Origin of the sequence: Rhodoferax antarcticus ANT.BR, assembly GCF_001938565.1 — a bacterium.
In the GTDB taxonomy this organism is placed as follows: domain Bacteria; phylum Pseudomonadota; class Gammaproteobacteria; order Burkholderiales; family Burkholderiaceae_C; genus Rhodoferax; species Rhodoferax antarcticus.
The window spans coordinates 1-115,343 of the sequence record NZ_MSYM01000017.1 but is presented as its reverse complement, the minus strand read 5'-3'; the positions used below and the strand labels follow the sequence as shown (position 1 = coordinate 115,343).

Here is a 115,343-nt window from a genome sequence, read left to right as displayed (position 1 = left end):
CTGCTCGATGCGGTGGGGCTATCGGCTGCGCTGGACAAGCGGCCCTCGGAGCTCTCAGGCGGCATGCAGCAGCGGGTGGCGATTGCGCGCGCGCTGGTGATGAACCCACCGCTGGTGCTGGCTGATGAGCCCACCGGCAACCTCGACAGCGCTTCGTCCGACGAAGTGTTTGTGTTGCTGCGGCGCATGCACGCCGAGCGAGGCACCTCGTTTGTGGTGGTCACCCACGACCCGCGCCTGGGTGCGCGGTGTGACCGGTTGGTGGAACTGATCGATGGCCAGACTGCGCGCGACGAGGCGGTGGTCCGGGCCGATGGGGCGCTTGGCCCGAGTGAACCGCTACGCCGCTGATTACTTTGCCATCGAACAATGTCCGCCGCTCGTGGCTTTGCCCGAGCCGGCCGCAACCAGCGGCGGCTCGTTACGCAAATCCACCGGAGCGGATGCTAAAAAGTCCCAGGCCAGGAAGGCCAGCAGCACAAGCCAGAAGACGGCTTTGAGAGGTTGGGTAGTGGTCATAGCGGTCTGCTGTCAAAACCCATAGCAGCGGCGTAGGCGCACACCCACCATGGTGCCACCAAAGGCTAGCGGCACCCAGATCCAGCCGTGCAGGCTGCCGGTAGAAATACCGCTGAGCATGGCGCCCACGTTGCAGCCAAACGCCAGTCGCGAGCTGTAGCCCAAGACAAATCCGGCCACCAGCCCAATCGCCCACTGCTGCGAACTAAGTGGCTGGCTGACCGAGGGCGCCTTGGCCGACACCCACAGCGCCCCGGCCAAAATGCCAATGCTGGTAATGGTGGTGACATCCATCAACACGGTTTGCGTCAGGCGCAGCGCGTTGCCGCTTTGACTCCAAAAGGCGTTGACCGTCGGGTCAAACGCACCCAGCGCCACCGAAACCTTGGCAGCCCACAGGCCAAAGCCATACACCACGCCCCAAGGCTGGCCAGCCAGCAGCAGATTGAGCGTCGCCAGCACTGCCAGCGCCATCGCACCCCACAGCCAGCGCTTTTCAAGCCACTGCCGCCCCGCGCCTACCCATGCGCGCACGGCGATCAGTGCCAGCGCCAGCAAAGTCAACGTCAGCGCCAACGCGCCACCGGTACCCAACTGTTCAGACAGGCTGACGGGTTCGATCTGGCCCAGTGTGAGCCAGCTGTCTAAATGCGCCGAGCCCAAAAAACTACCTAGCGCAAACAGCGGCAAGATGCCCATGTTGAGCGGCACGCCCAAGCCTGCCTTGTACAGCGTGCCCGAGCCACAGCCGTCGGCAATTTGCATCGTCATGCCAAAGAGGAATGCGCCCACCAACAGGCTCACGCTTGGTGGCCCTAGCGCCGCCTGCAACTCAGAAAACTGCCCCAGCAGCGGCAACGCGGCCAGGCTGGCCAGCGCCAGCAGCATGATCTGCCCGGTCACGCCGCGCGGGTCGCGTTGCTCGATAAGCTCGCGCCAGCCGGTGGTAAAGCCAAAACGCGCGCCCGCCAGCGCCGCGCCCATGCCCACGCCCACCAGCAACAGCACCGCTTGGCGCACCGAAACCGACATTACAAGAAAGATGAAAAAGGCCGCCACCAGGGCCGCCAGAGGCAATCGCTTCATGGAGTTAGTTGAAGGTTTTGGCGATCCAGAGCTTCGCGTCCATCATCAACTGCGCGGTACGGCTGGGTTGATTTGCAATCGGCAGGCCGTTGGGGTCTTGCGACCACGCCGCCATTGAGCCAGGGTAGAGCTTGACCTTCGGCTGGCCCAGCACCTCAGACAGGGCAAACCAATTGGTCGCGGCCCAGTGGCCAGTGTTGCAGAAAGATACCGTCTCTTTGGCGCTATGGATCGGGCTGGATGCCGCGATCTGTTTGGCCTGATCGGTGCCCACAAAGATGGCGCTGCCGGGGACAAACCATTTGTCGTGCTGCAGGTTGACCGCAGCAGGCAGCGTGCCCGCCACCCGGGCGGCGGGAGCGCGGGTTTCGCCGTTAAAGAAGGCTGCAGGTCGGGCGTCAATCAGCAACGCGTCTTTGGCTTTCACATGCTGCGCCACTTCGTCGGTGCTGGCGATCAGCGACGCGTCCAGTTGCGGCTGATAGTTGCTTGCGGCAATTTTGACGGCTTGGTTGTTCTGTGGCAGTTGGGCGTTAGACCAGGCCTTGACGCCGCCGTTCAGCACCGACAGCTCTTTCAGGCCCAGTACCTTCAGCGTCCAGTAGACGCGGGCGCTGGCACCAAAATCAGTCGCATCAGCCCCACTGGAGACCACCACCGCATGCGTGGCGGGGCTGAGGCCCAGGCTTTGCACCAGCGTGGTCAGCTTGGGCAAGGTCGGCAGTTCGCCCGGGTTGCTGGCTGGCCCGCGCCACTGGCCGTAGGGTGCATTGATTGCGCCAGGGATGTGCCCAACGGCATACGCCTTTGCGTCGCGAATGTCGATTACCCGCACATTCGGGTCAATCAGGCGGATCTGCAGCTCTTTGGGTGTCAGCAACGGTTGGGCAGCAAATGCAATGGGGGTCGTGGCAACGATGATCAGGCCCAGGCTCAGGGCGGTCATCAGGGTTTTAAAGCGTTGCATCATGGCTCCAGATAAACAAAGGAGGCGATTTTGAACAGCCGCTTCAGATATGGGAACGATTTTCTTGTCAGATGCTTATATCGAAAATGATCAAAGGCGGGGCCAGCCGTGACGGATGCCAGGCGAACTGCGCCGCTTTGTCCCGAATCCAAAACCGCCAAATGCGCATTGACACCCGCTCAATGATCTGAAGCATTTAATCAAAAATAATAGCTGCTACCGCTTATTCTATAAGGGCTAGAGGCCAAAAAAGCTTGTAATTGTTGCATCTACACTCATCACACCTTCGACCTGCAGCACACCAACACCATGCAAGCTCTGCTTAACACCATCGCCCAGATGCCGCTACACACCGATGCCCAGCGTATTTTTCACGGGCGTGGGGGTCTGCACCCGGGCTGCGAGCAGTGGGCGCTGGACGCGTATCCGCCCGTTTTCTTACTCACCAGCTTTGCCCCCGCTACCGACGAGCAACTGGCCACTATCAGTGCCGCTTTGCAGGCCCGGTGGGCACAGATAGCGCCGGGCAGCGAGCCGCTGAACTGGGTGTTCCAGCATCGGGGCGGCACCTTGGGCACAGAGGGTCGCAGCGACACGCGACTGATGGCCGGCAGCGTGCCTGAGTCGCATGTGGTGGCAGAGCAGGGCGCCCGCTACCGTGTGCATGTGCTGCGCGGGCAAAACCACGGTCTGTTTCTTGACATGGCCGAGGGTCGGCGCTGGGTGCGCGACCACGTGGCGGCGCACCGTGATGATCGCTACAGCTTCAAAGTGCTCAACCTGTTTGCCTACACCTGTGCGTTTTCAGTGGTGGCGCTGCAGGCGGGTGCCAAGAGTGTGGTCAACATGGACATGAGCCATGGGGCAATCGCGATTGGGCAGCACAACCACCAACTCAACGGCATCACCACCGGCACCAGTTTTTTGGCGCACGACATCTTTAGCAGCTGGGGCAAACTCAACCGCAATGGCCCTTATAGCTTGGTGATTGTGGACCCACCCAGCTACCAAAAAGGAAGTTTTGTCGCCATCAAGGACTACGCCCGGCTGATGCGCCGCCTGCCCGATTTGCTGGCACCGGGCGGTCATGTGCTGCTGTGCCTGAACGCGCCCGAACTGGGAATGGCCTTTTTGCAAGACCAGATGCAGGCCAGTGCCCCTGAGCTGCGCTTTATAGAACGCGTGGCCAACCCGGGCGCATTTGCCGATGTGGATGACCAGCGCGCGCTCAAGGTACTTGTCTATCGCTTGCCCGAGTGACTTTCTTGGCTGGTAGCTGCGGTGGGGCTTTGCAATGTCCTGGGCCCAGCACCGGCTTCGCAAATGCGCGAACAATCACCGCTTGATATTTCAAGAGCATTCCAATACCCGACGACGACCGCTGCTGTGGCACGGACACCTGCTTCATCGATGCGCAGTGCCGCGGTTGTTTTGGCCAGGTGTGGGTTGGCCATCCAAGGTGTCGCATCACCGTCAACCCATATCAGGCTGCCACTTCATTACCCGCCACTTCGCCTGCTGCTAATGCACCCGACACGGACACCCCATGAACGCCATCAGCCAAACCCTGCTCAACGACGACATCACCCAGCGCTGCGTGGTGGACAGCCGCACGCTGCCATGGCAGCCCTCACCATCAGCCCCGGTGCACCAGCGCCTGCTGAAGCGCAACGGCGGCGAGGTTGCGCGCGCCACATCCATCGTGCGGTATGAGGCAGCCGCCAGCTTTGACCATCATCCCCACGAGCTGGGCGAGCAAATTTTGGTACTGGAAGGCACGCTAAGCGATGAGCACGGCGACTACCCGGCAGGCACTTACCTGCAAAATCCGCCCGGCTCGGGCCATGCGCCTTATTCCACCGACGGCTGTACGTTGTTTGTCAAACTGCGCTACCTCGACCCGGCAGACACCGAGCGCGTGGTGATCAACACCCGCACGGCGCACTGGCACCAGGGTTTGGTGCCAGGCCTGAAGGTGTTGCCGATCAGCGCGTTTGGTACCCGCAACACCGCCATGGTGCGCTGGGCGCCCGAGACCTATTTCAATCCTCACCGGCACTACGGCGGCGAAGAAATCCTAGTGGTGGAGGGCGTGTTCTCTGACGAGCACGGGCATTACCCGGCTGGCAGCTGGCTGCGCAGCCCGCACATGAGTCAGCATCAGCCTTTCAGCGTAGAGGGCTGTCTGATCATGGTCACCACCGGACATTTACTGCGCGCATGAGCGCCTCATTGGTTACCACTTCTGCACACCAATGCTACAACAATGGTCCCTGTCCCCAGAGCCTGACAGCCCAGAGCACCACAACCCAGAGCATCACAACCCACGCTACTTGACGTGACTGAATCCCAATGCGCGCTGGTTGGCTACCAGGAACGGCTGATGCCTGTCCTGCACGAAGGCTAGACCTCTTTAGCCGATGCTCTGCCCGTGGCAGATATCACCTGCACACTGGACGTGATTCTGTGGGGCACCGCGCAAAACCTCGCCCGCCGGGGCGGCAACGACCCAGCGCTGCGCACCCTGTTTTAGAAACCACTGGCCAAGATGCACTTCAACGCGACCAAAGAGCGTACCGAGCTACACCGGCCCTAAAGATCGGCAGATTTAAACCTTGGCGCCGCTAAAGACAGGCCGCAGCACGGGACCGACGATGGTCGGCATGAAGGCGACAAGGAAGACGATCCAGCCGGCACACCACAGTGTTGCCGAGAGTGCCACTGGGTTGTCCAGCCAGCCGTAGAGAAAGTGCGAGGTGACGCGCGTCCAGGCACCCAGCCAGACCAGCGCATAGGCCAGCGGTAAAAGCGGCCCCGCGCGCAATCTGCTGTCGTCGCGACGGGCTGCGGCGCGCGACGCCACCGCCAGCACCATGCCCGACATCGCGCCCATGGTCAGCGCGTGCGCCGCGTCGGCTTCAGGCCAGAAGCTCGGCGCTAGGCGCGAGACGCCGACAATCAACAAACCTGCCACCAGCGAGTAGAAGGTGGTGTGCATCATCACCAGCAGCCCATTGCCGCCGATTGCAGATGAGCGCCAGCCGGTCAGGCGCCAGCCCTGGACGACACCGGCAATGATCAGCGCCCAGCCGCTGGCGACCTCGGCGCCAGCCAGCGTCAGCACCAGCGCGATATACAGCGTCACCAGCCCCAGGCGATTGGCCAAGCGGTTTTCAAGCGGCGGCACCACCGTCGAGCCCGTCTGGCGCAGCCAGTTGGCGGTGAACGCCGGGATCATGCCGCCAGCGATGACGGCCACCTTCATGGCAAAAAACATCACCGCCGCGCGCTTGAGTGCCACGACGTCCAGCGCCCAGCCTTCGCGCGCGGCGATCACCAGCAGCGCGTCGAGGACGCCCAGCGCCAGGATCGCGCCCGGAAAACCCAGTTTGTTCCAGACCCGTTTGGCGACGATATCGCGAAGCAGTAGCGCCGTCACCATGCCGAAGTACAGCGCACCCGGGGCCAGCAGCAACAGCAGCGGTAACGTCTGTGCATCCAGCATCACCCCACGCGCGGCGACCCAGAAGGCTACCAGCAGCATCAGCGGCCGGCCAGCGAGTATGGGGCGCGCGGTCCAACTCGTTACCGCGGTCAGAAAATAGGCGGCGACTGACGCGCCGCCGAAGCCGAAGATCATCTCGTGCACGTGCCACAGCGTCGGCGTGCCCAATTGCGGCATGCCGATCTGCGGCCACCACCACCAGCCCCACTGCCACCAGAACAGCGCGCCCAGCGCCCACAGCCCGGCCATCAGAAAAAGCGGCCGATGCGGGGCTTGCCAAAGGTCGGCCAGACGCGGCGGTTGCAAACGGGAGACGGCGGAATCTGACATCGGCGGTTATTGCGGCCGCAAGGCGTGCGGGTTGGGGTAAAGGTCGGAACCGCGGAAAACAGCGGTTCTGTCGCGGCGGTGCCCGGCTCAGGAGCCAAAGGTGTGGGGCATCGGCAGGAGCCAGGATTTTACGAGGGGCGCAGTGCCCAGTGCCCGGTGCCCGCCCAGCGCCACCGGAGTCAGGTTCAGCGTTGTCAGCGGCAGGTAGAAAGGTGCGGCCAGGCGCAGCTAGACCTTGGCCGCCGTTGCTTAGGGGATTGGCGTGCGCCCCATCACTTTCAATCGTAAAAATTTTACGTCAGCGCTTCTTCTGGTTTGCGACCACTGCAAAAACACCTGCCATTCCAGATGGGCGATAAGTTTAAGATCGAGCTCGTCAGTCCACGCGGACAGAGGTCACCAGCACCACAGAAAATACTTCAATAGTGCGGATCCAGGGGCCTAAGGTAATCCCGTAGTCGGAGAAAAATTGGGTCAGTAAAGTTGTCGGCATTCGATCTGATGGTCTGTGCCAGCGCCGCAGTTTCACCGCTATCAGGGCTTTCTCGCATTTCGCCAAGCGTCTGAGCACCACACGCACCCACTGGGATGATGCGGCTTTCTATGCGGTGCAGAAACCAGCCAAGGTCTACATCTGCTGTTTGGCCTGAGCATGGCTGCCCTGACCGCCAATCAAATCGCAGCCTTTGATATTGCCGGTTCGGTCCAATCGGTGTGTGAGCTAGGCCTGATCGGGCTGCTGACGGGCAACACCTCGAATCTGGGGTTGCAAGCCCAAACCGGCAGAATGTATCCAATATTCCGCCAAGGGCTTAAAGCGTGCACTGGGAGCTGTCGCCAACATCTGTTTTTCGACGCTGACCGCAGTAGGCCGCGAAGGCCCCTTCTGATACACGCAAATCTTTGTGCGCAAAACCATGTCGGATAGCCTCACTGGTCGTAAACCTGGTTCTTAAGGTTTCTCGACTATGAATGTCGGCGGGTGATACAGCTGCGTGCCCTATTTCGCGCGTGGGGCAGTTCAAAGCCAGACTTTTGGTGAACTGGACAAATTCCGCCGGTTTGGGCTTGGAACCCCTTAACCATGTTTTCCGTTCCATAGCTCCCTAAACCCCAAACATGCGCTATCCAAAGTGTTGGGCGATGTCAAGGGAAAAAGCGCGATACAACTGACCCGCTAGTACAGCGTGCGCAACAAGGGAAAGAGTATTTGCTTTTTAGCCTAAGCGGGACAAAGGCCTTTAGCTATGCTGGGCATAGCACCACTGGGTCAGCGAATGGCAGGGTCGCTCACCCGCATGACTAGCGGTGTGGGCTCGTCGTCCAAAGCCAGCACGCGGCGCGCACCGTTGAAGCGCTTTTTCCAGTAGGCCCCGCTCAGGCTTTCAATGCGCACTCCAGCGCCCGACCGGGGGGCGTGGACAAACTTCCCGTCACCAATATAAATACCCACATGGCTAAAGGCGCGGCGCATGGTGTTGAAAAACACAAGATCGCCAGGTTGCAAGTCGTTGCGGGCAACTTTTTTAGTACTGGCAGCTTGTTGTGCGGCAACCCTCGGCAAAACCAAGCCAAGCGAGTCTTGGTAAACCGTTTTTACCAAGCCACTGCAATCAAATCCGGTTTCTGCGGAAGTGCCACCGCGCCGGTACGGTACGCCCAAAAAGCCCATTGCCGCGGAGACCAACTCGGTGGCTTGGGTCCCAACGGCCCGGCCGACATCTTGCACTTGCTGCAAACCGGGGATGTTGATCAGCGGCTGACTCGTCTCTTCAGGTGCTGCAACTGGCGCCGCATGCGCCACGCTGGCAAAGAGTACGCTGAGAACGAGTGGCAAAAAACGCATGAGAGAGAGCATAGCAGCAAAATTGCATTTGTGAGAATGTTTTTATGCTTAAAGTGACTTATTGAAATAACTTGTAACGCGTTGATTATAAACATTAATGTTAAACTTTTTTTGAAGTTTCTGTGTCAGATTGAAAAAATTGTCTGTTCATGCCGGCGCAGACATTCGCGTCGGGATGGCCTGGGGTTTAATACCTGGTCTGCAGTGTTTCTTGAAAGATGCCCATGTTGCTAGAAGCTGATACGTCCCAACTCGTACTGGTCGATTACCAAGCGCGGCTCATGCCCGCTATTTTCGAGGCGCCTCTGGTGCTGGCCAATGCCGTTAGGCTGGCGAAGATGGCGCGGCTGCTCAACGTGCCGGTGATCGGCACCGAGCAAAATCCCTCCAAGCTGGGTGAAAACGCACCCGAAGTCAGAGCCTTGTGCCAGCGCACCCTGGCCAAGATGCATTTCGGTGGGGTTGAAGAAGGTTTAGGCGAGTGGTTGCGCCCGCCAGTCAAGCCGCCTGCAGGCAATGCGCGAAGCCTGCCAAAACACCTACAAAAGCCGTCCAATACACCCTCAGAGCGCAACACCATTGTGATTGCCGGTTGCGAGGCGCATGTGTGCCTGCTGCAAACGGCATTGCAGTTGCTGGAAGACGAGTTTGACGTCTGGGTTGTCACCGATGCCTGCAGTTCACGCACGGAGCGCAACCGCGACGCCGCTTTTGACCGACTGGCCGGGGCGGGCGCCGAACTGGTGACCACGGAGATGGTGGCTTTTGAGTGGCTGCGCTCTGCCGAACATCCACAGTTCAAAGCGGTTCTACCATTGATCAAATAAGGCTCTAGCCCTTACTGGTAAAGCGCTGATAGCTATGAAATAATGACTTGATGAGAAGCACTTTTGTTCGATAGCAGAGTGCCGCCCGCCAGGGTCTTGAAAGATGTTCGTTCATAATTATGAATTCAGTTCAGCCACCCTTTAACGGAGAAAAAAATGACCAGTTACGCCGAATTCCACCAACGCTCCCTGACAGACCGCGATGCATTTTGGGGGGAGCAGGCGCAACTGGTGGACTGGAAGGTGCCCCCGCAACAGATTTGTGATTACAGCAATCCGCCCTTTGCCAAATGGTTTGTGGGTGGCACCACCAACCTGTGCCATAACGCGGTAGACAGGCATCTGGCATCCCGCTCGGATCAGGCTGCGCTGATTTTTGTCTCGACCGAAACCAATCAGGAAAAAGTATTTTCCTTCAAAGAGTTGCACGCAGAAGTTCAACGAATGGCTGCAGTGTTGAAAGACCTCGGCGTGCAAAAGGGAGACCGGGTACTGATCTACATGCCGATGATTCCCGAGGCCGCGTTTGCCATGCTGGCCTGCACCCGCATCGGTGCGATTCACTCGGTGGTCTTTGGCGGTTTTGCATCGGGTTCGCTGGCTTCGCGTATTGAAGATGCAGAACCCAAGGTGGTGGTGAGCGCGGATGCCGGTTCGCGCGGTAGCAAGCCGGTGCCCTACAAGCCCTTGCTGGATGAGGCGCTGCGCTTGTCCAAGTACAAGCCTGAAGCCGTTTTGCTGGTCGATCGTGGCTTGTCCCCGATGGATCTGGTGGCCGGACGTGACCACCTGTGGGCTGCGTTGCGTGACAAACACCTCGACACCGTGGTCGATTGCGAGTGGGTGGACGCCACCCACCCAAGCTACACGCTGTACACCAGCGGCACCACCGGCAAACCCAAAGGCGTGCAGCGCGATACCGGCGGTTACTGCGTGGCGCTGGCGGCCAGTATGAAATACATCTACGCCGGCAATCCTGGTGAAACCTACTTCTCCACCAGCGACATCGGCTGGGTGGTGGGCCACAGTTACATCATTTATGGCCCGCTGATCTCCGGCATGGCGACCATCATGTACGAAGGACTACCCACCCGCCCGGATGGTGGCATCTGGTGGAGCCTGGTCGAGAAATACAAGGTGACAGTGATGTTCAGCGCGCCTACAGCGGTGCGCGTGCTCAAGAAACAAGACCCAGCGCTGCTTACCAAATACGACTTGTCCAGCTTGCGAGCCCTATTTTTGGCTGGCGAGCCGCTGGACGAGCCCACCGCGCAGTGGATCAGCGCCGGTTTGGGCAAGCCCATCATCGACAACTATTGGCAGACCGAAACCGGCTGGCCGATTTTGTCGCTGTGCAACGGGGTTGAAGAGGCAGTGACCAAGTTTGGCTCACCTGGCAAAGCGGTGTATGGCTATGACGTCAAATTGCTTGACGACCAGACTGGCGAAGAACTCACCGCCCCAAATCAAAAGGGCGTGATTGCTGTCGAAGGCCCGTTGCCTCCGGGCTGCATGCAAACCGTTTGGCGCGATGACGAGCGTTTTGTCAACACCTACTGGAAGAGTGTGCCCGGCCGGCTGATTTACAGCACCTTTGACTGGGGTATTCGCGATCCCGATGGCTACTTCTTCATTTTGGGCCGCACCGACGACGTGATCAATGTGGCTGGCCACCGCCTGGGCACGCGTGAGATCGAAGAGAGCATTGCCGCCCACCCGAACATCGCCGAGGTGGCGGTGGTAGGCGTGGCTGACCAGCTCAAGGGCCAGGTGGCCATGGCTTTTGCGGTGCTGAAAAACCCGGACCTGGTGACCGATGATGCCAGTGCCAAGGCCCTGGAGGCCGAGGTCTTCAAAATGGTCGACCGTGACTTGGGCGCTGTCGCGCGCCCGGCACGCGTGCGTTTTGTCAGCGTGCTGCCGAAAACTCGCAGCGGCAAGTGCCTGCGTCGTGCGATCGTTGCCGTGTGTGAGGGTCGCGACCCAGGTGACCTGACCACCATGGACGACCCGGCAGCGCTGCAGCAAATCAAGGACCTGGTCACCGCCTGATTTGAGGAAAATCAAGATTTTGTAAGTTTGGTGCCACCCTCGCGGTGGCACAATCACTTTTCGCACAGGCCCTTCCAACGCCACAGTCGCATCCGCCAAACGGTCAAGCCGTGACGCGGGAGGTTAACTAATCCTAGCTTTAACCAGCTAAAGCTCCCTGAAGGGGAGTGAAAGTCAGCGAATATATGAGTGAGACAAACTCGGTTTACCAGGCCTATCAGGCCAACACCTATCTGTTTGGTGGCAATGCCCCGTACGTCGAGGAGATGTACGAAAACTACCTTGCCAACCCCAGCAGTGTTCCCGACACTTGGCGCGATTATTTTGACGCGCTGCAGCATGTACCTGCAGTGGATGGCAGCAATACTCGCGACGTACCGCATCAACCGGTCATCAACGCTTTTGCTGAACTTGCCAAACAGGGCAGCAACCAAACCGTGCTGCAAACCGGCGCCGACTCCGAACTGGGCCGCAAACGCGTTGCCGTTCAGCAACTGATTGCCGCTTACCGCAATGTGGGTGCTCGTTGGGCCGATCTGGACCCCTTGAAGCGCACCGAGCGTGAAGATATCCCCGAGTTGGACCCCTTGTTTTATGGTTTCGCAGATGCTGATTTTGAAATTGTTTTCAACACCAGCAATACCTTCTTTGGCAAAGAAGTCATGTCCTTACGTGATCTTCTTAATGCTTTGCGTGAGACATATTGCAGCAGCATCGGTGCCGAATACATGTACCTTACTGACCAGACGCAAAAGCGCTGGTGGCAGCAGCGGCTGGAAAGTGTGCGCAGCAAGCCGAGCTTTGATGTTGAGAAGAAAAAGCACATTCTTGACCGCTTGACCGCAGCAGAAGGCCTAGAGCGTTTTTTGCATACCAAGTATGTAGGCCAAAAGCGCTTCTCGCTGGAAGGTGGAGAGAGCTTCATTGCCGCGATGGACGAACTGATCCAGCAGGCCGGGAGCCGTGGTGTGCAGGAAATCGTTATTGGTATGGCCCACCGTGGTCGCTTGAATGTGTTGGTCAACACCTTGGGCAAAATGCCCGCCGATCTGTTTGCCGAGTTTGACCATACCGCCCCTGAGGCGCTTCCTTCGGGTGACGTGAAATACCACCAGGGCTTCAGCTCTGATGTCACCACACCCGGTGGCCCAGTGCACTTGAGCCTGGCGTTCAACCCGTCGCACCTGGAAATTGTCAATCCGGTGGTGGAGGGCTCAGTACGCGCCCGAATGGACCGCCGCGCCGACCCAACAGGGCGTCAGGTGCTGCCGATTCTGGTGCACGGTGATGCCGCTTTTGCCGGCCAGGGCGTCAACCAGGAAACCCTGGCGCTGGCGCAAACCCGTGGTTACACCACGGCGGGAACGGTGCACATCATCATCAACAACCAGATTGGTTTCACCACCTCTGACCCGCGTGACTACCGCTCCACCCTGTACTGCACTGACATCGTCAAAGGCGTGGAAGCGCCGGTGATGCACGTCAACGGTGATGACCCGGAAGCCGTGGTCATGGCTATGCAATGGGCGCTGGACTACCGCATGGAGTTCCGCAAAGACGTGGTGGTTGACATCATTTGTTTCCGCAAACTCGGCCACAACGAGCAGGACACCCCGGCGCTTACCCAGCCGCTGATGTACAAAAAGATCGCCCAGCACCCCGGAACCCGCAAGATATACGCTGACAAGCTATCAGCCCAAGGTCTGGGCGCTACCCTGGGGGACGATATGTTCAAGGCCTACCGTGCCGCCATGGACATTGGTCGCCACACGGTTGACCCGGTGCTGACCAACTTCAAGAGCAAATATGCCGTGGACTGGACACCGTTTTTGAATAGAAAATGGACCGATGCCTGCGACACAGCCATCCCGATGGCAGAGTGGAGGCGCTTGGCCGAGAAGATCACCACAATTCCCGCCAGTGTCAGCCCGCATTCCTTGGTGAAGAAAGTCTACGACGATCGCGCTGCCATGGGCCGTGGCGACATCCCGGTGGATTGGGGCATGGGTGAGCACATGGCGTTTGCCTCGTTGGTGGTCAGTGGCTACCCGGTGCGACTGTCTGGCGAAGACAGCGGTCGCGGCACCTTTTCCCACCGTCACGCGGTCATTCACGATCAAAGCCGTGAAAAGTGGGATACCGGTACTTACGTGCCTTTGTCCAATGTGGCAGAAGGCCAGGCACCGTTCAGCGTCATCGATTCCATCCTGTCCGAAGAAGCGGTGTTGGGGTTCGAGTATGGCTATGCCTCCAATGACCCGAACACGCTGGTGATCTGGGAAGCCCAGTTTGGCGACTTTGCCAACGGCGCGCAAGTGGTGATTGACCAGTTCATCGCGTCTGGCGAGGTGAAGTGGGGACGTGTCAACGGTATCACCTTGATGCTGCCGCACGGCTACGAGGGCCAAGGCCCAGAGCACTCATCGGCGCGTGTCGAGCGCTTCATGCAGTTGGCGGCAGATACCAACATGCAACTGGTGCAGCCCACCACAGCCAGCCAGATATTCCATGTGTTGCGTCGTCAGATGATTCGTAACCTGCGCAAGCCTTTGATCATCTTCACACCCAAGTCGCTGTTGCGTAACAAAGACGCGGCGTCACCGCTGGCTGAGTTCACCAAAGGAAGCTTCCAGACCATCATCCCCGACCACAAGACCCTTAAGGCTGATAAGGTCAAGCGGGTGGTGGTGTGCTCGGGCAAGGTGTACTTTGACTTGTCCAAAAAGCGCGAGGAAAAAGCCTTTGACGATGTGGCCATCATGCGGGTGGAGCAGCTTTACCCGTTCCCGCACAAGGCGTTTGCCACCGAGCTCAAAAAATACCCCCACGCCACCGAGGTGGTCTGGGTTCAAGACGAGCCACAAAACCAGGGTGCCTGGTTCTACGTGCAGCATTACATTCACGAAAACATGCTTGAGGGTCAGAAACTCGGCTATTGCGGGCGCACCGCCTCGGCGTCACCGGCTGTGGGTTACGCCCATCTGCACCAAGAGCAACAAAAAGCGCTGGTCGACGGCGCTTTCGGCAAGCTCAAGGGCTTTGTTCTGACCAAATAAGCACGCTTGGCTGTGATGGCACCAGCGCAAACCTCAAGTATTTTTTGAAAGAATTGTTATGGCAATCGTAGAAGTCAAAGTCCCGCAACTGTCCGAATCTGTGGCTGAAGCCACCTTGTTGCAGTGGAAGAAAAAAGTCGGCGACGCGGTCGCTGTGGACGAAATCCTGATCGACGTCGAAACCGACAAGGTGGTGATGGAAGTACCTGCGCCAGCGGCCGGGGTGATTGTTGAAATCATCGAACCCGACGGCAGTACGGTGGCAGCCGAGCAACTGCTGGCCCGCATCGACACCGAAGCGGTGGCCGGTGCCCCCGCCCCCGTGGCACCAATTACCCTGGCCATGGCAGCCGCCGCCGCGCCAGCAGCTTCTGCTGCAGTTGCACCGGCGGCTGTTGCCAGCACCACCATGGCAGGAGTGGCCATGCCAGCGGCTGCCAAGCTGATGGCTGACAACCAGCTCGCTGCAGGCTCGGTCGCCGGTACCGGCAAAGACGGCCGCGTCACCAAGGGTGATGTGCTGGTGGCAGTAGTCGGTGCTGCGGCTGCACCTAAAGTAGTAGCTGCTCCCGCAATGCCAGCAAGGGCTGCGGCCACTTTATTGCCTCAAGTATCGGCGCCGACTACGAGCCTGGCGGGTGAACTGGCAGGGCGCCCAGAACAGCGCGTGCCGATGAGCCGCCTGCGTGCCCGGGTGGCCGAGCGCCTGCTGCAGTCACAAAGCACCAACGCCATCCTGACCACCTTCAACGAGATCAACATGGCCCCGGTGATGGACATGCGCAAGCGCATGCAGGACCGGTTCGAGAAAGAGCACGGCGTGAAGCTGGGTTTCATGAGCTTCTTTGTCAAGGCGGCGGTACATGCCCTGAAAAAATTCCCGGTGCTCAATGCGTCTGTGGACGGCAACGACATTGTTTACCACGGCTATTTCGACGTGGGTGTGGCGGTGGGTTCGCCGCGTGGTTTGGTGGTGCCGATTCTGCGCAATGCGGATCAGATGAGTTTTGCCGCTATCGAAAAGAAGATTGCCGAGTTTGGCAACAAGGCGCGTGACGGCAAACTGGGCATGGATGAAATGACCGGCGGTACCTTTACCGTCAGCAATGGTGGTACCTTTGGCTCGATGATGTCCACGCCCATCATCAACCCACCACAAAGCGCTATCTTGGGCATTCACGCCACCAAAGACCGCGCCATGGTGGAAAACGGCCAAGTGGTGGTGCGCCCGATGAACTACTTTGCCATGTCATATGACCACCGCATCATCGACGGCCGTGAAGCCGTGCTGGGCCTGGTGGCCATGAAAGAGGCGCTGGAAGATCCGGCGCGCCTGCTTTTCGATATCTGAACTTCCTATTGATTCTGGACAGGCAGTTCGTTTAAACCCGCAGCGCGTATTGGGTATGCAACTCCGCGAATGTCCCCCAGCTTGGGGCGCACCCCAAGCCTCCTCCTTGATTTGGCAAAACCCCAAGTCTGCGCTGCGTTGCACACCCAACACACGCCGCTAGTTGCTGACGGAGCTATTTCAGCTGTTGGCTTTCCGGTTAGTTGTGGCATTTAGAAAGTAAAAGTTATGAGCAAGCAATTTGATGTGATCGTGATTGGTGGCGGGCCAGGTGGCTACATAGCCGCCATCCGAGCTGCCCAGTTGGGCAAAAACGTCGCCTGTGTCGATGAGTGGAAAAACATCACTGGCGGCCCGGCACCCGGTGGCACTTGCACCAATGTGGGCTGTATTCCGTCTAAGGCGTTGCTGCAGTCTTCAGAGCACTACGAGCAAGCCAGTCATCACTTTGCAGACCATGGCATCACTGTCAAGGGCTTGAGCATGGATGTCGCCAAGATGGTGGCGCGCAAGGACACGGTGGTCAAGCAGAACAACGACGGCATCTTGTACCTGTTTAAAAAGAACAAGATCAGCTTCTTTCATGGCCGCGCTTCGTTCGTCAAGGCCGTTGAAAACGGCTATGAGATCAAGGTGACCGGCGCGGCTGAAGAAGCCATCACCGGCCAGCAAATCATCATCGCCACGGGCTCCAACGCCCGTGCGTTACCTGGCACACCGTTTGACGAGGAAATGATCCTGTCCAACGACGGTGCTTTGCGCCTCGGCGCTGCACCGAAGAAGCTGGGCCTGATCGGCTCGGGCGTGATTGGTCTGGAAATGGGCTCAGTCTGGCGGCGCCTCGGGACGGATGTAACGATCCTGGAGGGTTTGCCGACCTTTTTGGGCGTGGTGGACGAGCAAATCGCCAAAGAAGCAAAAAAAGCTTTTGACAAACAGGGCCTGAAAATCGAGCTGGGTGTGACGGTGGGCGAGATCAAAACTGGCAAGAAGGGTGTGAACATTGCCTACACCAGCGCCAAGGGCGAGGCCAAGACACTCGATGTGGACAAACTCATCATCTCGATCGGCCGCGTCCCCAACACCATTGGCCTGAACGTGGAAGCGGTAGACCTGAAGCTGGATGAACGTGGCGCGATTGTGGTCGACGGCGATTGCAAGACGAACCTGCCGGGCGTCTGGGCGGTAGGTGACGTGGTGCGCGGGCCGATGCTTGCGCACAAGGCCGAAGAAGAGGGCGTGGCCGTGGCCGAGCGCATTGCTGGTCAGCACGGGCATGTCAACTTCAACACCATTCCCTGGGTGATCTACACCAGCCCCGAAATTGCCTGGGTCGGCCGCACCGAGCAGCAGCTCAAGGCCGACGGCGTGGCTTACAGGGCGGGCACCTTCCCGTTCCTGGCCAACGGTCGCGCGCGGGCCTTGGGTGACACCACCGGCATGGTCAAGATGCTGGCGGACGCAACCACGGACGAAATTCTGGGCGTGCACATCGTCGGCCCGATGGCCAGCGAGCTGATTGCCGAGTGCGTGGTGGCAATGGAGTTCCGTGCCAGCGCCGAGGACATCGCCCGCATCTGCCACGCGCATCCATCCTTGAGCGAGGCCACCAAAGAAGCTGCGCTGGCGGTAGACAAGCGTACCTTGAATTTTTAGTAATATATAAGAAATAGGCCTCTAGCCCTTATAGAATAAGCGCTAGTAGCTCTTTTATTTGTAGCATTTGGCTAGCCTGTGACCATCAGAAAAATCTATCTGCAAGAGCTTGAAACGCGTGGTTTCGCCACCGACCCAGCGCAGCTGCGTGCGGTGCAGGCGCTGGAGACCTGTTCCCGTGAATGGGGCAAATTCAAGGGAAAGCGTTCCAACGCGCTTAAAAAAATCATCAATCACCCGCCGATTCCGCGGGGGGTGTACATGTATGGCGGGGTAGGGCGGGGCAAGAGTTTTCTAATGGACTGCTTTTACAAGGCGGTGCCGCTCAAGCGCAAAACGCGGCTGCATTTTCATGAGTTCATGCGCGAGGTGCACCGCGAGCTGGCTGCCATGCAGGGCACGGTCAACCCGCTGGACCAACTGGCCAAACGCATGGCGAAAAAATACCGGCTGATCTGTTTTGACGAATTCCATGTGTCGGACATCACCGACGCGATGATCTTGCACCGTCTGCTCAAAGCGCTGTTTGATAATGGCGTAGGCATGGTGACCACCTCCAACTTCAAACCCGATGACCTGTACCCCAATGGTCTGAACCGCGACCGCCTGCTGCCCGCGATCGAGATGATCAAGCGCGAGCTGCAGGTGATCAATGTTGATAACGGCACCGACTACCGGGGCCTGACCATGGAGCAGTTGCAGCTGTATCACACGCCCCTGGGGCCAGACGCAGATGCCGCCATGACCATCGCCTTTGAGCGGTTGGCAGAGCAGCCGGATCAGGATCCGGTGCTGAAAATTGAGTCACGCTTGATTCAGGCCAAGCGGCGTGCCGGCGGCGTGGTCTGGTTTGACTTCAAAACCTTGTGTGGCGGCCCGCGCTCGCAAAATGATTACCTGGAGCTGGCCAGCCAGTTTCACACCGTGCTGCTCAGCAATGTTCCGCAGATGGCCCCCAGGATGGCTGCTGAGGCCAGGCGTTTTACCTGGCTGGTGGATGTGCTTTACGATCGGCGGGTGAATCTGATCCTGTCGGCTCAGGTGGCGGCAGAGCTGCTGTACACCGAAGGTCAGATGGTCAATGAGTTTGTGCGCACTGTGTCGCGCATCAAGGAAATGCAAACAAGTGAATTTTTGGCGCTGGAGCGTCGTAACGTGGACACGCGGTTGACATGAAATCAAGACTCTTGGTAGTAGGTTTGTTGTTGGGCTGGCAGGCGTTGGCTGGTGCCCAGACCCTGGCACCTGAGCCAGCGGCGCTGGACCCTACTGCCGAGCGGCAACGGATCTCTGCAGAGCGCGTGGGTCATGAAGCGGTGTACCAGCAGGCTGAGCGGCTGTGCTACAGCCGGTTTGCAGTGTCTGACTGTCTGCGCGATGCCCGCCAGGAGAGGCGTTTGGCGATGGACGAATTGCGTCGCCAGGAGCTGCTGCTCAACGATATGGAGCGTAAAACCAGAGCCATTGAAGCGCTCAAGCGCATTGAAACAAAATTGGCTAATCAGCAGGAAAAGACCTTGCAGGACGCCTCTCAGACTGCCAAGCCACCTGTTGTGCCTAGAAAACAGCTGCAATGACCGCAGCTGCAGGGTTCTAAGCAGCGGGTTCTTCGACCTTGACGATCGCGAGAGACAGGTTGTCGCCACTGCCTTTGGCGCGACGACGTGCCTTGTCGACCAGAAATTCACTGGCCTCACGAGCAGACAAAGCGCTCAACACCGAGCCCAACTCCGCTTCGGTGAAGTAGTGCCACAAGCCATCGCTGCAGATCAACAAGCTGTCGCCTGGCTGCAACTTGGCGATCGAGTGGCTGTCCATGGGTGGCTCTTTCTCGGTGCCCAGGCAACCCATCAAAATATTGGACTGAGGATGAAAGTTGGCTTGCTCGTCGGTCAATTCACCTTTGTTGACCAGTGTCTGAACATAGGAGTGGTCTTTGGTGCGCTTGACCAGCTGCTTGCCATGAAAGTGGTAAATGCGTGAATCGCCAGCATGGGACCAATGGCAGCTGCCGTCTGGATTAATTACAAAAACGGCAATCGTGCTGTGTGGCTCTTCCTCGGTGGAGATGGCCGTCAGTTTGATGACCATGTGTGCTTCCAGTACCAACTGGCTCAGCATGGCCACGGGGTCATCAATTCCGGGTGAATAGCGGTCAAAAAGCTGTTTCGCGGTCATCATGACCTGGTCTGAGGCCTTTCGCCCGCCGCTACGGCCTCCCATGCCATCTGCCAGAATTGCCATCACACACCCTTTGGTGCGCACGTGGCTTAGCAGTTTTACCTGATCCTGCTGGTAATCCCGGTCGCCTTTGTGGATGCCAGTTGACGCAGTAACCCGGTACCCGTTGGTACTCATGCACTCACCAAAACTTCCACCAAGGCTGCGTTTTGTCTTTGAAACCCTGCGTCAGGTAGGGCGTCTGGGGGTAGTTCTTTTCCAGCACGCGTTTGGCGTCATCGCGCAAGTCGGGCATGTTCAGCTTGTCATAAGACTTGACAATCAAAAACAGCGCTTCTTCCACGGCTGGCACACCTTGGTAGTCGGTAATGGCGGTTTGCGCCCGGTTGATGGCGGCCAGATAGGCGCCGCGCTCGTAGTAGTAGCGGGCCACGTGCACCTCAGACTCGGCCAGGGAATTTACGATGTAATTCATCCGCGCACCGGCGTCAGCGGCGTATTTGGATTCAGGAAAACGCGTGGTCAGTTCCTTGAAAGCTTCAAACGACTCCTTCGCGGCCTGCTGGTCACGCTCCGACAGGTCCTGGCGGGTCAGGAAGGCAAACAAACCCAAGTCGTCATTGAAATTGACAAGGCCCTTTAGATAAAGCGCGTAGTCCAGCGCCGGGCTGGCGGGATGCAGCTTCATGAAACGGTCCAGCGTGGCCACCGCCAGCACCGGCTCGCCGTTTTTGAACTGCGCATAGGCTTTGTCCAACTGCGCCTGCTGCGCCAGGGGGGTGCCAGCAGCGCGGCCTTCGAGCTTGTCAAACAGGGGCACCGCCTTGTCATACGCCCCGCTACTGAGCTCATCCTTGGCTTCGGCGTAAATTTTGTTGGGGCTCCAACCTGCGGTGGGGTCAACCGTCGTGGTGGAACACGCGCCTAACAGCAGGACGCCACACGCCAGTGAGCAGGCGCGGGCAGCAGATAATTTGGCATCAGGCATGTAGGACAGCTTTCTTGAAAAACACTCAGCAAATTATATCGACCCCCCCTCAAGGCCCTGACGGCGAGCTGGCCGAAGAAACGGGCGTGGAGGCAGAACTGCGGGCATTGTCTTTCAGTTTTGCGCACCATGGCATGCGTCTGGATCTGGCATTGACCGAATTGGTACCCGAGTTTTCCCGTACTTATTTGCAGCAACTCATCGCCTTGGGCAGTGTGCTGATCAACGGCACGGTGGTGACAAAAGCCTCCAGCAAGGTCAAGGCAGGCGCAGTGGGGCAGATTGAGCTGCGGCCAACACCGCAAAGCCAGGCCTTCAAGGCCGAGAACCTGCCGCTAGACATCGTGTTTGAGGACGAGCACCTGTTGGTGATCAACAAGCCCGCCGGGCTGGTGGTGCACCCGGCGCCTGGCAACTGGAGCGGCACCCTGATGAATCGTTTGTTGGGATACGACTTGCAGGCGTTCAACCTGCCGCGGGCTGGCATCGTGCATCGGCTTGACAAAGACACCAGTGGTTTGATGGTGGTGGCGCGCACCCGTCAGGTGATGGATGCGCTGGTGCAGGCTATTGCAGCACGCACAGTCAAGCGCCAGTACCTTGCACTCGCACACGGGGCCTGGCATGGCAGTCTGTTGCGGCATGTGGATGCGCCGGTGGGCCGTGACCCGGGCAATCGCCTGCGCATGGCGGTGGTTGACTTGGGCGTCCATGCGGGCAAGCTTGCGCAGACCGACTTTGAATGCCTGGCCAGCAGCACAACGGGGTGCTTACTCAAGTGCACCCTGCACACTGGCCGTACGCACCAAATCCGGGTTCACCTGGCCTCGATCGGCCACGCCCTGGTCGCAGACGCCGTTTATGGAGGCGCTCTGGGTGCAGGTATGCAGCGGCAGGCTTTGCACGCCACCCGGCTGGCGTTTGTGCATCCGATCACCGGGCAATCTCTGGTGTTTCATGCCCAGCTTCCAGATGATTTGGCCGGGGCTCTGAAGTCTTGGGGCCTCAATTACAATGTGGCTTCTCTTTAGCCTGCCTTGCAGTGCTTTTAACGTGCCACCGACGACTTGTCGGTCCTGATCACGTCTTCCACTTGTTTTGTACCGCACCCAAGCGTGTGTTTTGACCGGAAATAGCCAACCATGAACACGGTGGATGCCAAACGCGTCCTAGAAACTGCATTGATTTGTGCACAGCAACCTTTGCCCGTGCGGGACATGCGCGCCCTGTTCGAGGATGAAGTGACCGCCGCAGACATCAACGGCGTGCTGAGCGCGTTGCAAGCCGACTGGTTGGATCGTGGCGTGGAACTGGTTCAGGTGGCAAGCGGGTGGCGTTTTCAGAGTCGCCCCGAGATGCGGGTGTATCTTGACCGACTGCACCCTGAAAAACCACCGCGTTATACCCGGGCCACACTGGAAACACTGGCCATCATTGCTTACAAACAACCTGTGACCCGAGGTGATATTGAAACTATTCGCGGCGTGACGGTCAACGCGCTGACCCTCAAGCAGCTTGAAGACCGGGGCTGGATCGAAGCGATCGGCCATCGGGACACCATTGGTCGGCCAGCACTTTTTGCTACCACCCGTCATTTTTTGGACGATCTGGGGCTTGACTCTCTGGATCAACTGCCCTTGCTGGCGTCTCCCACGGCGGCAACGGGTGCGCTGGATGCACTTTTAAACCAAGACTCGGCTGCTCATGCCGCCGAGCCGCTGACTTCTTCCGTGCTGCACGGCCTTCCAGATTCGGCTACCGCCGAGTTGGATTGGTCTGGTGGTACACCTATCAGCGCGAACCCAACTGCAACTGCTTCTGCACAGGACACACCATGACCCAATTTGTCAACGAGCCACCACCACCTGCCCAAGCGCTGGCGGACGTGATCCGTTTTGAAGACGTTGTTTCCGGCGTCTTTGACGCATCTGAAAACACTACGGAGATGCCAGCGCTGAAGCGGGTGCTGCCACCCCAACCGGAATCACCCAAGCTGCATAAAGTGCTGGCCCAGGCAGGCATGGGCTCGCGGCTGGAGATGGAGCAATTGATTCTGGAGGGGCGGATCACTGTTAACAGCGAGCCTGCGCACATCGGCCAGCGGGTGCAGTTTGGTGATCATGTCAAGGTGAATGGCAAACCGATTCGTTTCAAGATCTCGCCCCCACCAGCGCGCGTCATCGCTTACCACAAGCCCGCAGGTGAGGTGGTCAGCCATGACGATCCCCAAAATCGGCCGACCGTGTTTCGCAAGTTGCCCAAGCTGTTTCAAGGCAAGTGGCAGTCTGTGGGTCGTCTCGACTTGAATACCGAGGGCTTGCTGCTATTTACCAGTTCGGGGGAGCTGGCCAACAATCTGATGCATCCTCGCTTCGGGCTGGAGCGTGAATACGCGGTGCGGGTGCTGGGGGCGTTGACGCAGGAAGAAAAGCACAAACTGTTGGATGGGGTTCGGCTGGATGACGGCATGGCGCAGTTTGGCTCTATCGAGGAGGGCGGTGGAGAAGGCTCCAATTGCTGGTACCGCGTGACGATTTCAGAAGGGCGTAACCGCGAGGTGCGCCGCATGTTGGAGTCGGTCGGCCATGCGGTCAGTCGACTCATTCGTATCCGTTATGGCTCCATGGTTTTGCCACGCGGTCTGAAGCGCGGTGCCTGGGTAGAGTTGGATGATGCAGATATTCGTCTGTTAACGCGCGCCTCGCAAGCCCATGAGCAAGGCCGCCGTGAGCCTGACGTGCAAGGTTACGCCGATAAGGCGCGTGCCGGCACTGGGCGAGTGCCAGGCGCTCCAGTGCGCGGTGCGGTTAAGCCGATGCGTGGCTCGCCCAGGGCTGCTGGACCCGGTCAAGGCGCACAACAGCCGGACCCGCTCAAAACATCGGTGGGTTACATCGGTGCGGACAGCTTTTCCAGACAGCGGCAGGAGGCTGGCAAGAAACGTGGCGGCACCAGCGCTGCACGCCGAACCGGTGGCGGCCGCAGCAGGTAAGCACAAGCTAGCCTGGCGTTTGACCGGCTGGGCTCAGGTTAAGATCAAGGGCTTTGGTCGACTGACTAAACTTTTTTTATTCAAGAGGAAATCACATGGCTATCGAACGCACTCTCTCCATCATCAAACCCGACGCTGTTGCCAAAAACGTGATCGGTCAAATCTACGCCCGTTTTGAAGCTGCCGGCCTGAAAGTTGTTGCCTCCAAGATGGCCCACCTGTCGCAGCGCGAAGCAGAAGCCTTTTATGCCGTGCATAAAGAGCGTCCTTTCTTCAAGGATCTGGTTGGCTTCATGATTTCTGGCCCGGTGATGATTCAGGCTCTGGAAGGTGAAAACGCGATTTTGAAAAACCGTGAGCTGATGGGTGCCACTGACCCGAAAAAGGCAGATCCTGGCACTATTCGCGCTGATTTTGCCGACAGCATTGATGCCAATGCCGTGCACGGGTCCGATGCCGCTGACACCGCTTGTGTTGAAGTGGGCTTCTTTTTCCCTGGCATGAACGTTTTCTCTCGCTGATCGCCTGCATGACCACTGACCAATCACACGACGAACTTCACGTCCAGGCCAAGCGGCGTGTCGTCAGTTTGATTCCTGGCTCGGTGGTCAACCTGCTCGAATACGACCTAGAGAGCCTCACTGCTTTTTGTGAGTTATTGGGCGAGAAGCGTTTTCGCGCTGTTCAGTTGTTTCGCTGGATTCATCAGCGAGGCTGTGCCAATTTTGAGGACATGAGCGATCTGGCGAAATCTTTACGCCAAAAACTCAAAGGTGTTGCAGAAATCAAGCCCATGGAGGTGGTTTCGCAGCACATATCGTACGACGGCACCATCAAATGGCTGTTTGATGTGGGTGGCGGCAATGTGATCGAGTCGGTGTTTATTCCGGAAGACGATCGGGGCACGCTGTGCCTCTCGACCCAGGCGGGTTGTGCCATGGGCTGCCGTTTTTGTTCTACGGGGCATCAGGGCTTTAGCCGCAACCTGACCACGGGAGAGATTATCGGGCAACTCTGGTTTGCAGAGCACTTTTTACGCAAGCATCTGCAACGCGACGAACGTGTGATCTCCAACGCAGTGATGATGGGCATGGGTGAACCCCTTCAAAATTACGCTGTCTTGGTTCCTGCGCTGAGGATGATGCTGGACGACCACGCCTATGGCCTGTCGCGCCGCCGTGTCACGGTATCGACATCCGGGTTGGTCAAAAAGATGGATTTGCTTGGGCTTGAGTGCCCGGTGGCGCTGGCGGTGTCTCTGCATGCCCCCAATAACGCCTTGCGTGACTACTTGGTGCCGCTCAATATCAAGCACCCGCTGGAGGAGTTAATGCCAGCTTGTGTCAGTTATCTGGCGCATGCACCTCGGGATTTCATCACTTTTGAATATTGCATGCTCGATGCTGTGAACGACACCGATGCCTTGGCACATGAGCTGGTGCAGCTAGTCAAGCATTACGGTCATTCGGTGTCGTGGTGTAAATTTAATTTGATACCGTTTAATCCTTTCCCGGCTTCTGGTCTGCATCGCTCCAAGCCTGAACGTATCTTGGCGTTTGCCCAGATACTGAGTGCATCCGGGATCACAACGACTATTCGCAAGACCCGTGGCGACGACATCGATGCTGCGTGTGGTCAACTGGCTGGCGATGTGGTGGACCGCACGCGGGTTGCTGTGCGCATTGCCCGCCAACGCAGCGCCGAGCCCGCTGCTACTGCGTTGGCCACTGCAACTGGTGCGAAAATCTGAACAATGAAAGCCACGATGAAAAATAGAGCCACGCGTCGTCTTGACTTGTTTTTTGCTTTTTTTATATTTTGTAGCTGGATAACGCTCAGTGGTTGCGCCGGGCATGCTGGCTCGCCAGGTGCTGTGGCCATGCAAGGAGACATCATTACCGAGTCGGACGAAACTGCTGAGCGCAAGCGCGCGCGTATTCGCGTAGAGCTGGCTTTGGGGTACTTGGAGCAAGGCAAGTCCACGATTGCTCTGGATGAAATCAAGCAAGCGATCCTGATTGATCCGACCTATTCGGACGCTTTTAGCCTGCGAGGATTGATCTATATGCGCTTGAGCGACTATGGCATTGCTGAAGAAAGTTTCAACAAAGCGCTCTCGCTCAAGCCGCGCGACAGCAATGTGCTTCACAACATGGCTTGGTTGAAGTGTCAGGATGGTCAATACGCACAATCCATGGTGTATTTCAATCAGGCGCTGGCTAACCCCTTGTACCGCGAGCGCGCGAAAACCCATATGGCCCAGGGCCTGTGCCAGATAAAGGCTGGGCAGTTGCCTGAAGCTGAGGCAAGTTTGCTCAAGTCCTACGAATACGACGCTGGCAATCCGGTCACTGGGTATAACTTGTCGAATGTGCTGTACCAAAGAAAAGACTTTGCGCGCGCCCAGTTTTACATTCGCCGCTTGAACAACACAGAGCTGGCGAATGCCGAGACCCTATGGCTTGGCGTCAAGATTGAGCGCCGCATGGCCAATCTTGAGGCGATGAACCAGCTGGCAGTGCAGTTGGTGAAGCGTTTTCCACAATCTGCCGAAGCAAGTCTGTATCAGCGTGGAGCATTTGATGAGTGACGAGGTCTTTGAGGGAGAGGTGCCAGCTGCCACATTGACGCAGTCTTCAGCTCGGGCTGGTGCGATGCTACGAGCGGCCCGTGAAGCCCAAGGGCTTCACATAGCAGCCTTGGCGGTTGCTCTGAAAGTGTCCGTCAAGAGGCTCGAAGCACTTGAAGCGGGTCGGTTTGAAGAACTGCCCGACATGGTGTTTGTGCGCTCTTTGGCGCTGAGCGTCTGCCGATCTCTGAAGATCGATCCGACTCCCATCATGGCGAGTTTGCCTGAACTCCAGGCGAGTCCTTTCAAGGCGAATGAAACCAGTTTAAATGCTACTTTTAAGGACTCTGGAGGTGGCTCGCGCCGCGGCGTTTTTGCACAAGTATCGACGCCGATCGGTCTTGCGGTTTTGGCTCTGTTTGTGGCCATCGTCGTGATCCTGACTTGGCCAGAGATGCAGTCGCCATTCGTCGAGGCGATTGCTCCCATAAACGCCCCGGAGCCTGCCTTAGCTACTGAGTTGGAAACTCTTGTACCTGTCGAAGCTGGCAGCGCGGTTGAATCGGCTGACGGCGTTCCGGTAACCCCCGCGCCGCTACCGTCGCCGGTACAAACGCCCGTCAATAGTCCGGGTGAAGTCGCCAGCAAGGCTGCGGTTGCGAGCGTTGGCTCGGCAGTTGTTTTAGAAGATTCTGTCTTGCCTGTTCAGCCTGCTGTGCTTGAATTGAGTGGGCGGGGTGAGTCCTGGGTGGAGGTGACAGATGCAGCAGGTCTTCCCAAGTTGCGAAAAATCCTCGCAAACGGTGAGGTGGTTAGCGTGGCCGGCCAACTGCCACTGTCCGTGGTTGTGGGCAGGGCCGATGTGGTGTCGGTTTCTGTTCGCGGCAAGCCTTTTGACCTGACCCCCCTGATTCGAGAAAATGTTGCCCGATTTGAGGTGAAGTGATGTTCAAAGCCACTCCTATTGCTGAAGCCAACGCGCAAGGCAAAATTACACGCCAGGCCCAGGTCGTCTGGGGCAGTCGAATCGTCACCGTGGGAGGCGACGCCCCAGTGAGGATCCAGTCCATGACCAATACCGATACGGTCGATGTGATTGGTACTGCCATTCAAGTTAAAGAACTGGCGCTGGCAGGCTCCGAGATGGTACGTTTGACGGTCAATACGCCTGAGGCGGCGCAGGCGGTGCCGCACATTCGCGAGCAGCTGGACCGCATGGGTATTGATGTCCCCCTGATCGGCGACTTTCACTATAACGGCCACCGGTTACTCACTGAGTATCCAGAGTGCGCCCAAACCTTGTCCAAATACCGTATCAATCCCGGCAATGTAGGCAAGGGTGACAAACGCGACAAACAGTTTGCCCAGATGATCGAGGCTGCTGTACGCTGGGACAAGGCGATCCGCATTGGCGTTAATTGGGGCAGTCTTGATCAAGCTTTGCTGGCAGATTTGATGGACCAGAACAGCCGCCGTGAGACCCCATGGGGCGCCAAGCCGGTGATGTACGAGGCTTTGATCACCTCTGCTCTTGATTCCGCCCAGCAAGCCGTTGAGCTGGGTTTGAACCCAAACCAGATCATCCTGTCCTGCAAGGTCAGCGGTGTGCAGGATCTGATTTCGGTCTACCGCGAGCTGTCCAAACGCTGTGACTATGCCCTGCACCTAGGCTTGACCGAGGCCGGAATGGGCACCAAAGGTGTTGTGGGATCTGCAGCAGCGCTTTCGGTCTTATTGCAAGAAGGCATTGGCAACACGATCCGGGTCTCGCTCACGCCGCAGCCAGGTGAGTCACGCACGCAAGAGGTTGTGATTGCTGCAGAGATTTTGCAGGCACTCGAACTGCGGTCATTTGTGCCTAGTGTGACCGCTTGTCCAGGTTGTGGCCGCACAACCAGCACGACCTTTCAGGAGTTGACACAGCGGATTGAAGAATTTTTGCGTGCGCAGATGCCGCATTGGCGCAGCAAGTATCCGGGTGTCGAAAAGATGAAGGTGGCGGTGATGGGCTGCATTGTGAATGGCCCGGGTGAAAGCAAGCACGCCGATATTGGTATCAGTCTGCCCGGCACCGGCGAAGCACCGGCAGCCCCGGTTTTCATTGATGGCGAAAAGCGAATGACACTTCGCGGCGAAGGCATTGCAGAAGAATTCCAAGTCATCGTTGAAGATTATGTTGAAAAACGCTTTGGTATGCAGGCTGCGGTCAAAGCTTGACGTTCCCCTTTCATGACTGAAAAAGTAGCAACTCCCCCTGCAGCCAAGCTCACTGCCGTCAAAGGCATGAATGATGTGTTGCCGCCCGAATCCGCCAGCGTTGAGTGGTTTGAGAGCAAGGTACGCCATTTGATGGCCCGCTTTGCTTACCGCAACATCCGCACACCCATCGTTGAGCGCACGCCACTTTTTGTGCGAGGCTTAGGCGCAGTGACTGATATTGTTGAGAAAGAGATGTATTGCTTCGAAGATCGCCTCAATGGTGATCCGCTGACGTTGCGCCCCGAGGCCACAGCGGGTGTGGTGCGGGCTGCGCTTGAACACAGTCTGCTGTATGACGGTGGCAAGCGTTTGTATTACATGGGGCCGATGTTCCGCCACGAGCGCCCACAAAAAGGCCGTTATCGGCAGTTTGACCAGATTGGTGCCGAAGCGTTGGGTTTTCCAGGCCCAGAAGTCGATGCTGAACTGATCTTGATGGCCATCGCACTTTGGGCTGAGATTGGCTTGACTGATGTGCGGCTGGAGCTCAACAGCCTAGGGCAGCCAGCCGAGCGTCAGGCCCATCGGCAAGCGCTGATTGCCTACTTTGAGCAAAGCATCGACACACTTGATGAAGAGGCCCGAAGGCGTCTTTACAGCAACCCCCTGCGTATTCTGGACACCAAAAATCCGCAGATGCAAAGCCTGGTGAATGCGGCGCCCCAACTGCTGGATTTTCTGGGTGAAGCCTCTCTATTGCATTTCGGCACGCTGAAATCCATTTTGGATGCCAATGGCGCGGCCTACACCGTCAATCCACGGCTTGTTCGCGGTCTGGACTATTACAACCTGACGGTTTTTGAATTCACCACCGACCGATTGGGTTCTCAGGGTACGGTTTGCGCGGGTGGCCGCTACGACTACCTCTTCGAGCAGTTGGGCGGCAAACCGACACCTGCTGTCGGCTGGGCGCTGGGCGTGGACCGGGTTTTGGCGTTGGTCAAAACTGCCGACGGTCTGGGAACCACTGCGCCGCTGGATGCCTACGCAATCGTGACCGATGCAGCCGCCATGCCCTTGGTTTTATCAACGTTGCAGCTATTGCGTGTGGCCGGGCTGAGTGTTCAGATGCACGCCAGCGGTGTAGAAGGCATGGGCAGCATGAAAAGCCAGTTCAAGCGAGCCGATGGCAGCGGTGCACGTTACGCCTTGATCTTCGGATCTGACGAAATAGCGACGGGGCAAGTCACGATCAAACCCTTGCGTGACCCCAGTGTGCTCCAGGTGACACAGCCGCTGGCTGATCTGGCCCTGTGGGCCCGAACCCTACAATCCAACGTTTAACGAATCACGACATGGCAAAACAACTGGATCTTGAAGAACAGGAACAGCTTGACCAGATCAAGCATTTCTGGAAGCAATATGGCAATGCCATCACTTGGGCCTTGATCGCCATATTGACGGCTTTTGCCAGCTGGAATTTTTATAATTACTGGCAACGCAGTCAGGCCAATCAGGCTGCAGCGCTGTTCGATGAAGTTGAGCGTTCCATTCAATCAGGCGACACAACCAAGATTGATCGCGTTTTTTCCGATATGAAAGAGCGGTTCGCTGTTACTTCTTACGCGCAGCAATCGGGGCTGCTGGCCGCTCAGCACTTCTTCAAGGCGGGCAAACCAGATGCGGCCAAAGCCGCATTGACCTGGGTTGCGGAGAAGTCTTCAGACACGGGTTACCAGGCCGTGGCAAAGCTCAGGTTGGCAGGCATATTGATGGACGCCAAAGATCTTGACGGCGCGCTGGGTCAGCTGGGTGGAAAATTTCCGACTGGCTTTGAGGCTTTGGTGGCAGACCGTACTGGCGACATCCTGGCGCTACAGGGCAACACGCCGAAAGCCATAGATCAGTACCTCATCGCCTATAAATCTTTCGAGCCCAGCTCCGAATACCGGCGTTTGGTTGAGGTCAAGCTCAACGCTTTGGGCGTTGATGTAGAAGGCATTGCGCCGGTTGACACCGCACAAGGGAAATAGCTCATGACGATACATTTTTCTGTCAGCCGATTTTTGCAGGTCGGGCTGAGCGCGTTTCTGGTGAGTGTGTTGGGCGCATGTGCCAGTGGTTCAAGCGGCCCCAAACCTGCAGACCTGGGCGCCAACCCGGCGTTGTTGGGTGTCAAAACAGTCTGGACCAGTCAGATTGGCAAGGTCGACTTTCCTTTGTCGGTTCACACCACGGCGGCAACCATTACTGTGGCAGGATCCGCAGGGGTAGTTACCTCTATGGATTCGCGCACTGGTGCCGTGTTGTGGCGTAATAACGTGGGTGCCCCGATCGCGGCCGGTGTAGGCAGTGACGGACGCTTCTCAGCGGTTGTGACCCGTGGCAATGAGTTGGTGACCATGGAAGGCGAGCGCGAGCTTTGGCGTTCGCGCCTGTCGAGCCAGGTCTTCACCGCGCCCCTGGTGGCTGGAGAGCGTGTTTTTGTGTTGGGCGCTGACCGGGAGGTGTCTGCTTTTGATGCCCGCACGGGTAAAAAACTCTGGGCCAATCAGCGGCCCGGCGAAGCTTTGGTATTGCGCCAAAGCGGCGTTTTGCTAGCGGTCAATAACGTCTTGGTGGTTGGTTTGTCCGGGCGTTTGGTGGGGCTTAACTCTCTGAGCGGCAATGTACTTTGGGACGCGCCCCTTGCAACGCCCCGTGGCACCAACGATATTGAACGCTTGGTGGACTTGGTGGCGGGTGTAGGACGTGAGTCCAGCGTGGTCTGCGCGCGCGCCTTCCAGGCGGCGGTCGGTTGTGTCAATGCCGAGCGTGGCAATATCCTCTGGAAACACCCCGCGTCCGGCTCGGTTGGCCTGCACGCGGACGACAAACAGGTTTACGGCGTGGAAGAGGACGGGAAACTGATGGCCTGGAGGCTGGTCGATGGTGTGGAAGCCTGGTCTTCCGACCGTCTGCGTTACCGGCAGTTGACCGGGCCGTTGGTGTTGGGCCGCTCCGTGGTGGTGGGCGACAGCAGTGGGATGCTGCATTTCATGTCGCGTACCGATGGAAGCCCGTTGACGCGTCTTAACACCGATACTTCTGGTGCTGCTTCAACGCCAGTTGTTGCGGGCACCACACTGGTGGCTGTCACGCGCGACGGCGGTGTGTTCGGCTTTCAACCCGACTAGCGTCTGATTCGGACCCAAACATCACTATGAAGCCCGTATTGGCCCTGGTGGGCCGCCCCAATGTGGGCAAGTCAACGCTTTTCAACAGGCTGACCAAATCCCGAGATGCCATTGTTGCAGACTACTCGGGGTTGACCCGCGACCGTCACTACGGTAACGGCAAGCACACCGGACACGAATTCATCGTTATCGACACCGGTGGTTTCGAGCCCGACGCCACCAGCGGCATCTACAAAGAGATGGCCAAGCAAACGCGTCAAGCTGTTGCTGAAGCAGACGTGGTGGTTTTTGTGGTTGATGCCCGTGGAGGCGTATCCGCGCAGGACCACGACATTGCCAATTACCTTAGGCGCCTGGGCAAGCCTTGCCTGCTGGTTGCCAACAAGGCAGAGGGCCTGCTCGAAGGTGCCCAACTGGTCGAGTTTTATGAACTGGGGTTGGGCGAGGTTCTGCCTGTGTCAGCAGCGCACGGGCAAGGCATTCGGTCCTTGCTGGATCAAGCCTTAAAGCCCTTGAATCTGCAAGGTGACGCCGACGAAGACGAGGCTGTGCCGGGCGTAATCAAGCTGGCTGTCGCGGGCCGTCCCAACGTTGGCAAATCGACCCTGATCAATGTCTGGCTGGGTGAGGAACGTCTGGTGGCCTTCGACCTGCCGGGTACCACTCGCGATGCTATATCTGTGCCGTTTGAACGCGAAGGCCAGAAGTTTGAGTTGATTGACACCGCTGGTCTGCGCCGTCGCGGCAAGGTTTTTGAAGCCATTGAGAAGTTTTCCGTGGTGAAAACCCTGCAAGCCATCGAATCAGCCAACGTGGTGTTGCTGCTGATTGATGCCACGCAGGGTGTAACCGATCAGGATGCGCACATTGCCGGCTACATCCTGGAAAACGGCAGGGCGGTCGTCTTGGCGGTAAATAAATGGGATGCCGTTGACGAATATCAACGGGAATTGGTCAAGCGTTCCATTGAAACACGCTTGGGTTTCCTGAAGTTTGCCAATATGCACCTGATCTCTGCTCAAAAGCGCCAAGGTTTAGGGCCTTTGTGGGCGTCCATCATTCAAGCGTACAAGGCTGCCAACTGCAAGATGTCCACGCCGATGCTGACGCGCTTGCTCCTCGAATCAGTGCAGTTTCAGAGCCCCAAGCGGGCTGGCATGTACCGGCCCAAGCTGCGCTACGCCCACCAAGGCGGCATGAACCCCCCGATCATCGTGATACACGGAAATTCACTGGAACATGTGACCGATGCTTACAAGCGTTTTCTGGAAGGCCGGTTCCGTCAGGCTTTCAATTTGGTGGGTACACCGCTGCGCATTGAAATGAAAACCGCAGCGAACCCTTTTGCGGACAAGGTCAACTAAGGGAAGTGTCACGCCAACGTGACATATTTATTAAGGCTATGCCGCCGCTGAGCCGAATGCGGCAAATGGCTGTGGTATCGTCCCCCCTTGTTTAATCATCCGAACACGGAGAATATCGTGAATAACAAAGGCCAACTGTTACAAGACCCATTTCTCAACACGCTACGTCGAGAACATGTTCCTGTATCTATTTATCTGGTGAATGGCATCAAGCTGCAGGGCCAAATCGAGTCCTTTGACCAATATGTTGTGTTACTACGCAATACGGTAACCCAAATGGTTTACAAACACGCCATCTCGACGATCGTTCCTGGGCGTGCGGTTAATTTTTCAGCCTCTGAGGGTGACCAACCTGCCGCCGCCTGATCGCCCCTTGGCGCCCACCATTCTGGTGGGTGTTGACTTCGGACTTCCCCACTTTGACGCCGAGCTTCAAGAGCTTGGATTGCTGGCCCAAACTGCCGGTCTCCAGCCCGTAGCGCGTGTCACCTGTAAGCGCCGTGCCCCTGATGCTGCGCTGTTTGTGGGTAGTGGTAAGGCGGATGAAGTCAAACTGCTGGCGATACAACTCGGCGCGCAGGAAATTTTGTTTGATCAGAGCCTCAGTCCCGCACAGCAGCGCAATCTGGAGCGGCATCTGGAGTTGCCGGTCAATGACCGGACTTTGCTGATTCTGGAAATATTCGGTCAGCGCGCCCGCAGTCATGAAGGCAAACTCCAGGTTGAGCTTGCGCGCCTGCAATACTTGAGCACTCGGTTGGTGCGTCGCTGGTCGCATCTGGAGCGGCAAAGTGGCGGCATCGGCATGCGTGGCGGCCCTGGTGAAGCTCAGATTGAGCTGGATCGCCGGATGATTGGCGACAACATCAAGCGTATCAAGGAACGTCTAGCGAAAGTCAAGCGACAAAGGCTGACCCAGCGCCGCCAGCGTGACCGGCGCGAGGCGTTCAACATCTCGCTTGTGGGTTATACCAATGCTGGCAAATCGACCCTTTTCAACGCGCTGGTCAAGGCGCGCGCTTACGTAGCAGACCAGTTGTTTGCCACGTTGGACACCACCACGCGCCAGCTCTATCTAGGTGATATGGGGCGTATGATTTCGTTGTCCGACACCGTCGGGTTTATCCGTGATTTGCCGCACGGGCTGGTGGACGCTTTTCAAGCCACGCTGCAGGAGGCTGTGGATGCTGACCTGTTGTTGCATGTGGTCGATTTTTCCAGTGACAACCATGTTGACCAGATTGCTGAAGTGCAGCGCGTTCTCAAGGAAATTGGTGCGCACGATGTTCCCCAAATTCTCGTTTTCAATAAATTGGATGCCGCTCAACCGGATCGCCGTCCGATCGTGTTGCAAGACAGCTATGAACTCGACGGAAAACAAATCCCCAGGATTTTTTTGAGTGCCCAGGACGGTGAGGGCATAGCTTGGCTGCGTCAACTACTTGCCCAGACCGTGGTTGCCCGGCGTCCAGCCGTAACCGCCCCGGATTTCCCTCCAGATCATGAGGCTGCCGAGTGATTCGGCACAATCCTCCCCTTATTCGATAAGAGCTGCTGCGATGAAACTTCAATTACCCACCTTAAGCTTGGCGCTTCGGCCGCGACGCCTTCAGGGAATGTTCAACCTCAATGATCCACGCTGGGGGCGTGGTGACGACAAGCCAGCGGACCATTCGGACGGTGACGATGACCGGCCCGCACCCAATCCTGAGCCACCGCGCAACGAGGACCGGCCTGCCAAAGGGGGTGCCAATCAGGGCCCTCCCGATCTGGATGAACTGTGGCGTGATTTCAGCCGCAAGCTCGGTGGCCTTTTTGGCAGCGCCAAACCAGGGCGCGGCATGGGTGGCGGCAATTCCGGTGGTGGCAAAGGCGGAAATGGCCCGAACAACTTTCAGCCCGACATGAAGACTGCCGGTATTGGCGCGGGTTTGATCGCGGGCGTGGCCGTCTTGATCTGGCTGGGTACCGGGTTCTTCATCGTTCAAGAAGGTCAGCAGGCTGTCATCACGCAGTTTGGCAAGTACAACACCACCGTGGGTGCCGGTTTCAACTGGCGACTGCCGTACCCCATTCAGCGTCATGAGCTGGTTTTTGTGACCCAGATCCGCTCAGTGGATGTGGGGCGTGACACCATCATCAAAGCCACAGGCCTGCGTGAATCGGCGATGCTGACTCAGGATGAGAACATTGTTGAGATCAAATTCGCTGTGCAATATCGCCTCAATGATGCACGTGCATTTTTGTTCGAAAGCCGTGCCCCGTCTGACGCCGTGGTACAGGCCGCTGAAACAGCGGTTCGGGAGGTGGTGGGCAAGATGCGCATGGACGCTGCCCTGTCGGATGAGCGCGACCAGATTGCGCCGCGGGTGCGTGATTTGATGCAGAAAATTCTCGATCGCTACAAAGTCGGCATTGAGGTGGTCGGTATCAACTTGCAGCAAGGCGGCGTTCGTCCACCCGAACAAGTGCAAGCGGCCTTTGACGATGTGCTGAAAGCTGGTCAGGAGCGCGAACGCGCCAAGAATGAAGCGCAAGCCTACGCCAACGACGTGATTCCGCGCGCCGTGGGTGCGGCCTCTCGTCTGAAGGAAGAGGCCGATGCCTACAAGGCCCGGATCGTGGCGCAGGCACAGGGTGATTCGCAACGTTTCAAATCGGTGCTGGCCGAATACCAGAAGGCACCGCAGGTCACGCGTGACCGAATGTACATCGACGCCATGCAACAGATCTACAGCAACGTCACCAAGGTCATGGTGGATACCAAGCAAGGCTCCAACCTGCTGTATCTGCCACTGGACAAGATCATGCAAATGACCGGCCAGGCGCCACAAGACCAAGCGGGTTCGTCTGCTGTTTCAGCACTTCCCGCCTCGAGTGTCCCGGCCGTTGATACCGCCGCCACTGCTGCCGATGCCCGCGCCCGCGATGCTGCCCGCGCCCGCACCCGCGAAACCCGCTAGGAGCTCCCAGATGAATCGCTTAGGTTTAATTTTCTCGTCCCTGCTGGTGCTGTTGGCACTGGCCAGCTCGACCTTGTTTGTGGTGGATCAGCGCCAATTTGGTGTGGTGTTTGCGCTGGGGCAGATCAAAGAAGTCATTCTGGAGCCCGGCTTGAACTTCAAACTGCCCCCGCCATTTCAGAACGTTTCTTACATCGATAAACGTTTGCTGACCCTTGATAGCACCGACAACGAGCCGTTGTTGACCCTGGAAAAGCAGCGTGTGGTGATTGACTGGTTTGTACGCTGGCGTATTTCGGAGCCCACCGAGTACATCCGTAATGTTGGCACCACGGAAGCTGCAGGCGCCAGCCAGCTCAATCGGGTGGTGCGTAACGCGTTTCAGGAAGAGATCAACAAGCGCACCGTGAAAGAGTTGTTGTCTGACAAGCGTGAGGCCTTGATGGCAGATGTCAAGCAAGAGGTGCTCGATCAGGTGCGTGGCGCCAAGCCCTGGGGTATTGACGTGGTGGATGTGCGCATCACTCGGGTGGACTACGTCGATGCGATCACGGAGTCGGTTTACCGGCGTATGGAGGCCGAACGCAAACGTGTCGCCAATGAACTGCGCTCCACCGGCTTTGCCGAAGGTGAAAAAATCCGTGCCGATGCCGACCGTCAGCGTGAAGTGGCCGTGGCCAACGCTTACCGTGACGCACAAAAGATCAAGGGCGAGGGCGATGCTGAGGCCGCCAGTACCTACACCGAGGCCTTTGGCCGCGACGCGCAGTTTGCGCAGTTTTACCGCAGCTTGGACGCCTACAAGGCCTCTTTCTCCAAAAAGAGCGACGTGATGGTGGTTGACCCCAGCAGCTCGGACTTCTTTAAAACACTGCGCGGCGGTGCCCCAACGGCGACAGCCAACAAAAAATAGGCATGGAGTCCGGCCTGAACAGCACCACGTTCTGGCTGGCCATGGCTCTGGTTTTGCTGGTGGAAGGCTTCATGCCATTTGTGTCGCCTTCCACCTGGCGCCAAACCTTCACCCAAATTCTGAAGTTCAGCGATGGGCAGCTGCGTTTTTTCGGTCTGGCCAGCTTGCTGCTTGGCCTGCTGCTGATTTGGTGGCTAGTCTGAGCTTGGCGCTGGCATTCGCCCGGTAGAATTCAGTTTTTAACAGCCTCCCACTTATCCATGTCTGCTTGGGTCCTACCGGATCACATTGCCGATGTCTTGCCGTCTGAAGCGCGGCACATCGAAGAATTACGTCGAGACCTACTGGATGCGGCGCGTTGTTATGGCTACGAGTTGGTCATGCCGCCGCTGCTGGAGCATCTTGAATCCCTGCTCACCGGTGCCGGCACGGCGCTGAACCTGCAAACCTTCAAACTGGTTGACCAGCTCTCTGGCCGCATGTTGGGCCTGCGGGCTGACAGCACGCCGCAGGTGGCCCGCATTGACGCCCACCTGCTCAACCGCAGCGGGGTGACGCGTCTGTGTTATTGCGGCCCGGTGCTGCACACACTTCCCAGTGCACCACACGCCACCCGTGAACCCTTGCAGTTTGGCGCTGAGATTTATGGTCACGCCGGTCTGGAGGCAGACATCGAGGTCCTGACGCTGGCGCTGGACTGCCTCAAAGCGGCCAAGGTCACTAGCCCCAGCATTGACCTAGCCGACGCGCGTCTGGTCAAGTCCCTGTTGTTAGGCCAGTCGCTAAGCGCGGCACAACTTGCCTTGTTGTATGCGGCCCTGGCGGCCAAAGACAGCTCTGAGCTGGCATCACTGTCCCGCAATTTGCCTCCCGACATTCGTCAGGGCCTGCTGACTCTGGTACAGCTTTACGGCGACGTCTCGGTATTGGATGAGGCCGAAAAAGCCCTTCCGCCATTACCTGGTGTGCCTGAAGCACTACAAAATCTGAAGCGCCTGGCGGCCCATTTGCCGGGTGTTCAAGTGACTTTCGACCTGGCTGACCTGCAAGGCTACGCTTACTACACCGGCGCCCGGTTTTCCATTTACGCGCCTGAGGCCAGTGGTGCCTTGGCGCGTGGCGGTCGTTATGACCAGGCCGGTGCCGTGTTTGGCCGCAACCGCCCAGCCGCCGGTTTCAGCCTGGATCTGAAAACCCTGGTGAATGCCGTGCCAGTGCGGCCGCTCCAAGCCGCCATTTGCGCGCCTTGGCGCAGCGAGCCGATGCTGGCCGCTGCCATTGCTTCGCTGCGTTCGCGCGGCGAAGTGGTGGTGTGTGTGTTGCCAGGTCACGAGAGTGAAGTTGACGAATTCCATTGCGACCGCGAACTCATTGAGGTCGCAGGTCTTTGGCTTGTGCAAGCAATTTGAGTGAGAAAAGCGAAACATATGACTGCAATCAAAGGACGTAACGTTGTCGTGGTGGGCACCCAGTGGGGCGACGAAGGCAAAGGCAAGTTGGTCGACTGGCTCACTGAGAGCGCCCAGGGCGTGGTGCGCTTTCAGGGCGGGCACAACGCTGGCCACACACTGGTGATCAATGGTGTCAAAACCGCCTTGCACCTGATTCCCAGCGGCATCATGCGCCCGGGCGTGAAGTGCTACATCGGCAACGGTGTGGTGTTGTCAGCCGCCAAACTCTTTGAAGAAATTGCCGGGCTGGAAAAAGTAGGGGTTGAACTGCGCTCGCGCCTGCGCGTCAGTGAGGCCTGCCCGCTGATCTTGCCGTTTCACGCTGCGCTGGATGTGGCCCGCGAAGCCGCGCGCGAAGAGGGCGGCGTTGAGAAGATTGGCACCACCGGTCGCGGCATTGGCCCGGCCTATGAAGACAAAATCGCTCGCCGTGCCCTGCGCGTGCAGGACATGAAATTCCCTGAGCGTTTCGCTAATAAGCTGCGCGAGCTGCTGAGCCTGCACAACCATGTGCTGACCACCTACCTGAATTCGCGCAGTTTTGACTTTGGCCCCACACTGGCCCCCTACATGAAAGACGGCGAGGTGCAGTTTCAGCCGGTCTATGACGAAGCCATGCGCCATGCAGATTTGCTCAAACCCATGATGGCCGATGTGTCGCGCGAGTTGAATGACGCCCACCTCAAGGGTGAAAACCTGTTGTTTGAAGGGGCCCAGGGCACGCTGCTGGATGTGGACCACGGCACTTACCCGTTTGTGACGTCCAGCAACTGCGTGGCGGGCAATGCTTCAGCGGGTGCAGGCGTCGGCCCGGGGCTGCTGCATTACGTGTTAGGCATCACCAAAGCCTATTGCACCCGTGTTGGCGGCGGCCCGTTCCCAACCGAGCTGGACTGGGAAGTGGAAGGCACACCCGGCTGGCACATGAGCACCGTGGGTGCCGAAAAAGGTGTCACCACCGGGCGCAGCCGCCGCTGCGGCTGGTTTGACGCGGCGCTTCTGAAGCGATCGGCCCAGGTCAATGGTCTGACCGGTCTGTGCATCACCAAACTTGACGTGCTGGATGGCTTGAAAGAACTCAAGCTTTGTACTGGCTACATGCTTGACGGTGAGTTAACTGACATTTTGCCCATGGGCGCGGACGACATTGCCCGCTGCACCCCGGTGTATGAAACCATGGACGGCTGGAGCGACACCACTGTGGGTGTCACGCAATACGACAAGCTGCCTACTGCCGCGCGCCTGTACCTGCAGCGCATTGAGCAAGTTACCGGCGTGCCAATTCATGTGGTGTCCACCAGCCCGGACCGTGACCACACCATCATGATGCGCCACCCGTTTCTGGCCGACTGAGCTGCCCAGCGGCCAACGCCTTTGCCTAGTTTATATATAAGAAATCAGCCTCTAGCCCTTATATCTATTGCGCAAGAAGCTATTTTTTCAGGAGCATTTTCATGTTGACAGAAGACGGCAAACACCTGTATGTGAGCTACGACGAGTACAACAACCTGATCGAAAAACTCGCCATCAAGGTGTTCCAGTCGGGCTGGCAGTTTGACACCATCCTGTGTCTGGCACGCGGTGGCATGCGCCCGGGGGACGTGCTCTCACGGATTTTTGACAAGCCGCTGGCCATCATGTCCACCAGTTCTTACCGCTCTGAAGTGGGCACGGTACAAGGGCAGTTGGACATTGCGCACTACATCACCACCCCCAAAGGCCAGATTGCTGGCAAGGTGCTGCTGGTGGATGACCTAGCTGACTCCGGCCATACGCTGAACAAAGTCATCGATTTGCTCAAAAACAACTACCAGCCGATCACCGAGATGCGCAGCGCGGTGATCTGGGCCAAGGCCTTCTCCACCTTTACGCCTGATTACTGTGTGGACTACCTGCCTACCAACCCGTGGATTCACCAGCCTTTTGAAGGTTACGACAACATGCGCCCTGAACAGCTCATCCAAAAGTGGAGCGTTTGATCGTAACACTTTGATTTGGTTTGTTTTTTTCAGCTTTTGAACGAGGGCGCCATGCCTGTTTCCAGTACCGATCTGATTCACCACGGCTATCTACCGCCTGCCGGTTTCGCAGGAACCCAGCCGGGTATTTTCAAGGCCTCAACGGTTTTTTTCCCCAACGTGGCGGCCATGCGGCAGTTCGAGTGGAAGGACAAATCAGCCTACACCTACGGCCTGCACGGCACCCCCACCAGCTACACGCTGGAAGAGCGCCTGTGCACTTTGGAGGGCGGCTTGCAATGCCTGCTGGTGCCCAGCGGTCTGGCAGCCATTGCCAACGTTTCGCTGGCCTTGCTCAACAGCGGCGATGAGGTGTTGATCCCCGACAACGTGTACGGCCCCAACAAAGCCCTGGCGCAAGGCGAGTTGATGCACTGGGGCATCAGCCACCAGTTTTATGACGCGCTCAACCCGCAAGACCTGGCCGCCAAGATCACGCCCAAAACCCGGCTGGTGTGGCTGGAGGCGGCGGGCTCGGTGACACTGGAGTTCCCCGACCTGATCGCACAAGTGCGCATCTGTAAGGCAGCGGGCGTGCTCTGCGCACTGGACAACACCTGGGGCGCGGGGTTGGCGTTTGCGCCGTTTGACCTGCAACCTGGCGCGAAGATGCCGCTGGCGGTCGATATTTCCATTCATGCGCTCACCAAATACCCCAATGGCGGGGGTGACGTGCTGATGGGCAGCGTCATCACCCGTTCTGAAGCGCTCCACATGCAGCTCAAGCTGTGTCATATGCGCCTGGGGCTGGGTGTGGCGGCCAACGATGTGGAGTCGGTGTTGCGCGGCTTGCCCAGTATCAAGCTGCGTTACACCGCCCATGATGAAGCCACCCGCGCGCTGGCGCATTGGTGCCAGACCCGGCCTGAATTTGCCCAGGTGCTGCACCCGGCGCTGGCCAATTCGCCGGGGCACCGCCATTGGCAGGTGTTGTGCGGGGGTGGCCCAGGCACAGCGGCCGGTCTGTTCAGCGTGATTTTCAAGCCTGACTACAGTCAGGCGCAAGTGGATGCGTTTTGCGACGGTCTGAAGCTCTTCGAGATCGGTTACAGCTGGGGTGGCCCGGTCAGCCTGGTGATGCCGTACAACCTGGCCAGCATGCGCGCTGGTTGGCCCGCGCATCTTGCACATGGCACGTTGGTGCGGTTTTCCATCGGCCTCGAAGCGGTAGACGACTTGCGCGCCGACTTGGCCGCAGCCTTGCATTTGCTGGCCTGAGGCCTGCAGGTAAAATCGCGCGATCAACATTGAAAGACTACATTGGCAACACCTAACTACGGCTACGAGAAACGTCAGAAAGAACTGGCCAAAAAGAAGAAAAAAGAAGAGAAATTGAAGGAAAAAGCCCAGCGCAAAGTGGGTGATCCGGTGCCAGGCGAAGACAACGCCGAGCCAACACAACCCACCGACGAGTCCGGTCAACCGGTCTGACCAAGTCCCGCCCCGGTTTTAACTTCGCACTCAGGTCTTCTGTAAGATCTGAGTGGCTAAATCATCCACAGCCCTGATGGAACGGTCTTCTGGTGCTATGGTTTTTGACTCTTTGAACTGAACAAAATTACGCTGCATCGACTGCAGGTAGGCCGGATCGTAGTGCTTGGTGAGCAACTCCTGTACCACTTGCGGCAAATGCCCTGAGCGCGCTAGCGCCATCCAGCCCTCCACCACAGCGCGACCCTGCAGTGGGATCAGCACCGCCAGGCGCTCACAGAAGTAGTCCACATCACGCACCAAGTGGCTGTAATCTTCCATCAGCAGCGCCACCCGCTCAGTGTCTGACAACTGCAAATTCAAGCAAGGGCTTTGACGCATGGCTTCGACCAGCGTGCCGGGCACCGACAAGTTGCCCACCTTTTTGCTCTCGCTCTCCACAAAGACGGGCCGCAGTGGGTCAAACTGGCGCAAGGCATCCCAAATCAAGGTATCGAAATGCTTCTGGCTCGGCTGTGGCACGCCTGGAACTGCCCCAAGCACCGAACTGCGGTGGCTGGCCAGGGCTTCTAGGTCCAGCACCTGCGCGCCCTGACCGGCAAGCGCCTGTAGCAGGCGGGTTTTGCCCGACCCGGTAGGCCCGCACACCACTGTGAAGTACAGCGTGGGCGCAATAAGGTCCACGTCTTGCAGCAGGCTCGCGCGAAAGGCTTTGTAGCCACCTTCGATCAGCGTCACCCGAAAACCAATTTGACTCAAAATCAACGACAGAGCACCACTGCGCTGGCCACCGCGCCAGCAGTAGGCCAACGGCCTCCAGTCTTTGGGCTTGTCGATCACCTCAAGCTCAATGTGTGCAGCGATGTTGCGTGCAGCGATGGCCGCGCCACGTTTGCGCGCCTCAAACGCGTTAACTTGTTTGTACAAGGTGCCAATCTCGATGCGCTCAGCGTTGTTCAGCGTGGGCCAGTTCACTGCGCCGGGTAGGTGGTCAAGGGCAAATTCGTCTTCGCTGCGGGCATCAATGACGGCATCGAACTCGCCCAGCCGGTGGATCAAGTCGGCGGCGACGATCGGGGTCAGACTCATCGCAATGCCTTTTTCAACTCGGGCCAGATGTTGCCCAGAATGATCGGGTGCGCGGCCTCCAGAGGGTGAATGCGGTCGGCTTGGAACCACTTCAGGCTGTCAGGCACATCGGCCACGCCTTTCAGCATGAACGGCACCAGGCCAGTTTTTTGGGCCTTCGCCACTTCTACATAGATACGGGCAAAGCGCTCGCTGTAGGCACGTCCGTAATTGGGTGGCACCTGCATGCCCACCAGCAGCACCCGGGCGTCGGCTTTCTGCGCCGTCTGGGTCATGGCCATCAGGTTGTCTTGCGTCAGCCGCACGGGTGCGCCTTGCAACGCATCATTGGCACCGAGTTCGATCACCAAAAGGGTAGGGCGGTGGTTGGCCAGCAGGGCTGCCAGCCGGGCGCGCCCGCCGGTGGTGGTATCGCCGCTGATACTGCCGTTGACCACTTTGGCGGCGATGTTCTCAGCGGCCAGCTTCTGCACAAGCAGCGCCACCCAGCCGGTACCGCGCTTCAAACCGTACTCGGCGCTCAGTGAGTCGCCCAGCACCAAAATCGTCTCGCCTGGGTTCTTTGGGTTCATCGTCTGGGCCTGTGCCGTATTACTGCTAATCCCTGCCATAGCCAGCGTCGTCGCCAACGCGATACAGTCACGGCGATTGATATTTTTAAAGTTCAAAGAAGCACCCATGTCAGATTGCATTATTTCGGTCGAGCACGTTTTCAAGTCGGTCACCGACTCCACCGGCACACTCCACATTTTGCGTGATATTGATTTCCAGTTGAACCAGCGGGAAACAGTCGCCATTGTCGGTGCCTCCGGCTCAGGCAAAAGCACGCTGCTGTCGATCATCGCCGGGCTCGATGTGCCCACCCGCGGCACGGTGCGGCTGGCGGACCAGGACATGTTCGCCATGACCGAAGATGAGCGCGCCGCCTTGCGTGCGAAAAAAGTCGGATTTGTGTTCCAGAGCTTTCAACTGCTGGGCAATTTAACGGCGCTGGAAAACGTCATGCTTCCGCTGGAGTTGGCCAACCGGCGCGATGCCCGCAAGACGGCTACCGAGTTGCTGGCACGCGTGGGCCTGTCGCAGCGGCTGGGCCACTACCCAAAGGTGCTCTCCGGCGGCGAGCAGCAACGCGTGGCACTGGCCCGCGCCTTTGTGGTGCAACCCGCTGTGCTGTTGGCCGACGAGCCCACCGGTAGCCTGGACTTTGCCACTGGTGAGACGGTGATGGAACTGATGCTGGACCTGAACCGCGAACTGGGCACCACGCTGGTGCTGGTGACCCACGATAAAGCCTTGGCAGCACGCTGCAATCGCGTCATCACCATCGAGGCGGGGCGGGTTCTGCCGTCCACTGAATTGATATGAAAATAGCCTCTAACCCTTACAGATAAAGGGCGGGAAGCTCTACTATTTGCAGTAAAAGTGATGCTGTCTTTGATCTTGTAGCAGCCATTGCTGGCTTGCCTTAGGTTGCCCGTCGAAGACCGAACTCCTTCACGGAAGGACACATGCTTGTGGCGGGCCGCGTACGACCAGTATCACCATAAGGGAGAATGCGTCGGGAACTGAGCGGCGTCCGTGAGCCCTCCTCAAGTCTGGGCTAAGCCTCACCAGAGTTCAGACAAAGTTGCAAACCCCCGCAACCAGGCCCACCTTGCAGGTGCGGCTGAATTGCGCGAATCAGATGTCAGCCAGCAATGGGTAGGGCGCAGGCGCCAGTACCAGCGCTGGCCCAGCCACACTGCCCAGGCGCACAACACCGGCTTCAAAAGCGCTGATCTGCATCGACACAAGCGCCTCATAGCCACCTCCAGGCGCTGCTGCCGACTGTGCCACCGTGCCGCAGGGCTGACCTTCATCAGCTGGCAAGAACACCTCGTCACCGGCTTGCATGGGTGCGTCAGCGTGCGCCAGGTAGGCGCGGCGCTTCAGCGTTCCGCGAAACTGGCTGCGCGCCACTACTTCCTGACCGGGGTAACAGCCCTTCTTGAAGTTCACGCCGCCCACAGATTCGTAATTGATCATCTGCGGCACATAGGCTTCATAGATGGGGTGCGTCAGCGTGACGATGCCGCTGCGCACCTCGCTCCAGGCCCACAGTTCAGCCGACATGGCTTCGCCTGCTGGGGCAGGGTGGCCAGCGGGAGCTACCCACAGCGCACGTGCTACACCATCTGCCGGGTAAAGGTTGATCAAAGATACTTCATCAAAATCGGCTCTAGCCCAAGTGCTATCTGCGTAAGCAGCTATCTTTGATGTAGCACTCTGCAGAGCAGCGCCAGCCAGACCATACAGCGCAAAGTCGTCGCTGGCATCGGTGAGCTTGACTTTGGCGCGCAGCACAAACATCGACAAGCGCTTGAGTGTTGTGGCCAGAATGTCGCGGCTGCACACCAGCAGGATGTCCGTCTCAGAGCGTTTGAAGCCAATGAAGCTGGCCTGCAGGCGGCCCTTGGCGTTACAAAAACCGGCTAGACGGGCCTGGTTCTGGCCAAGCAGCACAAAGTCCTGGGTGAACTGGTTGTGCAGAAATTTGGCGGCATCGTCGCCCTGTGCACGTATCAGCCCTAAATGTGTCAGCGGGGCCACGCCGTGGAGTTGGTTTCGCATGCGGCGCATTATCATCCGGGGTTGAATTTGCATAAGGCAGCAGGGTTGTGCGACGACTTTTAAGCATTATTTTGGTGGTAATTCTGGCCGTAGGCGGCAGCGGGCTTTGGTGGACCCACCAGCCCTTGAGCTTGCGCACGCCGGTCGTTGACTTGTCGATTGAGCCCGGAACGAGTGCGCGCGGCGTGGCGCAAGACGCGGTTGATGCGGGCGTGTTGACCTCGCCGCATCTGCTGTACTGGTGGTTTCGCCTCTCTGGCGACTCGCGCCGAATCCGGGCGGGCAGCTACGAATTGCAGGGCGACGTGACCCCGCGCAGCCTGCTGTCCAAACTGGTGCGCGGTGAAGAGGCTCTGCGCGCGGTGACTCTGGTGGAAGGATTGACCTTTAAACAATTCCGCCAAATACTTCAAAAAGCAGAGCAGCTTGCGCCTGATACACAAGGGCTAGCGCCTGATTTGATCATGCAAAAGCTGGAGCGTCCGGGCATCGCTCCCGAGGGGCGTTTTTATCCCGATACCTACACCTACACCAAAGGCAGTAGCGACTTGGCGGTGCTGCAGCGCGCATTGCACGCCATGGACCGGCATCTGGATGCCGCCTGGCAAACCCGCCAAAGCGACAACCCCCTGAAAACGCCCGAGGAGCTGCTGATCCTGGCGAGCATCATCGAGAAGGAAACTGGCCGCGCCAGCGACCGCGCCATGATTGCCTCGGTCTTCACCAACCGGCTGCGCATTGGCATGATGCTGCAAACCGACCCCACGGTGATCTACGGCTTGGGCGACAAGTTTGACGGCAACCTGCGCCGCCGTGACCTGCTGGCCGACACGCCGTGGAACACTTACACCCGCGCTGGCCTGCCACCCACACCGATTTCGATGCCCGGCAAGGCTTCGCTGCTGGCCGCTGCCCAGCCCGCCAAAAGCCGCGCCCTGTACTTTGTGGCCAAGGGTGATGGCAACAGCCAGTTCAGTGAATCACTTGACGCCCATAATCGGGCGGTATCCAAGTACCAGCTTGGGCGATGAGCTCTTACCTTAATAGCATTTTTCCATGAAAAAGCGCGGACTTTTTATCAGTTTTGAAGGCATCGACGGGGCCGGCAAGTCCACCCATCTCGGCGCCTTGGCGCGCGCTTTTGAGGCGCAGGGCAGGGTGGTCACCCTCACCCGCGAGCCTGGCGGCACGCCGCTGGCTGAGAAATTGCGCGCCATCATCCTCAACGACACGATAGATTCGCTCACCGAAGTCATGCTGGTGTTTGCCGCCCGGCGCGAGCACCTGCAGCAACTGATCGAACCCGCACTGGCGCGCGGCGAGGTGGTGATTAGCGACCGTTTTACCGATGCCACCTTTGCCTACCAAGGCAGCGGGCGCGGTTACGACTGGCAAACGCTCTTGTATTTAGAGCGCTTGGTGCAGACTGTACAAGGGCTAGAGGGTGATTTTGTTCGTCAACCCGATCTAACTCTGTGGTTTGAACTGGACCCCGAGATTGCGGCGCAGCGGCTGGCGGGTGCGCGCGTGCCAGACAAATTTGAGTCGCAAAGCGCGGCTTTTTTTGACCGCGTCAGTCATGGCTACGCGCAGCGTCTTCAAGCTGACCCCGGCCGCTTTGCGCGTATCGCCGCTGACAACCCGCGTGAAACGGTGTGGCTGTCGGTCTTGCAAGCCGTGCAGCAAAAAGGCTGGCTGGTGTGAGCACGTCCGCAACGCCCGCCGCGTCGACCGGCCCCAACGTTTTGGCGCCATGGATCGCCGAGCAGGCGCAGAGCCTGCTGGCCCAGCGCGGGCATGCCTGGCTGCTGGCCGGGCCGTCGGGTCTGGGTCAATACGCGTTGGCGCTGGCACTGGCGCGCGCCTGGTTATGCGATCAGCCCACGCCCCAAGGTGCCTGCGGCGTGTGCGCCAGTTGTCACGCCATCGACGTGCGTGCCCATGCCGATCTGTGTGTGTTGATGCCCGAGACCGTGTTGCTGGACCTAGGCTGGCCCTTGAGCGAAAAAGCGCAGTCTGAGATTGATAGCAAGAAGCGCAAGCCCAGCAAAGAAATTCGTGTCGAAGCCATGCGTGACACGGTCGAGTTTGCGCAGCGTACCAGCGCCCGTGGCCGCGGCAAGGCGGTGCTGGTCTTCCCCGCAGAGCGCATGAACGTGTTCACCGCCAACGCGCTGCTGAAAACCCTGGAAGAGCCTGCCGGTGATGTGAAATTTGTGCTGGCCACCGATGCCGCCCACCTGCTGCTGCCGACCATCCGCAGCCGCTGCCTGGGCCACACCATGACCTGGCCCGACCCAGTCAGTGCGCTGCATTGGCTGCAGTCCCAAGGTTTGGCGGCTGCACAAGCCAGCGTGCTGCTGCGCGCCGCCGGTGGCCGCCCGGCCGACGCGCTGCAGATGGCACCGGTGGGTGAGCGCTGGCGTTTGCTGCCCAAAGCGGTGCAGCGTGGTGATGTCAGTGTGTTCAAGGACTGGACACCGGCACAAACCGTTGATGCCCTGCACAAGCTGTGTCACGACCTGCTGGCCGTCAAAGCCGGTGCGCAGCCGCGCTTTTTTGCAGCGGCTGATTTGCCCAAGGGCGGCTCCTGGCAGAGTTTGACCGCCTGGGCTAAATCACTGGGTAACACGCGTCGCACGGTTGAGCACCCCTTCAACCCTGGCTTGATGCAGGAGGCGCTTCTCAGCCAGGCGCAATTGGCTCTAAACTCCAGACCATGAACGTCCCTGTCTACCACTCACCAGGCACCCCACGCCCCAGCGTGATCCAGTTGGCAGTTAAGGAAAAATCGGCGCTGTACGCGGCCTTTATTCCCTTGTTTACTGAGGGTGGTATGTTCATTCCCACCAACCGCGATTACCAGTTGGGCGATTCGGTGTATGTGTTGATCTCGCTGCCTGATGAGCCGCAGCGTTACCCGATTGCCGGCAAAGTGGCTTGGGTGACGCCTGCCAAAGCGTCGCACGGCCGCACACAAGGTGTCGGCATCCGCTTTCCCAAGGACGACATCGCCCGCACGCTCAAGCTCAAGATCGAAGAGATTTTGGGCGGGCAACTCGCCTCTGATCGCCAGACGCAAACCATCTGAGCCTGTCCGCCCGGCTGTAGGGCGGGTTTTCACCTTTGCACAAGCATGTTCACAGACTCCCATTGCCATTTGAATTTTCCTGAGCTTTGTTGCAACCTGCCAGCCATTTTGCAGGCCATGTCGCAGGCACGGGTGACACGCGCCCTGTGCATTTGCACCACGCTGGAGGAGTTTGAAGGCGTCCATCAACTCGCCCTTCAGCACCCCAACCTGTGGGCCACCGTAGGCGTTCACCCCGACAACGAAGGTGTGCAAGAGCCCACGCTGGAGGATTTGCTGCGCTTCGGGGCTCTCCCGCGTGTGGTCGGTATTGGCGAGACCGGGTTGGATTACTACCGTCTGAATGGCCGCAGCGTGGCCGACATGCACTGGCAGCGAGAGCGTTTTCGCCTGCACATCCGCGCCGCACAGCAACTGGGCAAACCGCTGGTGATCCACACCCGCAGCGCCTCGGAAGACATCTTGCAGGTTTTGCGCGAGGAGGGCGAAGACGGCTCTGCCGGCAGCGCAGGCGGTGTTTTTCACTGTTTTACAGAAGACTGGAGCTTGGCCAAAGCGGCGCTGGAACTGGGTTTTTACATTTCGTTCTCCGGCATCCTGACGTTCAAAAGCGCGCAAACTATTCGGGATGTGGCAGCCCTTGTGCCGCTAGACCGCCTGCTAATCGAGACCGACAGCCCGTATCTGGCGCCCATGCCGTACCGAGGCAAAACCAACAACCCGTCCTATGTCCCTTTTGTCGCCCAAAAACTCGCTGAGTTGCGTGGTGTCAGCATCGAAGAGATCGCCAGCCTGACCAGCGACAACTTTGATCGCCTTTTCAAGGGAGTCTCTGCATGAAATCGCCTGGCTGTATGCTGCTATATCACCTTAAGAAGTTTCTGTATCTAGTTGTTTTGTTTGGTTTTTCGCCAGTGCATGCAGGCTCTTACTACGATTTTTTTGAGGCTATCCAACAAGACAATGCAGCCCAGGTTACGCGCCTGTTGCAGCGTGGTTTTGACCCCAACACCGTGGACCCGGCGGGCATTCCAGGCTTGCTGCTGGCGGTCAAACTGGACTCTTTGAAAGTCGCAGAAGCACTGATTCGCTGGCCGCAAACCAACGCAGAGGTGCGCAACGCCGCTGGCGAAAGCCCGCTGATGCTGGCAGCGCTAGCTGGTAACGAACGCCTGTGCCGCATGTTGATCGAAAAAAATGCCGACGTGAACAAACCCGGCTGGACGCCGCTGCATTACGCCGCCACCAAAGGCCACCTAGCGGTGATGACGATGCTACTGGGTGAATACGCCTACATCGACGCAGCGTCACCCAACGGCAGCACGCCACTGATGATGGCCGCGCACTACGGCACGCCACAGGCTGTCAAACTGCTGCTGGAGGCTGGCGCAGACCCCATGCTGAAAAACGACTTGGGTCTAAACGCGCTGGATTTTGCACATAAGGCCAATCGGGAAGAGTCTGCGCAAATCATTTCCGCGTTTGTGCGTGCCAGCCATTCACGTGGGACTTGGTGAACGACTGCATCGTAGTAGATACGATGTATATTATGTTAAGTTACGTGTCGCGAAGTGGTTTTTAGAACGGTGACTTCCTCAAGTCACCGCAAACTCAACCACTGGTGCGGTCGGATCGCTAAAGGATGTTCCCAGAGCGATGTCACCTTTGCCGTGCAGGACGCACTCCTCGCGGCGCAGCAACAAGGTCGTTCCACTGCCTGCAAACCGCACCCAGCACCCAAAAGAGCTCAGGTCAACCAGCACCACGCTGCCATTGCGCCAGTCCAGCCGGGCGTGTGTGCGTGACACCCGGGCATCGGACACAACAAACTCCGCCTGGTGAGTTCGACCAATGTGCAGCGGCAGATCAAAGGCGTTGAAATCGCTTTTTTGATCCCTCCAGCGCAGTTCGATATGCACACCCAAAGCGTCGCGACCCCCCATTTTGGAAGGCTCGAAGCCTGCGTGGAGGGTCAACTGCTCGGAGCCCAGGTTGTCCTGCCACTCCACCTGAAACACTCTGCAGGGTTCGGCCCGGCCGCGGATGTGAATCGGCCCGAGCATGCGAAAACGTTCGTCAGGCAGGTCAAATCCGTCCTGAACCGCGTCACTGTTGACCCAGATTTGGTGCGGCCCGGTCAGCTCACTTAGGCGGGCAGCAATGTTGACAGCGTCGCCGTAGCAGTCGTCAGCGACGATTTCCACCCCACCCCGGGCCACGCCGATGCGCAGCGGCATGTAGGCCTTGGGCGGCATTCGCCCGAGCAGTTGTTGGTAGGCGTGCTGCAGGTCCATCACCGCCAAGACAGCCTTGGTGCTGTCCTCAAACAGGATAAGTACCCCATCACCCAGAAACTTGACCACCCTACCGCCGTGGGCGCTACAGCGTTGTGCCACCCACGCGGTCGCCTGCGTGACGACCTCGGTCGCCTTCGCGTTGCCCAAGGCTTCAAAAACGCCGGTGCTCCCATACAAATCGGCAAAAACGACGGTCGATTGAACGCTCATTTCCGGTGGCTTCCAGTGGTCATGACGGGAGTTTAGGCGAACTTTGCGGGCCTCCCGAAAGATGCCCCCAGACCAGCAAGACATCGCGTGAATCAACACTCAGATCGGTCTTGGCGCCAACCGGAAGCAGCACTTTGGTGGGGACGTGGCCATACGGCAGATTGGTCAGCACCGGGGCCTTGACGTTTTGGCGCAGCCACTGCGTCACGGTGGTCATGTTGAAGCCCCGGTCGTGCGGCGTCAGTTTAAATTCGGTAAATTGACCCAGCAAAATCGCTTTTTGACGCTTTAGAACACCTGCGTACAGTAGCTGCGTCAGCATGCGCTCAATCCGGTAAGGGTGCTCTGCCACGTCTTCCAGAAACAGGATGCCACCCTTGATTTTCGGGAAATAAGGCGTGCCCAGCAGGCTGCTGAGCACCGTCAAGTTACCACCCCATAAAACAGCATCTTCAACATAAAAAGTGCCTTCAGCCCTTATGGCGTCTGCGTCGGCAGCTATTATTTTTGTATCGTTGACTGCGGCCATGCGTGACTGCCGCCAGCCAGCGCCCTCGCCTTGTCCACACAATAGGTCGTCAAAACAGGCTTCCATGATGTCATCAGGTGTGCCGTCCACGCCAAACCCTTCACCAAGCGCCGGGCCAGCCCAGGTCACCGCGCCGGTTTTAGCCAGCACGGCGCTTTGAAACGCAGTGAAGTCACTCATGCCCACAAACAGCATGCCTTTGTCGATGGCCTTGGCAACCTTTTTGTAGCGAATGTCGGACAGCAGGCGCGTCAAGCCATAACCCCCGCGTGCGATCAGCGCCACATCAGCGCCGCTGTCTGCAGCGCGGTGGATGGCGGCCAGGCGGGTGGCGTCGTCCCCGGCAAAGCGCTGATGGCTGGCCAGCGCGGCTTCATCCACCTCCACCTCGTGGCCCAAGGTCTGCAGCCGCCTGATGCCACGTTTGAACGCCGCCTTGTCGCGCACGGCGCCGCTGGGTGAGTAAATATAGATGTGCTTTTTCATACGGATTAGATTTTCAGGCAAGAAAAGGCTTGTGGGCCCGCCCGGTGACCTTTATCTGGAAACGGTGCTTGGAGCGCGGCATCATCAAGTGGCTCTGTTTGTGCCTCCAGGATACGCAGCACCTGGTCGGGTGCCAAGGCCTGCAACTGCCGGGCCAGTGGCAGCATGTTTGCTGACGCCCGCAGCTCCACGGGCGCCAAGCCGAGTCGCCCCATCAACTCAATCAACACTTGCGCTTGCCAGGCCAAAGCGTGAAACGCCTGCTTTTTGGGTTTGTCACTTCTGCCAAAACCGATCAGGTCTGGGCAGATCATGCGCTGCTGCGCAACGCACGCTTGTTTGACATGATTGCGCCAGGCATAGCTCCATTCCTGCGTGCCGTGAAGGCACAGCAGCGTGCCCATCTGGTGCGCTGGGCCGGTGTCAACATAGTGCAAACGTAAGCCTGCCAAGCTCGGCAGATCATGGACGTAAAAAGAGGGCGCGGGAAACTCAGGCAGGCCGTCAAAGCAATTCTCTGGCGTGCGCAGGGCATCTTCACGTAGCGCCCTGCCCGTCTGCTCGGCATCAAACTGCTTGCGGGAGCGCTGTTGTTTGAAAAAGTCCTGGAGCAGTTCTGCACAGACCTGGTGCAGCACACCGCCTTGCACTTGCGTCTGATGGTTGAGTTCTGGCATTTCAAACACGTTGCTGACCGAGCCCGCTGCACCGGTTTTGAGGTCAGACGCACCAAACACCACGCGCTTGATGCGGGCGTGCAACATGGCACCAGCGCACATAGTGCACGGCTCCAGCGTCACGAACAGCTCACAGTTGTCCAGCCGGTAATTGCCCAGATGCTGGGCGGCGGCGCGTAGGGCCAAAATTTCAGCGTGAGCGGTGGGGTCATGCGTGTGGACGGGAGCGTTACGGCCCACGCCGACGATGCGTCCGTCAAGCACCACTACCGCGCCCACGGGCACTTCGCCCGCAGCACCGGCTGCCTGCGCCTGCTCTAGGGCGGCCCGCATCCACAGCGTGTCTGGCGTATCGGGTGGGTGTTCGGCGGACGTCACGGTTAGTCGTCAGGCACGGGGCGCGCCTGCAGGGCATTTTCCAGCGCCTGTTTGTACTGTTGCTGTATCTGCTGGCTTTGCTGCGTGGGTGTGCCGGACGATGGCAGGGTGGTTGTGTCTGTGCCAGCTAAGCCAACTTCGCCCGTCTGCTGCAGCGCGGGTAAGGTAGGTAAAGTGGGTTGAGTGGTTTTCATCTGCTGGCGCACCAGCACGCCGGTCACCGCCAAAGCTGTCAACAAACCCAGAACTCCGAAAATGGCGCGCATCACATGTCTCCAGGCAGATGGGTGGTCAGCCTCAGCGCCGCGCCTGGCTGCCAAGGGTTATGGCTGAGGGCTTATTCCCACTCGATAGTGGCGGGTGGTTTGCTGCTCACGTCATACGTCACACGGTTGATGCCGCGCACTTCGTTGATGATGCGGCTCGACACCTTCTTGAGTAGCGCATAAGGCAGCTCGGCCCAGTCAGCGGTCATGAAATCACTGGTTTGCACTGCGCGCAAGGCCACCACGTAGTCGTAGGTGCGGCCGTCGCCCATCACGCCCACACTTTTCACCGGCAGGAAGACGGTAAACGCCTGGCTGGTGAGCTGGTACCAGTTTTTGCCGGTGGCTTCATCGACAAAGTTGTTGAGCTCTTCGATGAAAATCGCGTCGGCACGGCGCAGCAGGTCAGCGTATTCCTTTTTGACTTCGCCCAGAATCCGCACGCCCAGGCCGGGGCCGGGAAACGGATGGCGGTACACCATGTGATACGGCAAGCCCAGCGCCACGCCGAGTTCGCGCACCTCGTCCTTGAACAGTTCGCGCAAGGGCTCCAGCAGTTTCAGGCCCAGTTGCTCGGGCAAACCACCCACGTTGTGGTGGCTCTTGATGACCACGGCCTTTTTGTTTTTGGCGCCACCAGACTCGATCACATCCGGATAAATGGTGCCCTGTGCCAGCCAAGTCGCGCCTTTGACGCAGCGACTTCCAGATTCACCATTTTTTATAGCAGCTGAAGCAGTAAGGGCAAGGGCTTGCGCCTTAAAAACCTCTACAAACTCACGGCCGATGATTTTGCGCTTGGCCTCTGGGTCGCTCACGCCAGCCAGATGCCCCAAGAACTGCTCAGCAGCGTCTACACGCACCACTTTGGCGTGCAGCTTGCCGACAAACATCTCCATCACCCTATCGCCTTCATTCAGGCGCAGCAGGCCATGGTCGACAAACACACAGGTGAGTTGGTCGCCAATGGCGCGGTGGATCAGTGCCGCTGCTACTGACGAATCCACGCCACCCGACAGGCCCAGAATCACTTCTTCGTCACCCACCTGCGCGCGGATTTGCGCCACCGCTTCGCTGATGTAATCCCCCATGATCCAGTCTGCGCGGGTGCCGCAGATATCGAGCACAAAGCGCTCCAGAACGGCAGCACCAAGCTTGGTGTGGGTCACTTCGGGGTGGAACTGCACCGCGTAAAAGCGCCGCTCTTCGTCAGCCATGCCGGCGATCGGGCAACTGTCGGTGCTGGCCATGAGTTTGAAGCCCGGAGGCAGCTCGGTGACCTTGTCGCCATGGCTCATCCACACCCGCAGCATGCCGTGGCCCATGGACGTGGCGTAGTCCTGAATGCCTTTCAGCAATGCGGTGTGGCCATGCGCTCGCACATCGGCATGGCCGAACTCACGTTGATGCCCGCTGGTGACGATGCCACCCAACTGATGCGCCATGGTCTGCATCCCGTAGCAGATGCCCAGCACCGGCACGCCGAGTTCAAACACGACTTGCGGCGCTTTGTCGGTGCTTTCTTCGTAAACACTGGCGTGGCTGCCAGACAGGATGATGCCTTTGAGATTGCCATCTCGGGCGTAGGCGCGCAACCAGTCATCCGTCACGTCGCACGGATGCACTTCGCAAAACACATGTGCTTCTCGGATGCGCCGCGCGATCAGTTGCGTGACCTGGGAGCCAAAGTCAAGGATGAGGATCTTTTGATGCATTATTCAGCCCGATAGTTTGGCGCTTCTTTGGTGATCTGCACGTCATGCACATGGCTTTCGCGGATACCGGCAGTGGTGATCTCGACAAACTCGGCCTTGTCCTGCATCTCTTCAATGGTGGCGCAGCCACAGTAGCCCATACTGGCACGCAAGCCGCCAGCCATCTGGAACATGATGGCCACCATCGAGCCCTTATAAGGCACGCGGCCTTCAATGCCTTCGGGCACCAGTTTGTCTGCATTCGGGTTGCCGGTACTGGACTCCTGAAAATAACGGTCGGCACTGCCCTGCTGCATGGCACCAATAGAGCCCATGCCACGGTAGCTCTTGTAGCTGCGGCCCTGAAACAGGATCACTTCGCCGGGTGCTTCTTCAGTGCCGGCAAACATGCCGCCCATCATCACCGTGCCCGCCCCGGCAGCAATGGCTTTGGCAATGTCACCACTAAAACGGATGCCGCCGTCGGCAATCAGCGGCACACCGGTGCCTTTGAGTGCGGTTGCCACGCTGTCAATGGCCATGATTTGCGGCACGCCGACACCGGCCACGATGCGGGTAGTGCAAATGGAGCCTGGGCCGATACCGACCTTGACAGCATCTGCACCAGCTTCCACCAGCGCCAAAGCTGCGGCGCCCGTAGCAATGTTGCCGCCGATGACCTCAACATGCGGGAAATTTTGTTTGACCCAGCGAACACGATCGATTACGCCCTTGCTGTGCCCGTGCGCCGTGTCCACCACGATGGCGTCCACGCCAGCACGGGCCAGCAGTTCCACACGTTCCTCAGTGCCCTCGCCCACCCCAACGGCAGCGGCCACGCGCAGTTTGCCTTGGGCGTCTCGCGCGGCGTTGGGGAAACTGGTCTGTTTGGTGATGTCTTTCACTGTGATCAGGCCCTTGAGCTCGAAACTGTCATTCACCACCAGCAGACGCTCAATCTTGTACTGGTTCAGCAACACCTTGGCCTGCGCCAAAGTGGTCCCATCAGGCACGGTCACCAGTTTGTCACGCGGTGTCATGATGTGGCTTACTGGCAGGTCATAGCGAGTTTCAAAGCGCAGGTCGCGCCCGGTCACAAGACCGGCCACCTTACCGCCATCCATCACCGGAAAGCCCGACACGCCAAGTTGCTCGGACAAAGCCATCACCTGGCGCACTGTGTGTTGGGGCGTGATGACCACCGGGTCGCGCAACACGCCGGACTCATAACGCTTCACCTTGGACACTTTGGCGGCCTGTTGCTGCGCCGTCATGTTTTTGTGCACCACGCCAATGCCACCCTCTTGCGCGATGGCAATCGCCAGGCGCGACTCGGTCACCGTGTCCATAGCGGCAGACACCAGCGGCAGGTTCAGGGCGATGTTGCGGGTGAAACGGGTGGCGAGGGAGGTGTCCTTGGGAAGGACTTGGGAGTACGCTGGCACCAACAAAACATCGTCGAAGGTGAGCGCTTTGCCTATCAGGCGCATAGTGAAAGCTCCAAATTGTCAATTGTATCTGCGCCCGAATGTGGTCTGTGCCTGGACGTTTACCGCTTGGGTTGCCTTGGCAGCGCCAGTTGTCGCGTTAAAACACGTAAAACCCCGCAACCAGCGTTGCCTGACATAAACTTGACACCCATGAACCCAACCTTCCGACCGATCGTGCTTCTTGTAACCGTGCTGCTGTCCACCGGGGTCATGGCCCAATGGCAATGGCTTGACAAAGATGGGCGCAAGGTGTTTAGTGACCGTGCACCGCCGCCCAGCGTGCCAGATAAAAGTATTCTCAAACGACCCGGTGGCGCCAGAGTTGTTGCGCCCGTGGCAAACGAAGACGGCGCAGTCAGCACCACCCCGGGCACGCCTGCCAGCAGCGCAGCGGCTGCGCAAACAGCAAGCAGTGCGCCAAAAATCAGCGGCATTGACAAGGATTTGGCTGAAAAGAAGAAAAAAGCCGAGCAGGAAGAAGCTGCCAAGCACAAGGCTGAGGAGGACAGAGTGGCCAAGCTCAAGGCTGACAACTGCGTCCGTGCCAAACAGGCCAAGGCGGGTTTTGATTCGGGTGTTCGCCTGTCGCGCGTCAACAAGCAAGGCGAACGCGAAATCCTGGACGATGCCACCCGCGCTGCAGAAGCACTGCGCATTCAAACGATCATTGATGCGGATTGCAAGTGACTTTTTAGCGCAGCAGCGCTGGACTTAATACCCCGGCTTGGCGCCTGGTCGTTTTTTAATGAACAAGCCGGTGGTGCGCGCACCCTGCTTGACAAAGCGCTCTCGCCGAGCCACTTTCGGGTCAACGCGCAAGGGTCGATAAACCTCCACCCGGTCATGCTCTCGTAAAACTTGCTGCAAACTTGCCTCACGGCCCCAGATGCCCACAAGAATATTGGAGGCGTCGATCTCAGGAAATCGCTGCAACAGGCCGCTTTCGCGCAGCGCATCCATAACGCTGCTGGGCTCAACCAGGTTCAGAGCGACTTCTTCAACTTGGCGCGGCTGCAGCGCATACACCACCCAAACCTGCATCGCGGAGCCTACTCGCCGTAGACCTGCTTGGCGCGCTTGATAAAGGCGTCCACCATGCTGCCAGCGATCTTGTCAAACACCGGGCTCACCAGCCTGCCAAGCGTGCTGTCAAAGCCATAACTCAGCACCAGTTCTACTCGGCAGGCGCGTGTCTCGGTCCCCACGGGAACAAAGTTCCACTCGCCCTCCAGTTGCGAAAAAGGCCCTTTGAGCAACTTGATGATCAGTTGGCGGTCAGGCACATGCACGTTTCTGGTGGTGAATGTTTGGTGAATGCCGCCGAATGCGATGCCGATTTCGGCGACCATACCGTTTTCTTCCAGAGAAACAACGCGACCCTTGTCACACCACGGCAAGAACTGCGGATACGCCGCCACGTCCACCACCAGGCGGTACATTTCTGCGGGGCTGTACCAAATTAAAACGGACTTTTTGACAGTTTTCATAGAATGGAGTTTTGCGCGGGATTGTAGTCAAGCCTTGTTCGCATCCATCCCCACTCAAGCTCTCCCTCATGGCCAAAAAACCCGACACTGCAAAACGCATCGCTGACAACAAAAAAGCGGCGTTCAACTATTTTTTTGAAGAGCGGTTTGAGGCCGGCATCGTGCTGGAAGGCTGGGAGGTCAAATCATTGCGCGAAGGCAAGGTGCAACTGACAGACGGCTATGTGGTTATCCGCAACGGTGAGTTGTTCATCATTGGCCTGCAAATTCAGCCACTGGGGACCGCATCGACCCACATCAGCCCAGACAAGCAGCGCACCAAAAAGCTGCTGATGCACCGCGAAGAAATCAAACGGCTGATCGGCAAGGTAGAGCAAAAAGGCTACACGCTGGTGCCCATCAATCTGCATTGGAAGGCGGGCAAGATCAAATGCGAGATTGCGCTGGCCAAGGGCAAGGCCGAGCACGACAAGCGCAACACCATCAAAGACCGCGAGGGCAAGCGCGAGGTGGAGCGCGTCATGAAATCACGCCAGCGGTAAGCCGCGCCAATCGGTCTGAGCAGACGCAGTTACCAGTTTTTAGGCCAAGTCGCACAGCGGGTGGCAATGTGCTGCCCAAGGGCTGTCAAAAAAAGCCAGCACCATGTCAGGTGTGACATCTTCAATGCAGGCTGGCTGCCAGTGCGGCGTGTTGTCCTTATCCACGGCTAGCGCACGTATACCCTCTGCTGTCTCGGTCTGTGCTGCGCTGCGGCGCAGATGGCGCGGGAAGAAGCAGTGCCGCACCATGTCGCGCTCCATGCGCAAATCCTCGGCCAGGCTCATGTGGCGGGCGCGGCGGATCTGCGCCAGCGTCAGGTGCAGCATCAGCGGCGAGCGCTGGCGCAACTGGGCGGCGGTTTGTTGCGCCCAGTCGGCGTTGTCAGCTTCCAGGGCTTGCACAATGCTGACCACGCCATCCATTGAAAAATAATGGTCAATTTGGCCTCTAGCCCTTATATCTTCTGCGCTAATAGCTATACAATATGTAGCAATCCAGTCGCTTAGCTGCAGGCTTTGACCCAAGTCAATCTGACCTAATGCGTCCCAGGCCGCCGCTTGCTGATCCACCTCCAGGCAATGGTCAGCCAACCCCATCGCAATCGCCTGCGCGGCTGTGAGGGTCGTGCCGGTCAGTGCCAGCCACTCGCCGGTATGACCCGGGCAGCGGCTCAAAAAATAGCCTCCTGCCACGTCCGGAAACAGACCAATGGTTGTTTCAGGCATGGCAATTTTGCTGCGCGCTGTGACCAGCCGGTGCGATGCACCCTGGCTGATTCCCATGCCGCCACCCATGACCACGCCATCCATGAATGCCATGTACGGCTTGGGGTAAGTGTGGATCAGGTGATTGAGGGTGTATTCCTCGGTAAAGAAGTCCTCAGGACTGGGGTCGCCTGATAACAGCGCCTGATGAAAAAACCGGATATCACCCCCGGCGCAAAACGCACCAAACGGGCCAGCCTTGTTAGAGCCGCGAATCGCTACCGCTTGCACCCGCGCATCTTCACGCCAGGCCAGCAGGCAGGTGGTCAGAGCCCTGATCATCTGCAGCGTCAACGCGTTCAGCGCAGCGGGACGGTTCAAGGTGATGAACCCCACCTGGCCACGGATTTCCGTCAGAACCTCATTCACAACAGCACTCATATTTGCACGCATGCCCTACCCCTCCACGCCACAATTTCATTGGCCACCAGCGCGCCGATAACCAGCGTGCCGCCGACAAGCACATCATGCCCCGGCGCCTCACCGGCCCCCAGCCAGGTCAGCAAGATGCCGAAGATCACCTCCAGCAGACCCAGCAGCGCGACCTCGGGCGCTTTAAGCACCTTGGTACAAAGCACCGCCAGCACACACGGAATCGCCAGCTGTCCCAGCCCCAGCCCGGCCAACAAGCCCAAATCATGCCCGGAGGCTTGAAACGGCCAGGCCAATGGAAACGTGATCAGAGAAGACAGCACCGCGCCAATCAGCACGGCAGGGATCAAATCCACGTCGTTACCCTGAGCATGAGCGTGCTGGGTGACCGTCCAGTTGGCCGCGCCAGAAACGGGTACACACAGCGCCACCAGCGTGCCCGCCATGCTGACGCCCTGTCCCAACTGGCTGGCATACATGTAGGCGATACCAAAACCGGCCACGCCAATGGCCGCCCAAGTGCGTGTTGGCACCCGGTGGCCGATGAAGATGCGCGCCGCAAGCGCAGTCAGCAAGGGCGTGAGCGACATGGTGACCAGCACATTGGCCACGGTGGTCAGCATGATTGCGAGCATGAAAAAGGTGAACATGCCACACCAGCACAGACCCGATACCCACAGCGCCGCGCCGCCGTGACGCATACGGGCAAACACGCCGCGCCCCTGCATCAGTGGCAGGATGACCAGCAAGCTCAATACAGTAAACAGGCTGCGCCAGAAAGTGACTTCAAACTTTTGCGCGTGCTCCAGGTGCCGCGTCACCACGCCAGCAGTCGACCACAGCAAGGTCGCCACCACCATCAGCAACACAGCCTGGTTGTGCCTGAGCTTCAATGTCTACCTTGGTAACAATAACGGGTAGTTCAAGGTTCGGGGCGTTGCTGGACAACCCGAAAAGGGCTATCCCATGTTTCGCCACGTTTCGTCACAAGGCGCGGCTCAGTAACCCGGGCGCACACTTGCGGCAGTCAACGTTTAGGAGCGGCTGGCCCTCTTACGGTCGCTTTCCTTGAGGTGGCGCTTGCGCAGACGCACGCTCTTCGGGGTGATTTCGACCAGTTCGTCATCTTCGATGAATTCCACACCGTATTCCAGCGTCAACTCAATCGGTGGCGTGATCTTGATCGCGTCTTCCTTGCCAGACACGCGGAAGTTGGTGAGCTGCTTGGTGCGTGTGGCGTTAACCACTAGGTCGTTGTCACGGCTGTGGATACCAACAATCATGCCCTCATACACCGGGTCGTTGGCGCGCACAAACATGCGGCCTCGGTCATCGAGCTTACCCAGGGCGTAGGTGAAGATTTCACCGTCGTCCATGGAAATCAGCACGCCATTTTTACGGCTGCCAATCTCTCCCTTGTGGGGTTCGTAGCAGTCGAAGATGTTGGAAATCAGGCCTGTGCCACGCGTCAGGTTCAAAAACTCGTTGGTGAAACCAATCAGTCCCCGTGCCGGAATGCGGTATTCCAGGCGGACGCGGCCCCGGCCATCGGGGTCCATATTGAACAACTCACCTTTGCGCTCGCCCAAAGCCTGCATCACGCCACCCTGGTGTTGCTCTTCGATGTCGGCGGTCACCAACTCAATGGGCTCACACTTTTCGCCATTGATGTCTTTGAACACCACGCGCGGCTTAGAAACGGCCAGCTCAAAACCTTCGCGGCGCATGTTTTCCAGAAGAATGGTCAAGTGCAATTCGCCACGGCCCATAACTTCAAAGATACCTTCTTCGCCGGTTTCCTTGACGCGCAGTGCCACGTTGTGTTGCAGTTCTTTTTGCAGACGGTCCCAGATCTGACGGCTGGTGACGTATTTGCCCTCACGCCCTGCCAGCGGACTGGTGTTGACGCAGAAATTCATCGTCAGGGTTGGCTCATCCACCTTGAGCATCGGCAGCGGGGTCGGGTTGGTGGGGTCGGTGATGGTCACGCCAATACCTATGTCGGTCAGGCCGTTGACTAGCACAATTTCGCCAGGGCCGGCATCGGTGGTTTGCACGCGCTCCAGGCCTTGGAAAGTCAATACCTGGTTGACACGGCCTTTAACCGCCTTGCCGTCCGGGCCTTCCATCACCACCACGTCCATCATCGGGCGGATGGTGCCCTGGCTGATGCGGCCCACACCGATGCGCCCGACAAAGGTGGAAAAGTCCAGCGCCGAAACTTGCAACTGCAGCGGCGCGGCCGGGTCACCCTGCTGGTGCGGCACATGATCCAGAATAGTGTTGAACAGGGCCGACATATCCGGGCCCCACTGCTCACCCTGCCCGCCTTCAACCAACGACGACCAGCCGTTAATGCCTGAGGCGTAAACCACCGGGAAATCCAGTTGCTCGTCAGTGGCACCCAATTTGTCAAACAGATCAAACGCGGCGTTGATCACAAAGTCAGGGCGCGAACCGGGCTTGTCCACCTTATTCACCACCAGAATCGGCTTCAAACCCAGGGCCAGCGCCTTTTTGGTCACAAAACGGGTTTGGGGCATCGGGCCTTCCTGGGCATCAATCAGCAGCACGACACCATCGACCATGCTCAAAGCGCGTTCCACCTCGCCGCCAAAGTCGGCGTGGCCAGGGGTGTCGACGATGTTGATATGGGTGTCTTGCCAGGTCACCGCGCAGTTTTTGGCCAAAATCGTGATGCCACGTTCTTTCTCAATCGCGTTGTTGTCCATCACCGTATCGACAACTTTTTCGTGATTGGCAAAAGTGCCGGACTGACGCAGCAACTGGTCGACCATGGTGGTTTTGCCGTGGTCAACGTGGGCGATGATCGCAATGTTTCGGATTTGTTTATGAGCCATGGTTTACTTTCTTAAATAGCTTGTGTCATCTGTTCAATGTCGGTCGGACTCAGCAGCCGACCCGGGATCAATTCACCGGCCACCACCTGCGCTGTACCCAGCAGCACCTGGCCATTTTCTGCATAAACCGCCACCTGCGGTGCGTCGGGCCAAGGGCCGCGGCGCAGCAAGCCGCTTGAAAACCTCGCAGCATTCTCATCGTCGAGCGTGACCACCGTGTGATCAGGCAACAAAGACGACACCGGCAGCAGGCAAGCTAGGCGCTCTTCTTCGCTCATGGCTTGCAGCGCCGCCAACGTGACACATTGCGCCGCGGTATAACCACCTGTCCCGACCCGGCGCAGCGCGCTCAGGTGTGCACCGCAACCCAAAGCCTCGCCGATGTCTTCACCCAGGGTGCGGATGTACGTTCCCTTGCTGCAGGTTACTTCTAAATTAATAGCTACCTGCGCTTTACTATCAAGGGCTAGAGCCATATTTAGCTTATAAATCATGACCTGGCGCGGGGCCCGGTCAATCTCTATACCGGCTCTCGCGTACTCATAGAGCGCCTTGCCATCCTTCTTTAGTGCGCTGTGCATGGGCGGCACCTGGCTGATGGGCCCGGTAAACCGTAGCGCCACCTGCGCCACATCCTCTGGCGACACCGCCACCGGACGTGTCTCAATCACCTCGCCCTCAGCGTCTGCTGTGCTGGTTTTAATACCCAGGCACATCACCGCTTCATACGTTTTGTCGGCATCCAGTTGCAGCTGGCTGAATTTGGTGGCGGCACCAAAACACAAGGGCAACACGCCACTGGCCAATGGGTCCAGCGTGCCGGTATGGCCGGCCTTTTCCGCGCGCAACAGCCACTTCACCTTTTGCAAAATATCGTTGCTGGACCAACCCAGAGGCTTGTCCAGCAGCAGCACCCCATGCACGGGGCGCCTGGCAACCCGGGTATGCTGGCCCCCACGCGCATTCACTTCGTGTAATTCGCTGCCCCCCAAGGGGGCCTTCGCACCTTGGGGCGGCCCGGCGGTGGCACTGCTGCCCCCACGCGCGTTCACTTCGTGTAATTCGCTGCCCCCCAAGGGGGCCTTCGCACCTTGGGGCGGCCCGGCGGTGCTCATGGCTAGCTTTCGCTGTCTTTCGAACGGGAGGCGACCGCACGTGCAATCAGTGCGTTCATGTCGGCTGCACGTTCAGGTGTCTGGTCAAACACAAAATGCAGGGTTGGCACGGTGTGGATGTGCAAACGCTTGAACAGGCCAGCGCGCAAAAAGCCGGCGGCCTGGTTCAAACCCTCAGTACAGGCTTTCACATCACCGGCCAGCAGGCTGAAGAACACCTTCGCATGGGCGTAATCGGGCGTGACTTCAACGCCTTGAATCGTCACCATGCCGACACGCGGGTCTTTTAACTCGCGGGCGATCAGTTCGGTCAGATCCCGCTGGATCTGATCGGCCACCTTGAAGGCACGGTTGGGGGCGGCTGCTTTTTGACGCACTGTGAGCTCTCGTCAAGTTACAGGGTACGCGCTACTTCGCGGATTTCGAAGAACTCCAGCACGTCGCCGACTTCGATGTCGTTGTAGTTCTTGATGTTCAAGCCGCAATCGAAACCTTCGCGCACTTCCTTGGCATCGTCCTTGAATCGCTTGAGCGAGTCGAGTTCGCCGGTGTACACCACCGTGTTCTGACGCAACAGCCGCAAACGCGCAGTGCGGCGCACCAAACCAGCAGTGACCATACAGCCGGCAATCGTGCCAATCTTGGACACCTTGAAAATCTGACGAATTTCGGCGGTACCAATGATTTCTTCCTTTTTGTCCGGTGTCAGCATGCCCGACATGGCCAGTTTCAGGTCGTCCACAGCGTCGTAAATGATGTCGTAGTAACGAATATCGACGCCATTGTTCTCGGCCAATTTGCGCGCACCAGCATCGGCACGGGTGTTAAAGCCGATGATCACCGCCTTGGCGGCAATCGCCAGATTCACGTCGGATTCGCTGATGCCACCCACAGCGGTGTACACCATCTGCACCTTGACCTCATCAGTGGAGAGCTTGAGCAGCGACTGTGCCAACGCTTCTTGCGAGCCCTGCACGTCAGCCTTGACAATGATCGGCACCATCTTCACCTCGCCTGCTGTCATGTCGGTGAACATGTTCTCCAACTTAGCGGCTTGTTGTTTGGCCAATTTGGTGTGGCGGAACTTGCCAGCACGGTAGGTGGCGATTTCACGGGCACGACGTTCGTCCGACAGCACCATGAATTCGTCACCGGCTTGCGGCACTTCGGTGAGGCCCTGGATTTCAACCGGAATGGATGGGCCTGCCGATTTGATCGACTTGCCGTTTTCGTCCAGCATGGCGCGCACGCGGCCAAAGGTTTGTCCGGCCAGCACCACGTCGCCCGTTTTGAGCGTGCCGCTTTGCACCAGCACGGTAGCCACCGGGCCACGGCCCTTGTCGAGCTGCGCTTCGATCACCAGACCCTTGGCCATGGCATCCACTGGGGCTTTCAGTTCAAGCACTTCCGCTTGCAGCAACACCTGCTCCAGAAGTGCATCAATACCCATGCCTGTTTTGGACGAGACCGCCACAAACGGCGAGCTGCCACCAAACTCTTCTGGAATCACTTCTTCCACGACCAACTCATTTTTGACCCGTTCGGGGTTGGCATCAGGCTTGTCTGCCTTGGTGATGGCGACCACGATGGGTACACCAGCTGCCTTGGCGTGTTTGATGGCTTCTTTGGTCTGCGGCATCACACCGTCGTCGGCCGCCACCACCAGAATCACGATGTCGGTGGCTTGGGCACCACGGGCACGCATGGCGGTAAACGCTTCGTGGCCTGGGGTATCAAGGAAAGACACCATGCCACGCGCTGTTTGCACATGGTAAGCACCAATGTGCTGGGTAATACCGCCGGCTTCGCCGGTGGCGACTTTGGTGCGACGAATGTAGTCCAACAACGACGTTTTACCGTGATCGACGTGGCCCATGACGGTCACCACCGGGGCACGCGGCAACGACTCGGACTGCTGCAATTGCACTTCATCATCGGTAAAGGCTTCCGGATCGTCCAGCGCCGCGACGATGGCTTTGTGGCCCATCTCTTCTACCAAAATCATAGCGGTGTCTTGATCCAAGGGCTGGTTGATGGTGACCATCTGGCCCAGCTTCATCAGATGCTTGATCACCTCGGAGGCCTTGACGGCCATCTTGTGGGCCAATTCGGCGACGGTGATGGTTTCCGGCACGTGCACTTCCAGCACGCGCGCTTCCACCGGTGCCGACTGGTTGTGCTGGTCATTGCGGTCACGGTCATTGCTGCCACGACGGCCGCGCGGACCGCCGCGCCAGTTGCCGCCGCGACCGGCGCCAGCACCTGTGTCACCACGGGTTGGAATCCCTTTCTTCTTGGCCGGATCGCCCGCCCAACTGCTGGACAGCTTGGCAGATTTGACTTCCTTGCCAGCCCCGGCTGCGGCCGCAGCGCCAGGTGCTCCCGGCGCTGCAGGCTTGGCGGTAGCACTACCTACAGGTTTGTGCAGGGTGCCTTTGATACCCGGCTTAACTGGCACTGCTACGGGCTTGGGCGGCTCTTCTTTCTTCGGAGGCAGTTTTTTACCTGGCTGCGACATCATCAGGCGAATCGCTGCGGCCTCTGCTTCTGCCTTGCGACGACGCTCATTCAGATCCAGCGCACGCGCCTGCTCTTCAGCGGCCCGGCTCTTGGATTCGGCAGCGGCTTCTTCCTTGGCTTTGGTTTGCAGCTGCTGTTCAGTTGCTGCCTTCTGCGCAGCGGCAGCCTTGGCCTGCGCTATCGCAGCTTCTGCAGATTCCGAACTGGCTGAAACGGCAGCCGATTCGGCCAATTTTTTCCGGGATTTTGCCTGGGCTTCTTGTTGCAGGGACTCGGCTTGGGCAGCCTGCGCCGCAGCTTGTTCTGCGACTTCACGCGCGGCGGCCTCTTGGGCTTCACGCGAGCGGCGGCGCTCGGCAAGGTCCTCTTCTTGGCGACGAATCAGTTCAGCCTGACGGCTGGCCTCTTCTTCCCGGCGAGCCAGTTCAGCGTGGTCCACCGATGATTCAGTGTCGGCGTGCTCCTCCTCGTGCTGCTCCGGTGCGGGCGCGGCAACGGGCATGTCCAGTGGGTCATCGCGGCGAACAAAGGTGCGCTTCTTGCGCACCTCCACCTGAATGGTGCGGGCTTTGCCCGTGGCATCCGCCTGCTTGATCTCCGTGGTCGATTTTTTGACCAGGGTAATCTTTCTGCGCTCGGCCGATGGCGTGCCGTGGGCGGTTTGCAGGTAACCCAACAGACGCTGCTTGTCAGCCTCTGTGAGGGTGTCGCTCGCGGCTGCTTTAGCCACACCAGCCGACTTCAATTGCTCAAGCAAGGTATCGGTGGATTTTTTGAGTTCGTTTGCAAACTCGGCAACGGTCATACTGGACATGTTTGGGGTAACCTTTAGTGTCGGCTGACACAGCCCTGAGGGCGGTCTGCAGCCTTTACTGAAACTTTGTTTTCATAATTCAAGACGCTTGCGCCGCTGCATCACCAGTAAACCAGTGCGCGCGTGCTTTCATGATCATCGCCGTGGCGTCTTCTTCAGACTGCCCGGTGATGTCGGTGAGTTCATCCCCCGCCAAATCTGCCAGATCGTCGAGCGTGTGAACACCGTGGTCAGCCAGCTTACTGATGAGATCGGGAGTCAAACCCTGAAGCTCACGCAGTTCGGTGGCCACCTTGCCGACATTTTCCTCATTGGCGATTTCCATCGTCAACATGGCATCTTTGGCGCGCGCGCGCAGCTCGTTGACGGTGTCTTCGTCAAAACTATCAATCTCCAGCATTTCTTCCAGAGGCACATACGCGACCTGCTCTAGGCTGATAAAGCCTTCGGCAATCAGCAGGTCGGCGATTTCTACGTCGACATCGAGCTTTTCCATGAAGAGTGCACGGCTCGCGTCCACTTCGCTGGCTTGTTTCTCGGCAGACTCGGCGGCGTCAAGAATATTGATTTTCCAACCAGTGAGCTCGGATGCCAGGCGCACGTTTTGTCCGCCACGTCCAATGGCAATGGCCAAATTTTCCTCGTCGACCACCACGTCCATCGCGTGGCGCTCCTCGTCCACCACAATGCTGGTGACGTTCGCGGGCGCCAAGGCACCAATGACAAACTGCGCCGGGTCTTCGCTCCACAGCACAATATCGACGCGTTCACCAGCGAGTTCATTGGTCACGCCGTTGACGCGGGTACCGCGCACACCGACACAGGTGCCAATAGGGTCAACGCGTTTGTCATATGACAGCACTGCGATCTTGGCGCGTGAGCCTGCGTCTCGTGCGCAGGATTTGATCTCCAGCAAACCCTGCTCGATCTCAGGAACTTCGTTGCGGAACAACTCGGTCATAAATTCAGGGGCTGAACGCGACAGCACAATCGGTGCGCCACGCAGGGTCAAGTCCACTTCCATGATCATCGCGCGCACACGGTCGCCAGTACGAAAATTTTCCTTCGGGATCATCTCGTTGCGTCGCAAGCGGCCTTCCACGCGGCCGGACTCAACGATCAAATCACCCTTGTCCATGCGCTTGACCGTACCGACAAAAATCTTGTCGCCGCGCGACATAAAGTCGTTAAGCAGCATTTCGCGTTCAGCGTCACGAATTTTCTGCAGGATGACCTGCTTGGCAGCCATCGCACCAATGCGGCCAATCGGCACGGATTCGATGGTTTCCTCGATGTATTCGTCAACTTCGATGTCGGAAATTTGCTCAACGGCTTCAAACAGCAAAATTTCCTGATCTGGCAATTGCAGGCCAGCCTCATCGGGGACCACGTGCCAGCGACGGAAAGTCTCATAGACACCGGTATCACGGTTCAGCGAGACACGGATGTCGACATCGCCCGTGTACAGCTTTATCGTAGCTTGCGCCAGCGCAGCTTCCACAGCGCCAAACACCACATCACGTTCCACGTTTTTCTCACGTGAAATGGCGTCGACCAACATTAACATTTCGCGATTCATGCCATGACTCTCCTGTATCAATTCAATTCAACGGTGTCGCTGTCGGCGCCATCCACTGCGGAATGCCCCCGACCTTTAAAACTCACAATCGGCGCCAGGCGAGCATCCCGCAACTCATCGAGCGTGAAACCCAAGGCCTGCAAGGGTGCCAGCGGCCGCTTTTTACTAACTTTCGCACCGGGTTTGATTTCAGGCTCGTCGCGCCAGACGATTTGCCAACACCCCAAATCAGGCACACCGGCCCCCTCTAGTTGCTCGGCGCGCTCCAGAACACCGCGGAATTTCTTGCGGTTGGCGCTCACCTGGCCCGAAGCCGCAGCACCCAGCGGTGCCTTCAGGGTGACATCTATCACCTGGCCGGCAAAGCGCTCAAAATCCTGCTGGTGGCGCAGCGGGCGATCAATGCCCGGCGAAGAGACTTCCAGCCTTTTGTATTCAATGGCGTCAACTTCCAGCGCAAACTGCAACTGGCGGGTGACTTTTTCACAATCTTCCACGGTGACAAACTGTTCTGGCACTGCCACACTGACAGCCGGCGGGGTCCAGGGCAAGTCGATGGTGATACGCAGCAAACCGCCGGCAGAGCGTTCAATCTCCACCAAGTCATAGCCTAAGCCGACAACGATTTGTTCAACAATTTCTTTAAGCGCCACCAAAACCCCAAATAAAACCGCAAGCCATCCAAAAACGATCGACCAAAAAAAACGGGCGGAAGTGACTCGCCCGTTTGGTCGTGAAGCGTCGGATTGTATCCGAAAATAGGCTAAAAAGCTTTGATTTTGAACGATTTAACCAGCGGCACTCACCAATATTTGGGTGTACGCATGTTTTGGTTGGGCAAGAACTTGTTCCACGCTCCCCGACTCAACAACCTGGCCGCCTTTCATCACCATCACCCTATGCGCCATGGCGCGAATCACCGCCACGTCATGGGTGATCAGCAGATAGCTCAAACCGCGCTCGCGCTGCAGCTTTTGCAGCAGTTGTAGCACCTGTTTTTGCACCGTGACATCCAGTGCACTGGTGGGCTCATCCAGCACCAAAATTTGTGGCTGAACGATCAGCGCCCGCGCAATCGCCAGACGCTGACGCTGGCCGCCTGAGAATTCGTGCGGATACCGCCCCAGCAGTGCGGTAATCGACCCAGCCGTGTCCACATCCAGCCCGACATCATGCAGCGCCTGCACCACGCGCTGGCGGCGGTGGTCGGGCGGCAGTTGCGGTTCGAACACGCCCAGACCCTCGCCGACGATTTCTTCTACCGTCATACGCGGTGATAGCGACGAAAACGGGTCCTGAAACACCACCTGGATGTGTCGACGCAAGGCTTTGTTACTGGCTGCATCTCTGCCCCACGCGCTGCCGACCACCGAAAAAGAGCCCTGAAACGGCAGCAAACCCAGCGCTGCCAGTGCCAGTGTCGACTTGCCTGAGCCTGATTCGCCCATGACACCCAGGGTCTGACCCGCTGCCAGCGCAAAGTCTGCGCCCTGCACTGCGACGAATTCGCCGCGTTTGAACCAGCCGCGCAGACCCGGCAAAGGCGTCGGGTAGCTGACACGTAGGCCATTGGCCAGCATGACGGCAGGCGATCCGGCAGGCGCTGGCGCATTTGCCTGCGGGTCACGCTCGGGGCGGCTGGCCATCAGGCGGCGGGTGTAAGGGTGTTGCGGGTGGTCAAACAGCGTTTGCGTGGCGCCTTCTTCCACGATGCGCCCTTGCTCCATCACCACCACCCGGTCGGAAAAACGGCGTACCAGGTTCAGATCGTGGGTGATCATCAGCACTGCCATGCCGCGCTGCTGTTGCAAGCCGTCCAGCAGATCCAGAATCTGGCCGCGCAGGCTCACGTCCAGCGCGGTGGTGGGCTCGTCAGCCAGCAGCAATTTGGGCTGGCAGGCGAGCGCCATGGCAATCATGACGCGCTGACGTTGCCCGCCGCTGAGCTGGTGCGGGTAAGCCTGAGCACGCCGCTGGGAATCGTCAATGCCGGTTTCCGCTAGCAATTCAATAGCTATCTGCGCACATTGGACCTGGGTTAGACCCTGTTTTAATGCAATAACTTCGGCAATCTGGTCACCCACGCTCATCAAAGGGTTCAGCGCCGTCATCGGCTCCTGAAAAATCATGGCGATGTCCTGACCCCGGATCGCCCGCAACGCTCGCTCTGGTAATGAGAGCAGCTCCCGCCCGTCGAATAAGGCCTGACCACTGATTTTGGCATTAGCGACTAGGCGCAGCAGACTCAGCGCGGAAACCGTTTTGCCAGAGCCGGATTCGCCCACCAGCGCCAGCTTTTCGCCGCGCGCGATGTCAAAACTGATGTCATGCACCACCGTCTGGTCACCAAACCGTACCGAGAGGTTTTGCACGCTGAGCAAGGGCGCTGCAGTGTTACTCATACATCAGCCTTGCGCGGGTCTAACGCGTCGCGCAGGGCATCACCCATGAAGGTCAGCAGCAGCAGCGTGATCACCAGCACCGCAAAGGTGAACAGCGAAATCCACCACGCGTCAATGTTGTTTTTGCCCTGCGACAGCAACTCCCCCAGCGACGGTGTGCCTGGCGGCACGCCCAGGCCCAGAAAATCGAGCGAGGTCAGCGCCAAAATCGCGCCGCTCATACGAAACGGCAAAAAAGTCACGACTGGGGTCATGCTGTTGGGCAGCAGATGCCGCGTGATGATGTGCCAGTTGCCAACACCCAGCGAGCGCGCGGCACGCACGTAATCGAGCTGGCGGTTGCGCAGAAACTCGGCACGCACATAGTCCGACAGGCCCATCCAGCCAAACAGGCTCAACAACACCAGCAGCAGCGCTAGGCTGGGCGCGAACACCGCGCTGAAGATGATCAGCAGGTACAACTCTGGCATCGAGCCCCAGATTTCAATGAATCGTTGAAAGGCCAGATCGGTTTTGCCACCAAAAAACCCCTGAATCGCCCCGGTGACGATGCCTAGCACGGTGCCAATGGTGGTCAGCGCCAGCGCAAACAACACACTGACGCGAAAGCCGTAGATGAGTTGCGCCAGTAAATCACGCCCGCGGTCGTCGGTACCCAGCCAGTTCTCCCGCGTGGGGCCAGAAGGGTTGGGCGATTTGGCAAAGTAATTCAGCGTTTTAGGACCGTAGGGATTGGGCGCAAACAGCGCCCAGTTGCCATTCGTGCTCAGACGCTCGCGGATGGATGGGTCCAGGTAGTCAGTATTGGCCTCAAAGTCGCCACCAAAGGTTTTTTCGGAATAGTCTTTCAGCACCGGCACATAAAACTCGCCTTGGTAGCTAACCAGCAGCGGGCGATCGTTGCTGATGACCTCGGCAAAAAGGCTTAGCAGCACCAGCACACAAAAAACAACCAGGCTCCAGAAACCCAGCCGATTACGTTTGAAGCGCAGCCAGGCGCGCTTGCCGGGGCTGGGCGACTTGACGGCAGGATCAGTCAAATTTGACACGCGGGTCCACCCAAACATAGGTCAGGTCTGAAATCAGCTTGGTCACCAGGCCGATCAGCGTAAAGAAATACAAGGTGCCCAGCACCACCGGGTAGTCGCGACGGATGACGCTCTCATAACTCAGTAGCCCCAGGCCGTCCAGCGAGAACAGGGTTTCGATCAACAGCGCCCCGGTGAAAAAAGCGCCGATAAACGCCGCCGGAAACCCGGTGACGATCGGGATAAGCGCGTTTCGGAACACGTGTTTCCACAGCACCTGGCGCTCGCTCAAGCCCTTGGCCCGTGCGGTAACCACGTATTGCTTTCGGATTTCTTCCAGAAACGCGTTTTTGGTCAGCATGGTGGTCACCGCAAAACTGCCCAGCACCATGGCGGTGACCGGCATGGCGATGTGCCAGAGATAGTCCACGATGCGCGCACCCCAGGTGAGCTCGTCCCAGTTGCTGCTGGTCAGGCCACGCAGTGGAAACCATTGCAACTGACCACCAAAAATCACCAGTAACGCCAGGCCCAGCACAAACCCGGGAATCGCGTAGCCCACCAGCACCAGCAGCGTGGTGATCAGATCAAACCTGGAGCCGGCACGCACCGCTTTGGCCACACCCAGCGGCACAGCGATCAGGTAACTGATAAAAAACGTCCACAGCCCCAGACTGATCGACACCGGCAACTTCTCCCAAATGAGGTCCGAAACACTTTTGTTCTGGAAAAAACTTTTGCCAAGATCAAAGCGGGCAAATTGCCCCAACATCTGTAAAAAGCGTTCATGCGCGGGTTTGTCAAAGCCATAGAGCGCCTTGATTTGTTCAATGCGCTTCGGGTCCACACCCTGCGCACCCCGGTAACTCAAGCCGCCACCCTCGGCCACCGCGCCTTTGCCCGAACCGGCTTTGGCCTCGGCCAGATACTGCTCCACCGGGCCGCCAGGCACAAACTGGACGACCATAAAAGTGATCAGCAGCACCCCAAAGAGTGTCGGAATCATCAGCAACAGGCGCTTAAGGATGTAACTCAGCATAGTTCAGCGCGCAGTAGGCTTGGCCCACCAGGTGTCAATGGCCCAACCTTCGCCTTGGGCGTAAGGCGGCATGGTGGCAGGTTGATTGAGCCGCCAGTGGTTGAACACCATGCGGTGTGTCGGGGCGGACCATTGCGGGATCAGCACATGGCTGTGGGCAATCACGCGCTCCAGCGCACGGCAGGCTGGCAGCAGTTGCGCCTTGGTTTTGGCAGCGGTCATGTGGTTGATTAATGCATCTACTGCTGGGCTTTTGATGCCGGACATGTTGCCAGAATCTTCTTGGTCGGCGGCTTTGGAGCCAAACAGGTCGGCGTATTCCTGCCCTGGGTTGTGCGTGCCGCCGTAGGCCAGCGAGGTCATATCGAACTCGAATTTTTGCAAGCGCTGCTGGTACAAGGCAAAGTCCACTGGCCTGAACTTCAGTGTGATGCCGAGTTTTTCCAGGTTGCGTGCCCATGGCGTGACCACGCGTGCGCTGCCTTCGTTGCTGTCCAGGAACTCCATTTCAAAGGGTTCGCCCTGTGCGTTGCGCAAGGCGCCATCACGAAATTCCCAGCCTGCCGCCTTCAGCAAGGCTTGTGCCTGGCGCAAGTTGGCGCGCAGAGACGAAGGTGGATCGGTGCTCGGCGGCACGGTCATCGGGCCCAACACAGCTTGGGGCAGCTGAGCACGCCAGGGTTCCAGCAAGGCCAATTCTTCTGGGCTGGTTACACCGCTGGCGGCGCAATCGGTGTTGCCAAACAAGCCATTCACCCGCTGGTAAGCGTTGTAAAACAGTTGACGGTTCATCCACTCAAAGTCCATGGCCAAGCCCAGTGCCTGGCGCACACGCACATCCTTGAACAGATCGCGTCGGGTGTTGAGCACATAGCTCTGAAAGCCGGTGGGCAGGCGGTGACGGTATTCTTTCTTGACCAGTTCACCGGTGTCAAAGCGCTTGCCATTCACTCGTCGCGCCCAGTCGCCCGCCGAAAAGAAACGCATCAAGTCAAATTCACCAGCTTTCAAGGCCTCCAGCCGCGCTGTCGCGTCTTTGTAAATCTTGACGGTGATGCGGTCGAAGTTGGCGGTACCCCGGCGCACATTCAAGTCTCTAGCCCAGTAGGCCGGGTCGCGTACATAGGTGATGTCTTTGCCAAACCGCACTGGCCCGATCTTGTAGGGGCCGCTGCCGATAGGTATGTCGGTCACGATCGCATCAAAACGCTTGGCTTTGCCGTTCTCTGCGCCCCAGGCCCGGCTAAAGACTGGCAAGCCGCCTACTGTCAGCGGCAGTTCACGGTTGGGCTTCTTGAAGCGGTAGCGCACGGTGTGATCGTCCAGCACGTCCAGTCCTGCCACATCGTCAAGCATCGTTTTATAGGCCGGCGAGGTGTAGGGGCCCATTAACGCGTCGAAGCTGAATTTGACATCCTGCGCCAGCACGGGGTCGCCATTGTGGAAGCGGGCTTGCCGCCGAAGGGTGAAGGTGGCGCTGCGCCCATCCGGGGCCACCACCACGTCCTGAGCCAGCAGACCGTAGCCTGAGCCGGTTTCGTCCAGCGCACCAGTCAGCAGACTGTCGAACATCAGCTCAGATAAATAGGCGGGCGCAGAGCCTTTGATGGTGAACGGGTTGTATTTGTCAAAGGTGGACACGCGCAAATTGCTCACCAGCCGAAGTTCACCGCCTTTGGGCGCTGCCGCATTCACGTAGTCAAAGTGATCAAAGCCTAGCGGATACTTCAAATCGCCCCATAGGGCGTAGCCATGCGCAGCCCACAACGGGTTCACCCAGGCCACAAACACCAAAAACAGAAGTCGACGCATGCGACAATTCTGCATCATCTGTCACTGCAGTTTCATTTGCCGGGTTGATGGCTTTGAAAGGGCGAGCTTGTAAAAGTAGGGGCTCTTGGCAGTGCTTTCCAGTAGCTAAATACAAAGAGGTCGATATGGGATTTTTGACAGGCAAAAAATTATTGATCACCGGCGTGTTGTCCAACCGCTCCATCGCCTACGGCATTGCCAAGGCTTGTCACGCGCAAGGTGCCGAACTGGCTTTCAGCTATGTGGGTGAGCGTTTCAAAGATCGCATCACCGAATTTGCCGCTGATTTTGATTCCAAACTGATTTTTGACTGCGACGTGGGTGACGATGCCCAGATCGACAAGCTGTTTGCTGACCTGACCGCGCACTGGCCCAAGTTTGACGGCTTTGTGCACAGCATTGGTTACGCCCCGCGCGAAGCTATCGCCGGCAATTTCCTGGACGGCTTGACGCGTGAAAACTTTCGCATTGCGCACGACATCAGCGCCTACAGTTTCCCGGCGATGGCCAAAGCGGCCCTGCCCTACCTGAACAACACCTCGTCGCTGCTGACGATGACGTATTTGGGCGGTGTGCGCGTGGTGCCCAGCTACAACACCATGGGCCTGGCCAAGGCATCGCTCGAATCGTCGGTGCGCTACCTGGCCGACGCCGTGGGTGCGCGCGGCATTCGTGTCAACGGGCTGAGTGCAGGCGCCGTCAAGACGCTGGCCGCCAGCGGCATCAAGGACTTTGGCAAGCTGCTGGGTATTTCGGCCGCAGCCTCACCGCTCAAGCGCAATGTGACCATCGACGAGATTGGCAACGTAGCCGCCTTCCTGCTCAGCGATCTGGCCTCAGGCATGACCGGACAAATCTCTTATGTGGACTGCGGTGTCAGTCAGACGGCCGTGGCCGTGGTTGAGACTGGTTCTTAAGAGAAAATGACCTCTAGCCCTTGATAGATAAGCGCTAGAAGCTATTTATTGTGCGCCCAGCATGGGCGCATTCCTGCGGGTGAAAGTCCCGTCGTAAGTTGGTCATGACGAACGAAGTGAAGCGCAACTGCACAAGGGCGACCGAGTGTGGGAAGGAAGCGTGGAGCATAAATTGTGAGCCGATGGACAAGAACCGGATAGAAGGCGACATACAGCAGGGCGAGCAGGCAATTTTCTGCAAAGCCCTTATGACCAAAGTCTGTGTGGCGTAAATCCGGCGGTTGTGCAATGAAGGAATGCGTTCTTACCTGGGGAGATCTCGCCTCATGCCTGAAAGGGCGACAGTGCAAACTGGAGCGAGAAGTCAGCAGAGGCCGTAGTAGTCGTAGGCGAAACCCACAACGGGAGAAGACCGAAGGCGAAGGGCCAAACGAGAAGGAGTGTTAAAGGACATGTCGATGCCAAAGGTCATGCGTCAGATGCCCACGCAAGTGGGGCGGGAAGCCGTAGGGCGCGGTGAAACCGCGCTTGATGCTGCCAGCGACGAAGCCTGCGACCCGCGACATGACACCCAAGACACGGGGTCAGCACTACTAAAAGACGCGCTGACAAAAGAGAACCTGCAAAGAGCGCTCAAACGCGTGCGGGCCAACAAAGGTGCTGCGGGTGTAGATGGGATGGACATCAAACAGACCGTCGAACACCTCAAGAGTGCCTGGCCCGGCATCAAAGCGCAGCTACTTGCAGGCACGTACCGCCCCGAAGCGGTACGCCGGGTGACGATACCCAAGCCCGATGGAGGCCAGCGCGAGCTGGGCATTCCGACGGTGACGGATCGGCTAATCCAGCAAGCACTGCTACAAGTATTGCAGCCGCTACTGGATGCCAACTTCAGTGAAAGCAGCTACGGATTTCGTCCCGGGCGCAGCGCCCACCAAGCGGTATTGGCCGCTGCGGGGCATGTGCAATCGGGCAAGCCCATCGTGGTGGATGTGGACTTGGAGAAATTCTTCGACCGGGTCAACCACGACATACTCATAGATCGCTTACAAAAACGCATCCCTGATGCTGGAGTCATCCGGCTGATCCGTGCGTATTTGAACAGCGGGATCATGAGCGAGGGCGTAGTGCAGGAGCGTCAACAGGGCACGCCGCAAGGCGGGCCATTGAGTCCGCTTCTGGCCAACGTCTTGCTTGATGAGGTAGACAAGGAACTGGAGCGCAGAGGCCACAGTTTTGCGCGCTACGCCGACGATTGCAACGTCTATGTTGGCAGTCTCAAGGCGGGCGAGCGGGTCATGGTCCTGTTGCAGCGACTGTATGCAAAACTCGGGCTCAAGGTCAATGAGACCAAAAGCGCGGTGGCTATTGTGTATGGGCGCAAGTTTCTGGGCTACAGCCTATGGGAGACGCGAAAGGGCGAAGTCCGGCGGCGGGTGGCGGATATTGCGTTGGTCAAATTCAAGCAACGTGTCAGGCAACTGACGCAACGCAGCAGTGGACGCAGTATGGGGCAAGTGGTTGAAAAACTGCGGCCTTACCTGCTGGGATGGAAAGCGTACTTTAAGTTGGCGCAGGAACCAAAAGTCTGGCGAGAGCTTGACGAGTGGGTGCGCCGACGCTTGAGGGCGATACAACTCAAACACTGGAAAAGAGGAACCACAATTTATCGAGAACTGCAGGCGCTGGGGGCAACGGTAAAGGTTGCAAGACAAGTGGCGGCAAATGCCAGTAGATGGTGGCGCAACAGTGGGCGAGCGCTGAAAAGCATTCTCACAAGCGCCTACTTTGACCGTCTCGGAGTACCCCGATTCTCATGACCTCAACTTCTCGAACCGCCCGGTGCGGACCCGCATGCCGGGTGGTGTGGCAGGGGCGCAGTCAGCGATGGCTGCCCCCTATGCCGATTAATAGTAAATCAAGGTTGCTTCAGGCCTTGACGCAATCTGCAAAGTAGTGCACCTGGCCATCCGCGCTGGTTTCTTCCACCAAGCCGTGGATGTCGGTCTCAAACCCCGGGCAGCGCGCGTTGAACTCGCGTGAGAACTTTAGGTAGTCCACGATCTTCTTGTTGAACACCTCGCCCGGGATGAGCAACGGAATGCCTGGCGGGTAAGGTGTTACCAGACCCACGGTGATGCGGCCTTCCAGCAGGTCAATCTCCACCCGCTCGGTTTTGCGCAGCGCAATGTGGGCGTAGGCGTCACTGGGCTTCATGGCTGGCATCAAGTCGCTCAAATACATGTCGGTGGTCAGGCGGGCAATGTCGTATTTGGCATACAGCTGATGCACATGCTGGCACAGGTCGGCCAGCCCCATGTTTTCGTAGCGGGGATGCTTTTGGCAAAACTCGGGCAAGACGCGCCACATGGGCTGGTTTTTGTCGTAATCGTCCTTGAACTGCTGCAGCGCGGTCAGCATGGTGTTCCAGCGGCCCTTGGTGATGCCGATGGTGAACATGATGAAAAAGCTGTAGAGCCCGGTTTTTTCCACCACCACACCATGCTCGGCCAGAAACTTGGTCACCACCGAGGCGGGGATACCGGTTTTGGCGAACCTGCCGTTCAGATCCATGCCGGGCGTGACGATGGTTGACTTGATCGGATCCAGCATGTTGAAGCGGGCAGCCATCTTGCCGAAGCCGTGCCAGTTTGCACCGCCCTTGTTGGTGCGCGATTCGCCCTTGATGATCCAGTCATCCGCTCGGCCAATGCCTTCTTCGGCCAGTTTGTCCGGGCCCCAAACCTTGAACCACCAATCGGTGCCGTATTCATCGTCAACCTTGCGCATGGCGCGGCGGAAATCCAGCGCCTCGGCAATGCTTTCTTCGACCAGCGCGGTGCCACCGGGCGGCTCCATCATGGCCGCGGCCACGTCGCAGCTGGCAATGATGCTGTACTGCGGGCTGGTACTGGTGTGCATCAGGTACGCCTCGTTGAACAGGTGTTTGTCCAACTTCACGGTTTGCGAGTCCTGAACCAGCACATGGCTGGCTTGGCTGATACCAGCTAGCAACTTGTGAATCGACTGGGTCGAATACACCATTGCCTCCCTGGGCCGTACGCGTTTTTTGCCCATAGCGTGGTAAGTGCCATAAAACGGGTGAAACGCCGCATGGGGCAGCCAGGCTTCGTCAAAGTGGAGATTTTCCACATAGCCGTCCAGCATGGTCTTGATGGTCTGGGTGTTGTAGAGCACCCCGTCATAGGTGGATTGGGTCAGTGTCATCACCCGTGGCTTGATCACATTGACATCCGCGTCAGGCAAATGCGCTTTGACCAGCGGGTTGCTGGCAATCTTGGCCTTGATGGCCTGAGGCTCAAACTCGCTTTTGGGAATTGGGCCGATGATGCCGAAATGGTTGCGCGTGGGTTTCAAAAAAACCGGAATAGAACCGGTCATGATGATGGCGTGCAGGATCGACTTGTGACAATTGCGGTCCACCACCACCACGTCGTTGGGTGCCACGGTGTGGTGCCAGACCATTTTGTTGCTGGTGCTGGTGCCGTTGGTGACAAAAAAGCAGTGGTCAGCGTTGAAAATACGCGCCGCATTGCGCTCACTCTTGCCGATGGCGCCGTCGTGGTCGAGCAACTGGCCAAGCTCTTCCACAGCATTGCAGACGTCGGCGCGCAACATGTTTTCACCATAAAACTGGTGGTACATCTGCCCGACCGGGCTTTTCAGAAAGGCGACGCCGCCCGAGTGGCCCGGGCAGTGCCAGGAATAGGAGCCGTCTTCGGCGTAGTCGAGCAAAGCTTTGAAAAACGGCGGCTGCACGCCTTCCAGATAACTTTTCGCCTCGCGGATGATATGGCGCGCCACAAACTCGGGCGTGTCCTCAAACATGTGGATGAAACCGTGCAGCTCGCGCAGGATGTCGTTCGGGATGTGCCGCGAGGTTTTGGTTTCGCCATAAATGTAGATCGGCACGTCCAGGTTCTTACGCCGCACTTCTTCGATGAAATGGCGCAGGTTCAGCACGGCCGGGTCCAGGTCGGGGCCAAGGGTGAACTCTTCGTCGTCAATCGACAAAATAAATGCGCTGGCGCGACTTTGCTGCTGGGCAAACTGGCTCAGGTCACCGTAACTGGTGACACCCAACACCTCCAGCCCCTCAGACTCAATGGCTTGCGCCAAGGCCCGGATCCCCAGCCCCGAGGTATTTTCAGAGCGGAAATCCTCGTCAATGATGATGATGGGAAAGCGAAACTTCATGGCGGGCTCCAGCGACTCGGGAAAATTAAAGAAATCGGCGCGAAGTGTAAGGACTAACGGCGCCAATAGGATGAGCATGCCCAGCATTCATCCGAAAATGGCATAGTCGCAACACTACGGACAAGCAGAATGGAAAACTCAACGCTATGGTGGCTTGCAACAGGTGCATTGGTTGTAGCAGAGCTTGTCACCGGCACCTTTTACCTGCTGATGCTAGCAGCAGGCTTGGCTGCGGCAGCATTGGCAGCGCACACCGGTGTGGCCACCGCCTGGCAGTGGGTTGCAGCGGCGTTGGTGGGCGGCGGGTCTACCCTGCTCTGGCGAGCTTTCAAGCGCGCGCAACCTTCGGTAGCGCCTGCACGTGCTAACCGTGATGTGAATATGGATATTGGTGAGAAGGTGCAGGTCGCGGCTTTCAAGGCCGACGGCACCTGCAGCGTGCACTATCGGGGTGCGCATTGGGACGCCAGCCTGGCCGCCGGAGAAGTTGCCAGTGCGGGCACCTACCGCATCGCTGAAGTGGTGGGTAGTCGCCTGATTTTGAAAAAGAACTAAACAACTGTTGGATTGGAGTCCGTCATGGAAATCGCTGTCATTCTCTTCGTTATCGCTGCCATTTTTATCTGGCAATCCGTCAAAGTGGTACCGCAGCAGCACGCCTGGGTCGTAGAGCGCCTGGGCAAATACAACGGAACGCTCACGCCGGGACTGAATTTTTTGATGCCGTTCATCGACAAAGTGGCCTACAAACACGTGTTGAAGGAGATTCCGCTGGATATTCCCAGCCAGGTGTGTATCACCCGAGACAACACGCAGTTGCAAGTGGACGGCATCCTGTACTTCCAGGTGACCGATGCGATGCGCGCCAGTTACGGTTCAAGCAACTACATCGTGGCTATCTCGCAACTGGCGCAAACCACCCTGCGCTCGGTGATTGGCAAACTGGAACTGGACAAAACCTTTGAAGAACGCGCCATCATCAACGCCCAAGTGGTGCAAGCCATTGACGAGGCGGCACTGAATTGGGGCGTGAAAGTGCTGCGCTACGAAATCAAGGACCTGACACCGCCTAAGGAAATTTTGCACGCCATGCAGCAGCAGATCACCGCCGAGCGAGAAAAGCGCGCGCTGATTGCCGCCTCGGAAGGCCGCAGGCAGGAACAAATCAACATTGCCACCGGCGAACGTGAGGCCTTTATTGCCCGTTCCGAGGGTGAAAAACAGGCCGCCATCAATAACGCGCAGGGCGAGGCTGCGGCGATTCTTGCCGTGGCAGAAGCCAACGCGCAAGCCATTGAGCGGGTGGCTGCGGCCATTCGCCAACCCGGCGGTGAGCAAGCGGTGCAACTGAAGGTGGCTGAAAAAGCAGTGGAGGCCTATGGCAAGGTGGCTTCAGACGCCACCACCACATTGATCGTTCCGAGCAACATGACCGAAGTGTCTGCCTTGGTGGCGTCTGCCATGAAGATGATTCAGACGACCAAATAAGGCGCCGCGGAAAAAACGAAACCCCGTGTCATCACTGACACGGGGTTGTTTTTCTGGCGGAGCAGGGGGGATTCGAACCCCCGGGGGATTTAACTCCCCGCACGCTTTCCAGGCGTGTGACTTAAACCGCTCATCCACCGCTCCGAAGCCCGCTAGTTTAACCGAGCCAAACCCTTGTTTCGGGCTGGGGAACCCATCAGGCAACAAAAAGCCACCCGAAGATGGCTTTTTAGTGAGCGTGAGCTTGATCAGTTCAGAGCGATTTTCTTGCCGTCCTTGTAGGTGGACAAGGTCATCGACGGGTTCTTCATTTCACCAGTTTTCTCGAATGCGATGTTGGCGGTCACGCCTTTAAAGTTGGTCAAGGTGATGAAAGGAATGTAGACCTTCGGCTCCACAGAGTTAGCACGCTTCATGGCGTCAGCCAGAACGAAGGTTGCATCGTAGGTGTACGGGCTGTAGATCTGGAACTCACCAGGGTACTTGGCATCGTACTTGGCCTTCCAGGCAGTGCCACCAGGCATTTTGGCAATAGAAGCGCCACCTTCAGCGCAAACCACATTGTTCAGCGTCTTGGCTCCCGCTGCGATCTTGATCAATTCGTTGGTACAGATGCCGTCACCGCCAAAGTATTTGACGTTGGACAGGCCCAACGATTCCATTTGACGCAGCATCGCCCCGGCTTGGGGGTCCATGCCGCCAAAGAAGATGGCATCAGGCTTCTTGGACTTGATTTGCGTCAGGATAGCCATAAAGTCAGACGCTTTGTCGGTCGTGAACTGTTGGTCAACGATTTCAATGCCTTTGGCTTTGGCCTCTCTGATGAACACTTCAGCCAAGGGTTGCCCGTAACCTGTCCGGTCATCAATCACGGCGAACTTCTTGAGTTTCATAGTGTCGGCGGCGTACGCAGCCAAACCACTACCCAAAGCGAGGTCGTTTGCAATGATGCGGTAAGTGGTGTTGTAGCCAGGTTTGGTCAGGTTGGGGTTCGTCGCTGCACCGGTGACGTGAGGGATGCCGCAGTCGTGATAAATCTTGGAAGCGGGGATGGTCGTGCCTGAATTCAGGTGGCCGACGACACCGGCAACCTTGGCATCGCAAAGTTTTTGTGCCACTGCAGTGCCCTGTTTTGGATCAGCGGCATCATCTTCCGCGGCAATCTCGAACTTCACTTTTTTGCCACCAATGACAACGCTTTGGGCATTGAGGTCCTCAATGGCCATACGCACGCCATTTTCGTTATCTTTGCCGTAATGGGCCTGGCTACCAGACAGTGGGGCAACGTGACCGATCTTGACGACCATATCTTGAGCCAGAGCAACACCAGCAGCAGCAGCAATTGCAGCAGCCACAGTTATTTTCAATTTCAATTGCATAGACAACTCCAGGTTAAAAAATAATTGTGAATCAAAATGTTCAACAACACAAACGATACAGCAATTTTTACGCCAACGTCTTAGGGTGTTCACCGATGTCAAGCGGAAAAAAACCAGAAACCAGTCAATTCTGGCGATTAGCCTGGTTTTGGCTGGCCAGTGCGTCAACAACCGCCTGCCGCAAGAACATGTCCATCTCGGTCTGAAGCTTGACACTGATATCGTCCCAATGTTTGGCAACGAGCACGCGCACCAGATGCTCTAACTCTTGTTGCAATCGACGTTCAAAAATGGGCTGTACCTGTCGCTGGACTTGGCTAATGATGGCTTCTACGTCCGGTTTAGTCTGTCTGGCTGTGCTGTTGAGGCTAGCAGGGTCAACGACTTCCGTCAAAGTTGGAATAAAGCGGGGATGCGGCCGGTTAGTAGTGGTCATGGTGCAGCCCTTGCACCAAGATCGTGCTTGACCAGTTCCGAGCCCGCTTGGGCATAGTGTTTCCATCGCAGCCGGGCTGGGCCACGCTCCGCCTCATCGGTGCTGACCACCTCAATCACCCGTGGGAAAACCTCAAAACCGTCGGGCGCAGTCTGCCCCAAATTGACCAGTACATCACGCGCTGCGATGCCGGTTAAAGACTCGCATAAAAGTACAGATGACTTTTGCACCAAAGAATCAGAGTCACTCGCGCGGCAGTGCGGTAAAAATTCGGTGGCAGACAACGCCCAAAGTGCCCGGTCAAACTGGTCCAACACATCCCAGGGGCCGGAGACCACCAAAGACGTGCCAGCGGCAATGCCCTTGCGCACCAGCCGACAGCTGTGGTGCAGCCGGTCCTCCACATTAAAGTGAAACGCGACTTGGGTCACGGCTTGTCGCCCTGCGCGTCAATCGCCATGAGATAGTCCACCAGCAGCCCAACGGGCCGCCCGGTCGCCCCCTTGACCTTGCCGCCTTTCCAGGCTGTGCCTGCAATATCCAGATGAGCCCATGGAAACTTGGCAGTGAATTTCTGCAAAAACTTGGCTGCTGTGATGGCACCACCCGGGCGGCCAGCCACGTTGGCGATGTCGGCAAAATTGGTTTTGAGGCCCTCGGCATAGTCAACGTCTAGCGGCATCTGCCAGCACAAGTCCAACGAGGATTCGCCAGCCTGCAACAAGGCTTTCGCCAGCGCTTGGTCGACGGAAAACAGGCCACTGCGTACCGCGCCCAATGCAATCACGCAAGCACCTGTCAAAGTGGCAATATCAATGACCGCTTGAGGCTTGAAGCGCTCTGAATAAGTGAGCGCGTCACACAATACCAGTCTGCCTTCAGCGTCGGTATTGAGGATTTCGATGGTTTGGCCGCTCAGGCTGGTGACGACATCACCCGGCTTGACTGCGCGGCCACTGAGCAAGTTTTCGCAGGACGGAATCAACCCCACCACATTGATACCGGGCTGCAAGTCAGCCAGCGCCCGAAACACGCCCAGCACGCTGGCCGCGCCACACATGTCAAATTTCATCTCATCCATCTCGGCCGCCGGCTTGATGGAGATGCCGCCGCTGTCAAAGGTGATGCCCTTGCCGACCAGTACCACCGGGGCCGTCGACTTGGCCGCACCGCCGTAGCGCAAGACGATAAAACGAAGTGGCTCTTCGGAGCCTTGCGCTACCGCTTGAAAGGCGCCCATGCCCAGCTTGGCGACTTCTTTGGGGCCCAAAATTTTGCATTTGATATTGGGCAACTTGGCCAAGTCGCGCGCCGCATCTGCCAGGTGGCTTGGTGTGGCGTGGTTGGCAGGCCGATTGCCCCACTCTTTGGCCAATTCAATACCCGCGACCGCGGCGACTGCCCGGTCGAAGTCGAAACGCAGAGACGGCTCGTTCGGCACGACACAGCTCACTGTCTGCACAGAGCAGCCTTCTGCTTTGGATTTAGTGGCGGTATAGACGTAGGTCGCTTCGGCCAGCCCGGTGATGGCAGCACGCAAGGACTGTGGCGTTGGTGTGTGTAAAAAGCACAGGGTCACGGCTTTGGGCTTGGCAGCTTTCAGCAGCCCCATGGCTCCCGATAAAGCCTTGCGCACCTCTATAGCCCCGCCGTCGCCCACATGCATCAGCAGCAGGCGAGAGCAAGCCAGCCCATCGGGCTGAAAAATAGCCAGCGCCTCACCTGACTTGGGTGCCAGATCACCAGACTTGAGCACTTTGGCAATCCAGGCAGAGGCCGCATCTTTGTTTGGCTTGAAGGCGGAGGTGACAAAAATCAACAACGCATCTGTTTTTTCAGTACTGAAGCTATGCAGGTCCAGGGGCTTGAGGGCAAAGTTCATAATCACGGGTTTCCTTTTGCGACATGTTATTCCAATCCTCTTTACGCAAAGAGTTGTCACGCAGTTTTGGCGCCACGCTGGTGGTGCTGGCGACGGTGGTGATGACGATGACGCTGATCCGCACCCTAGGCCGGGCTTCCCGGGGCACGTTTGCGCCGACGGACGTGACGCTGATCATGGGCTACACCGTGCTTGGCTACCTGCCCACGCTATTGGCGATGAGCTTGTTTATTGCGATCATTGCCACCTTGTCGCGCATGTACCGGGAAAGTGAGATGGTGATCTGGTTTTGCAGTGGCAAAGGTGTGGCGAGTCTGGTGTCCCCGCTGATGCGCTTTTCCTGGCCAATTTTTGCGGTGGTAGCGGCGCTGGCGCTGCTGGTTTTGCCCTGGACGCAGCAGCGCATTGAAGTCCTCAGAGCCCAATATGAACAGCGGGGTGACCTGGACCGTATTGAACCCGGCCAATTTCAGGAGTCAAGCAACGGCTCGCGGGTGTTCTTTGTGGAGAAAAACACCACGGGTGAGGCGACAGGCTCGAACGTGTTCATTGCCTCGACCGAGCGTGGCAAGGAAACCGTGACCTCTGCCCGCAGTGGGCGCATAGAAATGCTGCCGCAAGGCCAGTTTCTGATCCTCAACAACGGGCAGCGGCTGGAGCGCAGTGTGGGTACCCAGAATCTGAAAATCAGCGATTTTGAGGTCTATGGTGTGCAAATCAGTGCATCAGCAGCCGGGGTGCCCATGTCGACACCCAGCGACAACTTGCCAACGCATGCCTTGCTGGAAAACCCCACGCCAGTCAACCAGGGTGAGTTGGCCTGGCGTTTAGGGCTGGTGCTGGCGACCATCAACTTGGTGGTGATTGGCGTAGCCATCTCCAATGTCAACCCTCGGGTCAGCAAAAATGTGAACCTGTTTTTTGCCTTGTTTACCTTCGTGGGTTATTACAACCTGCTCAATCTTGGGCAAAACTGGATCGGCTCCGGCCAGCTGCCTTTTGTCGGCTTCATGCTGGTGCTGCACGGTGGCGTGGCCCTGCTGGCGATGCTGTGGTTGCTCAAAGGGCACAACAATTGGCATTGGCGCCAACTGATTGGGCGCAGTCAAGCCACACCGGAGGCCGTGCCTTGAAGACGCTACGCAAGTTGCTGTACGGTGAGGTGCTCCGGGCCATTGGGTTTGTGGTGCTGGGGTTTCTGTCGTTGTTCTTTTTCTTTGACTTTGTCGACGAGGTCAAGGCCGTGGGGCAGTATGCCGGCGCTGGCTACAGCCTGGTGCGCGCTTTGCTCTATGTCTTGTTGCTGATTCCCGGCCACCTGTATGAGTTGATGCCGATTGCTGTGCTGATTGGCACCATTTATGTGATGGCCAGGCTGGCGCAAAGCTCCGAATACACGATTTTGCGCACCAGCGGACTGGATCCGTGGCGCGCCTTGAAGATGCTGCTGACGCTGGGGCTGGCTTTTGTGATGCTGACTTTTGCCCTTGGTGACTATGCTTCGCCGGCAGCTGACCGCGCCGCCCAGCTTCTGAAAGCGCGCTATACCCAAGACATTTCGGTGGGTCAGACGGGCGCCTGGTTGAAGGAAAAGCATCCCCAAGGCTCCTATGCGGTCAACGTCGGCCAACTCGCAGCAGATGGCAATCTGCGCAAGGTGCGTATTTTTGAATTTGACAACCGGGGGTTTTTGGCGTCCATGACGCAGGCCAACTCGGCCAGTATTCAGGATGACGATTCGTGGCTATTGTTTGAGGCCAACCGAACCGAGTTTGCCACCCAGCCGGGCGCTGCTGGGCAAATTGAGCGCGCCACCCAGCCGTCTTTACGCTGGCCCAACAGCATCAGCGCAGAGATGGTGTCGGCTGCTTTACTTAAGCCCGAGCGGATGAACACGGTTGACTTGTTCCAGTACATCCAGCATTTGCATGCCAATGCACAAACCGCGCAGCGTTATGAGATTGAATTCTGGCGAAAGGTGTTTTACCCGCTAAGTTGTCTGGTGATGGTGGTGCTCGCCCTGCCCTTTGCTTACCTGCATTTCCGATCGGGTGGCATCACCTCTTATGTTTTTGGTGGCGTGATGGCGGGAATCAGTTTCTTTTTGCTCAACAACGTGTTTGGTTATATGGGTAATTTGCGAAATTGGGAACCCTGGTTGGCCGCAGCGCTGCCGGGCCTGATTTACTCAATGTTGTCACTCACCGCATTTTCCTGGCTGGTTCTTCGAAGGTAGGGGGGCACCAACGCCATGAATTTGCATCAATTTCGCTTTGTCCAGGAGGCTGTTCGGCGCGACCTGAACCTGACTGAGGCTGCCAAGGCATTACACACCTCACAGCCGGGGGTGTCCAAAGCCATTATTGAGCTGGAAGACGAGCTTGGTATCGAGATCTTTGCCCGGCACGGCAAGCGGCTCAAACGCGTGACCGAAGCGGGCCAGCAGGTGCTCAAAAGCATCGGCCTGATCATGCGCGAGGTTGGCAACCTCAAACGCATTGGTGAGCAGCACTGCCTGGGCGACAGCGGCACCTTGTCGATTGCCACCACCCATACCCAGGCGCGGTATTTTTTGCCCGAACCAGTGGCTAAATTGCGTCAAAATTTTCCCAAGGTCAACATCAGCCTACACCAGGGTTCGCCCGAGCAGGTGGCCCGCATGGTGCTTGACGAGGTGGCCGAGATCGGTATCGCCACCGAGTCGCTGGCCAGCCATGACGATCTGGTGACACTCCCCTGCTACGAATGGCAGCATGTGCTGGTGCTGCCTGCGGGTCATGTGTTGGCGAACAAAGAACACATCACTCTCGAAGACATCGCCAAAGAGCCCTTGGTGACTTACCACCCTTCTTACAGCGGCCGAAACAAAATCGACCGCGCCTTTGCCACCCGCAAGCTGGCACCTCGCGTGGCGCTGGAAGCCATTGACTCTGACGTCATCAAAACCTATGTGCGCCTCGGTCTGGGTATTGGCATCGCCGCCGAAATGTCGGTGCGAGATGTGCTGGAAGAAGGCAACAAGAGCGCGCTGGTTATCAAACCTGCGGGGCACCTGTTTGGGCAAAACGTAGCGCGTGTAGCCTTCAAGCGCGGGGCCTACCTGCGCCAGTTTGTCTATCAGTTTGCCGAACTGCTCAGCAGTCGGCTCGACCGCAACCTGGTGGCCCGCGCCATGACCGGCCATATCAATGACTACGAGCTTTGACCATGCCCTGCCCCGTCCTGACCTCCAGGCTGCCCAATGTCGGCACCACTATTTTCACGGTGATGTCAGCCCTGGCGGCTGAAAAAAACGCCGTCAATTTAGGCCAAGGTTTTCCGGACTTTGGCTGTGACCCCACGCTGGTGGATGCGGTCACCAGGGCCATGCAACAAGGGCTGAACCAGTATCCACCGATGGTCGGCGTGCCCCAGTTGCGCGAAGCCGTTGCTACAAAGTTGAAAGCGCTCTATGCCCGCAGCTATTCGGCTACAAGCGAAATCACCGTGACGGCAGGGGCGACGCAAGCGATCCTCACCACCATTCTGGCGGTGGTCCATCCAGGCGATGAAGTGATTGTGCTGGAGCCGTGTTACGACAGTTATGTGCCCAATATCGAACTGGCAGGCGGCGTGGCCGTGCGGGTGCCGCTAACCCCCGGTACCTTTCGCCCTGACTTTGACCTGATGGCTGCTGCACTGACACCGCGCACCCGCGCCATCATCGTCAACACCCCGCATAACCCCAGCGGCACCACCTGGTCAGCCGCAGAAATGCAGCAACTTGAACGCTTGCTGGCACCGACCAACGTGCTGCTGATTTCCGACGAGGTGTACGAGCATATGGTGTTTGACGGCATGCCGCACCAAAGCGCCGCGCGGTTTGCAGGCTTGGCCGAGCGCGCCTTTGTCATCTCCAGTTTTGGCAAAACTTACCACGTCACTGGCTGGAAGGTCGGCTACGTGGCAGCGCCCGCAGCGCTGACGGCTGAATTTCGCAAAGTACATCAGTTCAATGTGTTCACCGTCAACACACCGGTGCAATATGCCCTGGCCGACTACATGGCCGATCCCCTGCCCTATCTGATGTTGCCCGATTTCTACCAGCAAAAGCGCGACCTGTTTCGTGCCGGTTTGGCCAAAACCCGCTTCAAACTTCTGCCTTGCGAGGGCACCTATTTCCAGTGCGTAGACACCTCTGGCATCAACGACCTCAGCGAAGTTAACTTTTGCCAGTGGCTCACCACCGAGGTTGGCGTGGCGGCCATTCCCTTGTCAGCGTTTTACGGCAACGGGTTTGATCAGCAGGTGGTGCGCTTTTGCTTCGCCAAGAAGACAGAAACCCTTGCGTTGGCATTAGAGAAGCTTCAAGCGATTTGATACATATCGCTATATTTAGTATAGCTATTAGCGCTTAATTTATAAGGGCTAGAGGCATATTTGTTGTATATTTCTATGGCCCCAGAGCCAGCACCAAGGCGCCATTTCATGCACCTGCAGTTGAACCTGGTTGATATGTCTTTGAGTCTGGTAGTGAGTTTTTCAGCGTGTCCCATGCTGCGGCTTGATGATGCTCGCGTTTTCCGTTCCTTCTTCATTAAAGACCCGGTCAAGGTGGCTAGCCGTATGCCGGACACTGTCGTGATCCGCCGATAATCCAAACACTTCACGCCACCGCGGCGCGCAAGCAACTACCCAGGAGAACAATCATGGCAAAAGGTATGCAGAGTCAGAAAATGGTGAAAAAACCCAAGAAAGACACCACACCGCCCAAGCCGGTGTCGGCGGATGCGGTGCGCCCAACGGTTGTCACAGTTGTGCCAGTGCGGGGCAAGCTCAAGAACGCGCCTCGTTGATCTGATGTAGAGCCGGTGAATAGCCGTGGCCCGCGCCCGGCTGTCCCAACCCGGGTGCGCATGAAGAAGCCTCTTCGAGCCAAGTCACGCCAAGCGGTTCAAACGACGCCTGTCAAGACGCGCCTGGGTGGTTCGCAACGCTGGGGCATGCCTGCGAACGGTAGCGTCTCCACCGCCCGCCAGGTGGATGACCTGCGGCACTACCAGTCAGAGCTGGAGATTCAAAACAAAGCCTTGCGCTTCAGCCAGAGCGCTGCAGAGGGGGCTTACGAGCGCTTTGTCACCCTGTTCTCCAACGTGCCACTGGCCTTGATGGTGGTGGATGACGGTGGCCAAATTTTGGAAAACAATGCCCGGGCGCTGGCCCTTTTGCGCCCGATAGAGAGCGACCCGCCGCTAACGTATTTTCAGCCGCTAGTGCATGCCGATGATCTAAACGCCCTGCAAACCGGGTTTACCACGGCCCGGTTGGAAGGTGCTTGTGAGCTCAACGAGTTGAGATTTGACGGCGCCTCCAACGGCATCATCACCGGCGACCTGCATATTTCACGCATTGACGCCAATCAGGACGAGCGCACCACCTTCATTTGCGCCATCATTGACCAAGGCCCCTTGCTGACCCAGCGTAGCGCACTGCAAGCCAGCGCAGACACGCTGCAGCAGCGCAACACCGAACTGCTACAAAGCAAGACGCATCTGGCGGCCATCATCAATTCTTCGCTTGACGCCATTATTTGCGTTGACCGCCAGCAGCGCATCATCGTCTTCAACCCCACGGCTGCCACGCTTTTTCGTTGCCCGGCTGAGCAGGCGCTGGGGCGGATGCTGGCTGATTTCTTGCCAGATGCAGTGCGCGCACTGTCTTACAGCGAGATCACCAGCCATGCCCAACTGGGCGAAATGTCGGGCATCACCACCGCTGGCGATGCGGTGCCACTGGATATCAGCCTGTCGTTTGAACACCACCCTGACGGCGACATCGTCACCATTTTTGCCCATGACCTGACGGCACAGAAAAAGATGGAAGCACACCGCCAGGCGCTGGAATCGCAGCTGCGTGAATCACAAAAAATGCAGGCGATTGGCACCATGGCGGGGGGCATTGCGCATGATTTCAACAACATCATCAGCGCCATTCTGGGCAATGTTGAATTGGCCCGGGAAGACGCCCAGCTGGATTCTGCAGTTGCCACCAGTCTGACCGAGATTGACAAGGCAGGCAGGCGCGCGCGCGATCTGGTTCGTCAGATCCTCACTTTCAGCCGCAACGAGCCGCCGCACCGCGTTTCCCTGCAACTGGCAGATGTGATCATGGAGACAACGCGGCTCCTGAAGGTTACCTTGCCACCGCAGGTGGATCTGGTGATGGACATTCAACCGGATACACCTCCGGTGATGGCCGATGCCACACAGATTGAGCAAGTTTTGCTCAATCTGTGTACCAACGCCATTTACGCCATAGGCAGATGCAAAGGCACGATTCGTGTGGCGTTGGACTACAGCAAACGCAGTCACCAGGCCACAGGCGAGCGGCGCGGCGGGCTGCGTGGGCAGCACATCAAGCTCACCGTCGGTGATACCGGTACCGGCATGTCCGAGACCGTGTTGCAGCGGGTTTTCGAACCATTTTTCACCACCAAGCCGGTCGGACAAGGCACTGGGCTGGGGCTTTCGGTGGTGCACGGCATCATGCGGGCACACCAGGGGAGTGTCAGTGTGAAGAGCGTGCCTGGCCAAGGCAGTGTCTTTACGCTGTACTTTCCGTTCAGCAACGATGCGGCGCAACCCGAAAGCATCATGCCTGCGCCCGCCGCCCCAACCGCCACCGCGCCAAATGGGACCGGCCAGAAAGTCATGTATGTTGATGATGACGAAGCACTGGTCTTTCTGGTCAGGCGCCTGTTGACTCGCCGTGGGTATGTGGTCAGCACCTTTACCAACCCCAAACTTGCCCTGCAAGCGCTGCGTGCTGATCCAGCGCAGGCAGATTTGCTGGTCACCGATTTCAATATGCCGGGTTACAGCGGTGTCGATCTGATTCGCGATGTGACTGCTTTGCGACCAGATCTGCCGATGGCACTAGCTTCAGGCTATGTCACCCCCGAGATTGAGCGCGATGCGTTGGCAGCAGGTGCTAAAGCGTTAATCCACAAGCCCAATGACATCGAGGAACTGTGCGACACGGTTCAAAAGCTGCTTGGCGAAAGCCGTGTCAAGCGCTGACACGGCCGGTTTTACCCTCGTTTACGAGGACGACGCCTTGCTGGTGCTGGACAAACCGGCCGGCCTGCTAAGCGTGCCAGGCCGTGGCAGCGACAAGCAGGACTGTTTGGCATCACGGGTTCAAAGATGCTATTTAAATGCGAGTATTGTTCACAGGCTGGATATGGGCACATCCGGCTTAATGCTCATGGCGCGCAGCGCCGAAGTCCAGCGCATCCTGAACGACGCATTTGCCCGGCGTAGCGTTTTCAAACGCTATGAAGCAGTGGTGGACGGGCTGCAGGAGCCGTCAGTTGAATCAGACAACGGGCACTGGCAAGAGATTAGCCTGCCCATCGCACTGGACTGGCCCAACCGACCTTGCCGGGTCATTGACACCTATCAGGGCAAGCCCAGCGTGACGCGTTGGCAGCTTATTTCAGTTGACCTGGCGGCTGGTACCAGCCGTTTAAGGCTTGAACCCCTGACCGGCAGATCACACCAGTTGCGGGTGCATTTGAAGGCAATCGGGCACCCGATCCTGGGTGACGCACTTTACGCACCAACTGCTGTCGCCGCAGCTTCAGCGCGCTTGCTGCTGCACGCTACAGAGCTTGCCCTGACGCATCCGGTCAACTTGAAGCCCATTCGTTGGGTGTCTCCGGCGCCGTTTTAGTTAGCTCAAGCCCGGGCTGCTTTGCCCAGCGTGCTTTCAATCATGCGCACCATTTTTTCGGCAGCGCCTTCAATGGCTTGGTTCAAATTGGGACCATGGTGTTTCAGACCCAGAGGTTGAAATCCGTCCAAACGCACTTCCAGGGTGCACTGGATACTGTCTTCTTTGTTTTTCTTGCCCGCGTTTTCATCGCTAACATGCACTTGAACTCGGGTGATCTGGTCGCTGAAGCGGGCCAAAGCAGAGTTGATGCTACTGCTGGCCCACTGAGCCCTGGCTTCTGTGCCTTCAATGTAGTTATCTGTCTGAAACTGAACCTGCATTTTTTTCCTTATGAACACAACCACGTTGGTTATCGGCCATCATAGTGAACCGTCTTCATCCGTCCGCAGACTCCTGTCAACCAATTCAGCCATGAAAATCAAGCTTTTCATCATCACTGGAGCCTCACGCGGCATGGGCTTTTGCCTGGCCGAACAACTGCTGGCGCCTGGGCATAGCCTGCTGTGTATCTCGCGCACAAGTTCCATTGAATTGGCGAACGAAGCGCATCGGCGTGGTGCGCAGTTGCTGCAGTGGACCTCCGACTTATCCGACCCCCAACCGGCCGCAGCGCAAATCTGCCAGTGGCTGCAAGTTCAGGACCCCAGCCTGATTGACAGCGCCAGTTTGATCAACAACGCCGGTGTCATTGCGCCACTGGTGCCGCTGTGCGCGTCAGACCCGGCTACTCTGGCCCAGGCACTGCGCGTCGGATTGGAGGCGCCCCTGGTTTTAACGGCTGCGTTTTTGGCCAGCACCCGGCAATGGTCTGCCAGTCGCAAAGTGCTGAATATTTCTTCCGGCCTAGGGCGCCGACCCATGGCGTCGCAATCAGCCTATTGCGCAGCCAAGGCGGGTATGGACCATTTCACCCGTTGTCTGGCGCTGGACGAGGCCTCAGAGCCCAATGGGGCCAAGGTTTGTTCGCTTGCTCCAGGCGTGATCGATACCGATATGCAGTCCCAGTTGCGCAGTGCCAACCCGACAGATTTCCCGGATCAAGACAGTTTCATGCGACTCAAAGCCAGTGACCAACTCACCAGCGCGCATGATGCAGCCGCCAGGGTGCTGGCGTTCCTCCAGAGAGACGACTTCGGCAGCGAACCGGTGGCTGATGTGCGCTGTTGATAGCTTTTTTTTCGAAATAGCGGCAACAGTCATCTCCTGAATCAGGCGTTTGAGTGTCTGCACGACTAAGATGGATCTGCGATAAATTTTTTCAACTAAAGAGGAGACATTAATGAGTCGTGAAGTTGTCGTTGTAAGCGCGGTACGAACTGCCATAGGCACCTATGGTGGAAGCCTCAAGGATATTGCGCCAACCGAACTGGCCGCCCAGGTGGTACGTGAGGCATTGTCTCGCGCTCAGGTTGAAGGCAAGGATGTGGAGCATGTGGTCTTTGGCCATGTGGTGAACACCGAACCCAAAGACATGTATCTCTCGCGTGTGGCGGCTATCAACGGTGGCTGCCCCGAATCCACGCCGGCGTACAACGTGAATCGACTGTGCGGCTCAGGGCTGCAGGCCATTATTTGCGCCAGTCAGTCCATCTTGCTGGGGGATATCGATATCGGCATTGGTGGCGGCGCCGAGAACATGAGCCGCGCACCCTATGCCAGCCTGAACATGCGCTGGGGCGCGCGCATGGGCGACACCAAGATGATCGACATGATGGTGGGTGCGCTGAATGACCCGTTCCATACTATCCACATGGGCATGACGGCCGAGAACATAGCAGCCAAGTGGGGCATCAGCCGTGAAGATCAGGATGCGCTTGCGGTTGAAAGCCACAACCGCGCCCAGCGCGCCATTGAGGGCGGCCGCTTCAAGAGCCAGATCATGCCAGTGACGCTGAAAAGCCGTAAAGGCGATGTTGTCTTTGATACCGACGAGCACTACCGCGCCAACTGCACGATTGCAGACATGGTCAAGCTAAAACCCGCTTTCATGAAGGAAGGCGGCACCGTCACGGCAGGCAACGCATCCGGCATCAATGACGCAGCTGCGGCGGTGGTGGTCATGGAAGCGACCGCAGCCAAGGCGCGGGGCCTCAAGCCCATGGCGCGTTTGGTAGCTTACGCGCACGCCGGTGTTGACCCCAAGTACATGGGCATTGGCCCGGTACCCGCGAGTCAGATGGCTTTGAAAAAGGCTGGCTTGACGGTCAACGACATGGATGTGATCGAGGCCAATGAAGCTTTCGCAGCCCAAGCCTGCGCAGTCAGCCGGGATCTCGGCTTTGACCCAGCCAAGGTCAACCCGAACGGTTCAGGCATTTCATTGGGCCACCCGATTGGTGCCACCGGTGCGCTGATCATGGTGAAAGCACTCTATGAGCTGGAGCGCATCGGCGGCCGCTACGCGCTGGTAACCATGTGTATTGGCGGTGGGCAAGGTATCGCAGCCATTTTTGAGCGCCAGAGTTAAAGCACACGCGACAAACCCCACAAAGGGCCCGGCTGAAAAATCGGTCGGGCCCTTTGTGCTGCTCGTGCTAGCCGCTTTGACTGGTTTGATCGGGTTTCCGGTCTGGCCACAGGCCATGACATTTGATGACGCCTGGGCGCGCGTCAAAGCCGGTTCTGACCAATTGGCCGCTGCGCAGGCAGCGGTAGACAGCAAAAGCCTTCAATCCACCGCACTGCAGGGCCTGGGCGGCCCGGTGGTCAGCCTGTCGGGTGCCGCCTACGCATACCACGCCAGCCTAGACTTGAGCCTGGACCCGATCAACCAGAAGTTATCTCAGATCAGCCAGCAATTGCCCCTGCCCTTGCTCAATACGCTGAGCCAATTGAACCTGCCGCAACTGCCAGCCAGCTACACGCTGGACCGCCAGACGACAGGTTCTACCCAATCAGTCGCGGCCATGTGGCCGATTTACATGGGCAGGGTGAGCGATACGGTGCGCGCGTTTTCTGCCGCACAAGGCAGTGAAGCCCAAGCCGATGCCGACAAGTCAGGCCATGAGCTCGCCACTCTGCTGGTGCAGCGCTATTTCGGCGCGCAACTGGCCGTCAAAGCAGCCACGCTACGCCAGACCGCCTTCAAGGACATGGCTCAGCACGATGCGGCCACCGCCAAGATGCTCGCGGCAGGCGTCATTTCACGGGTTGAACGCTTGCAAGCCCAAGCCGCGCTGGAAGAGTCAAGGCGCAATGCCCAGCGGGCGCAGGACGATGCCGAACTAGCGGGCGTTGCGCTGGCGCGTACCGTCAAGGCCGACGCCCCGGTGCAGCCGCAAACGCCCCTGTTTGTCATGAGCGCGCCTACCGAGCCACTGGCGTATTTTCTAAGCCAGGCCTTGCAGCATCACCCCGGCCTGGCCAAGGTCAGCGCCAAAATTGAGCAGGCCGAGCAACTCCACCTTGGCCAGGAGGCCCTGCGCAAGCCCCAGGTGTTTGCGTTTGGCCAGCGCGAGCTGAAAACCGGCAGCGCCAACTGGGTGGCCGGTGTGGGCGTGCGCTGGACGCTGTTTGACTCGGTGAATCGCGACGCGCTGGCAGCGGCGTCCAACAAGCAAATTGAACAGGCTGAGCACACGCAAGCCCAGGCCCGCGACGACATCAGTTTGCTGGTTGAAAAAAACTGGCGCTCGGTGGAGCAGACGCGCCAGCAATTTCTGGCCACCGCCACCGGCATTGAACTCGCCCAGGAGGTGCTGCGCCTGCGCACTGCGGCCCTGCGTCAGGGTACCGGTACCGCGCTGGAGCTGATGGATGCCGAGGTGAACCAGGCCAAGGTACACACCGAGCGCGCCCAGTTGGCTTATGAGTATGTGATGGCGTTGGCCCGGCTGCTGGAAAGCTGCGGCTTGTCTGACGAGTTTGGCCGTTATGTACGCCAAGCCGACCTGAAAGTGTATTGAGCATGAACAAGACAAACATCGCAAAAGCTGTCGCCGCAGTGGCCTTGGTGGCCGTGCTGGGGTATGGCGTGTGGCGCGCCGCACAGCCTGCGCCGCTGGTGTTTCAAGGGCAAATGGAAGCCCGCGAAACCGACGTGGCCCCCAAGCTCAGCGCCCGCATTGTCGAAGTGCTGGTCAAGGAAGGCGACCAAATCACGGTGGGTGCGACCCTGATGCGCACCGACAGCCCCGAGGTGACTGCCAAGCTGGCCCAGGCCACCGCCGCCCAGGAAGCCGCACAGGCCGTGGCCGACAAGGCACGCAACGGCACCCGTCCGCTAGAGTTGGAAATGGCCCGCCTGCAATGGCTGCGCGCCCAAGCCGCGGCTGATCTGGCCCAGACCTCTTTCAAACGGGTGGACGGTTTGGCCCGCGAAGGCCTGGTGGCAGACCAAAAGCGTGATGAGGCTGACACCAATTACAAGGCTGCGCGTGATCAGGCGCTGACCGCCAAGGCCCAATACGACATGGCCCGCATTGGCGCGCGCCCGGAAGACAAGGCCGCCGCCAACGCCCAGGCGCGCCAGTTGGCCGGTGTGGTGGCTGAGGTGCAGGCCGCGCAAGCCGAGACCGAACTCAAAAGCCCGGTGGCCGGCGAAGTGGCCAAGGTGCTGGCCAAGGTGGGTGAGCTCTCACCCCAAGGCGTGGCAGTGGTCACCGTGGTGGACCTGAGAGACCAATGGGTGGTGCTCAATGTGCGCGAAGACCATTTGCAGCGCTTTGCCAAAGATAGCGAATTTGACGCTGTGCTGCCCGCGCTGGGCAACCAGGTGGTGCGCTTCAAGGTCTATTACAGCGCGGCGCTGCCAGACTTTGCCACCTGGCGCGCCACCCGCGCAGGGCAAGGTTTTGACGCCCGCACCTTTGAAGTCCGGGCGCGCCCCAGCACACCGATTGACGGTGCCCGACCCGGCATGAGCGTGCTGGTTGAGTAGCGTATTGACTTTGCACATTGTCTGACACCATGGCATTTGTGCCTGCCCTGATAGCCAGCTTGCGCCGCGAGGCGGCCTGGTTGCGTGCCAACCCCTGGGACTTGGCCATGATTTCCTGGGTGCCGCTGCTGGCAGTCGCCATGCTTTGGTGGACGTTTTCAGCCGGGCTGCCCACCCGCCTGCCCATTGGCGTGATGGACCAGGACCGCTCGGCGCTGTCGCGCCAACTGCTGCGTTTTTTGGATGCCACGCCGGGTCTGCAGCCGGTACAAAGTTACGCCAGCACGGCCGAGGCCACGCAGGCCTTGCGCCGGGGCGAGGTGTACGGCGTGGTCAGCATTGCACCAGACTTTGCCAAAACGCTCAAGCAGGGTCAGGCCGCGCAAGTCACCTTGTTGCACAACGCCCAGTTTGGACTGCATTCCAGCCTGATTCAGCGCGATGTACGCACCGCAGTGGCCACCTTGTCCGCCGGGTTGGAACTAACGGCACGCCACAAGCGCGGTGAGAGCGCACTGGCGGCGCAGGTGGCCATGGAGCCGATCAAGACCCGTCTGGTGACGCTGTTCAACCCCGCGTTGAACTACGAACAGTACCTGGCCGCGGCCTTGATACCGGCGGTGTTGCACATTTTGGCCATGACGGCAGGGGCTTGGACGCTGGGGCGCGAGCTGCGTGACCGCAGCCTGGGTGACTGGCTGGGCCCCCTGCCCGGCTGGAGCCATACCACCGGGGCTTTGCTGGGCAAGCTATTTTGGCCGCTGTTGGCGCTGGGCACGGTGGCCACATTGGCCATGCTGGGGCTGACATGGGGCCGTGGCTGGCATCCGCAGGGCTCGGTGGCCTGGGTGCTGCTGGCGCTGTGGGTGTTTCTGGCTTCGTCGTTGGCCATGGGGGCGTTTGCTGCGTGTGCATCGCGCTCATTGCGCATGGCCTTGTCGGCCACCGGTTTCATCACTGCACCGGCGTTTGCCTTTGGCGGTGTGGGTTTTCCGCTGCAGTCGATGCCGGTGCTGGCACGTGGATGGGCCGAACTGCTGCCCTACACCCACTATGTGCGGCTGCAAATGGAGCAGCTGCAAATGGCCGCTCCATGGTCAAATTCGGCTCTAGCCCTTATGGTGATTGCGCTAGCAGCTATTTTATTGATAGTACTTTGCGTGCCACTTCTGATGCGCACTGCCAAGCAACCCGCCAGCTGGGGTGGCCGCTGATGGGCACTGCCCGTCAAATTTGGGCGGCCTGGCTGGCCACACTGAAGGCCGTGGCGCAAGACAAGGGCGTGCTGCTGTTGCTGGTGCTGGCGCCCCTGCTGTACGGGTTTTTTTACCCCTGGCCGTACCAAACACAAGCCGTGACCCGGGTACCGGTGGCGGTGGTGGACCAAGACCACAGCAGCCTGTCGCGCCAAATTACCCGCTTTGCCCGCGCCAGCCCCGCGCTGGACGTGCGCTTGGTCACAGGGGACGAACGCGCGGCGCAGCAAGCGCTGTGGCATGGCGAGATTGAAGGCTATGCCGTACTGCCGCCCGACCTGAAGCGCGATGTGGTGCGGGGCAGTGCGGCGGTGGTCACGGTCGAGGCCAATGGCAGCTACGCGCTGCTCAACAAAGCGGTTCTTTACGGCTTTGCCCAGGCGGTGGGCACGGTGTCAGCGGGCGTGGAAATCAAAAAGCTGCAGGCCAGCGGCCAAAGCGCCCTGCAAGCCCAGGCCAGCCGCAGCCCCATCAACACCCAGATGGTGGCGCTGTTCAACCCGACCGAAGGCTATGGCAGCTATGTGGTGCCCGCCGTGGCCTTGCTGATCATCCAGCAAACCCTGCTGATGGGCGTGGGCCTGCTGGTGGGTTTGTGGGCCGAGACCGGCCAGCACCGCGCTAAGCCCGCCGTCTGGCTGGGTCGGATTCTGGGCTTTTCAACTGTGGGTTATCTGAGCGGTCTGCTGTACTTTGGCTGGATATTTTGGGCGCAGGACTTTCCTCGCGGCAGCAACCCGGGCGGGGCGCTGGTGTTGCTGGCTTTTTATGTGCTGGCCATTTGCACTCTGGGTGCCTTGCTGGGCGTGTGGTTTGGCAACCGGGAGCGGGCTTTGCAGGTGCTGCTGTTCACCGCCTTGCCCCTGGCTTTTGTGTCAGGGTTTTCATGGCCCTCTGAAGCCTTGCCTGAGTTTTTGCAGGCTGCGCGTTGGCTGTTTCCCAGCACCGCAGGCATTCAGGCCTCGTTGCGGTTGAACCAGATGGGTGCGCCCTTGCGTGATGTGTGGCCGCATCTGTTCGCGTTGACGGTCATCACCGTCGTCGCGGGTGGCTGGCTGCTGCGAGTCTGTGCTTTCCGACCCCGCACCGGCAGCGGCACCGCCAATGCCGCTGCCGGAAATGACTTTGATCGAGGGTGAAGGTGGACCAACTTTCGCCTGAGTCTGCCGTGCTGCGCGCTGCCCTTCACGGTATAGGTGAATCGGTACTTGACTCAGTGGCTCTCATGGCCGCGCCTAAGCGGCCAGGCACAGGCGGATTCAACCTGCAACAACTGAGCAAGTTCGACGACATGCGCCTGTTCGACCTCCAGGATGGATTCCAACATGCGGCGTGTGGTCGGATAGGCATCACGTAAAAAAACGATGAACTGGCGGTAATCGTCCACGAGCAGGTGCGCGGCTATCAGGTTCTCGCTGAGCATGTCGGTCACGGTGGGGTCGTTGGTATGTTCGGCACGGCACTGTTGCAGGAGCTTGTCAGGTGTGAAGTCAGGTTGCCCGCCCAGCAGGACGATTTGTTCGGCAATCAAGTCGGCATGGCCCTGCTGATTGTTGGAATGGTCCAAAAAATCCCAAGCCGCGGCGTAGGAGCGCGCGCTTCGCGCCAGAAAGTGATGGCTGCGGTAGCGCAATAGACACACGATGGCGTTGGCCATGGCGTCATTAAGCGTACCCAGCACCTCATGCTGACTGGCACTTCCATCCATGGGCCAATGGCTCATGCCAGGAATCGTCGGAACACGCTCAATGGCCGTGGTGAACTGGATATGTGCGCTACGAGAAGTCATTCGGTTCCTTGCGAGCAGTGGTTGCGCGGATCGAGTTGCCAAGGCGGGAAAAGCCATGCGCACAGACGCGCAACTTACTTTGGGCCCAGAGTAAGTGCCGCGCGGTATGAACTCAGTGCGTTGGCAGACAGACTGCCAAAAAAAGCAGCGATGAAAAGCCAGTGAACTGTAAGCGCTCCACAAACCCCAGACTTACAAATCACTGCCAACTTCGGCAAGCTTGCGCCATCTCAACTCAGATGGAAAAACGGACATGCAAGCACGATCAACCTCATTTGCGCAACACGTTGCAACGGCCTGGCGCGAAGGAGTCACCATGGCCGCATATGCCAAAACGCATGGCCTCGCAGCTTCAACCCTGTACCGCTGGCAACAAAAGCTGCGCCAGACCAAAGCCACTGCAATTGACGCAATTGCCCTGACCCCCTCACCCGCCAAACCCGAAGCCCTCGAACCCACTGAGCCCGAACCGGCGCAAGGCAAATTCATCGCCCTACGCATCCAAAGCGCCCAACCCCGGTGCAGTGCTCAAACAGCTGTTGCGCCGCAGAAGCACCGGTGCGCGACACCGACTATGGCGCCGGTTATGCCAACACCAACACCAACACCAACACCAACACCAACACCAGCGACAGCGACAGCGACAGCGAGCCCAACGCGCGTCGCTGCAGTCGACAACCTGATACCGCCCAACTGCACCCTGCTACTGGCCGGTGGCATACGACTGGAGTTACCAACGCGCCCAGACCCCCACTGGCTGGCAGCCCTGAGCCACTACGCACAGGCAGCGCACTGATGCACCCGGGCTGCAACATCGATCAGGTCTACCTGTGCCGTGAACCCATTGACTTCAGAAAAGCCATCAACGGCTTAAGCGCACTCGTTGAGCAGGAACTGGGCTTATCCCCCTTTGCCAGCGCGCTGTACGTCTTCACCAACAGACGCCACACCCAGCTCAAAGCCCTGTACTGGCACCGCAACGGATTTTGTTTGTGGCAAAAGCGTCTGGAGGCCGATCAATTCGCCTGGCCGGTGGATGCAAAAGCGCCCACTGCGAGCTGCAGTTTGCATGAGTTTGGCTGGCTCTTGGAAGGCTTTGATTTGTCGAAAAATACACCTCATAAAACACTCAATTTTGCGCGTGTTTCATAGGGGAAACGGCTAAAATACAGCATGTCTTTTAGCTCTCTTGAAGCCACCTTTTTGCCACTGGAAATTGTCTTCCCGAAGCCGCAAAAAGTGTCGGGTTTACCGACCACTTCAGACCAGCTTGAAGCCCTGCTGTCAGCCACTCAGGCGGCCTGTGAGAAAGCCGCACAAGAGACCTATCAAACCAGCCTGGCGGCCATGCGCCTGCAAGCTCATGAATACATCATCCGCATGCTTGAGCAAGCCACCTTGGCCAGGCACCGCCTGTTTGGTGCCAGCTCCGAGCAACTCAGCGCCCAGAGCCGCTTGTTCGATGAGGCTGAAGTTCTGGCGCAACTCAATCCTGGGGCCCAAGACCAGGCCATCATCCCGCCAGCAACGTCAATAAGCCCTGAAGATGGCGTTGCTACTCAACCAGCCCGACCCGTGGCTCGCGGCAAACGTCGCCCATTGCCCGCAGAGTTGCCCCGTGTGGATGTGATTCATGATGTCCCGCAAGCTGATCGCATCTGCCCTTGTGGCACCGAGATGGTGGAGACAAGGCCAAGAGGTCAGCGAGCAAATCGACATCGTGCCGATGCAAGTGCGTGTGATCCGCAACATCCGCAAGCGCTACGGCTGCCCGGCCAGTGTGCATGCGCCTGTCACGGCAGCACTACCGCCCCAGCCACTGCCCAAGAGCAACGCCAGCGCCGACTTTTTGGCCATGCTGTTGGCCGCCCGAGTTCGTTGATGGTTTGCCACTGGCGCGCTTCGAGCATGTTTTAAGTCGCCACGATGTGGTGGTGCCGCGCCAAACCCTGGCGCGCTGGGTCATTGGCTGCGCAGGCTTACTGCAGCCGCTGCACAACCTGACGCGTGACATCTTGTTGGACTGCAGCTTGCTGCACATGGATGAGACGGTGGTTCAGGTGCTTAAAGAAAAGGACAAGGCCCCCACGTCCAACAGTTACATGTGGGTGCAAACCGGGGGTCCGCCAGACAAGCCGGTGGCGCTTTATGACTACGACCGCAGTCGCAGTGCGGCGGTGCCGATTCGCCTGCTTGAAGGCTACAAGGGTTATTTGATGACCGATGGCTATGACGGCTACAACGCGCTGGAGCGTGGCGGTGACATCATTCGCCTGGCATGCTGGGCGCATGTGCCAGTGCGGTGATCTATTCACTGGTGCAGACGGCCAAAGCCAATGGACTGGAGCCCTATGCTTGGCTGCGCCGGGTGCTGCGCGACTTGCCAGCGGCCAATACGGTTGAAGCAGTGGAGGCGTTGCTGCCTTGGAATGTGCGCAGAGCAGATTTGGCGGCCAGAACGATTCCTTGAGCTACTGGGGTTGATGGAGCGCTTACGGTTATTCACCTTTGCGACGACTGTACGCAACTTGTTATCGCTCTCTGCGCGCATCAACAACTCGGACAATGGCTGGGTATAAAGTGCTCGGAAAAGCGGTGTTTCAATCACGTGGGCAACTAATTTCTGCCAGTCAATTTGGTCGAAATGGATATTACCCAACAGCTTGCTCTCGATGCCATATAGGAACACGTCGCCATTAGGCTTGATAGTCACATCCAGTCCATTGGCCTGAGGGGACTTATTCAGGCTGCCGAAAGTGAAATGCTTGTTAACTTTGGACTCGATCGCTTTGATGTACCCTTCTAGGTCTAGGTAACCTGGTGGAGTGCTTGGAGCTGGATGCACCAAGTTTTTGTAATCAATACTATAGAGTTGATCGCCCACGACCAAGGCATCCTCCAGGATGCTCTGCGGCTCGACTCTCGCGCTTATGCCCAATTTTTCAAGCTCGCCCAATAGGTATCTGCGAGTAAAGTCACGATCGGTATCAATCGATCGAAATGAGAAACTCAGCCCGGACGGTCGGCGGCGCTGAAAGTAATCTAGGCTGAAACCATGAGCGCGCCATTTCACTTTTTCAATATGGTGGCTGTCGGCGCTCAGTCGGATGTTGCAGGAGTCGCCATTGGCCAACAGGATTTGATTGGTGGTTTCGTACAAATCCAGCATCTTGTCATGCGGGAAGAAACCACTAGTTATGAACTCAAAGCGCCTGCCGCCTTTTGACAAACCAAGGATCTCATGGAAAACCTTAGTATTGTTAAGAGGCTCTCCCTCTCCACTGATGGATATGCGCTTTACATCCGGCGCATTGATCAGCGTTGAGAGATTCTCACGTCCCAATGCCGAGAGTTCCATGCTCATACCTGTCTTGTGCCTATCTGCATACATACAGAAAGAACAGCCGATGCCGCATACTTGTGTAATGTCGATGTATAAAAGGTGCCCTTGGAGATGCATTAAAAGCCTCAGTCTAACCTTGCGCTAACGCGTAGATTTTTGTTGTAAATGAGTGGTACGGGTGGCGGTGGCGAATGAAATTTACGCGAACTGGTTCAGTTCGTCTGACCGGATCGTTCAGCGCAAGACTTTTTCTGGCCATCCATTTATAAACACCGAGCCGTCTTTTTGCAGGCGAACCTCAAGCACACGATCAACTTCACCTTCGCTTTCAATCCGTGCGTCGTAACGCGCTGTCAGGTAATGGAATTGTTGATTCGTAGAGCCCGACCAACGGCGACTATGCTCAGGTAAATTCGCCTCATACGGGCCATCTACCAACACATCCGTGTAACGAAGTAGTTGATCAGCCCCAGGTAACTGCAACACATCAAGCTCGTGTTTTGTATATCCACTGAATACCATCACCGATAGCCCCAGTGACTGCGCTCCTTGCGCAACGACAGCCAAGCCTTGTGCTTGCAACAGGGGCTCGCCTCCGAGAAACGTCACTCCTTCAAGAGCATGCGCATGATGCGCGTTTGCCAGCCAGTCCAGAACTGATGAAGCCGAAACAAGCTCACGCTCAACCAGGTACAGATACGTTGGGTTGCAGCAGCCACGGCAACGCTTGTTGCAACCTTGCACCCACAATGCAGCTCTTCGTCCCGGCCCTTCTGCTTCTGTGCAAGGTAGACGAGATGCCAAGTTCATCCAATGCACAACCTCACTCCAGCTCGAATAATAATTTGCCACCTGCAATATGAACCTCGATTACCTTGCCCCGGATCTGATCAGGAGCTGCCATTTGTTCAAATAGAAAATCGGCTAATGGGTCAATCAGTATATTGGTAAGTGCGTTGGGGACGCCACGACCGCCCGTTCCGCGATCCACCTCCCTAACCAACAAAGCCAATATCTCGGCCTCTTTGACCAGTTTTAAGTCCGAAACACCCCATTTGTCCTTCAGCCCTTTGCGCAGTGGCTCCAACTTGGCGCGGGCGATATCAATCAAGAAGCTATCGTCACGCATGAAGTTAAAAGGAATGATGTTGGCTTCGCCAATACGCCCTAACAACTCTGGACGCTTTAACTCATGCACAAAATGCCGTCGCACTTTTTGGATGAACTCATTACGCACATCCTGGCTTTCATGGCTGACTTCGGCTGCGCCAATGTTCGAGGTAAAGACGATGACGGTATCCGAAAACATCACTGTTTCGCCCTTACCATCCGTCAAGCGCCCATCTTCTAGAATTTGCAAAAACTTGTCGAGAATGCGGGGGTGTGCTTTCTCAATTTCATCGAACAGCAACAGGGAAAATGGTCTTTGCTTAACTGCGTTGGTCAACTGCCCACCAGCTTCGTAGCCCACATAACCTGGCGGAGCACCCACCAGCCGCTGGTCAGCATGCTCGTGATTGAACTCGGACATATCGAAACGAAGACAGGCCTCTTCGTCGCCGAAGAGGAACTCGGCAATAGACTTCGCCAGTTCAGTTTTGCCGACGCCCGTAGGGCCGACAAAAAACAACACGCCCTTGGGAGTGCGTTGCTTATATGAATGTTGAAGGCCCGAAAGTCCCGTGAAGGCACGCACGAGGATGCGTCGTACCGACTCAATGGCCTCTCCTTGACCTTTGACGCGCTGCCCTAGCGTTTCGACAATCGTCTGAAGCTTTTTGTGATCCAGCTGCTCCCAGGGACTGTGCCTGCGGCCATGGCGATACAGGTTGAGCAGAGAAAGCGCACTTGAGACTTCAGTTTCCTGACGTGAAAGTCGTGCCAAATTTTGAATGTCGCGAATACTCTGGCCTTCCAGGCCATCCACGAAGTCAGACAGCTCCCGCCCGCCTTGCTGCAAGGGAGGCTGCAGCCTAAACACTTCTTTCAACCCGAGCACAGCAGATTCGCGAATTTGCCGTGTCGGCAAGGGAATTGCTATTTCTTTAAACAGGGGATTATTCAAGTAGAGCGATGGCGGCAACACATTCAAGCCTCCACACAGCAACACCAGCAATGATTGAGGCTGCCCGATGCTTTCAGGATTGCGAATCACTGCGGCATCACGGGTAGCCTGCCCCAGGCGCAGCAGCCATCCGCGCTCGTTTTCACTCAACGAGTTGACGTTACCAAACAAATATTGAGTCCAGTCCAAGACAAAAGCGACTGGCTTTTCGGCACGCGGTTGTCGCAGCCATTGCGCAGCAACAGCCAGCAAGTCATCCGCGCTTGCCGAAATGCCGCTGGATGCGGGGCTCGGCACTGATGTAGGCGGAAATTCGCCCATGTCATAGGCGCTCCCCTTGGACGTGCTTTCTCTCACTGCAGGTGTCGTAACTGAGCTTTGCAATTCCCCCCAAGTCCTCGCATCAACGCCGCTAACACCATTGACGCGGCTCCAGAAAACCACATGCTGATACCCACGCTGACGCAGCAGGTTCATCAACGCGGTCGGCAAAGCAATCCATTGCCCTGGCGCTTCGGGATCGGGTGTCAAATCACCCGTATTGCCGTGCAAAATCAAACCGCGCCGTATGCCGCATTCGCGGCGAAAGTCTTCTTGCCAAGGCAACAAAGCTGAACTCATTTGCTTCTCTCCTGTGTAGCATCAGGGTAAGGGCGAGCATCCTGATCCTGATCATCGGGATTGACCCAAATCACGCGTTTATCGCTCAGGCTGATGCCGTAAGCATCTTGTAGTGTCGCCATGATGGGTGTGACATCTTTCTCGCAAGTTTTGCCCTTGTATTGATGAAATTTGTAGCTGAGATGGCCGCTCAAGTTGACGCGAAAGTCTGCCTGCGCACCAGCAGGGCGACGAGCGCGAATCAGCACTTCGTCTTGCCCTTGCGATACAAGATGCTCTGGCCCATCTACGACAAAGCCTGCTTGCTGCAGTGACAAATAAACCGCCCGCACCACCTCACGGCGCTGGCTTTCATCTACGGCCGCTTCATCTTGTTCTTGCGCCAGTTGGTTCAGGACTTCAGCCTGTTCTTTAGGAGCCAGCCCGGTTGCATTCGCCAACGCCTCGCGCAACTTAGCGGCGCGTTCGCCGCCGTTCTTATTCGCTTCCTGCTCCAACTGCGCTCTTTGCAGCGTCAGTGCATCAGTCACCGCCTCGCGCTGTACCCGACTTTTCATTTCCTGCAACTGGCGTTCAGCGTCGGCCTCATACCGCTGCTGAACGTCGAGCAAGGCGGCTGAAATTTGCGCCGATGTCATGTTGTTGGCAGCATTACCAAGTAGTCGCTCGCGTAGTTGTTGCAACTCGGCAAACGCGGCGTTGAGTGCGACAGGTGTGCTCCAGCCGCTCAAACCTTCGCGCCATGCTGTTTCAATCTCTGCCTTCAGCTGCAACTGTCGTTCGGCCTCAGCTTGATGCGCTTTGCGGAATGAGTCGGCTGCGGCCAGCTCCGCGTCTTGACGGGAACGACTCTGCTCACGCGCAAATCGCGGTAATCCGTGAAATCGTCCACCTAAGGAACGGCTCATGTCTCTGGCAGCAAACGGGTCGGAATCCAGCAAAGTCTCCATGCGGTCAAGAGCGGAACTCAACTCACGAAACTCTCCCGTAACTACGGCATCTAGTCCTTGATTGATGACATCAGTCAATACGCTGCGGTAGCGATCAAGGAACGGACGCGTTGTCTCGCGCACACGCTGTCGATCAAGCTCTTGCTTGCGTTGCCGTTGAATTTGGTAGCGATATTCGTCTGCCCGACTCATGGTTTCATTTCCTTTGGTTTTTTTTATCTTGCTTCCGTGGATGTATGCTTGGCGCAGCGGCGGGCACAAGGCGCGAAGGCGCATATGACTTGGAATTTTGCGTGTTCAGGCCAAGCGACTGCGCTTTGTTTCGTAGGTTGATGTCATCACTAACAAACAACACTTCATTCAACCGGAAGAATAAAGCCGTTGAAAGAATGGCATGATCTGGTTGGTTGGCATCCCACTCTGATGGCAGCAAGGCCGTGTATTCTGTTTCATGGCGGATCTGGGTCGAGGTTGCATCCAACTGACGAATAGCTGCGCGCGCCTTGAACGAGCGAGTCTCATCTTCACTTGTCTTCAACCCATCCAATTCACTCAGTACACGATGCGGTACGATCGGAATGTCGTTGGAGCGCAGCTCCTGTAAAAGTTCAGGGTTTTCCATCAGAGCGCTAGTATCGAACACGACAACGCGATGCCCTATCTCGACCGGGGCCAGCTTCTCCTGCGCCAGAAGATTCCAGCTTTCCACTGCTTCATTCAACGCATCCCAGAGGGGCGATGATGTATCTAGAGCATGTAAATGCTCCGCAGCTTTCCGCCAAATGCGCACGGCCTCCAAGGCATGAGGGGTCAAGGTACGCACATCTATTTGGCTAATACGCGCCGCTTTCAATGCCTGATCGCCAATACTCCGGTAAACATTCTGAACCGCTTTCTCAATATCTTGCACCGGCTGCTGTATAGCGTGTGGGCCATACAGCTTCAACTCTTTGCGCTCCAATGCGTGTTCCAGCCACACTTGCCGCAATTCAACGGAGAGCAATTCTTCTGGAATTTCTGTGGAGGAAGGCAAGGCAGATCGCAGATTTGCCAATAATTCCAAGGCGCGAATGGGAGCAGCATGACGCAGCAGCGCGGCTTGCAGCGGCACAGCTTTGTCCGCAGACAACATCTGAGCTATCTGGTTCAAAAGAGAAACGACCTCTTCATGTTCAAGCTGACTGGGCGTATGCATCAACGACGTATCAAAAGCTTTCGCCAGAGATCCTTCCCACGCAAATTTCCAGTCCTTCCTATCAGGCCGCCACAAACCAATTGCTTGTACAGCAGGCTCAACCAACGTCATCAGACCGTTCAGCGGCTGTTTAGAACGCGTGGCAAGCCACGGCCAAACCGTTTGTCCAATTGCATCGACATCCCTCCATGCCACAGGCATGAAGGCAATGCGTGGGTCATCGGAGTGCTCGCAAGCGCTTTCTAAGTCTCTACGCAGCTTGGCCCAAAGCGCGGTTGAAGCTTGGTCGTTCAATGTCACCACCAAGCTACACGAGCGGGGTTGTCCGGCCCAATAGAGGCGGAGGTTACCGGCCACTTCTGCTTGAGCGCTCGCTCCGCTGATCTGCGGTAGAGTCAAGCTACGAAATCCCGTTATCATTCCTGCGGGGGTGGGCACAAGCAACGTGAACACGATCGGTTGTTTGCCATTAGCAACCAGCTCCGGTGCGCTCACTTCAGACGATAAAACGATGGTCGGTATTGCCGCATCCGCCGTCGCAACGCCTTGCGCAACAATGCACAAACGCGCTCTGGCTGCGCCCCCATAAATTGCAGTAATGGGGCGGGCAGTGCGGGCCTCTCGTAAAACAGAAGAGTCAATGACGGGCAGCAAAGCATTCGGCTCGCTTGTTAGTGCATCAGCAAGCAGAATTTCCCACGCCAGTTCGGATTGAGCATACTCCAACCAGCGCTGCAACGCAGCATCACGCGGGGCGCTCACGGCCAGTACACCGTCCTCGCTGCATGAGATTTCAAGTCGGCGCTCTAGCCCTCCCGCTGGCTGTACCACGGGCGCGATGCGATCTATAACTGTTGCAGGATTTTTCCAGTCATAAGTCTCCTGCGCTATCGCGCGTTCAACCAGCGGTAAAGGATTTTCCGGCCTCAAAGATATGTCTGCAGCGCTGATGCGGCGAGTGTTGCCTTGGCTCTGCAGCCCATCATCCTTCTTGACCGGTTTGATCTCATCTCCAATAGGGTCGTAGTGATGACTGACTTTGATCGTGCGCGAGCGCACCGGCAGACTATCGCTGCACAAGAATTGCAAGCCCTCAGCAGTCAATTCAAGCTCAGTTAGAGGTGCCTCGAGCGAATCCAGAGAGTAACGTTTAGGCAAAGCACCCAAAGCGGAAAGTTCAGATACGCAGCCTTCCAGCAGTTCACGCACATCGCCTGCGCCCAGTTGATCGCGGAAAACACCCAGCAAAGACAAGTTCTGCTTGTCAGGGAAATGCCGCCCAGGATCACAAAGTCGCAACACCATCCGTTCGAATACCGTGGGCTTACGCTCGGTGTGATAGGTCACATCGGATTCAATGCGATACAAGGGCAAGGGAACTAAAATTTCTATCAGCTTCATGAGCGGCCTCCGCGATTACCATACTTGTCGCCCTTGGGTGCAGCCGTCCGATTGGGTGGAGCATTTAACCTGCCATGCTGCTGTTGTGGCTGCTGGGGCAGCATGTCGGGTGACATCAACTGCCTTGCCGGAACCAACCGTGCATCGCGCTCCAGTTGATCCAGGATATCTTTGTAAACGGTTCGCTTCACGCTGCCTGCACTGTCCATGCGCGGCAAATCCACCTCATAGGATGCATACATACTTCTCGCACCGAAGACGATCAGCAGCTCCTGCGCGCGTGAAAAAGCCACATTAATAAATTCAAATCGAGCGACATTGGCCTTGCTGGAACGACGTCTGGGCTGATTGCCCGAGCGCAAAGGGTCGTATCCATCGTGGCGCACCATACTGACCAGCACGATCGACTTTTCCTTGCCCTGATAGCGAATCACGGTATTGACTTCAACATCGAGAAATTCATATCGACCATTGGCTCCCTGTGGACGACGGCGGCGGATGGCAGCGCGAATTTCTCGGCATTGGTTGGCATAGAAAGACACCACGCCGACTTTGCGTTTTTTTAACCGAGAGTAGCCCTGCGCGGCAGATTGCCTCTCGATTTGCTCTAGCGTTTCGGCAATCAACTCCGCTTCCAGGCGATTGGTGCGCCGGGGCTGGTTGCCGTCCATGTCTTCACGGTGAATTTGGTTGTGCAGATTGTAGGTTGTGTCCACCCACAACGCATGGTCGCCCGGAGTGAGTAGAGGCGTGCCACCGTCCACATTCTTCAATGTCAGTCCGTGAACACGACGAAGTTTAGGATCTGGGTCATCGTCAGGCCGAAGGATGCCGCATTCCAACTGACCTTCGTAAAAAGGGTTCACCATCGCCATGATTTGCGGGTGCATGCGGAACTGCACATTGAGTCGTGCACGTATGGCTTCGTCCGCCATCTCGAAATGCGACTTGAACAACGAGGCTGTGACCATCTTCTCGAAACGGCGAAGGTTGTCGCGCGTCAGCAAGGTTTGCGCTCCTACAATATTGCCTGCGCTGTTTTCCTCCGTGTTGGTCGCTTCGTTTTCTTCTACTTCATCCATGAAGCTGCGGGCTTCGTCGCCCTCCTGAAATAGCGGCGGTAACTGGCGGTGGTCGCCCACCAGAACGGCGCGGCGCGCGCGCATCAGGGGCATCAGCAATTCCAGCGGCGTAGCCTTGCTTACTTCGTCAATGATGGCGACATCAAAACTCGTCTGCCCGACATCATCCAGCGTGCGCTCGTTTTCGTTGCAGGTAATGGCCACTACATTGCAGCTCGCCAGAAAATCCGCACCCAGATGCTGCCAGTCTTCTTCTGCGGCTTTGCTGGGGCTCAAATCGCGCATCCAATCTTCCAGCAACGGCCCCCATGTCTGGCGTTCATGTTGCTGGTTGGCCTGGCGCTGCTCCAAGGCCTTGACAACTTGGGCGACGGTTTCGATGCGCTGCGACAAATTCGCAGCAGGTTCTAGCGGCAACCGGTTGCCTTGCGTGATCGCCTCATCCTGCAACAGGGCCGCAATCTTCTGCTCATGCAGTCTGCGTTGATCGTCCCATTCATCCACCTTGCTTTGGGCGCTGCGCTCCTGGTTCCGCGCGCCTCGCACAAGGCCATCGTTCGGGGTTTCTGGTGCGGGCAGCGACAACTGAGTCTGTATTGATCGCTTTAGGATTTCGACAGCCTGCTCAATGACCGGTTGCGCACTCTCCAGCACACTCAGACAGGCATCCATTTCGTCAGCCAGTTGAGTCGGATTTTCAATGGGGGCGCACCATTTGAAAGCTTGGCTAAATAGGCCGTCATAACGGCTGCGCTCCAAGCCAACACCAGCTTGTTCCAACTCTTTGAGCTTCTTGCGCGTGGTTCTCCAGGCATCTACGAAAGCGTCGTCCTTCTCCATCTGCTCCTCCAAGGCTTTAACCTCGTTTCGGAGCGATTCAATGCGCAGCCGGGTGCTTGCATCCTGAATAGGGCCGTCCGCAGCTTCACGCAGACGGCGAACATCTGCAGCAATGGCTTCTCGTACGTTCGTGAAGCGCCGCCAAGCAGCCAGCATGTGTGCCAACATTTCGCCTCGGCTGCCTGCATGTGCCAGCCAATCGCCCATCGAAAATTTCACGACCAATCCTGCCTCCTCACAGGAAGCAAGAACTTGCGCCAAATTTCTGGCAGGTTGCTCCACATCACGCAAGTCGCCATGCAGCGTTTTGGCTTCGCCATGCAGCAGGGCCTGAACGCTATGCAGGCGCTGACGTTTGGCCTTTTCTTCATCCAGCATCGCGCAGGCAGCGTCATATGCCTGCAGAGCCTGCGTTGTCTGGCTGCGGGCCGATGCCAAGTCCGTTTCAAGCTGCCCGCGTCTGGCGTTCAACTCCTTCGCGTCGTGCGACACGAAAGTCGCGCGCTCATGCCACTCTTGCAAGAGACGCAAGTCTTTGTCACCGCGCTTCCATACAGCAAGACGGTCTTCGGTTTGCCCTGCCAAGGCCTTGTAGTAACGCTGCAAGGATGCCTGCCCCACAAAGGCCGCGCCATCTTCCGTCACCTTGCTTTCATTCCGTGCCAACCGAACTACGCGTAAGGAACCGTCATGCCCTAACCTATCCAACGCGTTGTCCACGGCGGTATGCGCCTGCGATGCCAGCAGCACCCGCTGCCCACGCCGCGCCAGTTGCACGATGGCTTCCGCAATCACAGTGGTCTTGCCCGTGCCCGGCGGCCCTTGAACCAAGCACAAATCCGGCGCAGAAAGAATCTTGACCACAGCTTCTTTCTGGGCAGGGTTGAGCTTGTTGTTGGCCCATTGCGTCACCGGCTCCAGACGCTGCGGCACGGACACTTGTGCTGCCTCGAACAGATAATCAGTCAGGTACGGTGCATAACCACCCTGTTCCTGCAACTGCCGCAACGCCTGTTGATGGCGTTTGATCAGGCTCATGTCGCCTGCCGTTGAAATGGACAGAAAGCCGGACTCAGGGATTTGGCTCAGAATGCGCACGCGCAAGGCCTCTGGCTCCTCGGTATTGGCGAGACCATTCGCGTCATCTTCGGTCAGTGAGACAGTCAATTCGGCAAGCACGGGAGCAAGCCAAGGACATTCCGGAAAGTTTTCGTCCTTGGGTAATTTCCTATCCTTCGGTAACGATGCTGGCTCCAAGAGTTTGCCCGCCTGCCCCAGCCGTGGAAGGCGGCGTTCCTCTCTTTCAGGCAATCCGAACACCCATGGATCTTTTGATTGCCCAGCCTGAAACGCCACCAGATCATCCCTCCCCAAGGCCTTGCGGTCTCGTTGCAAAGCCTGTGCGCTCTGTGCGACCAAGGAAAAAACCAACTGCTCGTCACGCCACTCTCGGCTGATGTAGCGCAAACCGCGCGCCTTGTGGCGGATGAGGCTTTCTTTCCATCGAAGGAATTCAGTCCATTCAGCCAACTGCTTTTCGGTTTGCTGCGTAATTGGCGGCAAGTCGGCCAATAATTGCGGCGTGAGCAGGCTATTGACGCGCTGAATGCGCTGCTGACCCGGCGTGGATTGCAGACTGTCATGCACGGCAAATGCAGTGACTTCGCGCTCGAAAGATCGTACTGGCAGATCGGCAGTCTCGATGAACCCGTTGATGATAAAGAGTGGCGCAGGGTGATCAGTGAGCCAACTTCCCGTGGCGATGAAGGCGCATCCTTCCGGAAAAGGCCAATCTCGCCCAGCTGCATTAACTCGAATCGCCATCTGTGCGTATCGTGGATTCTGCTTATCACGCTGCCGATTGGAAACATAGCCACTGATCGGCATGTTGTTTGGAAAAAGCAACTCATACAAAACTTCCGCCCCATCGCGGCCGTTGCACCAGTTTTTGAATGCCTGATGGCGGCGCTGAATATCGGCGATAGCCCGACTCATTCCTTTGTTATTCAGGTCAAGCGCAACATACAAATTCATCACAAACATAGCCTCTTACTTGCTGCACCGTTGATAAGCATTTCAAAGACCCAATTCACAGCAGCACACGGAAGTGCCGCTTATCCGCATCGAAGGACTTCAGTGTTCGGTACTCCATACCACTGGCCACCGCGATCTGCTGGGCGAAGTCCCTCTTGGTCTGCGCCACAGCATACTCGATCTGGTTATCGGTCTTCACTTCGACACACCTCGATTCTTACGTCCAAACCTCGTCCAGATTCTTCGCCGCCAGCAGCTTTTCTCGCAGCGCGTATCGCGACGACTGCATATTGACCTCGCTGTTCTCCGGGCGCGGGATCGGAACAATCGCCGTTGCCGCCCCCTTGAACTTGATCATGTACTTGCCCGTGTCGTTGTATGGAACGATGGTAAGCGCTCCATAAACCCCAACCTTGTAAATCACCGCCAACTTCGGCAAGCTTGCACCATCTCAACTCAGATGGAAAAGCGGACATGCAAGAACAACCAAACACATTTGCACAACACGTTGCAGCGGCCTGGCGCGAAGGAGTCAGCATGGGTGTATATGCCAAAACGCATGGCCTCGCAGCCTCAACCCTGTACCGCTGGCAACAAAAGCTGCGTCAGACCAAAGCCACTGCGATTGACGCAGTTGCACTGACCAGTTCACCCGAGAAACCCGCCGTCCTCGAACCAATAACACCAGAACTGGGGCAAGGCAAATTCATCGCCCTGCGCATCCAAAGCATAGAACCCCGGGGCAGTGCTCAGTCAGCTGTTGCGCCGCAAAAGCACCGATGCGCGACACCGACTATGGTGCCGGTTATGCCAATGACAACGACAGCGCCAACGACAGCGAGCCCAACGCGCGTCGCTGCAGTCGACAACCCGATACCGCCCAACTGCACCCTGCTACTGGCCGGCGGCATACGACTGGAGTTACCAACGCGCCCAGAACCCCACTGGCTGGCAGCCCTGAGCCACTACGCACAGGCAGCGCACTGATGCACCCGGGCTGCAACATCGATCAGGTCTACCTGTGCCGTGAACCCATTGACTTCAGAAAAGCCATCAACGGCTTAAGCGCACTCGTTGAGCAGGAACTGGGCTTATCCCCCTTTGCCAGCGCGCTGTACGTCTTCACCAACAGACGCCACACCCAGCTCAAAGCCCTGTACTGGCACCGCAACGGATTTTGTTTGTGGCAAAAGCGTCTGGAGGCCGATCAATTCGCCTGGCCGGTGGATGCAAAAGCGCCCACTGCGAGCTGCAGTTTG

The 115,343-nt window shown here is 57.9% G+C and carries 105 protein-coding genes, 1 tRNA gene and 3 pseudogenes (1 of these 109 running past the window's edge); 64 read left to right on the top strand and 45 right to left on the bottom strand.

Annotated features, from left to right (window positions below):
* On the top strand, positions 1–351 hold the 3' portion of the coding sequence (locus BLL52_RS15450; protein ID WP_139313416.1) for an ABC transporter ATP-binding protein. 393 nt of this gene lie to the left of the window's left edge; the window shows 351 of its 744 coding nt (coding positions 394–744); the start codon falls outside the window, past its left edge; its stop codon occupies positions 349–351.
* On the opposite strand, the gene BLL52_RS21080 is transcribed toward BLL52_RS15450, so the two are convergent.
* From BLL52_RS21080 to BLL52_RS15440, 3 genes are read right to left on the bottom strand one after another with little or no spacing between them, the layout of a single operon-like run.
* Complete coding sequence (locus BLL52_RS21080; protein WP_173861779.1) at positions 352–519, bottom strand: hypothetical protein; 168 nt, start codon at positions 517–519, stop codon at positions 352–354.
* A gap of 12 nt (positions 520–531) precedes the next feature.
* Complete coding sequence (locus BLL52_RS15445; protein ID WP_075587554.1) at positions 532–1,605, bottom strand: YeeE/YedE thiosulfate transporter family protein; 1,074 nt, start codon at positions 1,603–1,605, stop codon at positions 532–534.
* Positions 1,606–1,609: 4 nt separating this feature from the next.
* A complete protein-coding gene (locus BLL52_RS15440; protein WP_420852631.1) occupies positions 1,610–2,575 on the bottom strand; it encodes a sulfurtransferase in 966 nt (321 codons plus the stop codon).
* A gap of 306 nt (positions 2,576–2,881) precedes the next feature.
* Between BLL52_RS15440 and BLL52_RS15435 the strand changes: the two genes are divergently transcribed.
* Positions 2,882–3,832 carry a class I SAM-dependent methyltransferase gene (locus BLL52_RS15435; RefSeq protein WP_075587553.1) on the top strand — a complete coding sequence of 317 codons (951 nt, stop codon included), beginning with the start codon at positions 2,882–2,884 and terminating at the stop codon, positions 3,830–3,832.
* A gap of 286 nt (positions 3,833–4,118) precedes the next feature.
* On the top strand, positions 4,119–4,796 hold the full coding sequence (locus tag BLL52_RS15430; protein ID WP_075587552.1) for a cupin domain-containing protein: 678 nt from the start codon (positions 4,119–4,121) through the stop codon (positions 4,794–4,796).
* A gap of 384 nt (positions 4,797–5,180) precedes the next feature.
* Here the strand turns inward: BLL52_RS15430 and BLL52_RS15425 are convergent, their stop codons facing one another.
* Positions 5,181–6,407: an NnrS family protein gene (locus BLL52_RS15425; RefSeq protein ID WP_075587551.1), complete on the bottom strand. Its 1,227-nt coding sequence runs from the start codon at positions 6,405–6,407 to the stop codon at positions 5,181–5,183.
* A 1,270-nt stretch (positions 6,408–7,677) separates the two neighbouring features.
* Complete coding sequence (locus BLL52_RS15420; protein ID WP_139313415.1) at positions 7,678–8,253, bottom strand: C40 family peptidase; 576 nt, start codon at positions 8,251–8,253, stop codon at positions 7,678–7,680.
* A gap of 224 nt (positions 8,254–8,477) precedes the next feature.
* Here BLL52_RS15420 and BLL52_RS15415 point away from each other — a divergent pair, with 224 nt between their 5' ends.
* The 7 genes from BLL52_RS15415 to BLL52_RS15385 all read left to right on the top strand — a co-directional run bounded on the left by BLL52_RS15415 (position 8,478) and on the right by BLL52_RS15385 (position 18,772).
* Positions 8,478–9,080, top strand: a complete 603-nt coding sequence (locus BLL52_RS15415) for an isochorismatase family protein (RefSeq protein WP_075587697.1) — start codon at positions 8,478–8,480, stop codon at positions 9,078–9,080.
* Between the two features lie 156 nt (positions 9,081–9,236).
* Positions 9,237–11,132 carry a propionate--CoA ligase gene (locus BLL52_RS15410; RefSeq protein WP_075587549.1) on the top strand — a complete coding sequence of 632 codons (1,896 nt, stop codon included), beginning with the start codon at positions 9,237–9,239 and terminating at the stop codon, positions 11,130–11,132.
* Positions 11,133–11,317: 185 nt separating this feature from the next.
* The gene (locus BLL52_RS15405; RefSeq protein WP_075587696.1) at positions 11,318–14,188 is read left to right on the top strand and encodes a 2-oxoglutarate dehydrogenase E1 component; all 2,871 of its coding nucleotides are present in this window, start codon (positions 11,318–11,320) and stop codon (positions 14,186–14,188) included.
* A 58-nt stretch (positions 14,189–14,246) separates the two neighbouring features.
* Positions 14,247–15,539, top strand: a complete 1,293-nt coding sequence (gene odhB / locus BLL52_RS15400; RefSeq protein ID WP_075587548.1) for a 2-oxoglutarate dehydrogenase complex dihydrolipoyllysine-residue succinyltransferase — start codon at positions 14,247–14,249, stop codon at positions 15,537–15,539.
* A gap of 228 nt (positions 15,540–15,767) precedes the next feature.
* On the top strand, positions 15,768–17,195 hold the full coding sequence (gene lpdA / locus BLL52_RS15395) for a dihydrolipoyl dehydrogenase (protein ID WP_075587547.1): 1,428 nt from the start codon (positions 15,768–15,770) through the stop codon (positions 17,193–17,195).
* Positions 17,196–17,273: 78 nt separating this feature from the next.
* Positions 17,274–18,371, top strand: coding sequence for a cell division protein ZapE (gene zapE, locus BLL52_RS15390; protein WP_075587546.1), 1,098 nt, complete (start codon positions 17,274–17,276; stop codon positions 18,369–18,371).
* Complete coding sequence (locus BLL52_RS15385; protein WP_075587545.1) at positions 18,368–18,772, top strand: hypothetical protein; 405 nt, start codon at positions 18,368–18,370, stop codon at positions 18,770–18,772. The genes zapE and BLL52_RS15385 overlap by 4 nt, the downstream gene beginning before the upstream one ends.
* 16 nt (positions 18,773–18,788) lie before the next feature.
* On the opposite strand, the gene BLL52_RS15380 is transcribed toward BLL52_RS15385, so the two are convergent.
* Positions 18,789–19,553: a PP2C family protein-serine/threonine phosphatase gene (locus tag BLL52_RS15380; protein ID WP_075587544.1), complete on the bottom strand. Its 765-nt coding sequence runs from the start codon at positions 19,551–19,553 to the stop codon at positions 18,789–18,791.
* 4 nt (positions 19,554–19,557) lie between these two features.
* Entirely contained in the window at positions 19,558–20,364 is an 807-nt protein-coding gene (locus BLL52_RS15375; protein WP_075587543.1) for an outer membrane protein assembly factor BamD, read from the bottom strand.
* Positions 20,365–20,378: 14 nt separating this feature from the next.
* Here BLL52_RS15375 and BLL52_RS15370 point away from each other — a divergent pair, with 14 nt between their 5' ends.
* From BLL52_RS15370 to BLL52_RS21075, 22 genes are all read left to right on the top strand, one after another.
* On the top strand, positions 20,379–21,395 hold the full coding sequence (locus BLL52_RS15370) for an RluA family pseudouridine synthase (RefSeq protein WP_075587542.1): 1,017 nt from the start codon (positions 20,379–20,381) through the stop codon (positions 21,393–21,395).
* A gap of 111 nt (positions 21,396–21,506) precedes the next feature.
* Positions 21,507–22,202, top strand: coding sequence for an SMC-Scp complex subunit ScpB (gene scpB, locus BLL52_RS15365; RefSeq protein ID WP_083634001.1), 696 nt, complete (start codon positions 21,507–21,509; stop codon positions 22,200–22,202).
* The gene (locus tag BLL52_RS15360) at positions 22,199–23,356 is read left to right on the top strand and encodes a pseudouridine synthase (RefSeq protein WP_083634000.1); all 1,158 of its coding nucleotides are present in this window, start codon (positions 22,199–22,201) and stop codon (positions 23,354–23,356) included. Before scpB ends, BLL52_RS15360 begins: the two co-directional genes overlap by 4 nt.
* Positions 23,357–23,451: 95 nt before the next feature.
* Positions 23,452–23,877, top strand: coding sequence for a nucleoside-diphosphate kinase (gene ndk, locus BLL52_RS15355; protein WP_075587541.1), 426 nt, complete (start codon positions 23,452–23,454; stop codon positions 23,875–23,877).
* An 8-nt stretch (positions 23,878–23,885) separates the two neighbouring features.
* Entirely contained in the window at positions 23,886–25,106 is a 1,221-nt protein-coding gene (rlmN, locus tag BLL52_RS15350) for a dual-specificity RNA methyltransferase RlmN (RefSeq protein ID WP_083633999.1), read from the top strand.
* Positions 25,107–25,109: 3 nt separating this feature from the next.
* The gene (gene pilW / locus BLL52_RS15345; RefSeq protein WP_406681561.1) at positions 25,110–25,946 is read left to right on the top strand and encodes a type IV pilus biogenesis/stability protein PilW; all 837 of its coding nucleotides are present in this window, start codon (positions 25,110–25,112) and stop codon (positions 25,944–25,946) included.
* Positions 25,939–26,871 carry a helix-turn-helix domain-containing protein gene (locus BLL52_RS15340; protein ID WP_075587540.1) on the top strand — a complete coding sequence of 311 codons (933 nt, stop codon included), beginning with the start codon at positions 25,939–25,941 and terminating at the stop codon, positions 26,869–26,871. Before pilW ends, BLL52_RS15340 begins: the two co-directional genes overlap by 8 nt.
* On the top strand, positions 26,871–28,142 hold the full coding sequence (ispG, locus tag BLL52_RS15335) for a flavodoxin-dependent (E)-4-hydroxy-3-methylbut-2-enyl-diphosphate synthase (protein ID WP_075587539.1): 1,272 nt from the start codon (positions 26,871–26,873) through the stop codon (positions 28,140–28,142). Before BLL52_RS15340 ends, ispG begins: the two co-directional genes overlap by 1 nt.
* Before the next feature lie 12 nt (positions 28,143–28,154).
* The gene (hisS, locus tag BLL52_RS15330) at positions 28,155–29,468 is read left to right on the top strand and encodes a histidine--tRNA ligase (RefSeq protein ID WP_075587538.1); all 1,314 of its coding nucleotides are present in this window, start codon (positions 28,155–28,157) and stop codon (positions 29,466–29,468) included.
* 11 nt (positions 29,469–29,479) lie between these two features.
* On the top strand, positions 29,480–30,157 hold the full coding sequence (locus BLL52_RS15325) for a YfgM family protein (RefSeq protein WP_075587537.1): 678 nt from the start codon (positions 29,480–29,482) through the stop codon (positions 30,155–30,157).
* Positions 30,158–30,160: 3 nt separating this feature from the next.
* A complete protein-coding gene (gene bamB / locus BLL52_RS15320) occupies positions 30,161–31,300 on the top strand; it encodes an outer membrane protein assembly factor BamB (protein WP_075587536.1) in 1,140 nt (379 codons plus the stop codon).
* 26 nt (positions 31,301–31,326) lie between these two features.
* A complete protein-coding gene (der, locus tag BLL52_RS15315; protein WP_075587535.1) occupies positions 31,327–32,664 on the top strand; it encodes a ribosome biogenesis GTPase Der in 1,338 nt (445 codons plus the stop codon).
* Positions 32,665–32,781: 117 nt separating this feature from the next.
* The gene (gene hfq / locus BLL52_RS15310; RefSeq protein ID WP_075587534.1) at positions 32,782–33,030 is read left to right on the top strand and encodes an RNA chaperone Hfq; all 249 of its coding nucleotides are present in this window, start codon (positions 32,782–32,784) and stop codon (positions 33,028–33,030) included.
* A gap of 7 nt (positions 33,031–33,037) precedes the next feature.
* Positions 33,038–34,183: a GTPase HflX gene (hflX, locus tag BLL52_RS15305; RefSeq protein ID WP_241839207.1), complete on the top strand. Its 1,146-nt coding sequence runs from the start codon at positions 33,038–33,040 to the stop codon at positions 34,181–34,183.
* Between the two features lie 40 nt (positions 34,184–34,223).
* On the top strand, positions 34,224–35,627 hold the full coding sequence (gene hflK, locus BLL52_RS15300; protein WP_075587532.1) for an FtsH protease activity modulator HflK: 1,404 nt from the start codon (positions 34,224–34,226) through the stop codon (positions 35,625–35,627).
* Between the two features lie 10 nt (positions 35,628–35,637).
* A complete protein-coding gene (gene hflC / locus BLL52_RS15295; RefSeq protein WP_075587693.1) occupies positions 35,638–36,540 on the top strand; it encodes a protease modulator HflC in 903 nt (300 codons plus the stop codon).
* A gap of 2 nt (positions 36,541–36,542) precedes the next feature.
* On the top strand, positions 36,543–36,743 hold the full coding sequence (locus BLL52_RS15290) for a DUF2065 domain-containing protein (RefSeq protein ID WP_320060522.1): 201 nt from the start codon (positions 36,543–36,545) through the stop codon (positions 36,741–36,743).
* 57 nt (positions 36,744–36,800) lie between these two features.
* Positions 36,801–37,949 (top strand): ATP phosphoribosyltransferase regulatory subunit, encoded by a 1,149-nt coding sequence (locus BLL52_RS15285; protein ID WP_075587531.1) that lies wholly within the window; start codon positions 36,801–36,803, stop codon positions 37,947–37,949.
* Positions 37,950–37,967: 18 nt separating this feature from the next.
* Entirely contained in the window at positions 37,968–39,344 is a 1,377-nt protein-coding gene (locus tag BLL52_RS15280) for an adenylosuccinate synthase (protein ID WP_075587530.1), read from the top strand.
* A gap of 101 nt (positions 39,345–39,445) precedes the next feature.
* Complete coding sequence (locus BLL52_RS15275; RefSeq protein ID WP_075587529.1) at positions 39,446–39,970, top strand: phosphoribosyltransferase; 525 nt, start codon at positions 39,446–39,448, stop codon at positions 39,968–39,970.
* Positions 39,971–40,021: 51 nt separating this feature from the next.
* Positions 40,022–41,227, top strand: coding sequence for a PLP-dependent transferase (locus BLL52_RS15270; protein WP_075587691.1), 1,206 nt, complete (start codon positions 40,022–40,024; stop codon positions 41,225–41,227).
* 42 nt (positions 41,228–41,269) lie between these two features.
* Positions 41,270–41,440 (top strand): hypothetical protein, encoded by a 171-nt coding sequence (locus tag BLL52_RS21075; RefSeq protein WP_173861778.1) that lies wholly within the window; start codon positions 41,270–41,272, stop codon positions 41,438–41,440.
* Positions 41,441–41,470: 30 nt separating this feature from the next.
* On the opposite strand, the gene mnmH is transcribed toward BLL52_RS21075, so the two are convergent.
* Positions 41,471–42,529, bottom strand: a complete 1,059-nt coding sequence (mnmH, locus tag BLL52_RS15265) for a tRNA 2-selenouridine(34) synthase MnmH (protein WP_075587528.1) — start codon at positions 42,527–42,529, stop codon at positions 41,471–41,473.
* Positions 42,526–43,209, bottom strand: a complete 684-nt coding sequence (locus BLL52_RS15260) for an arylesterase (RefSeq protein WP_075587527.1) — start codon at positions 43,207–43,209, stop codon at positions 42,526–42,528. The genes mnmH and BLL52_RS15260 overlap by 4 nt, the downstream gene beginning before the upstream one ends.
* On the opposite strand from BLL52_RS15260, the gene BLL52_RS15255 reads away from it, so the two are divergent.
* A complete protein-coding gene (locus tag BLL52_RS15255) occupies positions 43,208–43,894 on the top strand; it encodes an ABC transporter ATP-binding protein (RefSeq protein WP_075587526.1) in 687 nt (228 codons plus the stop codon). The two genes, BLL52_RS15260 and BLL52_RS15255, sit on opposite strands and share 2 nt — an antisense overlap.
* A gap of 315 nt (positions 43,895–44,209) precedes the next feature.
* Here the strand turns inward: BLL52_RS15255 and ygfZ are convergent, their stop codons facing one another.
* The gene (ygfZ, locus tag BLL52_RS15250) at positions 44,210–45,139 is read right to left on the bottom strand and encodes a CAF17-like 4Fe-4S cluster assembly/insertion protein YgfZ (protein ID WP_075587690.1); all 930 of its coding nucleotides are present in this window, start codon (positions 45,137–45,139) and stop codon (positions 44,210–44,212) included.
* 47 nt (positions 45,140–45,186) lie between these two features.
* Here ygfZ and mltG point away from each other — a divergent pair, with 47 nt between their 5' ends.
* Genes mltG through BLL52_RS15220 form a run of 6 tightly spaced genes read left to right on the top strand, consistent with a single transcriptional unit; the run spans position 45,187 to position 49,747 of the window.
* On the top strand, positions 45,187–46,170 hold the full coding sequence (gene mltG / locus BLL52_RS15245) for an endolytic transglycosylase MltG (RefSeq protein ID WP_075587525.1): 984 nt from the start codon (positions 45,187–45,189) through the stop codon (positions 46,168–46,170).
* Between the two features lie 25 nt (positions 46,171–46,195).
* Positions 46,196–46,843 carry a dTMP kinase gene (gene tmk / locus BLL52_RS15240; RefSeq protein WP_075587524.1) on the top strand — a complete coding sequence of 216 codons (648 nt, stop codon included), beginning with the start codon at positions 46,196–46,198 and terminating at the stop codon, positions 46,841–46,843.
* The gene (locus tag BLL52_RS15235; protein ID WP_075587523.1) at positions 46,840–47,862 is read left to right on the top strand and encodes a DNA polymerase III subunit delta'; all 1,023 of its coding nucleotides are present in this window, start codon (positions 46,840–46,842) and stop codon (positions 47,860–47,862) included. Before tmk ends, BLL52_RS15235 begins: the two co-directional genes overlap by 4 nt.
* Positions 47,859–48,230 (top strand): PilZ domain-containing protein, encoded by a 372-nt coding sequence (locus BLL52_RS15230; protein ID WP_075587522.1) that lies wholly within the window; start codon positions 47,859–47,861, stop codon positions 48,228–48,230. The genes BLL52_RS15235 and BLL52_RS15230 overlap by 4 nt, the downstream gene beginning before the upstream one ends.
* 45 nt (positions 48,231–48,275) lie before the next feature.
* Positions 48,276–49,070, top strand: coding sequence for a TatD family hydrolase (locus BLL52_RS15225; RefSeq protein WP_075587521.1), 795 nt, complete (start codon positions 48,276–48,278; stop codon positions 49,068–49,070).
* On the top strand, positions 49,067–49,747 hold the full coding sequence (locus BLL52_RS15220) for an ankyrin repeat domain-containing protein (protein WP_083633998.1): 681 nt from the start codon (positions 49,067–49,069) through the stop codon (positions 49,745–49,747). The genes BLL52_RS15225 and BLL52_RS15220 overlap by 4 nt, the downstream gene beginning before the upstream one ends.
* A gap of 78 nt (positions 49,748–49,825) precedes the next feature.
* Here the strand turns inward: BLL52_RS15220 and BLL52_RS15215 are convergent, their stop codons facing one another.
* From BLL52_RS15215 to guaB, 6 genes are all read right to left on the bottom strand, one after another.
* Positions 49,826–50,737: an adenylate/guanylate cyclase domain-containing protein gene (locus BLL52_RS15215; RefSeq protein ID WP_075587520.1), complete on the bottom strand. Its 912-nt coding sequence runs from the start codon at positions 50,735–50,737 to the stop codon at positions 49,826–49,828.
* Between the two features lie 19 nt (positions 50,738–50,756).
* Positions 50,757–51,752, bottom strand: coding sequence for an LD-carboxypeptidase (locus BLL52_RS15210; protein ID WP_075587519.1), 996 nt, complete (start codon positions 51,750–51,752; stop codon positions 50,757–50,759).
* A gap of 5 nt (positions 51,753–51,757) precedes the next feature.
* Entirely contained in the window at positions 51,758–52,807 is a 1,050-nt protein-coding gene (gene tadA, locus BLL52_RS15205) for a tRNA adenosine(34) deaminase TadA (protein WP_241839203.1), read from the bottom strand.
* 2 nt (positions 52,808–52,809) lie between these two features.
* A complete protein-coding gene (locus BLL52_RS15200; protein ID WP_075587517.1) occupies positions 52,810–53,073 on the bottom strand; it encodes a hypothetical protein in 264 nt (87 codons plus the stop codon).
* 71 nt (positions 53,074–53,144) lie between these two features.
* Positions 53,145–54,791 carry a glutamine-hydrolyzing GMP synthase gene (gene guaA, locus BLL52_RS15195; protein ID WP_075587516.1) on the bottom strand — a complete coding sequence of 549 codons (1,647 nt, stop codon included), beginning with the start codon at positions 54,789–54,791 and terminating at the stop codon, positions 53,145–53,147.
* Positions 54,788–56,257 (bottom strand): IMP dehydrogenase, encoded by a 1,470-nt coding sequence (gene guaB / locus BLL52_RS15190; RefSeq protein ID WP_075587515.1) that lies wholly within the window; start codon positions 56,255–56,257, stop codon positions 54,788–54,790. The genes guaA and guaB overlap by 4 nt, the downstream gene beginning before the upstream one ends.
* 150 nt (positions 56,258–56,407) lie before the next feature.
* Between guaB and BLL52_RS15185 the strand changes: the two genes are divergently transcribed.
* Complete coding sequence (locus BLL52_RS15185; RefSeq protein ID WP_320060521.1) at positions 56,408–56,944, top strand: DUF4124 domain-containing protein; 537 nt, start codon at positions 56,408–56,410, stop codon at positions 56,942–56,944.
* A gap of 24 nt (positions 56,945–56,968) precedes the next feature.
* On the opposite strand, the gene BLL52_RS15180 is transcribed toward BLL52_RS15185, so the two are convergent.
* Both BLL52_RS15180 and BLL52_RS15175 read right to left on the bottom strand, forming a co-directional pair.
* Positions 56,969–57,298, bottom strand: coding sequence for an RnfH family protein (locus tag BLL52_RS15180; RefSeq protein WP_075587514.1), 330 nt, complete (start codon positions 57,296–57,298; stop codon positions 56,969–56,971).
* A gap of 8 nt (positions 57,299–57,306) precedes the next feature.
* Positions 57,307–57,744: a type II toxin-antitoxin system RatA family toxin gene (locus BLL52_RS15175; protein WP_075587513.1), complete on the bottom strand. Its 438-nt coding sequence runs from the start codon at positions 57,742–57,744 to the stop codon at positions 57,307–57,309.
* Positions 57,745–57,812: 68 nt separating this feature from the next.
* Between BLL52_RS15175 and smpB the strand changes: the two genes are divergently transcribed.
* The gene (smpB, locus tag BLL52_RS15170; protein WP_075587512.1) at positions 57,813–58,286 is read left to right on the top strand and encodes an SsrA-binding protein SmpB; all 474 of its coding nucleotides are present in this window, start codon (positions 57,813–57,815) and stop codon (positions 58,284–58,286) included.
* Between the two features lie 39 nt (positions 58,287–58,325).
* On the opposite strand, the gene BLL52_RS15165 is transcribed toward smpB, so the two are convergent.
* From BLL52_RS15165 to BLL52_RS15110, 12 genes are all read right to left on the bottom strand, one after another.
* Positions 58,326–59,432: an enoyl-CoA hydratase/isomerase family protein gene (locus tag BLL52_RS15165; protein WP_075587511.1), complete on the bottom strand. Its 1,107-nt coding sequence runs from the start codon at positions 59,430–59,432 to the stop codon at positions 58,326–58,328.
* Positions 59,429–60,283, bottom strand: a complete 855-nt coding sequence (locus BLL52_RS15160; protein ID WP_173861806.1) for a DMT family transporter — start codon at positions 60,281–60,283, stop codon at positions 59,429–59,431. The genes BLL52_RS15165 and BLL52_RS15160 overlap by 4 nt, the downstream gene beginning before the upstream one ends.
* A gap of 174 nt (positions 60,284–60,457) precedes the next feature.
* The gene (gene typA / locus BLL52_RS15155; RefSeq protein ID WP_075587509.1) at positions 60,458–62,284 is read right to left on the bottom strand and encodes a translational GTPase TypA; all 1,827 of its coding nucleotides are present in this window, start codon (positions 62,282–62,284) and stop codon (positions 60,458–60,460) included.
* An 11-nt stretch (positions 62,285–62,295) separates the two neighbouring features.
* Positions 62,296–63,399, bottom strand: a complete 1,104-nt coding sequence (truB, locus tag BLL52_RS15150) for a tRNA pseudouridine(55) synthase TruB (protein ID WP_083633997.1) — start codon at positions 63,397–63,399, stop codon at positions 62,296–62,298.
* A 2-nt stretch (positions 63,400–63,401) separates the two neighbouring features.
* On the bottom strand, positions 63,402–63,776 hold the full coding sequence (gene rbfA, locus BLL52_RS15145; protein WP_075587508.1) for a 30S ribosome-binding factor RbfA: 375 nt from the start codon (positions 63,774–63,776) through the stop codon (positions 63,402–63,404).
* Between the two features lie 17 nt (positions 63,777–63,793).
* A complete protein-coding gene (gene infB, locus BLL52_RS15140) occupies positions 63,794–66,733 on the bottom strand; it encodes a translation initiation factor IF-2 (protein WP_075587507.1) in 2,940 nt (979 codons plus the stop codon).
* 79 nt (positions 66,734–66,812) lie between these two features.
* Entirely contained in the window at positions 66,813–68,312 is a 1,500-nt protein-coding gene (gene nusA / locus BLL52_RS15135) for a transcription termination factor NusA (RefSeq protein ID WP_075587506.1), read from the bottom strand.
* 17 nt (positions 68,313–68,329) lie between these two features.
* Positions 68,330–68,965: a ribosome maturation factor RimP gene (gene rimP, locus BLL52_RS15130; protein ID WP_075587686.1), complete on the bottom strand. Its 636-nt coding sequence runs from the start codon at positions 68,963–68,965 to the stop codon at positions 68,330–68,332.
* A 135-nt stretch (positions 68,966–69,100) separates the two neighbouring features.
* Positions 69,101–70,714, bottom strand: coding sequence for an ABC transporter ATP-binding protein (locus tag BLL52_RS15125; RefSeq protein WP_075587505.1), 1,614 nt, complete (start codon positions 70,712–70,714; stop codon positions 69,101–69,103).
* Positions 70,711–71,781 carry an ABC transporter permease gene (locus BLL52_RS15120; protein ID WP_173861776.1) on the bottom strand — a complete coding sequence of 357 codons (1,071 nt, stop codon included), beginning with the start codon at positions 71,779–71,781 and terminating at the stop codon, positions 70,711–70,713. Before BLL52_RS15120 ends, BLL52_RS15125 begins: the two co-directional genes overlap by 4 nt.
* The gene (locus BLL52_RS15115; RefSeq protein ID WP_075587504.1) at positions 71,747–72,781 is read right to left on the bottom strand and encodes a microcin C ABC transporter permease YejB; all 1,035 of its coding nucleotides are present in this window, start codon (positions 72,779–72,781) and stop codon (positions 71,747–71,749) included. The genes BLL52_RS15120 and BLL52_RS15115 overlap by 35 nt, the downstream gene beginning before the upstream one ends.
* A 3-nt stretch (positions 72,782–72,784) precedes the next feature.
* On the bottom strand, positions 72,785–74,593 hold the full coding sequence (locus tag BLL52_RS15110; protein ID WP_075587503.1) for an extracellular solute-binding protein: 1,809 nt from the start codon (positions 74,591–74,593) through the stop codon (positions 72,785–72,787).
* A gap of 125 nt (positions 74,594–74,718) precedes the next feature.
* Here BLL52_RS15110 and fabI point away from each other — a divergent pair, with 125 nt between their 5' ends.
* Positions 74,719–75,510, top strand: coding sequence for an enoyl-ACP reductase FabI (gene fabI / locus BLL52_RS15105; protein ID WP_075587502.1), 792 nt, complete (start codon positions 74,719–74,721; stop codon positions 75,508–75,510).
* Between the two features lie 452 nt (positions 75,511–75,962).
* Positions 75,963–77,330 (top strand): group II intron reverse transcriptase/maturase, encoded by a 1,368-nt coding sequence (gene ltrA / locus BLL52_RS15095; protein ID WP_075587501.1) that lies wholly within the window; start codon positions 75,963–75,965, stop codon positions 77,328–77,330.
* A 109-nt stretch (positions 77,331–77,439) separates the two neighbouring features.
* Here the strand turns inward: ltrA and BLL52_RS15090 are convergent, their stop codons facing one another.
* Positions 77,440–79,728: an arginine/lysine/ornithine decarboxylase gene (locus BLL52_RS15090; RefSeq protein ID WP_075587684.1), complete on the bottom strand. Its 2,289-nt coding sequence runs from the start codon at positions 79,726–79,728 to the stop codon at positions 77,440–77,442.
* 129 nt (positions 79,729–79,857) lie between these two features.
* On the opposite strand from BLL52_RS15090, the gene BLL52_RS15085 reads away from it, so the two are divergent.
* Entirely contained in the window at positions 79,858–80,283 is a 426-nt protein-coding gene (locus BLL52_RS15085; RefSeq protein ID WP_075587500.1) for an NfeD family protein, read from the top strand.
* 24 nt (positions 80,284–80,307) lie between these two features.
* Positions 80,308–81,216: an SPFH domain-containing protein gene (locus BLL52_RS15080; protein ID WP_075587683.1), complete on the top strand. Its 909-nt coding sequence runs from the start codon at positions 80,308–80,310 to the stop codon at positions 81,214–81,216.
* Positions 81,217–81,270: 54 nt separating this feature from the next.
* On the opposite strand, the gene BLL52_RS15075 is transcribed toward BLL52_RS15080, so the two are convergent.
* From BLL52_RS15075 to BLL52_RS15055, 5 genes are all read right to left on the bottom strand, one after another.
* Positions 81,271–81,360 (bottom strand) — tRNA-Ser (locus tag BLL52_RS15075).
* Between the two features lie 104 nt (positions 81,361–81,464).
* Entirely contained in the window at positions 81,465–82,595 is a 1,131-nt protein-coding gene (locus tag BLL52_RS15070; RefSeq protein WP_075587499.1) for a branched-chain amino acid ABC transporter substrate-binding protein, read from the bottom strand.
* A 124-nt stretch (positions 82,596–82,719) separates the two neighbouring features.
* Positions 82,720–83,031: a hypothetical protein gene (locus tag BLL52_RS20440; RefSeq protein ID WP_139313414.1), complete on the bottom strand. Its 312-nt coding sequence runs from the start codon at positions 83,029–83,031 to the stop codon at positions 82,720–82,722.
* A complete protein-coding gene (locus BLL52_RS15060) occupies positions 83,028–83,462 on the bottom strand; it encodes a DNA polymerase III subunit chi (protein ID WP_075587497.1) in 435 nt (144 codons plus the stop codon). Before BLL52_RS15060 ends, BLL52_RS20440 begins: the two co-directional genes overlap by 4 nt.
* The gene (locus BLL52_RS15055; RefSeq protein ID WP_075587496.1) at positions 83,459–84,913 is read right to left on the bottom strand and encodes a leucyl aminopeptidase; all 1,455 of its coding nucleotides are present in this window, start codon (positions 84,911–84,913) and stop codon (positions 83,459–83,461) included. The genes BLL52_RS15060 and BLL52_RS15055 overlap by 4 nt, the downstream gene beginning before the upstream one ends.
* A 23-nt stretch (positions 84,914–84,936) precedes the next feature.
* On the opposite strand from BLL52_RS15055, the gene lptF reads away from it, so the two are divergent.
* From lptF to BLL52_RS15025, 7 genes are all read left to right on the top strand, one after another.
* Positions 84,937–86,046, top strand: coding sequence for an LPS export ABC transporter permease LptF (lptF, locus tag BLL52_RS15050; RefSeq protein ID WP_075587495.1), 1,110 nt, complete (start codon positions 84,937–84,939; stop codon positions 86,044–86,046).
* Positions 86,043–87,149, top strand: coding sequence for an LPS export ABC transporter permease LptG (gene lptG, locus BLL52_RS15045; protein WP_075587494.1), 1,107 nt, complete (start codon positions 86,043–86,045; stop codon positions 87,147–87,149). The genes lptF and lptG overlap by 4 nt, the downstream gene beginning before the upstream one ends.
* Before the next feature lie 15 nt (positions 87,150–87,164).
* Positions 87,165–88,118: a CysB family HTH-type transcriptional regulator gene (locus BLL52_RS15040; protein ID WP_075587493.1), complete on the top strand. Its 954-nt coding sequence runs from the start codon at positions 87,165–87,167 to the stop codon at positions 88,116–88,118.
* Positions 88,119–88,120: 2 nt separating this feature from the next.
* Positions 88,121–89,272: a pyridoxal phosphate-dependent aminotransferase gene (locus BLL52_RS15035; RefSeq protein WP_075587492.1), complete on the top strand. Its 1,152-nt coding sequence runs from the start codon at positions 88,121–88,123 to the stop codon at positions 89,270–89,272.
* A gap of 329 nt (positions 89,273–89,601) precedes the next feature.
* Entirely contained in the window at positions 89,602–89,748 is a 147-nt protein-coding gene (locus BLL52_RS21070; RefSeq protein ID WP_173861775.1) for a hypothetical protein, read from the top strand.
* 60 nt (positions 89,749–89,808) lie between these two features.
* Positions 89,809–91,971, top strand: a complete 2,163-nt coding sequence (locus tag BLL52_RS15030) for a PAS domain-containing hybrid sensor histidine kinase/response regulator (RefSeq protein ID WP_075587491.1) — start codon at positions 89,809–89,811, stop codon at positions 91,969–91,971.
* Positions 91,958–92,626: an RluA family pseudouridine synthase gene (locus BLL52_RS15025; protein WP_075587682.1), complete on the top strand. Its 669-nt coding sequence runs from the start codon at positions 91,958–91,960 to the stop codon at positions 92,624–92,626. Before BLL52_RS15030 ends, BLL52_RS15025 begins: the two co-directional genes overlap by 14 nt.
* A 5-nt stretch (positions 92,627–92,631) precedes the next feature.
* Here BLL52_RS15025 and BLL52_RS15020 read toward each other — a convergent pair whose 3' ends face one another.
* A complete protein-coding gene (locus BLL52_RS15020) occupies positions 92,632–92,949 on the bottom strand; it encodes an HPF/RaiA family ribosome-associated protein (RefSeq protein WP_075587490.1) in 318 nt (105 codons plus the stop codon).
* A gap of 91 nt (positions 92,950–93,040) precedes the next feature.
* Between BLL52_RS15020 and BLL52_RS15015 the strand changes: the two genes are divergently transcribed.
* The 6 genes from BLL52_RS15015 to BLL52_RS14990 all read left to right on the top strand — a co-directional run bounded on the left by BLL52_RS15015 (position 93,041) and on the right by BLL52_RS14990 (position 99,903).
* The gene (locus tag BLL52_RS15015; RefSeq protein ID WP_075587489.1) at positions 93,041–93,796 is read left to right on the top strand and encodes an SDR family NAD(P)-dependent oxidoreductase; all 756 of its coding nucleotides are present in this window, start codon (positions 93,041–93,043) and stop codon (positions 93,794–93,796) included.
* 112 nt (positions 93,797–93,908) lie between these two features.
* Entirely contained in the window at positions 93,909–95,096 is a 1,188-nt protein-coding gene (bktB, locus tag BLL52_RS15010) for a beta-ketothiolase BktB (RefSeq protein ID WP_075587488.1), read from the top strand.
* Between the two features lie 115 nt (positions 95,097–95,211).
* A complete protein-coding gene (locus tag BLL52_RS15005) occupies positions 95,212–96,534 on the top strand; it encodes a TolC family protein (protein WP_075587681.1) in 1,323 nt (440 codons plus the stop codon).
* Positions 96,535–96,536: 2 nt separating this feature from the next.
* Complete coding sequence (locus BLL52_RS15000) at positions 96,537–97,508, top strand: HlyD family secretion protein (RefSeq protein WP_075587487.1); 972 nt, start codon at positions 96,537–96,539, stop codon at positions 97,506–97,508.
* Between the two features lie 29 nt (positions 97,509–97,537).
* Entirely contained in the window at positions 97,538–98,722 is a 1,185-nt protein-coding gene (locus BLL52_RS14995; RefSeq protein WP_075587486.1) for an ABC transporter permease, read from the top strand.
* A complete protein-coding gene (locus BLL52_RS14990; protein WP_075587680.1) occupies positions 98,722–99,903 on the top strand; it encodes an ABC transporter permease in 1,182 nt (393 codons plus the stop codon). The genes BLL52_RS14995 and BLL52_RS14990 overlap by 1 nt, the downstream gene beginning before the upstream one ends.
* Positions 99,904–99,977: 74 nt before the next feature.
* Here BLL52_RS14990 and BLL52_RS14985 read toward each other — a convergent pair whose 3' ends face one another.
* Positions 99,978–100,553 carry a ferritin-like domain-containing protein gene (locus BLL52_RS14985; protein ID WP_241839201.1) on the bottom strand — a complete coding sequence of 192 codons (576 nt, stop codon included), beginning with the start codon at positions 100,551–100,553 and terminating at the stop codon, positions 99,978–99,980.
* Positions 100,554–100,806: 253 nt separating this feature from the next.
* On the opposite strand from BLL52_RS14985, the pseudogene tnpA (BLL52_RS22030) reads away from it, so the two are divergent.
* The 4 genes and pseudogenes from tnpA (BLL52_RS22030) to BLL52_RS22150 form a co-directional block, all read left to right on the top strand.
* Positions 100,807–100,995 (top strand): annotated as a pseudogene (gene tnpA / locus BLL52_RS22030) (IS66 family insertion sequence element accessory protein TnpA); the annotation flags it as partial.
* A 116-nt stretch (positions 100,996–101,111) separates the two neighbouring features.
* Positions 101,112–101,705, top strand: a complete 594-nt coding sequence (gene tnpB / locus BLL52_RS20815) for an IS66 family insertion sequence element accessory protein TnpB (RefSeq protein ID WP_156876236.1) — start codon at positions 101,112–101,114, stop codon at positions 101,703–101,705.
* 21 nt (positions 101,706–101,726) lie between these two features.
* Positions 101,727–102,470, top strand: coding sequence for an IS66 family transposase (locus tag BLL52_RS22155; RefSeq protein WP_198930644.1), 744 nt, complete (start codon positions 101,727–101,729; stop codon positions 102,468–102,470).
* An 11-nt stretch (positions 102,471–102,481) separates the two neighbouring features.
* Positions 102,482–103,023 (top strand): annotated as a pseudogene (locus BLL52_RS22150) (transposase).
* 1,107 nt (positions 103,024–104,130) lie between these two features.
* On the opposite strand, the gene BLL52_RS14940 reads toward BLL52_RS22150, so the two are convergent.
* Genes BLL52_RS14940 through BLL52_RS14915 form a run of 7 tightly spaced genes read right to left on the bottom strand, consistent with a single transcriptional unit; the run spans position 104,131 to position 114,523 of the window.
* On the bottom strand, positions 104,131–104,706 hold the full coding sequence (locus BLL52_RS14940; protein ID WP_198930648.1) for a 4Fe-4S single cluster domain-containing protein: 576 nt from the start codon (positions 104,704–104,706) through the stop codon (positions 104,131–104,133).
* A gap of 13 nt (positions 104,707–104,719) precedes the next feature.
* Complete coding sequence (locus tag BLL52_RS14935; RefSeq protein WP_075587484.1) at positions 104,720–106,582, bottom strand: AAA family ATPase; 1,863 nt, start codon at positions 106,580–106,582, stop codon at positions 104,720–104,722.
* Positions 106,579–107,724, bottom strand: coding sequence for a coiled-coil domain-containing protein (locus tag BLL52_RS14930; RefSeq protein WP_075587483.1), 1,146 nt, complete (start codon positions 107,722–107,724; stop codon positions 106,579–106,581). Before BLL52_RS14930 ends, BLL52_RS14935 begins: the two co-directional genes overlap by 4 nt.
* 4 nt (positions 107,725–107,728) lie before the next feature.
* Positions 107,729–110,128 carry a PIN domain-containing protein gene (locus BLL52_RS14925; RefSeq protein ID WP_075587482.1) on the bottom strand — a complete coding sequence of 800 codons (2,400 nt, stop codon included), beginning with the start codon at positions 110,126–110,128 and terminating at the stop codon, positions 107,729–107,731.
* A complete protein-coding gene (locus tag BLL52_RS14920; protein ID WP_198930647.1) occupies positions 110,125–114,093 on the bottom strand; it encodes an AAA domain-containing protein in 3,969 nt (1,322 codons plus the stop codon). The genes BLL52_RS14925 and BLL52_RS14920 overlap by 4 nt, the downstream gene beginning before the upstream one ends.
* A 46-nt stretch (positions 114,094–114,139) precedes the next feature.
* A complete protein-coding gene (locus tag BLL52_RS21045) occupies positions 114,140–114,283 on the bottom strand; it encodes a hypothetical protein (RefSeq protein ID WP_173861774.1) in 144 nt (47 codons plus the stop codon).
* Between the two features lie 18 nt (positions 114,284–114,301).
* Positions 114,302–114,523: a hypothetical protein gene (locus BLL52_RS14915; RefSeq protein WP_198930646.1), complete on the bottom strand. Its 222-nt coding sequence runs from the start codon at positions 114,521–114,523 to the stop codon at positions 114,302–114,304.
* A 35-nt stretch (positions 114,524–114,558) separates the two neighbouring features.
* Here BLL52_RS14915 and tnpA (BLL52_RS22020) point away from each other — a divergent pair.
* Positions 114,559–114,732 (top strand): annotated as a pseudogene (tnpA, locus tag BLL52_RS22020) (IS66 family insertion sequence element accessory protein TnpA); the annotation flags it as partial.
* A 131-nt stretch (positions 114,733–114,863) separates the two neighbouring features.
* A partial coding sequence (gene tnpB, locus BLL52_RS20035) for an IS66 family insertion sequence element accessory protein TnpB (protein WP_139313413.1) occupies positions 114,864–115,343 on the top strand: 480 nt, incomplete at its 3' end.

Bases quoted from the DNA above. Each gene is read 5' to 3' on its own strand.
- hflC (WP_075587693.1), top strand. From the start codon at position 35,638: ATGAATCGCTTAGGTTTAATTTTCTCGTCCCTGCTGGTGCTGTTGGCA.
- BLL52_RS15445 (WP_075587554.1), bottom strand. From the start codon at position 1,605: ATGAAGCGATTGCCTCTGGCGGCCCTGGTGGCGGCCTTTTTCATCTTT.
- BLL52_RS15200 (WP_075587517.1), bottom strand. From the start codon at position 53,073: ATGCGCGCCATTTTCGGAGTTCTGGGTTTGTTGACAGCTTTGGCGGTG.
- BLL52_RS15165 (WP_075587511.1), bottom strand. From the start codon at position 59,432: ATGAGTGCTGTTGTGAATGAGGTTCTGACGGAAATCCGTGGCCAGGTG.
- BLL52_RS15280 (WP_075587530.1), top strand. From the start codon at position 37,968: ATGACTGCAATCAAAGGACGTAACGTTGTCGTGGTGGGCACCCAGTGG.
- BLL52_RS15125 (WP_075587505.1), bottom strand. From the start codon at position 70,714: ATGAGTAACACTGCAGCGCCCTTGCTCAGCGTGCAAAACCTCTCGGTA.
- pilW (WP_406681561.1), top strand. From the start codon at position 25,110: ATGAAAGCCACGATGAAAAATAGAGCCACGCGTCGTCTTGACTTGTTT.
- BLL52_RS14930 (WP_075587483.1), bottom strand. From the start codon at position 107,724: ATGAGTCGGGCAGACGAATATCGCTACCAAATTCAACGGCAACGCAAG.
- BLL52_RS15210 (WP_075587519.1), bottom strand. From the start codon at position 51,752: ATGAAAAAGCACATCTATATTTACTCACCCAGCGGCGCCGTGCGCGAC.
- BLL52_RS21070 (WP_173861775.1), top strand. From the start codon at position 89,602: ATGGCAAAAGGTATGCAGAGTCAGAAAATGGTGAAAAAACCCAAGAAA.
- BLL52_RS15000 (WP_075587487.1), top strand. From the start codon at position 96,537: ATGAACAAGACAAACATCGCAAAAGCTGTCGCCGCAGTGGCCTTGGTG.
- BLL52_RS15435 (WP_075587553.1), top strand. From the start codon at position 2,882: ATGCAAGCTCTGCTTAACACCATCGCCCAGATGCCGCTACACACCGAT.
- truB (WP_083633997.1), bottom strand. From the start codon at position 63,399: ATGAGCACCGCCGGGCCGCCCCAAGGTGCGAAGGCCCCCTTGGGGGGC.
- typA (WP_075587509.1), bottom strand. From the start codon at position 62,284: ATGGCTCATAAACAAATCCGAAACATTGCGATCATCGCCCACGTTGAC.
- BLL52_RS15230 (WP_075587522.1), top strand. From the start codon at position 47,859: ATGAACGTCCCTGTCTACCACTCACCAGGCACCCCACGCCCCAGCGTG.
- ltrA (WP_075587501.1), top strand. From the start codon at position 75,963: ATGTCGATGCCAAAGGTCATGCGTCAGATGCCCACGCAAGTGGGGCGG.
- BLL52_RS15090 (WP_075587684.1), bottom strand. From the start codon at position 79,728: ATGAAGTTTCGCTTTCCCATCATCATCATTGACGAGGATTTCCGCTCT.
- BLL52_RS15085 (WP_075587500.1), top strand. From the start codon at position 79,858: ATGGAAAACTCAACGCTATGGTGGCTTGCAACAGGTGCATTGGTTGTA.
- nusA (WP_075587506.1), bottom strand. From the start codon at position 68,312: ATGAATCGCGAAATGTTAATGTTGGTCGACGCCATTTCACGTGAGAAA.
- BLL52_RS15285 (WP_075587531.1), top strand. From the start codon at position 36,801: ATGTCTGCTTGGGTCCTACCGGATCACATTGCCGATGTCTTGCCGTCT.
- BLL52_RS14935 (WP_075587484.1), bottom strand. From the start codon at position 106,582: ATGAGTTCAGCTTTGTTGCCTTGGCAAGAAGACTTTCGCCGCGAATGC.
- BLL52_RS15005 (WP_075587681.1), top strand. From the start codon at position 95,212: ATGACATTTGATGACGCCTGGGCGCGCGTCAAAGCCGGTTCTGACCAA.
- BLL52_RS14985 (WP_241839201.1), bottom strand. From the start codon at position 100,553: ATGACTTCTCGTAGCGCACATATCCAGTTCACCACGGCCATTGAGCGT.
- BLL52_RS15425 (WP_075587551.1), bottom strand. From the start codon at position 6,407: ATGTCAGATTCCGCCGTCTCCCGTTTGCAACCGCCGCGTCTGGCCGAC.
- rlmN (WP_083633999.1), top strand. From the start codon at position 23,886: ATGACCACTGACCAATCACACGACGAACTTCACGTCCAGGCCAAGCGG.
- BLL52_RS15440 (WP_420852631.1), bottom strand. From the start codon at position 2,575: ATGATGCAACGCTTTAAAACCCTGATGACCGCCCTGAGCCTGGGCCTG.
- infB (WP_075587507.1), bottom strand. From the start codon at position 66,733: ATGTCCAGTATGACCGTTGCCGAGTTTGCAAACGAACTCAAAAAATCC.
- lptF (WP_075587495.1), top strand. From the start codon at position 84,937: ATGTTATTCCAATCCTCTTTACGCAAAGAGTTGTCACGCAGTTTTGGC.
- BLL52_RS15020 (WP_075587490.1), bottom strand. From the start codon at position 92,949: ATGCAGGTTCAGTTTCAGACAGATAACTACATTGAAGGCACAGAAGCC.
- hflK (WP_075587532.1), top strand. From the start codon at position 34,224: ATGAAACTTCAATTACCCACCTTAAGCTTGGCGCTTCGGCCGCGACGC.
- BLL52_RS15270 (WP_075587691.1), top strand. From the start codon at position 40,022: ATGCCTGTTTCCAGTACCGATCTGATTCACCACGGCTATCTACCGCCT.
- odhB (WP_075587548.1), top strand. From the start codon at position 14,247: ATGGCAATCGTAGAAGTCAAAGTCCCGCAACTGTCCGAATCTGTGGCT.
- BLL52_RS14925 (WP_075587482.1), bottom strand. From the start codon at position 110,128: ATGAAGCTGATAGAAATTTTAGTTCCCTTGCCCTTGTATCGCATTGAA.
- BLL52_RS15175 (WP_075587513.1), bottom strand. From the start codon at position 57,744: ATGAAAACTGTCAAAAAGTCCGTTTTAATTTGGTACAGCCCCGCAGAA.
- ispG (WP_075587539.1), top strand. From the start codon at position 26,871: ATGTTCAAAGCCACTCCTATTGCTGAAGCCAACGCGCAAGGCAAAATT.
- BLL52_RS15185 (WP_320060521.1), top strand. From the start codon at position 56,408: ATGAACCCAACCTTCCGACCGATCGTGCTTCTTGTAACCGTGCTGCTG.
- BLL52_RS15375 (WP_075587543.1), bottom strand. From the start codon at position 20,364: ATGCCTGATGCCAAATTATCTGCTGCCCGCGCCTGCTCACTGGCGTGT.
- BLL52_RS15115 (WP_075587504.1), bottom strand. From the start codon at position 72,781: ATGCTGAGTTACATCCTTAAGCGCCTGTTGCTGATGATTCCGACACTC.
- BLL52_RS15420 (WP_139313415.1), bottom strand. From the start codon at position 8,253: ATGCGTTTTTTGCCACTCGTTCTCAGCGTACTCTTTGCCAGCGTGGCG.
- BLL52_RS14990 (WP_075587680.1), top strand. From the start codon at position 98,722: ATGGGCACTGCCCGTCAAATTTGGGCGGCCTGGCTGGCCACACTGAAG.
- BLL52_RS15405 (WP_075587696.1), top strand. From the start codon at position 11,318: ATGAGTGAGACAAACTCGGTTTACCAGGCCTATCAGGCCAACACCTAT.
- BLL52_RS15120 (WP_173861776.1), bottom strand. From the start codon at position 71,781: ATGTTTGGGTGGACCCGCGTGTCAAATTTGACTGATCCTGCCGTCAAG.
- bamB (WP_075587536.1), top strand. From the start codon at position 30,161: ATGACGATACATTTTTCTGTCAGCCGATTTTTGCAGGTCGGGCTGAGC.
- BLL52_RS21080 (WP_173861779.1), bottom strand. From the start codon at position 519: ATGACCACTACCCAACCTCTCAAAGCCGTCTTCTGGCTTGTGCTGCTG.
- BLL52_RS15415 (WP_075587697.1), top strand. From the start codon at position 8,478: ATGTTGCTAGAAGCTGATACGTCCCAACTCGTACTGGTCGATTACCAA.
- BLL52_RS15015 (WP_075587489.1), top strand. From the start codon at position 93,041: ATGAAAATCAAGCTTTTCATCATCACTGGAGCCTCACGCGGCATGGGC.
- BLL52_RS15055 (WP_075587496.1), bottom strand. From the start codon at position 84,913: ATGAACTTTGCCCTCAAGCCCCTGGACCTGCATAGCTTCAGTACTGAA.
- lpdA (WP_075587547.1), top strand. From the start codon at position 15,768: ATGAGCAAGCAATTTGATGTGATCGTGATTGGTGGCGGGCCAGGTGGC.
- scpB (WP_083634001.1), top strand. From the start codon at position 21,507: ATGAACACGGTGGATGCCAAACGCGTCCTAGAAACTGCATTGATTTGT.
- smpB (WP_075587512.1), top strand. From the start codon at position 57,813: ATGGCCAAAAAACCCGACACTGCAAAACGCATCGCTGACAACAAAAAA.
- guaB (WP_075587515.1), bottom strand. From the start codon at position 56,257: ATGCGCCTGATAGGCAAAGCGCTCACCTTCGACGATGTTTTGTTGGTG.
- BLL52_RS15070 (WP_075587499.1), bottom strand. From the start codon at position 82,595: ATGCAATTGAAATTGAAAATAACTGTGGCTGCTGCAATTGCTGCTGCT.
- BLL52_RS15225 (WP_075587521.1), top strand. From the start codon at position 48,276: ATGTTCACAGACTCCCATTGCCATTTGAATTTTCCTGAGCTTTGTTGC.
- BLL52_RS15220 (WP_083633998.1), top strand. From the start codon at position 49,067: ATGAAATCGCCTGGCTGTATGCTGCTATATCACCTTAAGAAGTTTCTG.
- BLL52_RS15290 (WP_320060522.1), top strand. From the start codon at position 36,543: ATGGAGTCCGGCCTGAACAGCACCACGTTCTGGCTGGCCATGGCTCTG.
- ndk (WP_075587541.1), top strand. From the start codon at position 23,452: ATGGCTATCGAACGCACTCTCTCCATCATCAAACCCGACGCTGTTGCC.
- fabI (WP_075587502.1), top strand. From the start codon at position 74,719: ATGGGATTTTTGACAGGCAAAAAATTATTGATCACCGGCGTGTTGTCC.
- BLL52_RS20440 (WP_139313414.1), bottom strand. From the start codon at position 83,031: ATGACCACTACTAACCGGCCGCATCCCCGCTTTATTCCAACTTTGACG.
- BLL52_RS15255 (WP_075587526.1), top strand. From the start codon at position 43,208: ATGTCAGATTGCATTATTTCGGTCGAGCACGTTTTCAAGTCGGTCACC.
- BLL52_RS15430 (WP_075587552.1), top strand. From the start codon at position 4,119: ATGAACGCCATCAGCCAAACCCTGCTCAACGACGACATCACCCAGCGC.
- der (WP_075587535.1), top strand. From the start codon at position 31,327: ATGAAGCCCGTATTGGCCCTGGTGGGCCGCCCCAATGTGGGCAAGTCA.
- hisS (WP_075587538.1), top strand. From the start codon at position 28,155: ATGACTGAAAAAGTAGCAACTCCCCCTGCAGCCAAGCTCACTGCCGTC.
- BLL52_RS15380 (WP_075587544.1), bottom strand. From the start codon at position 19,553: ATGAGTACCAACGGGTACCGGGTTACTGCGTCAACTGGCATCCACAAA.
- tmk (WP_075587524.1), top strand. From the start codon at position 46,196: ATGAAAAAGCGCGGACTTTTTATCAGTTTTGAAGGCATCGACGGGGCC.
- BLL52_RS15275 (WP_075587529.1), top strand. From the start codon at position 39,446: ATGTTGACAGAAGACGGCAAACACCTGTATGTGAGCTACGACGAGTAC.
- BLL52_RS15260 (WP_075587527.1), bottom strand. From the start codon at position 43,209: ATGGGTGCTTCTTTGAACTTTAAAAATATCAATCGCCGTGACTGTATC.
- BLL52_RS15215 (WP_075587520.1), bottom strand. From the start codon at position 50,737: ATGAGCGTTCAATCGACCGTCGTTTTTGCCGATTTGTATGGGAGCACC.
- bktB (WP_075587488.1), top strand. From the start codon at position 93,909: ATGAGTCGTGAAGTTGTCGTTGTAAGCGCGGTACGAACTGCCATAGGC.
- BLL52_RS14995 (WP_075587486.1), top strand. From the start codon at position 97,538: ATGGCATTTGTGCCTGCCCTGATAGCCAGCTTGCGCCGCGAGGCGGCC.
- ygfZ (WP_075587690.1), bottom strand. From the start codon at position 45,139: ATGCGAAACCAACTCCACGGCGTGGCCCCGCTGACACATTTAGGGCTG.
- BLL52_RS15160 (WP_173861806.1), bottom strand. From the start codon at position 60,283: ATGGTGGTGGCGACCTTGCTGTGGTCGACTGCTGGCGTGGTGACGCGG.
- BLL52_RS15385 (WP_075587545.1), top strand. From the start codon at position 18,368: ATGAAATCAAGACTCTTGGTAGTAGGTTTGTTGTTGGGCTGGCAGGCG.
- BLL52_RS15325 (WP_075587537.1), top strand. From the start codon at position 29,480: ATGGCAAAACAACTGGATCTTGAAGAACAGGAACAGCTTGACCAGATC.
- BLL52_RS15040 (WP_075587493.1), top strand. From the start codon at position 87,165: ATGAATTTGCATCAATTTCGCTTTGTCCAGGAGGCTGTTCGGCGCGAC.
- BLL52_RS15340 (WP_075587540.1), top strand. From the start codon at position 25,939: ATGAGTGACGAGGTCTTTGAGGGAGAGGTGCCAGCTGCCACATTGACG.
- BLL52_RS15030 (WP_075587491.1), top strand. From the start codon at position 89,809: ATGAAGAAGCCTCTTCGAGCCAAGTCACGCCAAGCGGTTCAAACGACG.
- BLL52_RS15360 (WP_083634000.1), top strand. From the start codon at position 22,199: ATGACCCAATTTGTCAACGAGCCACCACCACCTGCCCAAGCGCTGGCG.
- BLL52_RS14920 (WP_198930647.1), bottom strand. From the start codon at position 114,093: ATGTTTGTGATGAATTTGTATGTTGCGCTTGACCTGAATAACAAAGGA.
- BLL52_RS22155 (WP_198930644.1), top strand. From the start codon at position 101,727: ATGTCTTTTAGCTCTCTTGAAGCCACCTTTTTGCCACTGGAAATTGTC.
- BLL52_RS15035 (WP_075587492.1), top strand. From the start codon at position 88,121: ATGCCCTGCCCCGTCCTGACCTCCAGGCTGCCCAATGTCGGCACCACT.
- BLL52_RS15080 (WP_075587683.1), top strand. From the start codon at position 80,308: ATGGAAATCGCTGTCATTCTCTTCGTTATCGCTGCCATTTTTATCTGG.
- BLL52_RS15410 (WP_075587549.1), top strand. From the start codon at position 9,237: ATGACCAGTTACGCCGAATTCCACCAACGCTCCCTGACAGACCGCGAT.
- BLL52_RS14940 (WP_198930648.1), bottom strand. From the start codon at position 104,706: ATGAACTTGGCATCTCGTCTACCTTGCACAGAAGCAGAAGGGCCGGGA.
- BLL52_RS15180 (WP_075587514.1), bottom strand. From the start codon at position 57,298: ATGCAGGTTTGGGTGGTGTATGCGCTGCAGCCGCGCCAAGTTGAAGAA.
- BLL52_RS15110 (WP_075587503.1), bottom strand. From the start codon at position 74,593: ATGCGTCGACTTCTGTTTTTGGTGTTTGTGGCCTGGGTGAACCCGTTG.
- mnmH (WP_075587528.1), bottom strand. From the start codon at position 42,529: ATGAGTCTGACCCCGATCGTCGCCGCCGACTTGATCCACCGGCTGGGC.